This window comes from Sphaerisporangium krabiense, from assembly GCF_014200435.1.
In the GTDB taxonomy this organism is placed as follows: Bacteria; Actinomycetota; Actinomycetes; order Streptosporangiales; family Streptosporangiaceae; genus Sphaerisporangium; species Sphaerisporangium krabiense.
In genome coordinates, this window is record NZ_JACHBR010000001.1 from 5,930,413 (window position 1) to 6,043,823 (window position 113,411).

General features: G+C 70.0%; 109 protein-coding genes and 2 tRNA genes (2 of these 111 only partly in view). 46 read left to right on the plus strand and 65 right to left on the minus strand.

Annotated features, from left to right (window positions below):
- On the minus strand, positions 1–1,441 hold the 5' portion of the coding sequence (locus BJ981_RS25910; RefSeq protein WP_184614600.1) for a SpoIIE family protein phosphatase. It extends 461 nt beyond the left edge of the window; the window shows 1,441 of its 1,902 coding nt (coding positions 1–1,441); the start codon lies at positions 1,439–1,441; its stop codon lies beyond the left edge, outside the window.
- Between the two features lie 205 nt (positions 1,442–1,646).
- On the opposite strand from BJ981_RS25910, the gene BJ981_RS25915 reads away from it, so the two are divergent.
- On the plus strand, positions 1,647–2,366 hold the full coding sequence (locus BJ981_RS25915; protein WP_184614602.1) for a GAF and ANTAR domain-containing protein: 720 nt from the start codon (positions 1,647–1,649) through the stop codon (positions 2,364–2,366).
- A gap of 51 nt (positions 2,367–2,417) precedes the next feature.
- Here BJ981_RS25915 and BJ981_RS25920 read toward each other — a convergent pair whose 3' ends face one another.
- On the minus strand, positions 2,418–2,786 hold the full coding sequence (locus tag BJ981_RS25920) for an STAS domain-containing protein (protein WP_239139617.1): 369 nt from the start codon (positions 2,784–2,786) through the stop codon (positions 2,418–2,420).
- Positions 2,787–3,011: 225 nt separating this feature from the next.
- Here BJ981_RS25920 and BJ981_RS25925 point away from each other — a divergent pair, with 225 nt between their 5' ends.
- The 3 genes from BJ981_RS25925 (at position 3,012) to BJ981_RS25935 (ending at position 5,836) form a co-directional block, all read left to right on the plus strand.
- The gene (locus BJ981_RS25925) at positions 3,012–3,797 is read left to right on the plus strand and encodes a SigB/SigF/SigG family RNA polymerase sigma factor (RefSeq protein WP_184614606.1); all 786 of its coding nucleotides are present in this window, start codon (positions 3,012–3,014) and stop codon (positions 3,795–3,797) included.
- Positions 3,798–3,956: 159 nt separating this feature from the next.
- Positions 3,957–4,412, plus strand: a complete 456-nt coding sequence (locus tag BJ981_RS25930) for an ATP-binding protein (protein ID WP_184614608.1) — start codon at positions 3,957–3,959, stop codon at positions 4,410–4,412.
- 86 nt (positions 4,413–4,498) lie between these two features.
- A complete protein-coding gene (locus BJ981_RS25935; RefSeq protein WP_184614610.1) occupies positions 4,499–5,836 on the plus strand; it encodes an NAD(P)/FAD-dependent oxidoreductase in 1,338 nt (445 codons plus the stop codon).
- Between the two features lie 184 nt (positions 5,837–6,020).
- Here BJ981_RS25935 and BJ981_RS25940 read toward each other — a convergent pair whose 3' ends face one another.
- The 4 genes from BJ981_RS25940 to BJ981_RS25955 form a co-directional block, all read right to left on the minus strand.
- Positions 6,021–6,209 (minus strand): hypothetical protein, encoded by a 189-nt coding sequence (locus BJ981_RS25940; RefSeq protein ID WP_184614612.1) that lies wholly within the window; start codon positions 6,207–6,209, stop codon positions 6,021–6,023.
- 3 nt (positions 6,210–6,212) lie between these two features.
- Positions 6,213–7,436 carry a hypothetical protein gene (locus tag BJ981_RS25945; protein ID WP_184614613.1) on the minus strand — a complete coding sequence of 408 codons (1,224 nt, stop codon included), beginning with the start codon at positions 7,434–7,436 and terminating at the stop codon, positions 6,213–6,215.
- Between the two features lie 6 nt (positions 7,437–7,442).
- On the minus strand, positions 7,443–8,402 hold the full coding sequence (locus tag BJ981_RS37570; RefSeq protein WP_204070613.1) for a hypothetical protein: 960 nt from the start codon (positions 8,400–8,402) through the stop codon (positions 7,443–7,445).
- A gap of 112 nt (positions 8,403–8,514) precedes the next feature.
- On the minus strand, positions 8,515–9,510 hold the full coding sequence (locus tag BJ981_RS25955) for a LacI family DNA-binding transcriptional regulator (RefSeq protein WP_184614614.1): 996 nt from the start codon (positions 9,508–9,510) through the stop codon (positions 8,515–8,517).
- Between the two features lie 70 nt (positions 9,511–9,580).
- Here BJ981_RS25955 and hisD point away from each other — a divergent pair, with 70 nt between their 5' ends.
- The 3 genes from hisD to BJ981_RS25970 all read left to right on the plus strand — a co-directional run bounded on the left by hisD (position 9,581) and on the right by BJ981_RS25970 (position 15,498).
- A complete protein-coding gene (gene hisD / locus BJ981_RS25960) occupies positions 9,581–10,894 on the plus strand; it encodes a histidinol dehydrogenase (protein ID WP_184614616.1) in 1,314 nt (437 codons plus the stop codon).
- A gap of 628 nt (positions 10,895–11,522) precedes the next feature.
- Positions 11,523–14,204, plus strand: a complete 2,682-nt coding sequence (locus tag BJ981_RS25965) for a hypothetical protein (protein ID WP_204070612.1) — start codon at positions 11,523–11,525, stop codon at positions 14,202–14,204.
- Positions 14,205–14,226: 22 nt separating this feature from the next.
- A complete protein-coding gene (locus tag BJ981_RS25970) occupies positions 14,227–15,498 on the plus strand; it encodes a hypothetical protein (RefSeq protein WP_184614618.1) in 1,272 nt (423 codons plus the stop codon).
- Positions 15,499–15,597: 99 nt separating this feature from the next.
- Here the strand turns inward: BJ981_RS25970 and BJ981_RS25975 are convergent, their stop codons facing one another.
- From BJ981_RS25975 to BJ981_RS25990, 4 genes are all read right to left on the minus strand, one after another.
- Positions 15,598–17,271 carry a TROVE domain-containing protein gene (locus tag BJ981_RS25975; RefSeq protein WP_184614620.1) on the minus strand — a complete coding sequence of 558 codons (1,674 nt, stop codon included), beginning with the start codon at positions 17,269–17,271 and terminating at the stop codon, positions 15,598–15,600.
- 121 nt (positions 17,272–17,392) lie between these two features.
- Positions 17,393–17,456 (minus strand) — tRNA-Ser (locus BJ981_RS25980).
- A 480-nt stretch (positions 17,457–17,936) separates the two neighbouring features.
- Positions 17,937–18,215 (minus strand): hypothetical protein, encoded by a 279-nt coding sequence (locus BJ981_RS25985; protein ID WP_184614621.1) that lies wholly within the window; start codon positions 18,213–18,215, stop codon positions 17,937–17,939.
- A gap of 361 nt (positions 18,216–18,576) precedes the next feature.
- Positions 18,577–19,020, minus strand: coding sequence for a hypothetical protein (locus tag BJ981_RS25990; protein ID WP_184616412.1), 444 nt, complete (start codon positions 19,018–19,020; stop codon positions 18,577–18,579).
- A 158-nt stretch (positions 19,021–19,178) separates the two neighbouring features.
- Between BJ981_RS25990 and BJ981_RS25995 the strand changes: the two genes are divergently transcribed.
- Positions 19,179–19,252 (plus strand) — tRNA-Pro (locus tag BJ981_RS25995).
- 80 nt (positions 19,253–19,332) lie between these two features.
- Here the strand turns inward: BJ981_RS25995 and BJ981_RS26000 are convergent.
- The 16 genes from BJ981_RS26000 to BJ981_RS26070 all read right to left on the minus strand — a co-directional run bounded on the left by BJ981_RS26000 (position 19,333) and on the right by BJ981_RS26070 (position 28,259).
- Positions 19,333–20,544: a tyrosine-type recombinase/integrase gene (locus BJ981_RS26000; protein ID WP_184614622.1), complete on the minus strand. Its 1,212-nt coding sequence runs from the start codon at positions 20,542–20,544 to the stop codon at positions 19,333–19,335.
- Entirely contained in the window at positions 20,544–20,786 is a 243-nt protein-coding gene (locus tag BJ981_RS26005; RefSeq protein WP_184614624.1) for a helix-turn-helix transcriptional regulator, read from the minus strand. Before BJ981_RS26005 ends, BJ981_RS26000 begins: the two co-directional genes overlap by 1 nt.
- Positions 20,758–22,185 (minus strand): replication initiator, encoded by a 1,428-nt coding sequence (locus tag BJ981_RS26010; protein ID WP_184614626.1) that lies wholly within the window; start codon positions 22,183–22,185, stop codon positions 20,758–20,760. Before BJ981_RS26010 ends, BJ981_RS26005 begins: the two co-directional genes overlap by 29 nt.
- Positions 22,186–22,438: 253 nt before the next feature.
- On the minus strand, positions 22,439–23,197 hold the full coding sequence (locus BJ981_RS26015; RefSeq protein WP_184614628.1) for a deazapurine DNA modification protein DpdA family protein: 759 nt from the start codon (positions 23,195–23,197) through the stop codon (positions 22,439–22,441).
- Between the two features lie 416 nt (positions 23,198–23,613).
- Positions 23,614–23,766: a hypothetical protein gene (locus BJ981_RS26020; RefSeq protein ID WP_184614630.1), complete on the minus strand. Its 153-nt coding sequence runs from the start codon at positions 23,764–23,766 to the stop codon at positions 23,614–23,616.
- Between the two features lie 44 nt (positions 23,767–23,810).
- Entirely contained in the window at positions 23,811–23,957 is a 147-nt protein-coding gene (locus BJ981_RS26025) for a hypothetical protein (RefSeq protein WP_184614632.1), read from the minus strand.
- Positions 23,954–24,139, minus strand: a complete 186-nt coding sequence (locus tag BJ981_RS26030; protein WP_184614634.1) for a hypothetical protein — start codon at positions 24,137–24,139, stop codon at positions 23,954–23,956. The genes BJ981_RS26025 and BJ981_RS26030 overlap by 4 nt, the downstream gene beginning before the upstream one ends.
- Positions 24,136–24,273 carry a hypothetical protein gene (locus BJ981_RS26035; protein ID WP_184614636.1) on the minus strand — a complete coding sequence of 46 codons (138 nt, stop codon included), beginning with the start codon at positions 24,271–24,273 and terminating at the stop codon, positions 24,136–24,138. Before BJ981_RS26035 ends, BJ981_RS26030 begins: the two co-directional genes overlap by 4 nt.
- A 101-nt stretch (positions 24,274–24,374) precedes the next feature.
- Entirely contained in the window at positions 24,375–24,899 is a 525-nt protein-coding gene (locus tag BJ981_RS26040) for a Pycsar system effector family protein (protein WP_184614638.1), read from the minus strand.
- Between the two features lie 15 nt (positions 24,900–24,914).
- Complete coding sequence (locus BJ981_RS26045) at positions 24,915–25,070, minus strand: hypothetical protein (RefSeq protein WP_184614640.1); 156 nt, start codon at positions 25,068–25,070, stop codon at positions 24,915–24,917.
- Positions 25,071–25,091: 21 nt separating this feature from the next.
- Positions 25,092–25,409 carry a hypothetical protein gene (locus BJ981_RS26050; protein ID WP_184614642.1) on the minus strand — a complete coding sequence of 106 codons (318 nt, stop codon included), beginning with the start codon at positions 25,407–25,409 and terminating at the stop codon, positions 25,092–25,094.
- 27 nt (positions 25,410–25,436) lie between these two features.
- Positions 25,437–26,150, minus strand: coding sequence for a DUF2637 domain-containing protein (locus BJ981_RS26055; protein ID WP_184614645.1), 714 nt, complete (start codon positions 26,148–26,150; stop codon positions 25,437–25,439).
- A gap of 89 nt (positions 26,151–26,239) precedes the next feature.
- Positions 26,240–27,406: an FtsK/SpoIIIE domain-containing protein gene (locus BJ981_RS26060; RefSeq protein WP_307837853.1), complete on the minus strand. Its 1,167-nt coding sequence runs from the start codon at positions 27,404–27,406 to the stop codon at positions 26,240–26,242.
- A gap of 3 nt (positions 27,407–27,409) precedes the next feature.
- A complete protein-coding gene (locus BJ981_RS39400) occupies positions 27,410–27,628 on the minus strand; it encodes a hypothetical protein (protein WP_307837852.1) in 219 nt (72 codons plus the stop codon).
- Between the two features lie 92 nt (positions 27,629–27,720).
- On the minus strand, positions 27,721–27,906 hold the full coding sequence (locus tag BJ981_RS26065; protein WP_204070610.1) for a hypothetical protein: 186 nt from the start codon (positions 27,904–27,906) through the stop codon (positions 27,721–27,723).
- Positions 27,906–28,259 (minus strand): SCO3933 family regulatory protein, encoded by a 354-nt coding sequence (locus tag BJ981_RS26070; RefSeq protein ID WP_184614647.1) that lies wholly within the window; start codon positions 28,257–28,259, stop codon positions 27,906–27,908. The genes BJ981_RS26065 and BJ981_RS26070 overlap by 1 nt, the downstream gene beginning before the upstream one ends.
- A gap of 139 nt (positions 28,260–28,398) precedes the next feature.
- Here BJ981_RS26070 and BJ981_RS26075 point away from each other — a divergent pair, with 139 nt between their 5' ends.
- The 3 genes from BJ981_RS26075 to BJ981_RS26085 are packed head-to-tail and all read left to right on the plus strand — an operon-like array spanning position 28,399 to position 30,281.
- Positions 28,399–29,169, plus strand: coding sequence for a GntR family transcriptional regulator (locus BJ981_RS26075; RefSeq protein ID WP_184614648.1), 771 nt, complete (start codon positions 28,399–28,401; stop codon positions 29,167–29,169).
- A gap of 9 nt (positions 29,170–29,178) precedes the next feature.
- Entirely contained in the window at positions 29,179–29,844 is a 666-nt protein-coding gene (locus tag BJ981_RS26080) for a YdcF family protein (RefSeq protein ID WP_184614650.1), read from the plus strand.
- 11 nt (positions 29,845–29,855) lie between these two features.
- Complete coding sequence (locus BJ981_RS26085) at positions 29,856–30,281, plus strand: NUDIX domain-containing protein (RefSeq protein ID WP_184614652.1); 426 nt, start codon at positions 29,856–29,858, stop codon at positions 30,279–30,281.
- Positions 30,282–31,396: 1,115 nt separating this feature from the next.
- Here BJ981_RS26085 and BJ981_RS39405 read toward each other — a convergent pair.
- A complete protein-coding gene (locus BJ981_RS39405; RefSeq protein ID WP_184614654.1) occupies positions 31,397–32,098 on the minus strand; it encodes an NYN domain-containing protein in 702 nt (233 codons plus the stop codon).
- Positions 32,099–32,165: 67 nt separating this feature from the next.
- Between BJ981_RS39405 and BJ981_RS26095 the strand changes: the two genes are divergently transcribed.
- Positions 32,166–32,639 (plus strand): GvpU-like protein, encoded by a 474-nt coding sequence (locus tag BJ981_RS26095; protein ID WP_184614657.1) that lies wholly within the window; start codon positions 32,166–32,168, stop codon positions 32,637–32,639.
- A 201-nt stretch (positions 32,640–32,840) separates the two neighbouring features.
- Here the strand turns inward: BJ981_RS26095 and BJ981_RS26100 are convergent, their stop codons facing one another.
- The 5 genes from BJ981_RS26100 to BJ981_RS26120 form a co-directional block, all read right to left on the minus strand.
- Entirely contained in the window at positions 32,841–33,272 is a 432-nt protein-coding gene (locus BJ981_RS26100; RefSeq protein ID WP_204070609.1) for a tyrosine-type recombinase/integrase, read from the minus strand.
- Positions 33,273–33,711: 439 nt separating this feature from the next.
- Positions 33,712–34,482 carry an enoyl-CoA hydratase/isomerase family protein gene (locus tag BJ981_RS26105; protein ID WP_184614659.1) on the minus strand — a complete coding sequence of 257 codons (771 nt, stop codon included), beginning with the start codon at positions 34,480–34,482 and terminating at the stop codon, positions 33,712–33,714.
- Positions 34,479–35,906 (minus strand): AMP-binding protein, encoded by a 1,428-nt coding sequence (locus BJ981_RS26110; protein WP_260325287.1) that lies wholly within the window; start codon positions 35,904–35,906, stop codon positions 34,479–34,481. Before BJ981_RS26110 ends, BJ981_RS26105 begins: the two co-directional genes overlap by 4 nt.
- 15 nt (positions 35,907–35,921) lie before the next feature.
- Complete coding sequence (locus tag BJ981_RS26115; RefSeq protein ID WP_184614663.1) at positions 35,922–36,089, minus strand: hypothetical protein; 168 nt, start codon at positions 36,087–36,089, stop codon at positions 35,922–35,924.
- Positions 36,090–36,292: 203 nt separating this feature from the next.
- A complete protein-coding gene (locus BJ981_RS26120; RefSeq protein WP_184614665.1) occupies positions 36,293–36,994 on the minus strand; it encodes a TetR/AcrR family transcriptional regulator in 702 nt (233 codons plus the stop codon).
- Positions 36,995–37,422: 428 nt separating this feature from the next.
- Here BJ981_RS26120 and BJ981_RS26125 point away from each other — a divergent pair, with 428 nt between their 5' ends.
- Together BJ981_RS26125 and BJ981_RS26130 are read left to right on the plus strand one after the other, a co-directional pair.
- Positions 37,423–38,034, plus strand: a complete 612-nt coding sequence (locus BJ981_RS26125) for a DUF6461 domain-containing protein (protein WP_184614667.1) — start codon at positions 37,423–37,425, stop codon at positions 38,032–38,034.
- A 280-nt stretch (positions 38,035–38,314) separates the two neighbouring features.
- Positions 38,315–38,692 carry a hypothetical protein gene (locus BJ981_RS26130; protein WP_184614669.1) on the plus strand — a complete coding sequence of 126 codons (378 nt, stop codon included), beginning with the start codon at positions 38,315–38,317 and terminating at the stop codon, positions 38,690–38,692.
- A gap of 721 nt (positions 38,693–39,413) precedes the next feature.
- On the opposite strand, the gene BJ981_RS26135 is transcribed toward BJ981_RS26130, so the two are convergent.
- Entirely contained in the window at positions 39,414–39,827 is a 414-nt protein-coding gene (locus BJ981_RS26135; RefSeq protein ID WP_184614671.1) for a hypothetical protein, read from the minus strand.
- Between the two features lie 506 nt (positions 39,828–40,333).
- Positions 40,334–40,780, minus strand: coding sequence for a hypothetical protein (locus tag BJ981_RS26140; protein ID WP_184614673.1), 447 nt, complete (start codon positions 40,778–40,780; stop codon positions 40,334–40,336).
- A 45-nt stretch (positions 40,781–40,825) separates the two neighbouring features.
- On the opposite strand from BJ981_RS26140, the gene BJ981_RS26145 reads away from it, so the two are divergent.
- Complete coding sequence (locus tag BJ981_RS26145; RefSeq protein ID WP_184614675.1) at positions 40,826–41,083, plus strand: hypothetical protein; 258 nt, start codon at positions 40,826–40,828, stop codon at positions 41,081–41,083.
- 149 nt (positions 41,084–41,232) lie between these two features.
- On the opposite strand, the gene BJ981_RS26150 is transcribed toward BJ981_RS26145, so the two are convergent.
- A complete protein-coding gene (locus BJ981_RS26150; protein WP_184614677.1) occupies positions 41,233–41,442 on the minus strand; it encodes a DUF3703 domain-containing protein in 210 nt (69 codons plus the stop codon).
- Positions 41,443–41,952: 510 nt separating this feature from the next.
- Here BJ981_RS26150 and BJ981_RS26155 point away from each other — a divergent pair.
- Together BJ981_RS26155 and BJ981_RS26160 are read left to right on the plus strand one after the other, a co-directional pair.
- The gene (locus BJ981_RS26155) at positions 41,953–42,678 is read left to right on the plus strand and encodes a lytic polysaccharide monooxygenase (protein ID WP_184614679.1); all 726 of its coding nucleotides are present in this window, start codon (positions 41,953–41,955) and stop codon (positions 42,676–42,678) included.
- A gap of 995 nt (positions 42,679–43,673) precedes the next feature.
- A complete protein-coding gene (locus BJ981_RS26160) occupies positions 43,674–43,997 on the plus strand; it encodes a MazG-like family protein (protein WP_184614681.1) in 324 nt (107 codons plus the stop codon).
- Positions 43,998–44,876: 879 nt separating this feature from the next.
- Here the strand turns inward: BJ981_RS26160 and BJ981_RS26165 are convergent.
- From BJ981_RS26165 to BJ981_RS26175, 3 genes are all read right to left on the minus strand, one after another.
- Positions 44,877–45,161: a hypothetical protein gene (locus BJ981_RS26165; protein WP_184614683.1), complete on the minus strand. Its 285-nt coding sequence runs from the start codon at positions 45,159–45,161 to the stop codon at positions 44,877–44,879.
- A 668-nt stretch (positions 45,162–45,829) separates the two neighbouring features.
- Positions 45,830–46,144 (minus strand): hypothetical protein, encoded by a 315-nt coding sequence (locus BJ981_RS26170; RefSeq protein ID WP_184614685.1) that lies wholly within the window; start codon positions 46,142–46,144, stop codon positions 45,830–45,832.
- 74 nt (positions 46,145–46,218) lie between these two features.
- Positions 46,219–46,518: a hypothetical protein gene (locus BJ981_RS26175; RefSeq protein WP_184614687.1), complete on the minus strand. Its 300-nt coding sequence runs from the start codon at positions 46,516–46,518 to the stop codon at positions 46,219–46,221.
- Between the two features lie 1,747 nt (positions 46,519–48,265).
- Between BJ981_RS26175 and BJ981_RS26180 the strand changes: the two genes are divergently transcribed.
- Together BJ981_RS26180 and BJ981_RS39410 are read left to right on the plus strand one after the other, a co-directional pair.
- Positions 48,266–48,835: a hypothetical protein gene (locus BJ981_RS26180; RefSeq protein WP_184614688.1), complete on the plus strand. Its 570-nt coding sequence runs from the start codon at positions 48,266–48,268 to the stop codon at positions 48,833–48,835.
- Between the two features lie 365 nt (positions 48,836–49,200).
- On the plus strand, positions 49,201–50,010 hold the full coding sequence (locus tag BJ981_RS39410; RefSeq protein WP_184614690.1) for a permease-like cell division protein FtsX: 810 nt from the start codon (positions 49,201–49,203) through the stop codon (positions 50,008–50,010).
- Between the two features lie 184 nt (positions 50,011–50,194).
- On the opposite strand, the gene BJ981_RS26190 is transcribed toward BJ981_RS39410, so the two are convergent.
- Positions 50,195–50,599, minus strand: coding sequence for a hypothetical protein (locus tag BJ981_RS26190; protein ID WP_184614692.1), 405 nt, complete (start codon positions 50,597–50,599; stop codon positions 50,195–50,197).
- Between the two features lie 449 nt (positions 50,600–51,048).
- On the opposite strand from BJ981_RS26190, the gene BJ981_RS26195 reads away from it, so the two are divergent.
- Both BJ981_RS26195 and BJ981_RS26200 read left to right on the plus strand, forming a co-directional pair.
- Positions 51,049–51,345 carry an RNHCP domain-containing protein gene (locus BJ981_RS26195; protein ID WP_372437010.1) on the plus strand — a complete coding sequence of 99 codons (297 nt, stop codon included), beginning with the start codon at positions 51,049–51,051 and terminating at the stop codon, positions 51,343–51,345.
- 274 nt (positions 51,346–51,619) lie between these two features.
- Positions 51,620–52,387 (plus strand): hypothetical protein, encoded by a 768-nt coding sequence (locus BJ981_RS26200; RefSeq protein ID WP_184614694.1) that lies wholly within the window; start codon positions 51,620–51,622, stop codon positions 52,385–52,387.
- Positions 52,388–52,519: 132 nt separating this feature from the next.
- Here BJ981_RS26200 and BJ981_RS26205 read toward each other — a convergent pair whose 3' ends face one another.
- Genes BJ981_RS26205 through BJ981_RS26220 form a run of 4 tightly spaced genes read right to left on the minus strand, consistent with a single transcriptional unit; the run spans position 52,520 to position 57,284 of the window.
- A complete protein-coding gene (locus BJ981_RS26205; protein WP_184614696.1) occupies positions 52,520–53,281 on the minus strand; it encodes an ABC transporter ATP-binding protein in 762 nt (253 codons plus the stop codon).
- Between the two features lie 52 nt (positions 53,282–53,333).
- Complete coding sequence (locus BJ981_RS26210; RefSeq protein ID WP_239139618.1) at positions 53,334–54,014, minus strand: ABC transporter ATP-binding protein; 681 nt, start codon at positions 54,012–54,014, stop codon at positions 53,334–53,336.
- 23 nt (positions 54,015–54,037) lie between these two features.
- Positions 54,038–55,987 carry an ABC transporter permease gene (locus BJ981_RS26215; RefSeq protein WP_184614700.1) on the minus strand — a complete coding sequence of 650 codons (1,950 nt, stop codon included), beginning with the start codon at positions 55,985–55,987 and terminating at the stop codon, positions 54,038–54,040.
- Between the two features lie 4 nt (positions 55,988–55,991).
- Complete coding sequence (locus BJ981_RS26220; RefSeq protein WP_184614702.1) at positions 55,992–57,284, minus strand: ABC transporter substrate-binding protein; 1,293 nt, start codon at positions 57,282–57,284, stop codon at positions 55,992–55,994.
- Positions 57,285–57,502: 218 nt separating this feature from the next.
- On the opposite strand from BJ981_RS26220, the gene BJ981_RS26225 reads away from it, so the two are divergent.
- Positions 57,503–58,075: a hypothetical protein gene (locus BJ981_RS26225; protein ID WP_239139616.1), complete on the plus strand. Its 573-nt coding sequence runs from the start codon at positions 57,503–57,505 to the stop codon at positions 58,073–58,075.
- Positions 58,076–58,083: 8 nt separating this feature from the next.
- On the opposite strand, the gene BJ981_RS26230 is transcribed toward BJ981_RS26225, so the two are convergent.
- Positions 58,084–59,388: an FAD-dependent monooxygenase gene (locus tag BJ981_RS26230; protein ID WP_184614704.1), complete on the minus strand. Its 1,305-nt coding sequence runs from the start codon at positions 59,386–59,388 to the stop codon at positions 58,084–58,086.
- A gap of 493 nt (positions 59,389–59,881) precedes the next feature.
- On the opposite strand from BJ981_RS26230, the gene BJ981_RS26235 reads away from it, so the two are divergent.
- Positions 59,882–62,194 (plus strand): M4 family metallopeptidase, encoded by a 2,313-nt coding sequence (locus BJ981_RS26235; RefSeq protein WP_221314769.1) that lies wholly within the window; start codon positions 59,882–59,884, stop codon positions 62,192–62,194.
- A gap of 51 nt (positions 62,195–62,245) precedes the next feature.
- Here the strand turns inward: BJ981_RS26235 and BJ981_RS26240 are convergent, their stop codons facing one another.
- Complete coding sequence (locus BJ981_RS26240; RefSeq protein ID WP_184614708.1) at positions 62,246–62,953, minus strand: TetR family transcriptional regulator; 708 nt, start codon at positions 62,951–62,953, stop codon at positions 62,246–62,248.
- Positions 62,954–63,138: 185 nt separating this feature from the next.
- On the opposite strand from BJ981_RS26240, the gene BJ981_RS26245 reads away from it, so the two are divergent.
- Positions 63,139–65,262, plus strand: a complete 2,124-nt coding sequence (locus BJ981_RS26245) for a (Fe-S)-binding protein (RefSeq protein WP_184614710.1) — start codon at positions 63,139–63,141, stop codon at positions 65,260–65,262.
- A gap of 30 nt (positions 65,263–65,292) precedes the next feature.
- Here BJ981_RS26245 and BJ981_RS26250 read toward each other — a convergent pair whose 3' ends face one another.
- Positions 65,293–67,110, minus strand: a complete 1,818-nt coding sequence (locus tag BJ981_RS26250) for an ABC transporter ATP-binding protein (RefSeq protein ID WP_184614712.1) — start codon at positions 67,108–67,110, stop codon at positions 65,293–65,295.
- Between the two features lie 328 nt (positions 67,111–67,438).
- On the opposite strand from BJ981_RS26250, the gene BJ981_RS26255 reads away from it, so the two are divergent.
- Positions 67,439–67,909, plus strand: a complete 471-nt coding sequence (locus BJ981_RS26255; RefSeq protein WP_204070755.1) for a lamin tail domain-containing protein — start codon at positions 67,439–67,441, stop codon at positions 67,907–67,909.
- A gap of 101 nt (positions 67,910–68,010) precedes the next feature.
- On the opposite strand, the gene BJ981_RS26260 is transcribed toward BJ981_RS26255, so the two are convergent.
- Both BJ981_RS26260 and BJ981_RS26265 read right to left on the minus strand, forming a co-directional pair.
- On the minus strand, positions 68,011–68,847 hold the full coding sequence (locus tag BJ981_RS26260) for an MBL fold metallo-hydrolase (RefSeq protein WP_184614714.1): 837 nt from the start codon (positions 68,845–68,847) through the stop codon (positions 68,011–68,013).
- Positions 68,841–69,437: a dihydrofolate reductase family protein gene (locus BJ981_RS26265; RefSeq protein WP_184614716.1), complete on the minus strand. Its 597-nt coding sequence runs from the start codon at positions 69,435–69,437 to the stop codon at positions 68,841–68,843. Before BJ981_RS26265 ends, BJ981_RS26260 begins: the two co-directional genes overlap by 7 nt.
- A 73-nt stretch (positions 69,438–69,510) precedes the next feature.
- Between BJ981_RS26265 and BJ981_RS26270 the strand changes: the two genes are divergently transcribed.
- Positions 69,511–70,014, plus strand: a complete 504-nt coding sequence (locus BJ981_RS26270; RefSeq protein ID WP_184614718.1) for a winged helix-turn-helix transcriptional regulator — start codon at positions 69,511–69,513, stop codon at positions 70,012–70,014.
- Positions 70,015–70,084: 70 nt separating this feature from the next.
- Here BJ981_RS26270 and BJ981_RS26275 read toward each other — a convergent pair whose 3' ends face one another.
- The 3 genes from BJ981_RS26275 to BJ981_RS26285 all read right to left on the minus strand — a co-directional run bounded on the left by BJ981_RS26275 (position 70,085) and on the right by BJ981_RS26285 (position 73,833).
- Positions 70,085–71,122, minus strand: coding sequence for a fatty acid desaturase family protein (locus BJ981_RS26275; RefSeq protein ID WP_239139782.1), 1,038 nt, complete (start codon positions 71,120–71,122; stop codon positions 70,085–70,087).
- A gap of 226 nt (positions 71,123–71,348) precedes the next feature.
- Positions 71,349–73,322 carry a sensor histidine kinase gene (locus BJ981_RS26280; protein WP_184614720.1) on the minus strand — a complete coding sequence of 658 codons (1,974 nt, stop codon included), beginning with the start codon at positions 73,320–73,322 and terminating at the stop codon, positions 71,349–71,351.
- 97 nt (positions 73,323–73,419) lie between these two features.
- The gene (locus BJ981_RS26285) at positions 73,420–73,833 is read right to left on the minus strand and encodes a nuclear transport factor 2 family protein (protein WP_184614722.1); all 414 of its coding nucleotides are present in this window, start codon (positions 73,831–73,833) and stop codon (positions 73,420–73,422) included.
- A 62-nt stretch (positions 73,834–73,895) separates the two neighbouring features.
- On the opposite strand from BJ981_RS26285, the gene BJ981_RS26290 reads away from it, so the two are divergent.
- On the plus strand, positions 73,896–74,459 hold the full coding sequence (locus tag BJ981_RS26290) for a TetR/AcrR family transcriptional regulator (RefSeq protein WP_184614724.1): 564 nt from the start codon (positions 73,896–73,898) through the stop codon (positions 74,457–74,459).
- A 192-nt stretch (positions 74,460–74,651) separates the two neighbouring features.
- On the plus strand, positions 74,652–78,491 hold the full coding sequence (locus tag BJ981_RS26295) for an AfsR/SARP family transcriptional regulator (protein ID WP_184614725.1): 3,840 nt from the start codon (positions 74,652–74,654) through the stop codon (positions 78,489–78,491).
- On the opposite strand, the gene BJ981_RS26300 is transcribed toward BJ981_RS26295, so the two are convergent.
- Positions 78,431–79,525: a TOMM precursor leader peptide-binding protein gene (locus tag BJ981_RS26300; protein ID WP_184614727.1), complete on the minus strand. Its 1,095-nt coding sequence runs from the start codon at positions 79,523–79,525 to the stop codon at positions 78,431–78,433. The genes BJ981_RS26295 and BJ981_RS26300 overlap by 61 nt on opposite strands.
- Before the next feature lie 79 nt (positions 79,526–79,604).
- Entirely contained in the window at positions 79,605–79,742 is a 138-nt protein-coding gene (locus tag BJ981_RS26305; RefSeq protein ID WP_184614729.1) for a hypothetical protein, read from the minus strand.
- 541 nt (positions 79,743–80,283) lie between these two features.
- Between BJ981_RS26305 and BJ981_RS26310 the strand changes: the two genes are divergently transcribed.
- From BJ981_RS26310 to BJ981_RS26320, 3 genes are read left to right on the plus strand one after another with little or no spacing between them, the layout of a single operon-like run.
- Positions 80,284–80,934 carry a restriction endonuclease gene (locus BJ981_RS26310; protein ID WP_184614731.1) on the plus strand — a complete coding sequence of 217 codons (651 nt, stop codon included), beginning with the start codon at positions 80,284–80,286 and terminating at the stop codon, positions 80,932–80,934.
- 9 nt (positions 80,935–80,943) lie between these two features.
- A complete protein-coding gene (locus BJ981_RS26315; protein WP_184614733.1) occupies positions 80,944–81,231 on the plus strand; it encodes a hypothetical protein in 288 nt (95 codons plus the stop codon).
- 33 nt (positions 81,232–81,264) lie between these two features.
- The gene (locus tag BJ981_RS26320; protein WP_184614735.1) at positions 81,265–82,116 is read left to right on the plus strand and encodes an IclR family transcriptional regulator; all 852 of its coding nucleotides are present in this window, start codon (positions 81,265–81,267) and stop codon (positions 82,114–82,116) included.
- A 115-nt stretch (positions 82,117–82,231) separates the two neighbouring features.
- Here BJ981_RS26320 and BJ981_RS26325 read toward each other — a convergent pair whose 3' ends face one another.
- Complete coding sequence (locus BJ981_RS26325) at positions 82,232–84,073, minus strand: Xaa-Pro dipeptidyl-peptidase (RefSeq protein WP_184614737.1); 1,842 nt, start codon at positions 84,071–84,073, stop codon at positions 82,232–82,234.
- A gap of 578 nt (positions 84,074–84,651) precedes the next feature.
- On the opposite strand from BJ981_RS26325, the gene BJ981_RS26330 reads away from it, so the two are divergent.
- Positions 84,652–86,025 carry a hypothetical protein gene (locus tag BJ981_RS26330; RefSeq protein ID WP_184614739.1) on the plus strand — a complete coding sequence of 458 codons (1,374 nt, stop codon included), beginning with the start codon at positions 84,652–84,654 and terminating at the stop codon, positions 86,023–86,025.
- Between the two features lie 51 nt (positions 86,026–86,076).
- Here the strand turns inward: BJ981_RS26330 and BJ981_RS26335 are convergent, their stop codons facing one another.
- Positions 86,077–86,802 (minus strand): hypothetical protein, encoded by a 726-nt coding sequence (locus BJ981_RS26335; RefSeq protein ID WP_184616463.1) that lies wholly within the window; start codon positions 86,800–86,802, stop codon positions 86,077–86,079.
- Between the two features lie 165 nt (positions 86,803–86,967).
- Between BJ981_RS26335 and BJ981_RS26340 the strand changes: the two genes are divergently transcribed.
- Complete coding sequence (locus BJ981_RS26340; protein WP_184614741.1) at positions 86,968–87,480, plus strand: hypothetical protein; 513 nt, start codon at positions 86,968–86,970, stop codon at positions 87,478–87,480.
- A gap of 15 nt (positions 87,481–87,495) precedes the next feature.
- Here BJ981_RS26340 and BJ981_RS26345 read toward each other — a convergent pair whose 3' ends face one another.
- The 5 genes from BJ981_RS26345 to BJ981_RS26365 are packed head-to-tail and all read right to left on the minus strand — an operon-like array spanning position 87,496 to position 92,464.
- Entirely contained in the window at positions 87,496–88,482 is a 987-nt protein-coding gene (locus BJ981_RS26345; RefSeq protein ID WP_184614743.1) for a PLP-dependent cysteine synthase family protein, read from the minus strand.
- Complete coding sequence (locus tag BJ981_RS26350; protein ID WP_204070756.1) at positions 88,479–89,246, minus strand: ABC transporter ATP-binding protein; 768 nt, start codon at positions 89,244–89,246, stop codon at positions 88,479–88,481. The genes BJ981_RS26345 and BJ981_RS26350 overlap by 4 nt, the downstream gene beginning before the upstream one ends.
- Positions 89,240–90,226: an ABC transporter permease gene (locus tag BJ981_RS26355; RefSeq protein ID WP_184614745.1), complete on the minus strand. Its 987-nt coding sequence runs from the start codon at positions 90,224–90,226 to the stop codon at positions 89,240–89,242. Before BJ981_RS26355 ends, BJ981_RS26350 begins: the two co-directional genes overlap by 7 nt.
- On the minus strand, positions 90,226–91,281 hold the full coding sequence (locus BJ981_RS26360; protein WP_184614747.1) for an ABC transporter substrate-binding protein: 1,056 nt from the start codon (positions 91,279–91,281) through the stop codon (positions 90,226–90,228). Before BJ981_RS26360 ends, BJ981_RS26355 begins: the two co-directional genes overlap by 1 nt.
- Before the next feature lie 28 nt (positions 91,282–91,309).
- Positions 91,310–92,464: an acyl-CoA dehydrogenase family protein gene (locus BJ981_RS26365; protein ID WP_184614748.1), complete on the minus strand. Its 1,155-nt coding sequence runs from the start codon at positions 92,462–92,464 to the stop codon at positions 91,310–91,312.
- A gap of 161 nt (positions 92,465–92,625) precedes the next feature.
- Here BJ981_RS26365 and BJ981_RS26370 point away from each other — a divergent pair, with 161 nt between their 5' ends.
- Positions 92,626–93,006, plus strand: a complete 381-nt coding sequence (locus BJ981_RS26370) for a hypothetical protein (RefSeq protein WP_184614750.1) — start codon at positions 92,626–92,628, stop codon at positions 93,004–93,006.
- Here the strand turns inward: BJ981_RS26370 and BJ981_RS26375 are convergent.
- On the minus strand, positions 92,993–93,976 hold the full coding sequence (locus BJ981_RS26375; RefSeq protein WP_184614752.1) for a lytic transglycosylase domain-containing protein: 984 nt from the start codon (positions 93,974–93,976) through the stop codon (positions 92,993–92,995). The genes BJ981_RS26370 and BJ981_RS26375 overlap by 14 nt on opposite strands.
- Positions 93,977–94,079: 103 nt before the next feature.
- Positions 94,080–96,446 (minus strand): AfsR/SARP family transcriptional regulator, encoded by a 2,367-nt coding sequence (locus BJ981_RS26380; protein ID WP_184614754.1) that lies wholly within the window; start codon positions 96,444–96,446, stop codon positions 94,080–94,082.
- 571 nt (positions 96,447–97,017) lie between these two features.
- Between BJ981_RS26380 and BJ981_RS26385 the strand changes: the two genes are divergently transcribed.
- From BJ981_RS26385 to BJ981_RS26420, 8 genes are all read left to right on the plus strand, one after another.
- Complete coding sequence (locus BJ981_RS26385) at positions 97,018–98,262, plus strand: hypothetical protein (protein WP_221314771.1); 1,245 nt, start codon at positions 97,018–97,020, stop codon at positions 98,260–98,262.
- 23 nt (positions 98,263–98,285) lie between these two features.
- Positions 98,286–100,400, plus strand: coding sequence for a tetratricopeptide repeat protein (locus BJ981_RS26390; protein ID WP_184614756.1), 2,115 nt, complete (start codon positions 98,286–98,288; stop codon positions 100,398–100,400).
- A gap of 104 nt (positions 100,401–100,504) precedes the next feature.
- A complete protein-coding gene (locus tag BJ981_RS26395; protein WP_184614758.1) occupies positions 100,505–101,575 on the plus strand; it encodes an alkene reductase in 1,071 nt (356 codons plus the stop codon).
- 46 nt (positions 101,576–101,621) lie between these two features.
- Positions 101,622–102,335 (plus strand): YqjF family protein, encoded by a 714-nt coding sequence (locus tag BJ981_RS26400; protein WP_184614760.1) that lies wholly within the window; start codon positions 101,622–101,624, stop codon positions 102,333–102,335.
- Between the two features lie 115 nt (positions 102,336–102,450).
- Complete coding sequence (locus BJ981_RS26405) at positions 102,451–103,647, plus strand: YVTN family beta-propeller repeat protein (RefSeq protein WP_184614762.1); 1,197 nt, start codon at positions 102,451–102,453, stop codon at positions 103,645–103,647.
- Positions 103,644–104,708 (plus strand): metallophosphoesterase family protein, encoded by a 1,065-nt coding sequence (locus BJ981_RS26410; RefSeq protein ID WP_204070757.1) that lies wholly within the window; start codon positions 103,644–103,646, stop codon positions 104,706–104,708. Before BJ981_RS26405 ends, BJ981_RS26410 begins: the two co-directional genes overlap by 4 nt.
- A gap of 92 nt (positions 104,709–104,800) precedes the next feature.
- Positions 104,801–105,751, plus strand: a complete 951-nt coding sequence (ppk2, locus tag BJ981_RS26415) for a polyphosphate kinase 2 (RefSeq protein ID WP_184614766.1) — start codon at positions 104,801–104,803, stop codon at positions 105,749–105,751.
- A 176-nt stretch (positions 105,752–105,927) separates the two neighbouring features.
- Positions 105,928–106,404 carry an ATP-binding protein gene (locus tag BJ981_RS26420; RefSeq protein ID WP_184614768.1) on the plus strand — a complete coding sequence of 159 codons (477 nt, stop codon included), beginning with the start codon at positions 105,928–105,930 and terminating at the stop codon, positions 106,402–106,404.
- 25 nt (positions 106,405–106,429) lie between these two features.
- Here BJ981_RS26420 and BJ981_RS26425 read toward each other — a convergent pair whose 3' ends face one another.
- Positions 106,430–107,410, minus strand: coding sequence for a helix-turn-helix transcriptional regulator (locus BJ981_RS26425; RefSeq protein WP_184614770.1), 981 nt, complete (start codon positions 107,408–107,410; stop codon positions 106,430–106,432).
- A gap of 128 nt (positions 107,411–107,538) precedes the next feature.
- On the opposite strand from BJ981_RS26425, the gene BJ981_RS26430 reads away from it, so the two are divergent.
- Genes BJ981_RS26430 through BJ981_RS26440 form a run of 3 tightly spaced genes read left to right on the plus strand, consistent with a single transcriptional unit; the run spans position 107,539 to position 111,002 of the window.
- Positions 107,539–109,143, plus strand: a complete 1,605-nt coding sequence (locus BJ981_RS26430; protein WP_184614772.1) for a peptide ABC transporter substrate-binding protein — start codon at positions 107,539–107,541, stop codon at positions 109,141–109,143.
- A 31-nt stretch (positions 109,144–109,174) separates the two neighbouring features.
- Positions 109,175–110,101 (plus strand): ABC transporter permease, encoded by a 927-nt coding sequence (locus tag BJ981_RS26435; RefSeq protein ID WP_184614774.1) that lies wholly within the window; start codon positions 109,175–109,177, stop codon positions 110,099–110,101.
- A complete protein-coding gene (locus BJ981_RS26440) occupies positions 110,094–111,002 on the plus strand; it encodes an ABC transporter permease (RefSeq protein WP_239139783.1) in 909 nt (302 codons plus the stop codon). The genes BJ981_RS26435 and BJ981_RS26440 overlap by 8 nt, the downstream gene beginning before the upstream one ends.
- Before the next feature lie 14 nt (positions 111,003–111,016).
- On the opposite strand, the gene BJ981_RS26445 is transcribed toward BJ981_RS26440, so the two are convergent.
- A complete protein-coding gene (locus BJ981_RS26445) occupies positions 111,017–111,490 on the minus strand; it encodes a cellulose binding domain-containing protein (protein ID WP_184614775.1) in 474 nt (157 codons plus the stop codon).
- A gap of 441 nt (positions 111,491–111,931) precedes the next feature.
- On the opposite strand from BJ981_RS26445, the gene BJ981_RS26450 reads away from it, so the two are divergent.
- Complete coding sequence (locus BJ981_RS26450) at positions 111,932–113,263, plus strand: trypsin-like serine protease (protein ID WP_184614777.1); 1,332 nt, start codon at positions 111,932–111,934, stop codon at positions 113,261–113,263.
- Here the strand turns inward: BJ981_RS26450 and BJ981_RS26455 are convergent.
- A protein-coding gene (locus BJ981_RS26455) for a hypothetical protein (RefSeq protein ID WP_184614779.1) crosses the window boundary here: on the minus strand, positions 113,256–113,411 show its end. Its footprint extends 702 nt past the window's final position; 156 of the gene's 858 nt are visible here — the last part of the coding sequence; its start codon lies beyond the right edge, outside the window; it ends in the stop codon at positions 113,256–113,258. The genes BJ981_RS26450 and BJ981_RS26455 overlap by 8 nt on opposite strands.

Consider the following 113,411-nt stretch of genomic DNA (forward strand, 5'->3'; position numbering starts at 1 on the left):
CGACCTCGGCGGGGTCGTCCTCCCAGACGCTGAGCGTGCGCAGGCCGCCGCGCACCAGCGCGGTCACCGACGCCGCCTCCTCGCCCTGGCCGACCACGCCGCCGAGCGCGAACCCCCAGCCGTCCTTCACCCGGAAGACGTCGTAGAACTCGCCGCCGATCGCCCGCGGCCCCGCGCCGGTGTGGTAGGCCGCCGCCGTGTCGTACCCGGGGATCTCCGGCAGCGTGCGCGGCAGCACGCCGGTCTGCAGGGTGTCGGCGGCCTGCGAGCGGTCCTGGAAGGTGCGCTGGGCGCGCAGGGCCAGCCCGATGTGCGCGCCGGCGTCCTCCATGAGCGCGAGGTCGGCCAGGCCGAACGAGGGACGCTCGCGCAGCCGCAGCAGCGTGAGCACCCCGGCCGTCTCCTCGCCCGCGCCGATGGGCACGCTCAGCACCGAGCCCGCCCGCGCCGCCTGCAGGACGGGCACGCCGTCGGGCAGGGCGCCGAGCAGTGAATCGTCCTCGACCATCTCGTGGACCACGCCCGTGCCTCTCTCCAGCACGTGCGAGATCAGCGGCGCCGCGGCGGGGGAGAGGCGCTCCAGCGTGCGGATCAGCCGCGACACCGGCTGGTTGGTCGGGCCGAGCACCAGCGACCGCCGCGCCACCCCCTCGCGCACGACGTCGGCGATGACCCAGTCGGCGGTGTGCGCGGCCAGCAGGCGGCCCGAGCGGATCAGCGCGACCGGCTGGCTCAGGCTCTCCTCGTCCAGCAGCAGGCGGGTGAGCTGCGACAGCAGCTCCTGGCGCCGGGCGCCGGCCAGGAGCTGCGGCTCGTCCGGCGTGGCGTCCTGCTCGACCGCGCGGCCCGGCTCGGGCGTGCGCGCCTCGACCGGCAGCGCGACCGCCGCGATCATCTCCTGGGGCTCCCCGGCCATGCGGAGCTGGGTCAGGACGAGCTGCACGTTGTGGGCGCGCCCCTGATGGGCCAGCCGCGTCGGGAACGCCGCCGTCTCACCGGTGTGCAGGACGGCCGTCAGGTGCGAGCGGAACGCCGCCCGCCGGGAGACGTCCACGAGCAGCGGGAACGCGCGGCCGGTGAGGTAGCCGTCGGGGCTGCCGAGCAGGCGGGACGCCTCGGCGTTCACCCGCCGCACGTTGCCGGAGGCGTCCAGCACGATCACCGGCACCGGCATCGCCCGGTAGAGCGTGCGCAGCAGCTTGAGCTCGCGGTTCGCGCCGTCCCTGCCGCCCGGCCCCGCCGGCCTGCGGCGCGACTTGCCGAGCTCTCCGATCGCCCCCCGCAGCAGGTCGCGGGCCGTGTCCAGCTCCACGAGCGCGGCGTCCAGCGTCGGCCCGGGGTCGGCGGGGTAGGCCGCGCGGGCCTGGCGCAGCGACGAGATGCGGGCGGTCAGCCCGCTGAGCGCCTGTTCCAGCGCGGGCAGGTCGGTAGGCTCGGTCAATTGGACGTCCTTCGTGTCACCGGGCGGGCGTTCCCCTGCTAGACGGTACGTCAACTACGGCGGCACGGCGCCCGCGCGTCGAAGAGCATCTCATGACGCGAATTAACCTGAGGCTTCGGGGAACCGAGACCCGCACATGAAGGCTGCTCACGACGCCCTTGGAGCCCTGCGTATGGAGACGGTGCTGTAGACGATGGTAGAGACGATGCGCATGTTCAGCCCCGCCCTCGCCCGTGATCTCGCGGCGCTCGGCCGCGTCCACGAGGGCACCTCGATGGAGAGCGTGCTGCGCGGCATCACCGGCGCCGTCGCCGTCGGCGTCCCGGGGTGCGCCGGCGGCACCGTCGAGCTGCGGCGCGACGAGCGGCTCATGTTCTCCGCCTCCCACAGCGATCTGATCGCCCTGGTCGACCGCGAGCAGGCCCTCGGCGAGGGGCCCGCGCTGGAGGCCGTGGCCAGCCGCAGGAACGTCCTGGTCCCCGACCTGCTGCAGGAGACGCGCTGGCCCCGGTACGCCGCGACCGCCGTCCACTACGGCGTGCGGGCCGCGCTCGTGCTGCCGATCGCGATCGAGGACGCCACGCTCGTGCTCGGCCTCTACGCGGTGCGGCCGGGCGCGTTCACCGGCGGCTCGGCCGACCCGCTCGCCGCCCTGCTCACCGAGCACCTCACCGTGGCGCTGGCCAACATCTCCGACTACGACGAGGTGCTCACCGACGCCGCCCAGCTCCAGGAGGCGCTGGCGGGCCGCTCGGTGATCGACCAGGCCAAGGGCATCATCATGCACGCCAGCGGATGTTCGGCCGAGGCGGCCTTCGACGAGCTGCGCCGCCTGTCCCAGCACCACCAGGTCAAGGTCGCCGACCTCGCGCGGCTGCTGGTCAGCGAGCACCAGAGCAAGCACGGCGGCGCCGCACCGTCCTGAGCCGTCCCCGGGGCGCCGCGGCTCAGGCGCGGCGCCCGGACGGCCGCGGGCTCACCCGCGGAAGGCGGCCAGCGCCTCCTCCAGCGTGTCGTACAGGGGGAGCCGCTGGGCCAGGCCCGTGACCCACATCACCTTGGAGTTGGAGTACTGCACCCCGACCAGGGCGAAGTGGCCCTGCGCCGCCATCGTGCGCTGCCAGTGATGGACGATCAGGCCGAGGGCCCGGGAGTCCATGAACGTGACGCCCGCCAGGTCGAGCACCAGGTCGGGGCCGTGGTCGTCGGTGATCTCGGCCAGGCTGTCGGTGAACTGCTGGCGTGTGGTGGCATCGAGGATGCCGCTCACCCGGACCACCGGTACGTCCTCGGCAACCGCCGAGGTAAGGGTCAAGGCCGACTCGGCCTTGTCGGGAACGGTCACCACGCGCCTCCTCACCGCATCCTGGCGCATGGCGCCAACCCCATCGGGGGGTCAATCGCAACATTACTGTTGCCCAGGGGGTAGCAATACTCTTGATTTCTGGGGAATACTGGAGCCGAGGTCCAGCAGAGGGCCTCGTCTCGACCGTAGTACGCGAGGCGACGCCTGCTCTGCATGGGTTCAGGCGGCTCCCGCCTCGCTTGCAAGGCATACGAGGGAGCAGCAATGGCTGCCGAAGACCGCAGCACTTCCCCCCAGATCGACGTCACCGCCGAAGACCTCCTCCGTGAGCTGGCCGAGCCCGCCATCACCGAGGATCGCGCGGCGCGGCTTCGCGAGATGATAGTCGAGATGCACCTTCCCATGGCGCGTGAGATCGCCCGCCGCTACCGCCACCGCGGCGAGCCCATGGAAGATCTGCTCCAGGCCGCGTACGTCGGCCTGATGAAGGCGATCAACGGCTTCGACGCCGAGCTCGGCCACAGCTTCAGGGGCTACGCCATGGTCACGATGACCGGCGAGGTCAAGCGGCACTTCCGCGACCGCACCTGGGCCGTGCGGGTGCCGCGCCTCTACCAGGAGCGGCGCTCCGAGCTCAACCGTCTCGTCGCCGACTTCACCCAGGAGCTCGGCAGGTTCCCCACCGTCGCCGAGCTGGCCGAGAAGATGGGCATCTCGGAGGAGGACATGCTCCTCACGATGGACGCCTCCGCCGCCTACAGCACCCTGTCGCTGGACGCCCCGATGGGCGCCGACGACGACGCCGCCGCGCTCGGGGACGTCATCCCGGACGACGACGACGAGCTGGCCACCCTGGTCGACCGCGAGGCGATGAAGCCGCTGATCGACCGGCTCCCGGAGCGTGAGCGCAACATCCTGCTGCTGCGCTTCTACGGCAACATGACGCAGGCGGAGATCGCCGCCGAGTTCGGCATCTCGCAGATGCACGTCTCGCGGATCCTCCGCAAGGTCCTCGACCAGCTCCGCGCACAACTTGTGGGCGCGAGCTGATTAGACGGGCGATCCCGGGGCACTCAATCGGGCGGAACGCGGCTTGCGTGCAGGCCATCACCATCGCGAAGGGGTGTCCCGGGGTATCTTCATCGATGTATGACGGTATTCCCGGGCACAGGGTGACCTAGTCTGATCGCTCATGGAGGCGGTTATCGGGTGAACGAGGACGGTATCCCTCCTCCTCCCCGCTTCCTCGCGGACGGGGGCGGCACTTCGCTGTTCCCGTTGGGCGTGCCGGCCAGGGAGCTGACCTTCTGCGTCGCCGACCTGCCCGAGGTGCGGGACTTCGCCGCGCTCCAGGCCCGCAGGGCCGGAATGGCGGAGGAGAGCATCGGAGACTATCTCGTCGCCGTCAACGAGGTCGCCACCAACGCCGTGACACACGGTTCGGCCAAGGCGCGGCTGCGCGTGTGGTGCGAAGGCGGCGACCTCCTCATCGACATCCACGACGACGGCCACTGGATCGTCGAGGAGCAGCCCGGGATGATCGCCCCGCACGATTATTCGACGAGCGGCATGGGCCTGTGGGTGGCGCGCAGGCTGACCAAGGCGCTGACGCTCCGCACCGGCGCCACGGGGACGAGCCTCACCATGCGCTTCCAGATCCGATAGCTGGGATATACCCGGCAAAGCTGACAATTCTGGCAAAGCCGATAAAGCCTCTGTTCGGCGGCGTCGGACGGGGTACGTCCGCAACCATGAGGGAGCGAACCCCGCGCGTGCTCATCGTCGGTGGCGGCCACACCGGCATGTTCGCCGCCCTCCGCCTCCAGCGCAGGCTCCACCCCGGCGAGGCCGCCATCACCCTGGCCGACCTGGACTCCTACATGACCTACCAGCCGTTCCTCCCCGAGGCCGCGGCCGGCAACATCGAGCCCAGGCACGTCGTCATCTTCCTGCGCCGCGTCCTGCCCGCCTGCGCCATCCTCAGCGGCCGGATCCTGGACATCGAGCTCTCCTCGCGCTCGGCCGGGTTCCAGCCCTACGAGGGGCCGCCGCGCCGGCTGCGGTACGACCACCTGGTCTTCGCGCCCGGCTCGGTCTCCCGCACCTTGCCCATCCCCGGGCTCGCCGAGTGGGGGATCGGCTTCAAGAACCTCGAAGAGGCCATCCACCTGCGCAACCACGTGCTCGCCCAGCTCGACCTCGCCGCCTCGACCACCGACGTCCGAGTACGGCGCAGGGCCCTCACCTTCGTCTTCGTGGGCGGAGGCTACGCCGGCGTCGAAGCCCTGGCCGAGCTGGAGGACATGGCCGCCGACGCCTGCCGCTACTTCCCCTCCATCGAACGCGAGGACATGCGCTGGATCCTCGTCGAGGCCACCGGCGAGATCCTGCCCGAGGTCGGCCCCGAGATGGGACTGTGGACCGCCCAGCAGCTCCGCGGGCGCGGCATCGAGGTGCGCACCCACACCCTGCTGAGATCGGCCGTGGACCGCCACATCGTCCTCAGCGACGGGGAGGAGTTCGACGCGGGCACCCTGGTGTGGACGGCGGGCGTCAAACCGAACCCGCTCGCCGCGAGCGGCGACCTCCCCCTCGACGAGCGCGGCCGCGTCAAGGTCGACGCCTACCTGCTCGTCGAGGGCACCCACTTCGCCTTCGCCGCCGGCGACAGCGCCGCCGTCCCCGACCTCCTCCACCCCGGCCAGACCACCCCGCCCAACGCCCAGCACGCCGTCCGCCAGGCCGCCCTGCTCGCCGACAACCTCATCGCCACCCTGCGCGGCAAGGAGCGGCGTCCGTACGTCCACCGCAGCGCCGGGTCGGTGGCCGGCCTCGGCCGCTACCGGGGCGTGGCCAACGTGTACGGGCACCGGATCCGGGGCTACCCGGCCTGGCTCCTGCACCGCGCCTACCACCTGTCGAAGGTGCCGAGCTTCGAGAAGAAGTCCCGCATCATGGCCGACTGGATCATGGGTTTCTTCTTCCGCCGCGAGATCGTCTCCCTGGGCGCCATGCAGGACCCCCGCCAGGAGTTCGAATACGCCGCCCGCACCACCCCCATCCGCGAACGCATGCTCGCCCGCGGCTGACCCGCCCCCCACATCCCTCCCCGTCCGCGAACGCACGCTCGTCCGCGTCCGACGCGTTCCGCACGTCCCTCCCCATCCGGTGACGCGTGATCGCGACAGCCGACCCGTCTCGTACATCCCTCTTGGAACGACGACGAGGGGGCGCCGGGATGGCGCCCCCTCGTCGTCCGGTACTTACGCGCCGTCAGCGGCGGGTGCGACGGTAGCCGCCGCGCCACGAGCCGACGCTCGAGGTCCCGATGCCGGCCTGGTGCAGGGCCAGCAGGCACAGCCCGAGCGCGATCAGCGCGGTGGTCGAGATCCCGATGCTGGAGCCGATGAGCGCCAGCACGAAGGCGAGTCCGAAGACGATCGCCGCGACGATGGCGAGCATGTGTTACCTCGATTCGTGACGTGCCGGGGAACCCGCCTGCCCGGCGTTCCCGTGGGTGAGTCCCACCAGCTCCTCCAGGAGCGAGCGGTAGTCGCGCAGCGCCAGCCGGAGCCGCTCGGTGTCGCCGTCGCCGCCGTTCTTCCAGCGGTCGGCGAGATTCTTCCTGCGCGTGGTCAGCGCGTCCACGGCCTCCTCGACGAGCCGGTCGGCCCGCTCCACGGCGTCCCGGGGGTCGTCCACGAACCCGGCCTGAACCTCGCGCCACCGCCCGAGGAAGTCCCCGTCCGCCGAGCCCCGCCCGTCACCCAGGCCGTTCCCCCCGGCCCGCACGCCCGCGCCCGGACCCAAGCCGACGCCATCCGTGGCGCCGTCCGCGGTCACGCCGTCAGAAGCGCCGTGCGCGATCGCGCCACCGGGAGCCCCATGCGTGGTCACGCTGTCGGGAGCGCCGTGTGTGATCGCGCCACCGGGAGCCCCGTGCGTGGTCACGCCATCAGGGGCGCCGTCATGCGCGATCGCGCCGTCCGTAGCGCCGTCGCGCGCGGTCACGCCGTCGCGGTCCAGGTCGGCCGCGTGCGAGGACTCGTGCGCGGCGTCCTTCGCGACCGTGAGTCCCGCCCGGTCCTTCGTCGTCACCTCGTTCTCCCTCACCAGGTCGTCTCCCTTGTCGTGCTTGTCATGGCCTGTGTCCGTGAGGCCGGGACCGGTCACCGGCCCGCTGGTCGTCGTCAGCTCGTCCGTCCCCGCCCGCTCCGCCGGCTTGGGGTACACGATCAGGTCGGCGGCCTCCGGAGGCTGACCGAGCCGCCCGGTCGGCTCGAAGTCGAGGACGGGATCAGGCGTGGGCCGCGCCTCACCGTGCGCCCCGGCCCCGCCGGCCCGTCCGGGCTGCGTGGGTACGGAGTCGGGGTCGCGCAGCGCGTCGTCCCGCTCCCGCCGCCGCTCCGCGTCCCGCGCCTCGGCCGGCTCGGCCAGGTCGGACCCGGGGGAGGTGGCGGTGTGCGCGGGGTCGGCCGTGCCGGAGGGAGCCCGGCCGTTCTCGGCGCGCGCGTCACGAAGCCCGCCGAGCCCCTCGTCCGCGAGCGACCCGCCCGCACGGTCATGGTCCGCCAGGTCCACCCGCTCGTCCGCGAACGGCCCGCCCGCACGGTCGTGGTCGGCCAGGTCCACCTGCGCCCGCCCGCGCGTCACCTCGTCGTCGGCCTTGTCTCGGCGATACGGTTCCATCGCTGGTCAGCCTCCCTGAACGTCCTGGTCCCGGCCATCACGCCGACCGGGGACCTCGACGGCCTCGTGCCGCCCGCGCTCCCCGCGGCCCGGCTCGGCGAGCCGATCGTCCGCCTCCCGGCGGACGCCCTCGTGACGCCCGTTCGCGTCGCGCAGGTACTCCTCGCGCACGTTCGTCTCGCGCAGGCCGTCGTGGCGCACGTTCGCGTCGCTCAGGTCCTCGCTGTGCACGTCCTCGCGTCGCACGTCCTCGCGGCGGGCGGCAGGAACGCCGCCGTCATGCGCCACCGCCCGGTCGTGGGCCGCCGTGCCATCGTGCGACGCCGTGCCGTTGTGGGCGGCCGTGCCGTCGTGCGACACCGTGCCGTCGTGCGACCCGGTGCCGTTGTGGGCGGCCGTGTCATCACGGTGCCGGGCCCGGCCGGTGAGGTTGCTCGTGGTGTCTTCCAGCAGTTCCTCGAACAGGGCGCGGTAGTGCACCATGGCCTGCCGCAGTTCCTCCGTCGAGGCCTCCTGACGGGCGGCGCGGCTGCTGATCTCGTGCGCCGCGCGGTAGTGGTCCAGCGCCCGCCCGTGGGCGACGGACAGGTCCGACACCTGCTGCTCGAAGCCCTCGGTCGGATACCCCCGGTCGGCCATCACGGCCGTCACCAGGTGGTCCGCCTCGGTGACCGCGAAGCCGGGAGCGTCGACGAACCGCTCCTGCACCTCGGTCCACTTCTTGGCGTAGGCGGAGCGGCTCTCCGGCGCGAGCGGCTTGATGTCCAGCTCGGCGTGCCGCTGCTCTCGTTCGCGTAGTTCCTGCTCGGCCTCGCGACGGCTCTCGCTCGCGCGGAGCGTCCTGTCGTACTCCGGTCCGAAGCGTTCCTGGAGCCGGTGCCTCCGCTGCCGCTGCGCCATGAGGTAGCCGACCGCCAGGATCGCCACCACCACGGCTAGGACGACGGCCACCCAGGCGATGGTCATGTCTGCCTCCGGGTTTGTCTGCGTTTGTCAACCCCCCGACTGCCCCGCACGGCCACCCCAAAACGACCCGGTCCCACCTCCGCCCACCCGCCCGCGTTCAGGCGGGCCGTCGTCACGGCGCGGCGGCGTGGGTGGCCCGGCGGACCAGGGTCGCCGCGTGCAGCACCCGGCGCTGCCCCAGGGCCGGATCGGCCAGGCGTTCCAGCAGGAGGTCCACGGCGGTGACCGCCATCGTCCGCAGGTCCGCGGAGACGGTCGTGAGGCCGATCTGGGCGAGCGAGGCCAGGGGGATGTCGTCGAAGCCGACGACCGACACCTGGGAGGGGACGTCCACCCCGGACGACCGGGCCCGGTGGAGGGCGCCGATCGCGAGGACGTCGTTGGCGCAGAAGATCGCCGTGGGCGGCCGGGGGGCGCCCATGAGCCGGTCGAAGCCGTCGCTTCCGGTGGCCAGGTCGAACGCGCCGTGCACGACCAGGCCGGGCGACAGGGCGACGCCGGCGGCGGCGAGGGCGTCCCGGAACGCCTCGGTGCGGGCCCGGGCCGTGCTGGTGTCCGGCGGACCGCCGATCATGCCGATGCGCCGGTGCCCGAGGCCGAGCAGCAGCTCGGCGGCGAGCGTGGCCCCCGCGCGGTTGTCCGCGACGCTCACGTCCCCCCATTTCCCCGCCTGCTCGCGGTTGACCAGCACGAACGGCACGCCACGCCGGCCGAGTTCCTCCGGCGCCGCCGAGCCGGCGCGGACCGTGGCGAGGACGGCGCCGTCCAGCGACCCGTCCAGCAGCGGCTCGCAGTCCAGCTCGCTCACGTCGTCGTCGTGGACCACCACGGCCAGGTAGCCCCGTTCGTGCAGCCGCGCGATCAGGGGGTCGAGCAGGGCGGCGTAGAACGGGTTGCCCAGCTCGCCGATCACGACCCCGATCCGGCGGGTGCGGCTGGTGGCCAGTGAGCGGGCCGTCTGCCGCGGCACGTATCCGAGCTGCCGGGCGGCCTCCCGCACCCTGCGCCGGGTGGCCTCCGAGGTCCCGCGCATGTCCCGGAGCGCACGCGAGACGGTCGCCTGCGACACGCCCGCGAGCCTGGCGACGTCGAAACTGGTGACGGACACGCGGTCAAGCATACGTATTCCAGCACTTGGCGCAGTTGACGTGTATACGTATGCAATCCATGCTGCCAGCATGCTCTCACCAGCGACAACACGGCTCAAGACGCCCGCCGCGCCCCAGGGCGACGCCGCCGCCGCCGACGTCACGGACATCGTGCGGGGAATCATCGAGGAGGTCCGCCGGCGCGGGGACGAGGCGGTGCGCGAGTACTCCGAGAGGTTCGACGGCTGGAGCCCCGAGGACTTCCTGCTCGGCCCGGACCAGGTCCGCGCCGTCGTCGGCGGCCTGCCCACCACCTTGATCGACGACATCGTCACCGTGCAGCGCAACGTCAGGGAGTTCGCGCTGCGCCAGCGCGAGTCCATCACCGACTTCGAGGTGGAGACGAGCCCGGGCGTCCACCTCGGCCAGCGCAACATCCCCGTCGGACGGTCCGGCGCCTACGTCCCCGGCGGCCGGTACCCGCTGGTCGCCTCCGCCCACATGACCATCGTCACGGCCAAGGTCGCCGGGGTCGGATACGTGAGCGCGTGCACCCCGCCGATCCGCGGCGAGATCCCCGCGGCCACCGTCGCCGCGATGCACCTGGCGGGCGCGGACGAGATCCGCCTGCTAGGCGGCGTTCAGGCGGTCGCGGCCCTGGCGCTCGGCACCGAGAGCATCCCCAAGGTGGACCTGATCGCCGGGCCGGGCAACGCCTACGTCGCGGAGGCCAAGCGCCGGCTCTACGGCACGGTGGGCATCGACCTGTTCGCCGGGCCGACCGAGATCCTCGTCGTCGCCGACGAGCACGCCGACCCGTTCGTCGTCGCCGTCGACCTGCTCAGCCAGGCCGAGCACGGCCCCGACTCGCCGGCCATCCTCATCACGACCTCGGCCGGCGTCGCCGAGCGGACGATGCGGTGGATCGACGACCTGCTGCCCACCATGCCCACCCGGGACCTGGCCGGCCCGGCCTGGCGTGACCACGGGCAGGTCATCGTGGTGGACGGCTCCGTCGACGCGGCGCTCGCGCTGGCCGACACCTTCGCCGCCGAGCACGTGGAGATCCTCACCGAGAACCCCCGGCGCGCGCTCGAGGTGATGACGAACTATGGGGCGCTGTTCCTCGGCGCCGGCACGTGCGTCTCCTACGGCGACAAGGTGATCGGCACCAACCACACGCTCCCCACCCGGGGCGCCGCCCGCCACACCGGCGGCCTATGGGTCGGCAAGTACCTCAAGACGGTGACCTATCAGGAGGTGACCGACCCAGCGGCCAGCGCCCACCTCGGCGAACTCTGCGCCCGAGCCTCCCGCGTCGAGCAGTTCGAAGGCCACGCCCGCAGCGCCGACATCCGCCACCTCGGCCAGAACGTCCCCTGGCTCCCCCCGGCCTCCCTCTGATGACCGGCTAGACGGCGCCGGACAGTCTGGCGAAATGCTGGACCACGGCGTGTGCGCCGGCGGCGACCTCCTCGGCCAAAGCGTGGCGGCGGGGGTCCGCCGGGTGATTCATGATCCACACCATGGAGATCTGGAGGATCGGGCCGGTCTCGCTCGGGCGGAGGAGGATGGCGTCGCCGCCGTTGAGACGTTCGGGCCGCCGGCCCTGCCACAGTCGATACCAGTGACCACGCTTGTCGTCGAACGCCAGGTGTCTGTCCCCTTGCGGATTGAGCAGCGTGAAGCCGAAGGGGGAGTCGTGAGGGCCAGGTGTCCAGGCTCTTCCCGCATCTTCATGAACTGTCCTAACTGCATGGGTGAGAGTCTTGTCCGCATGGCCGGATGGTGTAGCGGGTTGATCGAATCGTTGTATTCCCTGACATATGGCCAATCGGCATAGACCGATCGAGAGAAAAGGCTGGCGGCCGACCGGAAGCCAGGATTAGCCTGAGCACACAATCCCATATGCTGATTATTCGGCCGATCTTTTACCTGCAAACGGCGGCATAGTCTGACATCGTCTGCATACATCCTGATTTCGGACATTTGCCGCGAAGTAGCGTCCAGTTCCGGCTGTCAGGGGAAAACCATGCCGACTCCCGCCTCCGCCCCCATTCCCGCCGCGGGCCCGCCGAATCCGCCGCCGCCCTCGCCTCCCACCGCGCCCGTCCTGGACAACTCGGCGCGGGAGATCCTGAAGGGCACGCTCGTGCCGGTGCAGGTCACGGTGGCGGCCGGCGAGCCGGGCGGTGGCATCGCCAAATCCGGCGCCATCCGACAACTGGCCCTGAACCCCGGCGAGACCGCGGAGGTCCGCGACCGGCTGCGGGACGCGGCGGCGCGGGCCGGCTCCGACGCGGCCGGCGTCTCCGAGGCGACGTTCGAGCTGCTCCAGGCGTTCGAGGAGCCGGCCGTCCCCGCCCTGCGCCCGAGCCTCGCCGCGATCTCGCGCGTGCCCGCCGGTGAGCTGACGGCGTTCGCCGAAACCCTGCTCGGCCGGCGCGCCGAACGGCTGAAGGCGACGGACGCGGCGCGCGAACCGGAGGCGAGCGGCCGTGCCGCGCAGGCGGTCAACACCGCGGCGGTCGCGCTGCGCGGGCTGCTCGCCGTGACCGCGCCGCCGGTCGGCATGCTCAACCTGGAACGCATCGAGATGGTCCCGGTGGGAATCCAGCGCGGCGAGCTCGTGGCGACCATCCCGCTGGCCCCCGGCGAGGAGACCGCGGTCACGCACACCGAGTGGTCGGTCACGTCCCGGGAGTTCACGACCATCGTCACCGACTCGCTGGAGGAGGTCAGCGAGACGGGCGTCACCGACAACACCGACCTGGCGCAGTCGACGTCGTCGCAGAGCCAGCACTCCAACCAGTTCAACATCACCGGAACGGTGCAGGGCGGCATCCCCATCATCTCCGGCTCCAGCACCACCGGCTTCACCGCCCAGGGGTCGGAGTCGGCGTCCGCGAGCGAGAGCGTCAAGCACGCCCGGACGACCACCCAGAAGGCCGCGTCCCGGTCGCGGCGGGAACACAAGGTCACCATCTCGACGAAGACCGAGACGGGCGCGTCCGAGACCTCGACCCGCATGCTGCGCAACCCGGGCAAGGACCCCATCCGGGTCGACTACTTCAGCCTGATGCGCAAGTGGCGCGTCCGGCTGTACCGCTACGGGCTGCGTCTCACCTACGACATCACGGTGCCGGAGCCGGGCGCGGCCATGCGGCGCGCGTACGCCGAGCTGGAACGGCTGCGCGCCCAGCAAGGGCCGTTCGAGTTCGACGTGAAGTACTCCGACATCACGACCGACAAGGTCGACCAGAACGGCAGGCCGGACCCGGGCGGGGTGCCCAAGTACCGGTGGCTCGCCGACCGGCACGGCGTGGCGGTCCGGCCGTACCCGGAGGAGCCGACGCCGCTGACCGTCAGCGCGCACGTCAGCACGGGCGGCGGCTGGTACTTCCTGGACCTGGAGTTCGAGGTGCCCGGGGGGACGCGCGTCCGCGAGATGCGGCTGGACGCGCAGATCGGCAAGGACGATTCGGACGACAGGATGAACTTCGACGTCATCGGCGCCCACGCCGAGCCGGGGTGGGGCGGCCTGAGCGGGCCGCTGATCATCCGCGACCACAAGATCATGTCGGTCGGGTCCGGCGTGCCGTACATGGCCGGCTTCACCGGCCGACACAAGGTCACCTTCTTCTTCCACCACTCCGAGCAGGTGTTCGCCGGGCTGACCGTGCTGCGCGAGCTGACCCCCGAGGCCGTCGAGCAGTGGCGTACCGACGTCTGGAACACCCTGTACACCGCCGCCCAGACCAGGTACTTCGCCCAGCAGCAGGAGATCGCCGCCCGCATCGCCGCCATCGAGGAGCGGCTGGAGAGCGTCGACACGCTGACCCTGCGGCGCGAGGAGAACGACGAGCTGATGAAGTGCGTGCTGCGCTTCGTCCTCGGCCCCGACTTCGACTTCATGCCGGACGACGTGCTGGCCGCGTTCACCGCCGCCGGGGTCGATCTGCAGCACGGCATCGGCTTCGACGGGCCGGGCCTGGACCTGAGCCCTCAGCAGTGGTCGGTGCTGCGGCGGCACGAGGACGTCATCCGGTTCCTCAACCAGGCCATCGAGTGGGAGAACGTGGTCACGTTCCTGTACTCCTACTTCTGGGACGTCCCCCCGAGCTGGGACTTCGTCCGCCGGCTCCGGCACCCCGACCCGAGCCGGCAGGCGTTCCTGCGCGCCGGCAGCGCCCGCATCGTGCTCACCGTGCGCAAGGGCTGGGAGGAGCGGTGGATGCGCTTCGCCGAGGGCGGCGCGGTGGACGCGCAGATCCCGGCCCCCTACCTGTCGATCGCCAAGGAGATCGCCGCGTACGACGACCGCAACTATCCGGGCATCCCGCCCGCGAATCCGGGCCGGGCGGCCGTCCGCCTCCAGGACGCCGTCTTCACCACCTGTTCTGCGGACATCGCGCCGAGCCCCAACCCGGTGACGATCAAGGTCGAGAGCAGCGACGGCTTCGTCGTCGGGCTGCCGGTGGTCATCGACGTGGAGGACGACCGGCGCCTGCAGGAGGCGCAGACGGTGACCGCGATCCCCGACGCGACGCGCATCACGGTCGCCCGGATCACCGTCGCGCACCGCGGCACCCAGTCCCCGGTGCCGATCCTGCAGCCGGGGGAGAAGGGCGCGCTCATCGCGGAGTGGGGCGACTACACCCCGTCCTCGGGAACGGACATCGCCATGACGTCCAACCTCACGACGATCTCCTAGACGGCGCCCGACGACGATGACGATGAGGGACGTCGGCGCGGAGGTCCTGGGGCTCCAGCCGCTGCCGCTCTTCCGGCGCGGCCCCGCCGCGGAGGTGGAAACGGATCCCGGCGCGCTGCTGCCCGGCGGTGGCCTGCGCAAGTTCGCCTGGAAGGTGCTCGACAAGGCGGCGGCCGACGGGATCGCCTACCACGAGGCCGCCTACGGCCCGGGCCACGGGAAGGACGCCGCGGGGCGCGCGTTCGCGCTGGAACGCGACTCCGGCACGACACGGCTGTTCTTCGTCTGGCTGCCGGGCGCGCTGGCGGGCCGGCTGAGCCGCGGCGCGCTGACCGCGCCGCTGAACTTCCACGTCCTGTTCCACCCGCCCACGTACGAGACCGAGTACACCGGCTCACGGCCCTACTGGCGGGGCAGGCTGCGCGCGGACGGGGTGCCGTACTACGTGAAGCTGGGCATCCGGTACCTCTGCAACGACTTCAAAGGCGTGGCCCACCACGTCATGGCCGTCACCGAGCGCGACCCGAACCTCGCCTACGTCGTCCCGGTCGCCGACGTGGCCGGGAACTTCGCCGACCTGCTCACCCCGGCCGGCATGCTGGGCGCCCTCGGCGACGTCTACCGTGCCCTGACGACGTCGCTGAAGGGCCCGGCCCAGTTCGACCGGATCGGCGCCGTGATGCTCTCCGCGTACAGCCGCAGCGGCGACCGGCTGGTCCAGCTCATGCGCCAGGTCGGCCGCACCCCGTTCTTCACCGAGCACCTCACCCAGTGGAACGGGTTCGACATCAACCTCGGCGACAACGACGCCCAGCGGCTGCCCGAACTGGCCCGGCTCTGGACGGCCACGCGCCAGTGGGCCCAGCTCAACCGCAGGGCCCGCGCCTACCTGTACACCTCCTATCGCAGCCACTACAACCAGTGCCTGGCCGACCCCGAGCCCGGCGGCCGCGGGTGGACCGATCGCGCCGACCTCGACCTGGAGGACGTCTCCTGGTCGGACGGCCCCGCCCAGAAGGTCCGCGGCCAGGCGCGGGGCGTCGCCTCGGAGGCGTACGGATCGGACGCGCGGTTCGGCCTGGTCTGCCTGCCGGTGTCCTTCTTCCGCTTCTACCTCCAGAACCATGACCAGAACGGCAACGTGGTCATCGTCGGCAACCAGCAACGCGGCTGGCACGACGGCGACTACGACATCGGCCGCGCCCACGGCCACGGCCTGTTCCTCCGCGGAATGATGTCCCACGCCCTGGCCCACGCCGACCCGCTCTTCTTCACCCCCAAAGCCACGCGGTGACCCCGCGCCCGGCGTGGAGCCGGCCCCGGGGCGGATCGCCCCTGGGCCGGCTGATCCTCACCTACACGCCGACAAGAGATGCCACCGGTCGTACGCCCATCAGGCGCGGATGAAGCCGTTCACGACCAGCGGCAGCGAGGCGTCCAGGCCGGCGATGTTCAGCACGCCGTCGTCGCGGGGGTCGCCGATCGAGTGGCCGGTGGCGGTCATGGACGCCACGATCACCCGGGCGGCCGCGCTCACCGAGTGCCGGTAGGCGGTGAGCGCCTGTGAGGCGTGGGCGCGGCCGGCCCAGGTCTCGTTGTCGGTGAAGAGCACGACCCCGTCGACCTCGAGGTGCTCGTCTAGGGCCCAGCTGAAGGGGAGCGACAGGTCGGTGCCGCCGCCGGAGGGCTCCCAGCGTGCGATCTCGCGCAGGTTGGTGCGCGGGGTGATCTTCGAGGTGTGGACGCGGGTGTCGACCTCGATCACGTGGACGTTCCCGTTCTCGATCCGCGCGAGCATGACGGCCATGGCGCAGCCGGCCTCGTAGGCACTGGCGATCACGGATCCGCCCACGACGATCTGCCCGCCGCCCCAGCGGCCGCTCATGGAACCGGAGGAGTCGACGGCCACCAGGAGGCGCTTGCCGGACGGCTCGACGGTGCCGAAGGCGAGCTCGTAGGTCTGCTCCAGGGCGTCGAGGACCGCCGGGACCGGCTTCCAGGTGTGCGCGTCGGCGCGCGGGTTCGGCCGGGAACGCCCGGACGCGTAGACGCGCATGGCCAGCCAGGCGTCCATCGGATGGATCCGCGCCCGGCGAACGGCGTCCGCGTCCGTGAGCCGCGCGACCGCGCGCCGGGTGGCGTCGCCCATGGGCTTGAGCGTGCCGATGCGGGTCATACGGGCCAGGTTGCGGATGAGCGCGGTCATGCCGACCGTGTCCACCAGGGCGTCCCACACGCCCGGCTCGCGCAGCATCGCATCCGGCAGGAACTCCCACGGCACCCGGGCCTCGGTCACCACGCGCACCGCCTGCTCCGCCGAGGTGACGGCCTTGGCGGTGAGGAATCGGTCGACGGCCGGCAACTCATCGCGGGCCTCGTCGTCGGTGACGTTCCCGGCGATCCAGCCGAACAGCGCCTTCCGCTGCTCTGTGTCAGCGACCGGGTGGGCGATGCGCAGCACGTCACGCACGTCGAACGCCTCGCCCTGCGGCGTCCTTCGCTGCCGGGCCTTGCAGACTCGGAACGCCACGTCGTCCGCGCCGCCCTCCAGGAACCACGAGCCGAGCGCCGTGCGCAGGCTGCGGCCCACCACGGGGGCGGTGCCGCGGCCGGTGGCCTTGCCGCCGAGGTTCTTGTAGTAGCCGAAGAACGCCGCCAGGTGGTCGGTGGTGCGGGCGACCTTGGGCAGCGCGAGCTTGGCGGCCTGGCGGGTGTCGGCGTCACCCTTGGCGTAGGCGGCGGCGAGCGCGAACAGCGCCGGGCGGTTCTTCGGCGCGCGCGGCGGGCGCGCGGTGGAGATGTCGGTCAGCGCCCGGACGACGCGGGGGCCGTCCTCGGCGATGGCCTGGAACAACACGCCGGCGTTGTCGGCGGTGAGCCTGCCCTCGCCGACGTAGTAGGTGCCGCCCGTGGTGCCCAGGATCAGGAAGTCCTCCAGACGCGTCCACAGATCCTTCGCGAACACGTATCCGTCGGCGGCGTTACGGACCTGGTCGGCCCGGCCGGGGATGCGCCGCGTCTGCGGGGTGGCGTGGGAGGTGACCGCTGCGAGAGGGTCACGCGACATGACGGCCTCCGTATGGTTCGACCCGCCGGAGCGGCGGATGTAAGGGGGCGGGGGAGCGGATGTGGTGGTGCCTGCCGGTGTTGAGCCGGTGTCCTGGACCGCTGGACGACGTCCCGCGCCGTGCGGGGCGGCAGGATTCGAACCCGCGTTGCCGGCGCCGGATGACCGGCTCGACTTCGACCCGCTCTCCCCATGGCGGTGGCCGGCTCTATGGGCGGCACGGAGGTGCCGTATCGACCGGTTTCGTTACGGGCCGCGGACGGCCCGGCAGGATTCGAACCCGCACCCACCATGAGTGATGACCGACCAGCCTCGACCCGTACCACCGACAGGACCGACGAACGATCAGGTCGGGAACCGGCACGGATATGGGTACGCCCACCGGCCTTTTTGGTGCTCTGCCAACTGAGCTACACAGGCGAACCTGTGGCGGGACTCGAACCCGCGACCGCCCCATTAATAGTGGATAACCGATGAGACTTCGACCCGTGCCGATTCCGGACCTGACCGGTCCACCGCGCCGGGAGCGGACACGGATGTGTTAGTGGCCACCGGCGGGTATCTATGGGAAAGATGACCGATGCCCTTCGACCCGTGCTCCTCCAAGCGCGACGAACTGATCTCCACATTAGCGAGTGAACGTGAATCGCACACATGGATTTCCCTCACACGGGCCATTCCCACATTCGGCCGCTTTCGAGCCGCGAAGACCACGGCGGTCGCTTCGCCGCCCCGGGCACCGGTATCGCCGCGCACCGCAGGGCGACCCGCGACATGGGCAGCGCTCCACTGATGAGAGGCACCCACCAGTACAGGGCGTTGGCGACGTCGTAGATCCTGGTGGTGGGCCGGGCAAGGCCGAAGTCGATACCGAGCGGGATCGGAGCGTCGGCGCAGCCGGCATCGTGCAGGTGGCGGAGGAACGCCTGAATCGTCGCGGTCAACCGACGCGCCGCCGGCGAACGGTCTCCCCGACGCGCACGATACCGGCCGTGACGCCGTCTCCGATAAGCGGTTCAGTGCGGCTGTCGCGATCGGCAGGCGTCACCGAGTGCCTCCAACTGCGCGGATATCGATAGCGGACCATCGGCTGACGCCGGCGACCCAGGCGATCCAGTCGCCGCACGGGCGCACACTGCCAAGCGGCGGCATCCGATCACAGCCTGACCCGGAAAAAGGCATGATCCTGCGATGGCCGATCCGCCTCCGGACCGCAGAGTCAGCCGTAGATCTCGACGCTACCGATCGCGCAGGGCAGACAGGGCCTGTAGCTCAGCAGTCTTCGCCGGTCCGCCGCCTCCGCCCCTACCCCCGTCCCTCTTCGTGTTCGTGTTCGTGTAGGGCCGACAGTGCCGCGGTCAGCACGGTCTCGATGTGGGACGTGCCCTCGGCCGGTCTCTCGTAGAACCCGTCCTCGTAGCTGTAGCCGACGTCCAGACCGCTGTCGGTGAGCCTCCGTGCCCACCTGAGCGCCGTATTGATCTTCGTCTGCGGTACCTGCCCGCCCTGGGCGATCGCCGAGAGGTTCCTGAGGTTCGTCGCGGGCCCGCTCTGGTTGTGCGCCCGGTTGAGCTTCCAGGGAAGCGCGCGCCCATGATCCATCATCGGCTTGGCAAGCCCCGCCAACCGCTTGGCCTGCAGGATCCCCGACTCGGTCACCCCGAAGTGCGCGGCCAGCTCCGCATTGGACCGCCCCGACGCCACCAGCCGCCGCAACTCCTCGCGATCGATATGAGCCTTACGCCCCACCCTCAACCTCTCCTTCCACCCGCGAACGCCCCCGGCCCCCATGTTCCCGCCACGTTCCACCCCGGCGCCACCCGCACCGCCCTCCCACCCCCGCCAGGCACGCGTACGCAGGACTCCTGGATCTGCGCTAAGGTTGTTCTTGCTCACCCAGTGAGCACCGGGACGTAGCGCAGCTTGGTAGCGCACTTGACTGGGGGTCAAGGGGTCGCAGGTTCAAATCCTGTCGTCCCGACAGACGAAAAGGTCTGTCGAGCTGAGGGAAACCTCAGGTCAACAGACCTTTCTTCATGTCGGCCAGATCGTCGGGCGTCTCTAGACCGCCCGCAGCCGGGGACCACTTGGGGACCGGCGCACCGAGAGATGAGCGCTCAACGCCTCTCCCGCATCGGCGATCGAGCGTGCATCCGGGTGAAGGTAGCGCTGCGTCGTACTCAGCGAGCCATGACCGGCGATCTTCCTGAGCACATGCACCGGCACGCCGGCATCCGCCATCCAGGTCAGGCCCGTGTGCCGAAGATCGTGGCGCCGAAGATGCTCGAACCCCAGCTTGGTCACCACCTCGTCCCAATGGGTCGCGTCCCGGAGAACCGCGGTGGTGATCCGACCGCCGCGCGGCCCGGTGAACAGCCTGCCCGCCGGGTCCGAGCCGAGCGCATCGAGCCGACGAGCTACCAGGTCTCGAACCTCTGCGATCAACGGGACCTTACGAGCCCGCTTCCCTTTCGTGCCCTTGTCCGCCAGGCCGCCGGGACTGGGCGTGGTCTGGCGGCGAACCGTCCAGGTCCACGAGGCACGGTCGATGTCACCGGCCCGTACCCCGGACACCTCGCCGATCCGAGCAGCGGTACAGGCGGCAAAGATGACCACCTCACCCCACCCCTGATAGGCGCCGGCCGAGCGCTCCACCAACGCCGCGGCAAGCCGGGTCAGCGTCTCCCAGTCAGGCAGCGCCAGCGCGCGAGGATCATCCAACTCGTCTTCCGCCCGCTGGTACTCCCTGCGCCAGCCGGTCACCCGGGCGGGGTTGCGATCGATGATGCCGTCACGGACGGCTTGTTCCATGACGCGCACGAGCACAGCCAAGCTGTTCTTCACGGTCGACTGGCCACATTCATCGGCGATCCAGCCATGGACGGCACGGTCAACCACCCCGTTGGAGATCAGCCGTATGGGCAGGTGGCCAAGTGTCGGCACCACCCGCCTACGCCAGCCAGCAAGGTAAGGGTCCAGGGTCTTGCTCTCCAGACCGCGAAGCGCCAGGGGCATCACATTCCCGCCATACTCGGCGAGCGTCGCCGTAGCCGCGAGGGGATCGATGCCGCCGCGGGCGGCGTCCTCCATCTCCTTGATCCACGCTTCCGCGGCTTCCAACGTGTCCACTGATTCGGACTTGGACTTGCGTCGTTTGGTGGCCGGATCGAACCAGCGAACCCGGGCGCGATACGGGTTGGGTCGTCCAGGCCGATGCTCCACGTCCGATGACAGGGCGATGCCGACCGGCAGTGATTGCTTCAGATCGCGCATCAGGCGACCTTGCCCGGGTCGATGCGACGACTGGCCAGCCACTGCCGAACGTCCCGCACGTCGTAGAGCGTCAGGCGTGAAGAGACTTGCACGAACGGAGGCCCCTGGAGAGGGCGCGCGGTGCGCCATCGGCGAAGCGTCGAAGGGTCCACCTTCAGCACCCGCGCCAATTCCTCCGTCGTGTACCAGCCTTCCTCGAAGAGGATCACCGCCTCATTGGAAATCGTCACGGGGGTGGACATTCGAAGCCTCCTTTCCTTCGTGTGCTGACACGTTGCGCGACCCGGAGAGACCTGTAGCGAGCACTGATTCGCCAGCGGTGTAGCCCTGTCCGGCGTACCTCCAGTGGGCGACGACGAGGGTTGTCTCATCGCTGTGAGGACCGGTGCGGCGATTGGTGCGGTAGTCGATGCGGGCTTGGCGGAGCCGTCCCAGGGTGGTGGAGTAGGCGCGGGATTTGGTGGAGAAGTGGCCGCGGAAGCCGAGCATGTGCGCCCACTTGCGCAGCTTCAGCGGGAGCAGTCGCGGGTGTACGTCGAGGTCGCCGAGGTTCCAGGCGGTTCGGATCAGGCGTGCGGCGTGGTCGGTCACATCGAGCTTTTCCAGGCGTGGCAGGTCGCAGGGGCGGATTCGGCGGTCCAGGGTGCCGGAACTCTCGGCGGCTTTGGTGGCGTACTTGGCGATGTAGCCGGCGACCTTCTGTTCGTTCAGCTCGCCCGCTTGGTCGTCTAGTTCGCCGAGGTCGATGGGTTTGACGTCGATCTGTTCGCCCCAGACCAGCTCTGTGGTTTCTTGCCCGAGGTGTGGCGCGTCCAGTGTCGAGGCGCGGGCAGCGGTGTGGATGGCGTCGGTCAGCAGCTCTACCGTGGCCCAGGGCGGTGGTGGGATGACGTCGGCGGGATCGTCGGTGCGTCCGTCGATGCGGATGACGGCATGGAAGTGCACCACGCCGCGGGCCTGATACTCGGCGACTTTGGCGAAGCTGACCCGCGCGCAGCGGTTGAAGGCGGCATGCGTCAGCCCGGTGGCGGTGGCCAGGTGACGGCGCAGGTAGATCGTGAAGCGGCGCCACAGGTCACCGGCGTGCGCGTTCCACAGCACGTGCCCGATGTAGTCGTAGCTGGCCGGGTCGAGGGGTTGCCCGATCGCGGGATCACCGGGGGCGTGATTCTTCCAGCAGGCCGGCCCGGTCCGCCGAGGGCGACAGGTGACGGGCTTGCCGCTCTTGTCGGGGCCGCGGTGCACAGGCCCGAACGACGGCGCGGTGAGCGTGGCCAGCACCCGCGGATGTGTGCGCACTGTGGCGGGAACGTCTTTGCTGCCGCCGAGAAGCCCGGCGCGGATCAGGTGGTAGGTATCGCGGCGGTAGGTCTCGGCGCAGGAGGGGCAGCGGGAGGCGCGACGGTTGCCGCAGCGCACCAGCAGTTGCCCGTGCGGTTCACCGATGGTGCTGTAGTGGTCGAGGATCTGCCCGGTACCGGCGTCGATGGTGGCGGTTTCCCCGGACAGGCGTACCGGTTCGGCGCAGCCGCCCAGCCGGGCGACCTGGTCAAGCCAGCGGGTGAGGTCTTTGCCCGAGCGGCGGGCCAGGTCACGAATGACCGGCCCGACCAGATCGGCGAGCGGCGCGGGGGCGCTCAACGAACGTTGCTCCCTTCGTGGGCGGTGATCTTTTCGGTGTGGGTGATGACGATGACCGAGGCGCAGGCGGGGCACTGTCGCTCGGAGGGAAGGCGCCCGCCGCAGGCGATCCGGCGATGACGTCTGGCCAAGTGGACCAGGACTGGGGCCAGGCACGGCCCGGACTTGACCGCTGTGACGCTGCGGGTGGTGTCGTGGGGGTAGGTGGCGCTGGGCCGGTAGGTCTCGGTGACTTGTACCTGGTAGGTGGCCATCACAGGCCGTCCAGGGTGGGTTGTTGCCATCGCAGAGTTGCGAGTAAGCGGGCGCGCCAGGTTTCGGCGAAGGTGCGGCAGTTGGCTTCGTTGATGTGCCCGGGGTGGGCTGAGGGGGTACGGCGGCCTTGGTAGCTCCAGGCGAGGGAATCGGCGGAGGCCAAGGAGGCTGCGTAGCACTGTAGGCCGCGGGTCTTGACGCCGAACCCGTGCAGACGTAGTCCGCCAGCGGCCAGAGTGGTCACGATTGTGTGGATCTGAGTGCTGTGTTGGCGACGGCAGACGCTGCCGAGTCCGACCAGGGGTTGTGCAGTCAGGTCGATGCCGGCGCGGTCGTACAGGGTGACGCAGTGCAGGTAGTCATTCAGGCTCCAGCCCTGTACCACTGGAACGATTGGCAGGTCAGGAAAGGCGCTGCGTAGATCGAGGTAGTTGCCCACGGTACGGTGTTGGTGTTCGCGTAAGGTAAGCCCGGTTTTGGTGAGCATGAAGGGCTCGCACATCCAGTCCTGGGGAGCTGCCCAGGCGACGTTGCCGATTTCGTCGACGTAGCGGCGGATGGCGTTGCCGTAGGTACGGGGTGAGGCGGTCCAGGTGCCGTGTAGCGAAAGTTCGGTGAAGCCGCCTGAATCAATCGCGACCTCGCCGATTGCTCGGGGCAGGGTCTTGTAGCTGGATAGACGACGGTGACTGACAAACAGCGGGAAAGGGCACAGACGAAGCCACCCTGGATGGTGGGTGCCCAGGTAGAACTTCACAGGCGGCTTCCGCTGACGGTCTCGGTTTCGGCGCAGACTTTGTGGCAAGCAGTTCCGTGGCTATCGCACAGAAACGTGAGCCGACCGCAGATGCGGCACGGCAAACGGCGTCCGCCCATCCAGTGGTTGACCGCCTTGGAGTTGCGTCGCTTGTCTCCGCTCCAGTCCAGGCCGTGAGGTGTGCCGCTCATCGGCCGCACCTGCCGCATGTGGTTGTGGTGCGGAGGTTGATGCCGCCGCAGCGGCATACCCATGTGGATGGGGTGCCAGGTGGCAGCCACGGCCCGGACAGTGCCGGACCGGGGCGGTTTGCGGGCATACTGGTGTCTCCTTTGCTGTGTGCGAGGGAGGCGCCCCACGAGGCGGCGAGCTGCCAGGCTTTGAGCCGCCCCGTGGAGGCGTTGAAGATTGCAGGGTCAGGAGCGGGAACGCTTGCGATAGGCGTTCAGGTCGGTCACCGAGGCGTCGGGGCCGCGCAGTCGCGCGTTCTCCTCACGCAGCTCGATGAGTTCACCGAGCAGTTCCTCGATCAGAGCTTCTTCCTCGTTCGGGCCGGTGTTTCGCGGCATGGCGATCACTCCTGGGGCAGGGGACGGGGAGCAGGTTTCGCGGGTCAGCGGTGGTTGTCGATGCCGGTGCCGCTGCAGTCGCGGCAGCAGGCGTCGTCGTGGTCGATGCCGGTTCCGTGGCAGGTGGCGCACCGGTAGGCGCGCGGCTCGATGTCCTCGAAGGGGTCGAAGTCCTCGTCGTTCTCGATCACGCGGGAACCTCTCCGTTCGGGGCGTGGCCGGTACCGCCGCAGGTGAGGCACAGCGCGTAGCCCTCGATGGTGCGGCGGCGCAGACCGCGGCCGACAACTTGGGCGGTGAGTACCTGGCGCCGTCCCTCGCAGTCGGGGCACAGCTCAGGCGTGGTCGTGGTGGTCGGGCCGTTGGAGGTCATCGGGTGCCGGTGCCGTGGCAGGTGGAGCAGGTCTGGCGGGTCTCGATGATCAGGATGCGGCCGTTGCGCAGGACGGACTTGAGCAGGCCGACCGTGCGGTAGCCGCGGCAGGTGGTGCACGTCTCGCGGGACATGGGAGGTGTCCTTTCTGTGCGGTCTGACGTTCCGCAAGGCCGCCCCTCCTTGTAGGCGGCCAGGGCGCAGCGTCAGCGCCGAGCCAGGCAGGAAAAGGGGACTACAGGCGGCTGAGAGGCAGGGCGGCGACCAGGGCGGCCAGCGCCACAAGCAGCACGTCCACCGCCAGTCGCAGTCGGCGGTACTTGGTCACCGCCAGCCGTGACAGGATGTGCACCTCTTCAGCGGCGATGGTGACCCGGTCCCCGCGGAAGGTCATCAGTTCGCGGAGAACTTCGTGGGCGGTGGTGGCGCGGGCGTACAGGATGAATCCGGTGCCGCCGGTGCGCGGCACGCGGGGGCGGACCGCTGCCAGTAGCACGCCGATCGCGCAGGCCAGCAGTCCCGCCGAGGTGATGAGCGCGGCTGTCGCTGGCGCGGGCAGGTCGGTGGCAGTGGATGCGGTGATGGTCAGGCCGGCGATCACGGCGAAGGCGCCACCGGCCCAGGACAAAAGGCCCGAGGCTTTGCCGTCGATACGGACCAGTTCGGCGCGGGCGTTAGCGGACTGTCCGGCAAGGTCGGCCAGGATCTCCCGATCAGCGTTGGGGACACGGGGGACGAAGGGCGGGGGCGTGGTCGTCATGGCGGGGTCCTGTCTTCAGTTCAGGCCGGACACGAAACCGGCGATGTTGTCGGCCAGGGCGTCCAGCGCGTTCACGGTGTGGCCGACCAGTTCGGCGGCTGAGGCCGGTTGGGTCAGCAGGTAGAAGACGGCGAGCACCAGCAGGGCGCGACCGGTCAGCTTGCGCAGCATGGCGACGACTCCCGGCCGAGGTCAGGCGGTGACGGAGCCGTCGTAACTCATCAGCGCTCGCCATTCGCGGGCGACGTCGTCCCAGACCGCGACCGCGCGGTAGGTGATCGGCCCGAAGTCGCGGCAGGTCTCGTAGTGCGTGCCCTCGCTGACCGGGCGGTCGATCAGCGAGCCGATCCGGTCGATCTGCGTGCGCTTGTCGTCGTCGGTGCCCGAGGCGAACACGTTGATCTCGCTGCCGTGGCCGGGGACGGGGACCTTGGGGTTGTCGGCCAGGAACGCGGCCAGGCGGCGCAGACCGGCGATGAACTCGGCGCGGGTGGTGGTGTCGGTCGTCATGACGGCGATGCCCTTTCAGGAGTGGATTTACGGGGTGGTCAGCAGGGCCAAGACGCGGTTGGCCATCTGCGGGGAGATGCGCAGCCGGCGGTGCAGGTCATCTGCGCTAATCGGGGTCTTGCGTAGCCGGGCGTGTTCGGCCGCCAGGTATCGGGCGTCTTCCAGCAGCGAGGCGCTGACCTCGGATGGGTCCGCAGTGTGGTTGCCCGTGTGGCCGGTGGAGGTCAGTGCGGCATGTGCCGGTTCTGCCAGTTCGGAACGCGGTTGCTCCGCCGGTCCGGAGTCGAGGCCGGTGCGGTCGGGGACCAGTTCGGCATCAAGCACCGCCACCGCAGCGGGAGACTCGGCAGGGGCGGGAGTGTGGCCGGCGCGACGCTCCAGCATGGACATCGCGATCAGGAACGCCCCCGCGGGGGTGGCGGCCAGGATCCACCCCCAGGGGTTACGGTCGGCTTCGGCGAGGTTGGCGGCCAGGGTGAGCACGATCCCGCCGGTCAGGACCAGGGACGGCCACGACAGCAGGCCACGGCGCAGACGGCCGGTGCGTTTGTCGCGCTGGATCTCCCGGGCGGCCATGACGCACATCAGGTCGATGCACACCGCGACCGCCCAGGCCCGCCACTCGGTTTGACCATGCTTGGCCGCAAGCTTGCTGATGTGGTCGAAGGACCCGACCGCGGCGATACCGGCAAGTACCATGACCGGGCCGTTGTCCATCAGCGCGGCTTTGATCCGGCGCATGGCCGACACTGCTCCTTTCCGGTTTTCGGCATGGCTCAGCTAGGGAGGTGGCGCGATCGGGGCTCACGCCAGGCCCGTACGGCGGGAGATCAGACCGGGAGGTCTTCCAGGTCCGGGATGGTGAACTCGTCCATCTCGGAGTCGTCCACGTCACCGGCCGAGCCGGCGCCCCGAGTGAGATCGGCCCAGGACGGGGTCAGGTGGGCGTACTCGGCGGCGGCAGCTTCGGCCTGTTCCTCGGTGACGTGCACCGAGCGCATCCGATGCCAGCGCCCTTCACTGCCGATGACGATGGCGGTTCCGGGCATGGCGGGGGAGATCTGCCGCGCGGCCACCAGGGCGCCGGCGTCCATGTCGCCAAGTGCCATCTTGGCGGTCTCGTCATCGTTGACCATGTGGCAGATCCGCCCGGTGAGCTGCGCACGCAGCGCGGTCACCCCCGGACCGAGGTCCGAGCCGACCCGTTGCCCGCAGATCTTCAAGTAGATCCCGAACGCCCGTCCGAGCTGAGCGATACGCAGCAGGCGCGTGGCGACCGCCGCGACCTCTTCCTTCTCCGACTTCGGATCGGCCATCAAGAACAGTTCGGCGACCTCGTCCACCAGCACCACGATCGGCATCGGCCGCGCCGACTCCGGCAGACGCGGGTGCCAGATGTTCTTCACTCGGTGCGCCCGGCACAGAGCCATCCGGGACTTGATGATGCCGATCAAGTCGGCCAGCAGCTCGGCGCACTCAGCACGCTCGGTGGCCAGCGCCGACATGCGTGCCTGGTACGGGGTGAATTCGACTCCGCCTTTGAGGTCGAAGCCGACCAGCGCCACCGGTTGCGGGGCAAGCCCCACGATCAGCACATTGGCCAGGTTCGACTTTCCCGACTGGGTGGCGCCGACGTTCAGCCAGTGCGGCACCGCGCGGAAGTCGATGGCGAACGGCGTCCCGGTGTCCAGCAGCCCGACCCGCACCCGCAAGAGCCCGTCCGACAGCACCGGGATCGACACCCGATCAAGCGGATCGGACAGCGTGGCGACGAGCGTGACCTTTCCCGGACGCCAGGAGACCAGGCGCACACTGTGCACCTTCCAGGCGTGCGCCAGCTTGTCCAGCACCCGCGCATAGTCCTCGGGAGTCTGGCCGTCGTGCAGCCGTACCGATACCCGGAAACCGAGCTTGGTCGGCCGGATCAGCCCCAGCCGGGGCGCGCGTTCGACCTCCACCCGGCGGATCCGGCGCTTCTGCTTGAGGATCAGCGTCACCGCTCAGCCCCCCAAACCGGGGAACGTCCAGCGGAACCGGCGACGCCGACGAGCCAGGCCACAGCCGGCCGCCACCGCACGCCAGGTGGCGTAGATACCGATCAGCCGCAACGGGTACCCGACCAGCAGCCAGTACGACACCGGATGGACCTTGCGCCATCCCCAGCGCACCACGCTCACGATCAGGACGATCACGGCCACGCGAAACAGGATGTCGGCCATACTGGAGTACCTCCTTTCCTTCCCTTACAGGTGGATGGGAGACCCCGGAGCGGTCGGAGCCGCCAAGCACAGCCGCTCCGGGGGATGAGCCTTCAGAACAGGGGAAGCGTCGCCGGCGGCGGGTCGGGCAGACGGCGCAGGCCCCGAAACGGGCGAACCACCTTCGTGCCGTCCGCGCGGCGGATCAGGACGTTCCGCGGACCGCCGCCCGGCCCCCACTGGATCAGGACCGTCACCGGTTCCCCGCGCTCCAGATAGGTACGGCCGACGATGCCCATCAGGACGACGGCCCGTTGCCCGAGCCGTTCGCCGGCGCGTTGACCGGGCGGATCGCCTCGCAACGAAACCCCATGCCCGAGCGTCCGTTCATCGACCAGTAGAACGCCGACAGCCCCACCGGACGGACCTGGATGCCCTCGGGGATCTTCGGGAAGTCCACCGACGGGAAGGTCACCGTGATGACCGGGTTCCGCCGGTCGTCGTTCGGCTTGGGCAGCAGCGGAATCGTGTACAGCTCCCGCCCCTCCCTGTCGGTCTTGATCTCGCCCGTGTCGCGGTCGGCCAACTTGGCCTCCGGCTCACCGGCGACGATGAACGCCAGGTTGGCGATGTCCACCGGAATGTTCCGCATGTCCCCTCCGTTGTCTCGATAGTGCTACCACTATAAAACCTCTTGACCAACGATCTGTCAATAGAGCTAGCACTATTGCCCTAGAGATCGCATTCTCCCAGGTAGCGCTAGCCTTATTGGCAGATAGGAAGGAAGTCAGATGGCCATCGGGTATCGAGAGCTTGCCAACGTGCTCCGCTCTCGCATCGAGGACGGGACGTACCCGACCGACGAGAGCAAGACCTTGCCCAAGCATGAGGAACTCGCCGAAGAGTTCGAGGTGAACGTCAAGACCGTCCGGCAGGCCATCCGACTACTCGAAGCCGAAGGTCTTGTGACGGTGATCCGCCGGCGAGGCACGGTCATCCGCCCCCGACCCCGGATGAAGCGCCAGGGCGCCGAACGGTACGCCAAGAGCAAGTGGAAGTTCGGCTTGGTGGCGTTCGCCGCGGACAGAGAGGTCTCCGGACGCACATGGAGCCCAAGCGACCAGACGAATAAGGTCCGTAAGGTCCACGCTGATAAGGACGTTGCTGAGGCGCTCGGGCTGCCCGAAGGATCGCCGGTGTACGAGCGGGCGCGCTTGGTGAAGGACGGCGCGACACCTACTCACACCCTCACGAGCTACTACCGACCCGAGCACGTTGAAGGCACTCCGCTCGTCGACCCAACACCAGGGCCGGCGGGGTACGGAGGAGGATTCGCAGTCCTGACGCTGCAAGGCTTCGAACCCGACAACATCACCGAATCTCTGCAAGCGCGCATGCCCACCCCGGATGAGATCGATGAATTGCAACTCCCTGTCGGACAGCCTGTGGTGGTTCTCAAACGTCTGACCTTCACCCGCGACGGCCAAGTCGTTGAGTTCGCCCGCGGGGTGCACTCCGCTGCCCACTTCGAGTGGTCCTATAACTTCAAGATTCCCGACTGAGGAGGTTGCATGACCGCCAATTCCGCAGTCATACCCAAAGATGTGTGGTCTGATCTCGAAATACTTTGGGACTACCATGACATGCACCACGAGCTGCGTGAATCCGATATCGGCATCGGCCTGGGGAGCCACGACATCGGAGTCGCACTCTATGCCGCAGACTTGTACAAGAAAGGACTCTACCCGCGGATCGTGTTCAGCGGTGCAAACGCTCCGACGACTATTGAACGTTTCCCGAGAGGGGAAGCGGTTCAGTATCGCGAGAAGGCCATAGAGCTAGGCGTCCCGGGCGAAGCGATTCTGATCGAGACCAAGTCGACAAATACGGCGGAAAACTTTCAGTTTACCCGCGAACTGTTGTCCGAGCAGGACATACATGTCGATTCAGCCACACTGATATCTAGGCCCTACCAACAGCGGCGTGCCTACGCCACATGCAAGAAGTTGTGGCCAGAACTCACCGTAACATGCACGTCGCTGCCTCTACCGTTGCCGGACTACATCGAGTTCATCGGCGATGCGAACAGAGTGATCAACATGATCGTTGGGGACACTCAACGAATCATCGAGCTACCACAATCCGGGTACGCGATCCCGCAAGAGATGCCGTCAGAAGTTCATGATGCCTACGAGCGCCTCATCCAGGCCGGCTATACGAGCAGGCTCATCAAGTAGGAGACCCGCCGATGGCAGAGCTACCACGACACTCGGTCAGTGTCACCGCGGTTGTCCTCCATCCAGTCGGACGTGTGCTCGCAATCCAGCGTGCAGACGATGGGCGTTGGGTGCCCCCAGGTGGCGTTGTAGAGCTAGACGAGACGCCGGAACATGCGGTGATTCGCGAAGTGCTAGAAGAGACCGGCGTTCAGATCAAGCCGGACGTTCTCACGGGTGTGTACAAGAACATGGTTCTTGGCGTGGTGTCCCTGACCTACCGGTGTCACCCGATCGGCGGCGAGCCGCATCCCAGTGACGAGGCACTCCAGTCGGCTTGGCTCACCCTCGATGAGGTGAAAGACCGGATGCCCGAAGCCAGAGCTATCCGCGTTCTGGACGCACTTCGAAGCGACGGCCCGTTCGTACGTGTCCACGACGGTTCGCGACTGTTGTAGCCGAACCCTGAGCACCGACCTGTTACCAGTTTCCCTACGTCTTCAAGCCCGCCGCTTCGCGTCGGGACCGGCCGCCTCGGGCCGGGGCGGCAGAAGAAGGGAAGAGGAGGGGGAGGACTCTTGCGGACGCTGACTGTAGGAGCTGACGGAGGTTCGCAGGAGGGAACCCCGCCGAGAAGGGATGAGGGTACGGCGAGGGGTTGAGCAGGCGGTGAGGTGTCGACCCAGGCCACCAAGGGGCGAGGAGGGTGCGGGCACAGCGCAGCCCTTAATGCCATTCACGGCCCTGCATGTCCAAGACCTGCCCGAAACTCCATGAAGGGTTCGGGGGCCGCGCTCGCCCGCCGGCTGCTGCGGCTCTTCGGCCGGTCAGCCGGCAGCGGCGCGCCCCCGCGCCGCAAGCGACGCGGTGGTGAGGCGGCTGCCGATTGCTTGGTGCCGATGGGGATCTCTCGCCAGGGGGTGAAGGGAGAGACAAGACACCGAGGCTGAGCCAGGGCCGGACATCAAGACTCGGAGAGCACGACAGACGCCGAGGCGAAGAAGACGGCGGAAGGGGAAGGGGCGGAGGGAAAGAAATATGGGGCTCCGCCCCAAACCCCGGCCCTCCTCGGAGATGGGGGAGGAGGTGCAAAGTGTGCGGGTGGCGGGGTGGTCCATCTCCTCGTCGGTCACCACAAGGGATGCCAGACCGTCCACCCAGGGTCAAGCCGTCCTGTGACCGCAGGACAACCAGCGTGCGAGGAACGGCGACCGGGACACTGGAACACGCGAAGGACGACTTGACCCTGGGCAGCCGGCCCGGCATGGCTACGCCTGCCCGACGAGGAGATGAACCACTTCTCGGCGACGGCTGACGTCGAAGCTTCTAAAACAACCTGAGTAACATTCGGTGACACGGTGCTGGTCGTTTCGGCCGTGATGATGATGCTCGGTGTGATCAGCAGGGGAAGGCGCCTGAGAGTCGCTGACTGGGTGATCAATCCTCCCGAAATAGCGCGTGGGGAACGGTGATCGGTACGTGGGACGCCGGCGTCGACAAGGATACGAGGGAGGTAGGACCCGGGTCGCCAGCTCGACATGATTGCGCCTGCCCGACGATGAGACGGGCCGTACTACGGTGATTCTGGTCCTGCTTGGCCAGGGTGCTCTTTATTCTCATCATATAAGAGGTTGAAGCGATCTATATGTCGAGTAGTCAGTAGTTTAATGAGGGTTGCGCTCCATATCACCTGCTCATCGGCGAGGTTGCGCAGCTCCTGGGCCACTGGAGCTCCGGCAGGATGAGCCAAGATGACTCTGCAGCCAAGCTGCTGAACTGCCCGTATAGCCTCAGCTAAGTCTCGATCGCCAGCTACTAGAACGATTGTGTCACATGCGTTTTGTTGAACAAATCTCATCATATCGAGAACGATTAGAGTGTCTACGCCCTTTTGTTCATACAGTGTTTCTAGGTTGAAGTTGGCCATTAGCTCTGAATAATCTATGCCCATTTTCTCGGCGGCACGCCTGAGCAGTCCCTTGTGCTCGAATGGCAAAGTTTGTGCGTGTCCTAGGCGAAGTTGCAATCCTGGGCATTTCTCCAGTTCCGCAAAACGCTCCCGTTGTGGATGTCTTAACTTTTCTCCCTCTGGGTAGGCGCCGTCATACCAATAGCAGCGCACAAAAGGCGTCTCCATGCGGACGGCTGCGGTATTGAGCCATCCCACTAACTCGCGACCCTCAAAGCGTACTTGGCTAACGGGGACGTTGAGAGTGCGCGCAGCGGATGCATTAATGAATCCAGCATCTATCATACCGATAAGCCGGGACTTCACTGCCTAGCTCCCTAATGTACGTGATCTTCATGTAGGCTGTATGGGCCGAAGTAGCAGGAGGTTGAAGATGGTCAAGCAGCCTGATGAGCCAGACTATGTCATCGTGGATCATAGCGAAGATTACCCTGTGCCAGTTCGCGCTGGTGGCGTCGATAAGTTGCTCGCCTACTTGAGCATATACGTAGAAGTGGCTCAGGCAGGGTTGGGTGTAGCTCTGGTGTTACCCGGGGGCATGCTGCACGGAATCCTTATAGGACCCTCGGCCTGGTACAAGGAATGGTTCGAAAGCATGAAAAAGGCGGGTGAAGGTGGAGTAGTGACGCATACCGTCATGTGGAACACCTTTGCGGCTTCTGGGCAGATTAACGATAAAGGCGCATTGATCGATCACAAGGATGAATATCTCCACATAAAGGATGGAGTGCTCGTAACTGGTGACAATCGGACAAATGCCATGCCATGGAGAGTGAAACTCACCTCTGTTGCAGCATGGAGTCTCGGCAGCAGTCCACCCTCGTCAGATGAGGCCCATCGAGACTAAGCCGCTGAGGTGGGGACCAGTTCGGGACCACACGTCATGCATGTTGATGAACGAACCGCAGGTCGCGGCACGGCGTTCGCTGCTCCCTGAATGCCGTTGAGCTGCGAAAGCGCCTGCTCCATAGTCCTGGGGGTCAAGGGGTCGCAGGTTCAAATCCTGTCGTCCCGACAGACGAAAAGGTCTGTCGATCCGAGGGAAACCTCAGGTCAACAGACCTTTCTTAATGTCGGCTAGATCGTCGGGCGTCTCTAGACCGCCCGCAACCGGGGACCACTCGGCCATCCAGGTCAGGCCCGTGTGCCGGAGATCGTGGCGCCGAAGATGCTCGAACCCCAGTTTGGTCACCACCTCATCCCAATGGGTCGCGTCCCGGAGAACCGCGGTGGTGATCCGACCGCCGCGCGGCCCGGTGAACAGCCTGCCCGCCGGGTCCGAGCCGAGCGCATCGAGCCGACGAGCTACCAGGTCCCGAATCTCTGCGATCAACGGGACCTTACGAGCCCGCTTCCCTTTCGTGCCCTTGTCCGCCAGGCCGCCGGGACTGGGCGTGGTCTGACGGCGAACCGTCCAGGTCCACGAGGCGCGGTCGATGTCACCGGCCCGTACCCCGGCCACCTCACCTGAAGCGAGCACTGATTCACCAGCGGTGTAGCCCTGCCCGACGCAGCTCCAGTGGCCGACGACGAGGGTTGTGGCTTCGCTGTGAGGACCGGTTCTGCGGGCGGCGCGGTAGCGGTACGGATCAGGTGTGCGGCGTGGTCGGTGACGCCGAGACGGTTCAGCCGGGCCAGGTCGCAGGGGCGGATACGGCGGTCCAGGGGGCCGGAGGTCTCGGCGGCAGCCCGCGCCGAACTGGTCCGTGGATGCTCGCTCGTGCCGGAGCGTTAAGTCACACGAACCAATGGCTCTGTACGGGATATATCCAGTCAAACCTTTGTCGTGCGATCCAGATTCTCAGGCTCAACCCGGCGAAAGTAAGAAATGTCCGCTCCACTGGAGAGCCGAGATGGCCGCGCCGGTCGAACCTCGTAGGAATCAGCCGGGAGTGCATGGCTCCGTTACGTGTACGGAGTCACCTTTGGAATCTCCGCATCTGAGATTCCATCGACCCCGATTGCCAGGCTCGCTGCGCGGCGTCGCGTTCGGCGCGGAACGCCGCTTGGACCGTGCTCAAGGCCGGCCGGATCAAGGGCAGGTGGAGGTGGGCCGTGTTGCCGTCGGGTGTCCAGGTGTGGATCAGCTGCCGGCACCGCAGCAGGAGGGCGTTCGCCGCGACGACCTCGTCGAGCAACCCGATACGCGAGCAGTCCTGGGCGTCGACCTCCCTCCCGCTAAGCACCAGGTCCAGCGTCTCGGAGCGGCCGACCAGAGCGGGGAGAAGCACGGAGGACGCGTTGGAGATCGTGAATCCCATCGCGCTCTCCGGGAACCGGTAAGCCGCCTGGGGCGAGCCGATCCGGCGGTCGAAGCACAGCGTGAGCTCGGCCGCGCCGCCCACGGCGAGACCGTTGATCGCGGCGACACAGGGAATGCTGCTGGCGAGCACGGCCTCGGTCACCGAGTCGAACAACGCGGAGAGTGCTTCGATACCGTGTCGCTCGACAAAGGCGCGTGTCTCCCGGAGATCGTCCCCCGAGGAGAAGGCCCGGTCGCCGGTACCGGTGACGACCAGGCCCCGGATCTCAGGGGTGTCCGACGCGTCCCGGATCGCCCGGGCCAGGTCCGTGAGCATGCCGCTCGACAGGGCGTTGAGCGTCCGGGGGCTGTCGAGCCGGAGTACGAGCACGCCGTCGTCCACATCGGAGACGACTCGGCCCCGCTCGTCGTCGCCGTTGACGTTCATCGCGCCTTCTTTCCTCGCTGGCCGAAATCCACGGCCAGGAGCCGTTCGCCGTGGTCATAGTCCGCGATCTTCGTCTTGGCGATGCGTTCGGAGGGGGTTCGAGGTAATGACCGCCAGAATTCGACGTAGCGCGGCACCTTGAAGATGGCGAGTTGCCGACGCGTATGCTGCTCGACTTCGCGCGCCAGGCTCGGTAGCGCCTCGGCGTCTCCGACCTCGATACACGCCATGACCTCTTCGCCGAACAACTCGTCGGCCACACCCACGACCGCGCAGGCACGGACGAAGGGCAGCTCGCAGATCACCGCTTCCACCTCGGCGGCGGCGATGTTCTCCCCTCCCCTGCGCACCATGTCCTTGAGCCGGCCGACCAGGCGGAACCATCCGTTCTCCTCGCGGACGCAGAGGTCTCCGGTGTGAAACCAGCCGTCTTTCAGCGCCGCGGCGGTCGCCTCGGGCCGCCGCCAATACCCCGTCATCAGTGTCGGCCCGCGGACCAGTAGCTCACCAGGTTCACCCGGGGCGGCGTCCCGCCCCGAGGGATCGACGATCCGCGCCTCACAGTTCGGTGCCGGAAGGCCGATATAGCCTTGGCCGACGCTCCGCGCGTCGTCGATCGGCGCGGTGATGTTCAGGCCGGACTCGGTGAGGCCGTAGACCTCACGCCATGGCGCGTCCCAGCGTGATTCGAGCTTGCGGTGGAGCGCGACGGGGATCGCCGAGCACAGAACGAGCCGCACGTCGTTGTCCCGGTCGGTTTCCGTCGCCGGTTGCTGGAACAGCAGTTGCGGCATGCTGCCCAGGACGTAGAGAACCGTCGCGCGATACCGCCGTACGTCGGCCCAGAAGGTGCTGGCGGAGAAGCGTGGCAGCACGATGAGCGTGGCCCCGTACTCCAGGCACATCGCCGCTTCCCACTGACCATCGATGTAGGAGAACGGCTGGGCCGTGAGGACGCGATCCTCGTGGGTCAGTTCGAAGCACCGTCCCATGGCCACGCCCAGCTTCAGCCAGTAGGAGTGCGTGAGCATGCACGCCTTCGGCAGGCCAGAGGTGCCGGAGGTGAACTGAAGGTTCGCCAGCGCGGAATCCTCAGAGACCGTGTCGAGCTCTCCGAGGTCGCGCGGTTCGGTGTCGCCGCCCGGTGCCGCGGGCTCGAACAGCTCGTCGGCCATGAGCAGTCGCACCTGCTCGTCGCGCGGGTGGAGATCGGTGAACTTGTGCGCCGAATCGCTCGATGTCACGACGGCGCCGATCTGTGCGTCGTCCAGGATGTGGCCGATGTCCGCCGCCTGGTAGGAGCGGTTGATCGGGACGGCGACGTAGCCGCCGGATACGACGGACAACCAGACCAACGGCCACGAGATGTCGTTCGGCAGGCAGATCCCCACCCTGTCACCGGCTACGAGACCGGCCTCGCGCAGGCTCGCGACGCCGGCCTAAACCCGGTGGGCGGCTTCGGTGAAGCTGATGGCGCGCCCCGCGCCGTCCTCGACGAAGATCTTGTTCCCGAACTGGGCGGCCGCCCGGCGGAGTAGCCTGCCCAGGCTCTGTGGCGCCGCCGACGTGGCGGGATCCGGCTCGATCGCTTCGCTGGCCTTACTCACGCGACCTCTCAGTGATTCGATCTCGCGGGGCACGGTTCGTTGGGACGACCCGGGACAGGAAACCGGTCACGACTGCGATGAATAGTACAACGTACAAGAGCGTCAGGACAGAATGGTTCTACCTGGGAAGGAAGGCGTTGGGAGGTGACGACGGCCCGCCGGAGTCATCGGCGGCGAGGCCGCTGCTCAGCTGGTTCAGAACGTCAGGCGTCGCGCATGCGCTCCAGGCCGGCGATCATCGTGCGCATCGCGAAGTCGAAGCTGGACTCCATCGGAGTCGATCGCCCGGAAGACCACCTGAGCATGAACGCGCGGTTGGCGACGAGGAAGAAGTTCCTGTGGATCGCCGGGAGATCGGCACCACCGCCCTCCCGCAGTGCGTGCTGGTACTCGGAGACCCAGTCACTGTCGCCGGCCACGGGCTCCGAGGCGAACTCCGCGGCGATCCACCCGAATATGCCGCCGAGAACCGTGTTGTAGACCATCACCAGTTGTTCACCGGTGAACTTGGCGTCTTCGAGAACCGCCAGGAGGCGGTCGGCCATGGTGAGGCTCGAGGCCGAGATCTGGATCGTGGACGTGAAGTCGACCGCCAGGTTGGGATGCCGGCCCAGCCGCTCGCGCGATCTGTGCGCGAGTTGCAGGATCCACTCCGTCCACGGGACCGAGTCGGCGTCGGGAAGCTCGATGCCTTCGAACACGCGCTGGCACACCCGGGCGATCAACTGGGCCCGGTTGCCCGCGTGCCAGTAGATGGTCGCGGGGTACACCTCGAGGACCTCGGCGAGCCGCCTCATGGTCAGCGCCTCGACGCCGTGGCGGTCGATGAGCTCCAAGGCCGCGTCGATGACCTGCTCGCGACTCAGCGCCTGCCGCGGCGGCTGCTTGTCCTTGCGGGTGGTCACGCCCGTCTCCTATGAGCTTCGAGGGGCGCTTCGGTGCCGAAGATCCGGATGTCGCGGCGGGCGGCCCGTACGCAGCATGATAGCGGGCACCGGTCGCGATGAACGGTGCGAGCGGACGACTCTTGTCAACCGTACAAGCGCACCATGTGGCTCCCGGCACGAATGCTAAGCGGCCTGACCAGGCATCTCCTTGACTTGTACTGCCTCGCCATCTCCCACTTATACGCCGTACTAGAAGGCGTCGTCACCGCACCAGGCCGGACCGGCAGGCCTGCGGGGCACCGACTTGATCGAAAGCCGCCTTCAGTCCCTGTCGGGACGACAGGATTTGCCCCTGCGCCCCCTGCCCCCAGACTCCAGCCAGAGACCGAACTCTTTCTGTCGGGTGCTACTGCGATCATGACGCTCACTTGATCAAAGGAGTAGCGATGACGGAGCCCCCCAAAGACTTCACCTGGCTCTCCGAACACGAACCACTGGATGACATCTACTGCGTGTCCTTCGTCCGGGATCTCTCCCCGGAGGAAGTCCTCCGCCGGTTCGGTGTGGACGAGAGCACCATGGAGGAGGTGCCGTACGACGAGCTGGGCAGGCGCTCGGCGGAGAGCATGAGGGACGACGCTGCCGGTTACATTGGCGCCGTGAAGATCGGTGACTGGACCCTGGTCATCGAACCTGGAGGATGGCAGATCGCAGTCGACCCTGAGATCAGGGCCCGGGTCTCGCGGGCTACCGAAACCGTGTCGGTCTGCCGTCATGACTACGCCGAGGATACTTTCACCTACATCATCGACGGGCAGGAAATCGTCTGCTTCGATCCGATGTGTCCGGACGAGCGGTCAGGCGACGATCCGGACCGCTTCGTCAGGGAGATGCGCGAAGTCGGCCTGGACCCTGAGTTCGACAGTGACAGCGACGACTCGCACATCGACTTCCCGATGGAGCGCGCGTTCGCCTTGGCCGGCATGATCACTGCTCTTCCCTTCTCTCCGGAGATGTTGGAGCTGCGATTCCTTGGCGCGGAACCCCTGGAGGACTGATCGGCGGGCCCCTATGCGGAGACCCACCTTTCAATAGGCCTGGGCGTCCGAATCCTTCTAGGTGGCAAGGCTGGGAAGCAGCCCCCGGAACCGCGGACCCCTTCGGCTTTTGACGCGGCCGGAGGAACTCGGAGTCGCCGTCGACGAGGATGGGCAGAAGATTGCCCATGGCTCCGGCCGCCTCGCCGGGGTCCTTGACGCTCAGGGTGGCCGACATCGAGAGCTGGCGGCGACCGTCCTCCGAGTAGAAGGTCATGGCGACGGCAGGGAGAATCGACTGGTGGCTGAGTGGGCAAAGTCGATCGAATCGATTGCGCATCTTGTCGGCGCACTGGCGTGGCCGATAGCGGTCGTGCTAGCGGTGTGGCTGCTGATGAGACGTCACCATACGGCGTTTGGTCGCTTAATTGACCGGGTCAAGTCTTTCGGTTTCCCGGGTGGCCAGGTGGACCTTGGCGAAATAGAAGCCGCACAAGAAGACCAGGTGGATAAGCTTGTCGAGCAAGCTGTGGATCCGGGGGCTAGTGAAGACCTGCGACAGAACGCCATTCGTTCTCTAAGTAGAAGCGGAACAGCTGGGCGGGATCCGCGCTGCGGGCAAGCAGATGATGGTGAGATGCCTAAGCTGTGGCCAGTTATTCACTGCCAGGCAGGGTAGACATGTTAAATGCCCTCAGTGCTATTACGCAATGACTCGGGAATACCTGATGCAGCAAGTCTTAGAGAATGGCAATCTCGATGACGCCACCTGAGGTTGTGTCTAGGAGGTAAGGCGCCACCCTGCGGGTGCTGAGTCAGCGAGAAGTCGGCAGAACCGTTGGTTGCATACTGTTGCCGAGATCGCTGGATGTCGCGACAAGCGTACGTGGCGCTAATCCTTGGTGCTGGATTACGAAGTTCAGCATGTAGCGCCGGGGTTCGCATCGAAGGGGACAGGCTCTCGAATGGGGGAGCCTGTTCCGTCGGTGTTCCGTCAGGCGTCGAAAGGCGGCGCTGAGCAGTGACAAATTCCGGCAGGTTCAGCGTCAGCTCGGCGCATGATCGAGCCATCGTCCCAGGTCGCCTGATAGCGGATCGGAGATCACCTACATCTACGAGGGTGCCAATGAGGCCCAGTGTTTCGGCGGGGGAGGGCACATTAAGGGCACGCGCGACCGTCAGGCGTCGTTGAACGTTGGCAGATCATCACAACGTTGGGGCAGCTCAGGGGTAAGTAGGCGGGTTCTCTCGCAGGTCAGGGAGCTGTCGAATTAGAACCCGGCCCACAGTCCGACTTATTGACCAATGGAGCAAGAGCGCTGATTGTGGTTCTCGCAGAGCCGGACCGTTTCATGTTCACGATCTTTGGCCTGGTCTACGCGAGAGGGAGCCTCCCGCTGCTATCTCTGTTGCATCAACGACGCAGGCAGCTTGGGCGCGGCGGGGAGCCAGCCGCAGTTCACCGTGGAACCCCCGTCGCTCAGGTAGCCCTCAGGAAGCCATCCTTCGTTGCCGGTTCCGGCGACCCGCGCGTAGGTCCAGGCGTGGCCGTAGGCGTTGAAGGTGAAGCACCAGTAGTAGAGACGGGTGCCCACGTTCACGTAGCCGGCGCGGGCGCAGTCGTTGTAGGGGTCCTTCTTCATGTAGCCGGCCTTGGTCACCGTGCCCGTATCGTCGTCGGTGTTCATGGGTCGCCAGTTCCTGCATTCCGGCGCGGCGGAGGTCGCTCCCGGTTCGGCGCTGGCGTTCGCCTGAACGGTGCTGACACCGGTGACCAGTGCCGCCGCGCACAAGGCGATACCGATCCGTCTCATGACAGCCACAATGCTGTCCCTTCTCATAAGGGGATCGCTCTCGGGATCCCGGCCGGATGGTGACTGTTGGAGGATGTGGGCAGCCGAGCGAAAGGGCTTTCATGGCGCTTCAGCGGCTGGTCACACGCATAGCCCCGCTGCCGCGCCCCTGCCCGGCTCACGTCGGTAGCAGTAGGTTCTTCGGGCGGCCCTGGGGGCAAGGCGACAGGCCGCTCGTAACGCTGAGACCCCGATCGGCACGCAGACCCCCGGCCCTGAAACGGCTTCTCGCTCCGGGGCCCTTGCACGCTGGTCGCTGCACGCAGCCTCACCGGCGATCAGATCGCCATTCCATGGCGGGGAACCGGTTCTGCGCGCTCGCCGTGACACCTGAGGTGTTGCGCCAAGATGCGGCTGTACGGCGGCGGGAGAGTCATAGACCACCTGCCCGCATGATCCGGCCTCCGGAGCGTGCACCCTCCGGAGCTCTGTCGCGCCGATCTCACGCCTCGATGATGGAGCAGGCGTTAGAACCAAGTTGCCTTCGCCTGGACCGTGTGGGCCTTGCCCTTCAGTTCGATGCGCATGTAGTAGGCCTCGCCTGCCCTCACGGTGGTGGAGATGCTCTCCCACCTGCCGTCGTTGCAGAAGAACCAGCCCGACTTCCTTCGGACATGCTTGTCCTTCGTGCGGACCAGCTGAATCCGGTACCGGGTGCCGTCGCCTCCGCTCCAGCACCCCGCGTAGCCCCTGAGATGGCGCCCGTTGGGGACGAAGTCTGCTGTAGCCCAGTACTTGGTCGGGCTGTGCTTGTAGGGCCCCCAATGGCCCGCGCCCAACTGGGCGTGGACAGCCGAGGGTCCTGAGGCGGCGCTCGCGTTCGCCTGAACGGCGCCGACGCCGGTTACCAGCGCTGCCGCGCACAAGGCGACACTGATCTTTCTCGTGACAGTCACGATGCTGTCCCTTCTCATAGGGGATCCGCTCGGGATCTCCCGAGTGGGTGTGACGGTTCGAGGATGTGGTCTGCCGGGCCAGCGGGGCTTTCATGGCGCTTTAGCGGCTGGTCACACATCTACACCGCGGCGGCCTCGTACCGGACCGCGGGCGCGGGCGCGAGCGGCGTCGGCGACGACAACTTGTCCGCGCCCAACGTCAGCGGTATCGCCGGCGGGCAGGGCAAGTTCGTCGCCGGCTCCACGCTCGCCCGTCCGACAGGGAGCGGTGACGGGGCCGACTTCTGGGTCGACGTCATCTTCGACTTACTGAGTGACTAAGTCACTGGGTGTCTTTGGCGGGGTTGCGACGCCGTATCGGGTTCCTATGACGCCGGGATGACGGCTTGATCGGTGACGGCCTTGTGCAGGGTCTTGGCGAGTTCGACGGCGTCAGCGTTGGCCCAGACGTGCATGGAGAAGAGTGCCGGTCAGGGGCCGTTCAGCAGTTCGGCCAGGTCGGCGGGCAGTGACATCGGCTTGGTGAGGCCGACGCCTGCGCGTCCGGTGTTGCCTTCGGGGTAGCGGCCCAGCGCGGAGCCGGGGGCGGCGACGATGATGCGCACGACCTGGCCGAAGGCTTCGCACGGGTCGCGCTGGGAGACGGCGAGGGCGAACATGGCGATGTAGTAGAGGGGCATTGCCGAAAGCGGCGCTTCAGTCGGAACGCGCGACCTGGGCCGCACAGCCGGTGAGGTCGGTTGGACGCCGTGCCGTTCACCTCGTCGCAGTGGCGGCCATCCTAGCGGCAGCGGCCTTCGGAGGATGGGGCGGCGCCTGTGGCGATCGGCAGGAGTGTTCGTCCGGCCGGGGGTGAGGTGTAGCAGCCTGGCGTGGAACGGTGAGCAGGGTGCGCGCGGTCGCGGCGCGCCGACTGGGCGAGTTATGCCCGATGTGCCGTATAGAGATCATCGTGACGAAGAGTCACTGACTGCGCGTGCACCGTCGCGCGGGCCACCACGTTCCCAACTGCGGACATGAGGCTTGCTCGCGTCAGGCGGCGGAAACGGACGAGGCGCGAGGATGGTGACGGTGCGTGACCGTACGAAGATGTGGTCTTGACTCTGAGGCCCGACTTCGGCTAACCGCCTATTTACTCTTAGGAAAGTTTCCTTTATATTCCTGGCATCCCCCCAGCAAAGGAGCATGGTATGCGGAAGAAGATCATGTTTGGCGGGACCGCCCTGGTCGCCGCCGGCATCACAGTGTTCTCCGCCACTCCCGCATCGGCTCACGGTTACATCTCCCAGCCCCCGAGCCGGCAGGCCTTCTGCGCCCAGCGGGTCGTGACCAACTGTGGTGGCGTGGAGTACGAGCCCCAAAGCGTGGAGGCCCCCAAGGGCTCGCGGCAGTGCAGCGGCGGTGGCGGTTTCTCCGCGCTGAACGACGAGAGCCGGAACTGGCCGGCGACCTCTGTCGGCAATTCGGTCAACTTCAACTGGGTGCTCACCGCCCGCCACGCCACCAGCACGTGGGAGTACTACATCGGTAACACCCGCGTGGCCCTGTTCAACGACGGTGGCAAGCAGCCCGGCGCGACCGTGACGCACAACGTCAACCTGTCCGGCTTCAGCGGACGCCAGAAGGTCCTCGCCATCTGGAACATCGCCGACACGGCGAACGCGTTCTACGCCTGCGTCGACCTGCAGATCGGTGGCGGTGGCCCCAGCACCCCCACTCCGACCCCCACCCGGCCGACCCCCACCCCGAGCCAGACTCCCACGAGTAACCCGACCGGCACGTGGAAGGCCGGCACGGCGTACCGGGCCGGTGACACGGTGACCTACAACGGTGTGACCTACCGCTGCACGCAGCCGCACACCGCCATCCAGGGCTGGGAGCCCCCGAACGTTCCGGCTCTGTGGGCGACCGCCTGAACGACCGCTTCCTGACCGTGCAGTGCGAATGGAGCGGCGCGCATATCGGCGGCCTCGCATAGAGGCCGTGCCGCGAGCAGGTCACGCCCTGCTCATACGGAAGCATGCATACGGGTCTCAGCGAAGCGGGGAGCGCTCATGAAGCCTCCCACCGTCAAGAGCGAATAGTTTCGATTCATCAAAGTCATGCCGCTTGCGCGTTCCCTCGCCGGGCTATGTGCTACCGCGCATCCCGGCGCGGGCGCGCTGCGGTTTCTGGGACCGCGCTGAAAGCTGGTTCACCAATGTCTGGGAGACCCGGGATGGCTGGGGTGGTCCAGGCCCGGACCTGCTCGGCTAGGGCGGTGACATGATCTGGGGGGCATGGCCCTTGCGATGCCGTGTCCCAGGTCGAACACGAACGGGCCCCACTCGGGACGTGCAGGATGCGGTCCATCTCGGCGGCGGAGGGCCGCCAACGACGAGGCTGAGGATCTGCGCGCAGCGCCTCAGGCCGTTGCACCTCTGTAAGGCTCACGCAAGGGGACCGTGGCGTCCAGGCCGATGGAGTCCGCTCCGGTCGCCTCGGCGAAGCCATCGCAGGAGAGCCTGGCGCCCCAGGGGAATGCGATGACCGGAATGTCCGGGTGCTTATCCTCGTCGCTGACCCCCGGCTTTCGTCCACGTGCGGGGGCGCCCCTAGGGCTTCTCGGGCGGCCAGTACAGGTCCAAGAGGGCGAAACGTGCCGTCACCCGACGCTGAGGATTACGATCCTGCCCGCGGAGTACTGACCTGATGGCTATGTTTCTTCTTAACGATGACCATGGGATGCCGCTGGGCGTGTTCGGCAGTCCGAAGGAAGCCATGACGCTGGTGCGTGAGGTCGATCAGTGGAAGCTCGCAGGAGAGGGTGCTTGGAGGGGTGGCGGCCGGACTACTCGTTTCACGACGACAAGCCACACTTCACCGTCCGTCTCATCGGGGAGTTCGTTGAAGACGCCCAGGATGTGACCGGGTGACTGACCAGTGGCAGACCCTCGCCTCTCTCGTCGACTGGCTCAACCGAAGCAACGGCACCAGCGACCACGAGACGGCCATCCGCGTCATGAAGGTCGGGGAGGAGTTCGGCGAAGCGGTCGCCGCCTACGTCGGCATGACCGGCCAGAACCCGCGGAAGGGCATCACCCACTCCGCCGAGGACGTCGCCGGCGAACTGGTCGATGTCGCCGTCACGGCGTTGGTCGCCCTGCACTCCTTCACTCGCGACCCGCGCGGGACGTTCGAAGCGAAGCTCGCTCGGATCGCTGATCGGGTTGCCACGGCGGAGAAGTCGCCTTGAGCATCTATGCAACCCTGTTCTCCCTGGACGACGACAACCACGAGCCAGGGCAGTGCGCGGTCTGGGCGCCAGCCGTAGATGCCCTAGGCGGCCTACAGGCCATCACCTCGGACGGCCGGCGCTGGGCGCGCGTAGCGGCCGCCTGAACGTGCGGCAACGGGCCACCACTCATCTACCAGGGCAGCCATGTCAATCCGTCCGAGGATGATCCTCGCGGGGGAGTGCTTATGGTGTGCGGCATCCCCGACCACTGCCACCCGGACGCCCGTGGCAGTGATGACGCCGGTCGGCCGGTGGAGTTCTTACGACTGTTCGCCTCCGAGGCAGCGAAGCGCAGGGGTACGTGCTTCACCCGCTGTGGATGCCCGCGCAGCAGGCAGAGGCCATCGGCAGAACGGCGTGCGGAAATGCATCAGGGACAACATGGGCGGAAGCTGAATGACCGCCCGCTCCTGCGCTCCAGCGGCGGACCCGATCGGTGGCCCGGATACTGGCGGCGTGCATCCTGGAGACGCCGCTGGACGTCGGCCGGTTGCTCAGGCCGATCAGGTCCGATGGGCAGGGCGAGGGCGTCGTCGAAGTGCTGGAGCAAGGCGAGGGGGATGCTGAGCCCTGCCGCCGTGAGCAATGCCCGTCACGGCATCGGATCGTTCCTCTCGATCTCGCGGGGCCGGCTCACTGTAGTCACCGCACCGCGACCCGTGGAGGTACTGCGCGAGGGTGTCGCGCGCTCCTGCGTCTCAGGTTTTCCTTGCCGTCGAGTACGGCCGGGCACTGGTTGACCTTGTGGCCGGACCCCACGGTCGAATCAATCACCACGAAGCCTGAAGCGCGTCGACGTTCGCCTCACTCTCCGCGTCCTGCGGGCACCCGCCCTGATTACCCGCGGGTCTCCACCCAGGCGTCGATCACCCTGAAAGCGGAGATGTTGGTGAACGAGATGCTGCCGGCGGGCGCCCAGGGGCCTACGGACTCCCTCCCGCCGCTCTGCACGACCCGGATCCGGTGTTCGCCGGTGCCGCTGGAGCAGTAGCTGGAGGCCTCATACGACACGTCGTCGACCTGGTATGAACAGTCGGTGGGAGCGGCCGCGGCGGGGCGGGTCATGAGGGCGGTGGCCAGCAGCGTGGCAGCGGCGAAGGTGGTCCATTTTCTGGTGCTCATGCGTCACTCCTGACATCTGGGGTGGATCAGACGCGCGTTCTACCCGTCCAAGTAGACCTGCCTTAGGAAGGTTTGTTAATAGCAAATCTCGCCGTCAATGGCCGGTCGAAGTCCTTCGCGCGGGAGATGGCGAAGTGCGCCTAGCAGGGGTATGCGAGGAGGTCGGCGTCACACCTAGCGGTAGGTACCGAGAGCTTCCCCTGGCACCCAGGGCCTGTACCCGCAGTTTCCCGGCAGGGAGGCGAGCATCTGTCCGTTCCCCTGCAGCGCGCTCACGTCCATGCCATGAGTGTGCTCCCATCGCTGTCGCCGCCGGCCTGGCTGCCTCGTTCGCCGCCATCGAGATGTGGGGCGAACAGCCCGCCGGATCCGACCCGGACGCCGACGCGAGTGGGCGATGAGCGGCGTCGAGGTCGCCCTGGTCGACGCCGCAGGCACTGCTATCGCTCTGGCGGTGCGGAAACGCGACGCGGTCCGGGCCGGGCGGCGCACGGGCAGGCGAAGCGGTCCCGGCTGGTGGAGTCTGAGGACTGCCGGGACCGCGGCGGCCGAGCTCACCGGCCGGGCCCTGCTCCCCGTCATCTGGTCACGGCCTGGCGCGCGTCGCCCGCCTTCTGACCCGGAGGAGGACGTCGGTTCTCTTGATCAGGGAGTGCTCGTGGGACGGCTCAGTCGCTCTTCAGGATGATGCTGCCGAGGACGTCTGCACCGGGTATTTTGACGCTCGAGAGGGAGCCGACGGCGGCCCAAGGCCCCGTGACCGTTTCGGTGTAGCCGCCCAGCTGCGGGTTGACGAATCGGTACGTCACGCGTAACGCGTGGTACCCCGTGCCGGTCGTGCAGTAACTGCTGAGGTAGCCGATCGGGGAGGGGGTGATCGAGCAGGTGTCGGGGATGGCGTGCGCGGGCGTGGCCGTGCCGGCGACGATCGCGGCGGAGACGAGCGCCGCGCCGACGAGGGAGGCGCACTTCCTGGTGTTCACGATCTGCTCCTTTATGTGAGTGGTTGCCGGTGCCTCCCGCGGTCAGGATCTGCAGGAGGTGGTGTGGCCGCGGGTCAGCGTTTGTTGACCCAGTAGTCCTGCAGGCTTCCCGTCGCCGGGATGCGGGCCGTCGACACCGAGCCCACCGGGACCCACGGCCCCTCGTTGGTGATGACGCCGACCTGCGGGTTCACATGGCGGGCGACCAGGTAGACCTGGTGTTCCCCGGTGCCGCTCGTGCAGAGGCTGGAGACGTATCCGTTCGACACCCAGGTGGTGCAGTCGGCGGGGAGCGCGTAGGCCGTGCCGCCCGGCAGCGCGACGGCGAGTAGCGCGGCGAAGGAGAGGGCGGCCGCCCACTTCCTGGGGTTCACGTGTGCTTTCCTCCGGCGAAAATGGGGGCCGGAGGCGCCGACCGGCCGTTTTCTTAGGAAAGTTTCCTAAGCGAAAGATACCTGCGGGTCGCACGCCGTCAAGACCCCGTCCGAGGCCCGGACGCGGCGGCTGTACCCTCCTTGGCGCGCGCTTTCTTATCCTGCCGCCATGACGCGACGGGGGTGGGGGCCGAGCATCGTCCTCACCCCGCAGACCTCTCAAAGCGCGGTGAGATTTACCGGGTTGACCACAACCCTGTGGCCGGCCTTCATTGCCAGCTCCCTCAGGGGCACCGAATGTCCGAGGGTCCCACGACGAGTGCGGGCGGGTGATCTTGTTGGGTTGTCCGATTGCTGGGAGCGAAATGGGAGCAGGCGAGGGGGCCGTAGGGCGTCGGAGTGCACGAGAGTGCACCGTATACCTGCGCTGAGCTGCCGATTCTCTCATTTGCGCAGGTCGGGAAATCTGGAAAACCCGCCTGCGGGTCAAGGGGCGCAGGTTCGCATCCTGTCGCCTCGACAGACGAAAAGGTCTGTCGAGCTGAGGGAGACCTCAGGTCAGCAGACCTTTTTTGTGTCGGCTGGGTTCTCGGGCGTCGTCAGACGGTCGGCAGCCGGGGACGGCGTGGGGACCGGTGCACCGTGAGATGAGTGCTCAACGCCGGTGATCTTCCGGAGCACATGCGGGCGTGGAAGGACGACCGGTAGATGGAACACGTGAAGGACGACTTGACCTCGAGTTTCTGGCCAGGCCCGGCTGCGCCTGCCTGACGAGGAGACGGCCACAAGACCCTGCCTTTGTGGGGGGCTGGGGCCCAGAGATGGCGAGACGGGTGGGGCGGGGTTAGTCGATGATGATATTAAAGGGGGCGTCCGAGTAGGTCGTTGCTGTGCCGGTTGCGACCAGGATGTTTCGGGCGGGGTCTCCACACGTGGCGGGGGCGGAGTGGATGGCAGGGGCGTTGACCGCAGCGGCGGCGCGTGCTCCTGGGGTGTGCGCGCCGATGGCGGCCAGGGCGGAAGGAACGGCAGCCGAGAGCGCGGCTCCTGCGATCAGCACCGATGCGGGCGATTGCCGTGGTGAAGGCGGTGGAAGGCATGGTGTCTCCTGTGTGATCAGTCCGTGTGAGGAGCCATCGCCTCCATCACGTTGGGCAACTTGATGATCACACGGGGGTTGAGGGGAAGGTGCTGACCAACACGGATGTTCGCCCCCTGGCCGCCCCGAGCGCATGTCCCGGCCCCTGCCTTGGCGTTCTTGAGTGAGTGGGGATGGACGCAACCGCCTTCAGTGAGCGGGCGCCTGGCCCGGTCGGACGTGCCCTCACCTGGGACCGTTCAGCGGTCTCGGCCAACCGGCGAGAGCGGGGATGCGCCGAGCCCGCGCGCGTGTCGCGGTTCGCCGAGTGTCGGAGTGCGCCGCTGCGCTTCCGAAGGAGCCGACCTTGGCGTGCACTCCCGTCGTGGTGCAGCCTCGACCTCATCGCATGAGGAATCAGTCTAGTTATGGAGATACGATGCCAATCGTGCGATATAACGTACAAGAGGCTTGTCGGAGGATATCCCATTTGGGTGTATTAATCGGTAGTCGACACACCTGCCTGATTAATCATCTGTGTTGCCGCCTCAAGTCGGGGTAGTTCACCTATGTGGCGCCATTATGGCCAACGGCGCTCAATTCTCTTCATTTACCAATGGGGGTATTTAGGTGACTCATCCATCTAGAGGCAGGCGGCCCCTGGCGCGAGTGATCAACGACCGATTGCCGTTCGCCTACATCGGCGCGGCGTTGACGGTCGGGACGCTCATGGCGCTGCCGCTTCCCGCGCAGGCCGAGGTGCACGGCGGCACCGCGAAGAACGGCGCCCATGTCGACCTCACGTTCGCATCGGCGCCCGGCCGTGGAGGTGGGGGCGAAGAAGAGACTCCCCCCGCGAAGAAGCCCAGAAAAGAAATCCGGCAACACCGCCCGGCACGTCATATCGCCCAAGCGCCGCGGAAGCACTACAAGTACTTCGTCCACCAACCAGAGGAGGTCTCTGTCCGGTCCGAGCACGGCGGTGGCGGCGGCTACCGGCACCATCGGGGGAATCACGGCCACCACCACAACCGTCATTTCACCGATGACACCTACCTCTTGCGGCAGTTGCGTAGGTACCACAGCAGGCAGGAGGCCCTCGAGGCGATCAACCGGCAGTCGAACCGCTGGCTCCATCCGAGACCGGAGAAGGTCGAACCGCGCGACGGCAAGGGCCACAACGCCACGGTCGGCGAGCGTGAGAAGCCCAACCGGGATTCCGGCCGGATCGGCCGGTAAGAGCCGCCGGGGGCCCGGAGTCCACGGGTGAGCCCGACATCCAGGGACCGTCCGGACCAGTGGTCCGGCCGGTCCCTTCGGCTCGCCTCAGCCGCCGCGGTGTATTAGGCGGAGTTGGTCTCGCCCTGAGATGGTTGAGTCCGCTCGGCTCTCTACGGCTTTCGGTGGTGCGGACGTTTCTCACTTTCACGGGGTTCAGCCTGACGGTCTGGATCGCATGACAAAAAGTTTGACGGGGTGTAGGCCGCACAGGAACATTGGTTCGTGTGACTTCACGCCCCGGCGCGGGAGACCGCCCACCCCGCGTTGACCTTCCCTCCGGCAAGGTTCGCTCGGTGGCTCATCGGCACAGGTCCTCTATTGCCGTGGTAGCCGTCATCTGCGCGATGCTGGCGGCCTGTGCGCCTGCGACGACAGAGCGGCACCCTTCTACGGCCGGCCGGTCATTGACCTTGACCGTCCTGCCCCCGCCTGAAGGACCCTGGCCGTCCACTCTCTTCTCCGTCGGCCTCTGCCCGAAGAAGCAGACCGAAGGCACCCGCAAGTGCCGGAGCGGGGTAACGGACCGTCAACGGCAGGCGGTCGAGGCGGCGATTCGTGGCGTATCAGGTATCGAGAAGTACGAGTTCCTGACCGCGGAAGCCGCACTCAAGGCAATGACCGATGATGGTTCAGGGGAAAGCCTCCTCACCGAGGAGGAGACCATGCCCTCATTCGAGGGACGATTCCGAAGCGTCGGGGACGAGAAGGCCACGCGCCCGCTGACCGACGACCTGCGATCGGCTGTGGAACACCTCCCCGGCGTGGTCTCCGTGGAACTCTCCACTGATCGCACGTTCTGGTCCGGCAAATCTGACCTGGCCGTACGGCTGTGCGGTGAACCTCCGAACGAGGACCCGCCCTGCGCCGGCCGAGGACGCCCCTCGCGGCAGGAACGCAAGGCCATCGAGACGGCCCTTGCGGCCGTCTCGAACATCGACAAGGTCTATTTCGAGGACGCCGGCCACACCCGCAGGGTCGCCGAACACCTCCTGGGCGAGCCCCCCGCCCTGAACGAGGTGAGCGAGGCCTACCAGATCAAGATTCTCGACAAACGAGCGGTCGAAGCCATCGAACAAGCCGTCCAGAACCTGCCGGGTGTCGACAGGGTCGTGGTGCCACAACTGACCTCCTAGTTCGGAGGAGCAGCCACAACGGCAGGCCGGTTCGGGACGCCCGGTTCGAGGCGCCCCGGTGCCCAGGTATGGCGGCTCCATCGACCACCGATCCGCGTCTCCATCACAGCCCGGCCTCGTACAGGCACACGGGAAGGCCCTCTCGCCTTGGCATGGCGAGAGGGCCATGGTCGCTGGCGGTACGTCAGGGGACGATGACGTGGAAGCCGGTGTCGCGAGCTCCGGAGGCGGTGCCGGTACCGACGAAGATGTCGCGGGCGTCGCCGCAGTTGCTGTCGTGGCGGACGAAGATGCTGGAGTCCCAGGGGGCGCTGGTCCATTGGGAAGTGGCGACGGGGACGGTGGCCTGGGCGTTGATGTCGGAGTCGAGGCGGATGCAGTACTGGCCGGTCGCGATCTTGCGGACGCCGGTGACGCCCTTGGAGCGGACGACCGAGCCGTCGCCGTTGACGATCGCCGCGGCACGGATCTTGGGGGCGGAGGCGCCGCCGAGGTCGGCCAGCGCGGGCAGGGCGAGCGCGGCGGCGCTCCCGATGGCGGTCAGGGTGATGGCCGCGGTCAGGATGACGGCCTTCTTGGTGGGGTGCATACTGCTCCTTCGGTGGGGGCGCGAGACGTGTGGACTGCGGGGGGATGGTCGTGGCGTGGCCACCTCACGTTGAACGTGCATCGCAGAGTGTAGTTACACGAGTACTCTGGGTTGCATACCGTGTGGGTGAGGCTCATGTGACCCGGAGCCGTACGGTGATCGTTCCCTGTGGTCCGCAGGAAGGAATAAACCGGTTGCTTGTGGCGAAAGGGATTGTTTGACTGGCGCCGAGCAGATTGGGGGGATGTTGATGCCCGTGGGTACCGAGGACGCCGTCGTGCGCCCTCGAGCGGGTCGACGTCCCCACCGGAGGCTCCGGCGGGGGTGATCCCGCGTGGGTTGCGACGGCACGGTCGGCCAACTCGCACCCCATTTCGTCTGGAGCCACTCCATTGCCACGCCATCGCGCCCGCGTCAGTTCCTTCCGTTGTGTCAACTGCCGCCTCGACGTGCCCGCCGACGCGCCGGGCACCGCGCACCGTAACCACTGCCCCACCTGCCTGTGGTCCAGGCACCTGGACGACACCCCGGGTGACCGAGCCGCCGACTGCGCCTCGGGTATGGCGCCGATCGCCATCCACGCGCGCCAGGACGGCGAGTGGTCGATCATCCATCGCTGTACGGCGTGCGGCACGCTCAACGCCAACCGCGTCGCCGGTGACGACAACCCGCTCACGTTGATGCGGCTGGCCGTCGCACCACTGGCACGCCCGCCGTTCCCGCTGGACTACTTCGCTCAGCTCTGAGACGGCGTCCCGACCCGTCGGGCGGGTGTGGAGCCGAGCCGGAACTTGCGTAGGGGGTACCGATGCCGGCCCTTCTTCCCGCCGCGCATCGTGGAGGCGTGAGTTCTGGGCGCACTCCGCACCCGGCCAGGAAGGGAGATGTGGTGGAGCGACGACAACGCTGGTCGTGAACGAACGGGGCTTATCAAGAATCACGGTGGAAAAGGCGAGCGCCATAACCGCGTCCCACATCAGGTGTGAGACGTCGGCAGACCGATCAGATGGGAAGGCTCACGTGGGCTTCAACGCGATCACCGCTCGACAGGCCGCAGGCACCCGCCCCGGTTCGCGGCGGGCGACGGCTCTGGTGATGATGGTCCTCACCGTGGTCACCGCGATGGTGACGACCGCTCCGGCGGCGCGGGCGGACCTCCCCTACGGGCCCTACACCTGCCGGAACGGATCCGTCTGGCGGGAGGCCGTGCCGGCCGACCGCGTCTGTGTGGACCCGGCCCGGCGGGCACAGACGTGGCAGCAGAACGCGGAGGCCGCATCACACGTAGAACCCGGCGGCGGCCCCTATGGCCCCGACACCTGTAAGCAGGGGTATGTCTGGCGCGAATCCCGGCCTTCCGACCACGTCTGCGTCACCCCGTCCTTCCGCGACACGGTCGAATTCGAGAACAAGGTGGCGCCGGTCCGATACGCGGACCTGGCGGCCATCCCCGCCAACACTTTCCGCTTCTACCGTGACCCGTACGGCGTCTACGAGGGAGCGTCGGTGCAGGGCTACTCGCCCACCCCTGGGGGCTACGTCGCCATGTACGGCTGGCTGGGCGGCGACTCCAGCGGTGACGTCAATTACATCCGGCGGATAGGGCCGGGCCAGAACCCCCTCGCCTGGGGCTGGGCCGACAGCACCGGATTCCTGCGCGTGAGGGTCACCCCTCCTCACTGCATCGGCTTGAACTCCAACAAGCGGATGTACCTCATCGTGGTCGATGAAGCGACGGGATCGGTCAGCAATGCCGGGTGGGGCTATGTTCCCTGCGGATGGGTGTGACCCTCCCCGCCGCCCGGTCGGCGAGCACGGCGACCGCGAGCGAGCGGTGCGCGTGCTCGCCGACCGGGCCGCGACCGCGGTCCCGCCGATCCGGGCCCGGCCACGGCGATGTCCGTAGGTTCCGTATCCGTCTCAGGCGTTACTGTTCGAGCCTCCGCCCAGGTAGGCGGTGTGCAGCAGGTCGGGGGAGGCGCGGAGGTGGTCGGAGGTGCCCTCGTAGGCGATGCGGCCGCGGTCTAGTACGTAGACGCGTTCGGCGAGTTCGAGGGCTACTCCCATGAACTGTTCGATGAGGAGGACGCCGATTCCTCGGGCGGCCAGGTCGGCGAGGACCGGTACGAGGCGGGCCACGACGACGGGGGCGAGGCCGAGGGAGAGTTCGTCGACGAGTAGGTAGCGGGGGCGGGCGACCAGGGCCTGGGCCAGGGCGAGCATCTGTTGCTGGCCGCCGGACAGGGTGCCGGCCGGGCGGTCGGTCAGGTCGTGGAGCTCGGGGAAGACCTCGATCGCGGCGGTGACCGCCGCCGGGACCTCGCGCTTGGGGAGGCCGGCGCCGGCGACGCGTAGGTTGTCGGCGACGGACAGGTCGGCGAGGACGCGGTGGCCTTCGGGGACGGCGGCGACGCCGGCGGCACGGACGCGCTCGGGGCGCAGGCCGGTCAGGTCGTTGCCGTCGGCGACGACGGTGCCGGCGGTGGGGCGCAGGAGGCCGGCGACGGTGAGCACGAGGCTGCTCTTGCCCGCGCCGTTCGCGCCGAGCAGGGCGGTCACCTTGCCCCGGGGGACGGCCAGGTCGACGCCGTGCAGAACGACCCGCCCGCCGCGCGCCACCTTGAGCCCCTCGACGCGCAGGTCCTCCGCGGGCTGACCCGCGGGCCGCGGTTCCTCGTTCATGCCGGCCACCGCGGTCCCTTCCTCGTGTGATGCCGTGCGGGTGCTTGTGGGGTCATGCGACGGGCTCGCCGAGGTAGGCGGCGCGGACGCGGGCGTCGTTCAGGACCTCGGCGGTGGGGCCTGAGGTGACCAGGCGGCCGAAGTCGAGTACGGCGGTGGTCTCGCAGATCTCGCCGACCAGGCCCATGTCGTGCTCGATCAGGACGACGAGCGCCCCGAACCGCTCGGGGACGGACCGTATGGCGTCCGCCAGTTCCGCCGACTCGGCCTCCGACAGGCCGGCGCTCGGCTCGTCGAGCAGGACGATCTTCGGGGTGCCGGCGAGGGATCTGGCCAGCTCCAGCTTTCTGCGCTCGAACAGGGTGAGCGCGCCCACCGGGCGGTCCGGGCCGGTCAGGCCGACGAACTCCAGCAGCTCGGCGGCGTCGGCCCCGGCGGCGCCGGCGGCGAGGTGGTCGCGGGCGAGCAGCAGGTTGGCGCCCACGCTGAGCTCGGCGACGAGCTGCTCCTGCTGGAAGGTGCGGCGCAGCCCCCAGCGGGCCCTGCGGTGGGCGGGCAGGGCGAGCAGGTCGGTGCCGTTCACGTGGGCGGCGCCGGAGCTTGGACGCACGAATCCGGACAGGACGTTGAACAGCGTGGTCTTCCCTGCGCCGTTGGGGCCGATCAGACCGCACAATCCGGACTCGTAGGTCAGGGTCACGCCGTCGAGAGGCTTGACCCCGCCGAACCGCACGGTCAAGTCCGATATTTCCAGCTTCATTTCGCGGCCACCGCTTCCGTCTCCGGTTCCGCGGCGGGCGCCGGATCTCGCCGCTTCGGGCGCAGCAGCGCGGCGAGGGTCTCCAACTGCCCGCCGATGCCGCGCGGCGCGGTGATCAGGGCGTGCATGAGGCCGATCCCGAAGACGACGAGGATGAGGTTGCCGTCGATCCCGACCGAGTCGAGGACGGCGGGCAGGATCTGGCCCATCACGCCGGCCACGATCGCGCCGGTCAGGCCGTACGCGCCGCCGATCAGCACCACCGCGAAGAGCAGCACCGAGTCGGACGCCCGGAACGCGATCGGGTCGAGCCGCCCGGAGTTGGCCGCGAGGAAGGCCCCGGCCACGCCGGTGACGAACGCCGCGAGCGCGAAGCCCCACAGCTTGTACCTGGTGATGGCGATGCCGGTCGCGAGCGCGCCCGCCTCGCTCTCCCTGATCGCCGCCCACGCGCGTCCGGGTCGCCGCCGCTGGTGCACCAGGACGAGGATCAGCGCGAGCACCGCGCACGCGATCGTGAGCCGGAAGAACGCCGAGTCCGACGAGGCGAACGACGGGCGCGGCATCGAGCGCTGCACCTCGCCGGAGACCCGGCCGAGGAACCCGCCGCCGCCGTCGGGGAACCCGGCCGCGTTGAACGCCACCTGGAACGCGCCGCCCGCCATCAGCGTGACGAGCGCCAGGTCGATGCCGGACAGCCGCAGCGCGGGCAGGCCGTACACGATCCCGACCAGGCACGTCGCCGCCCCGGCCAGCAGCACGACGAGCGGGAACGGCAGGCCGGTCGCGAACGACAGGCGCAGCGCGACCCAGCCGCCGACGCCGAGCAGCGCGACCTGGCCGAGCGAGACGAGGCCGAGCCTGCCGTACAGCAGGCCGATGCCCGCCGAGGGGACGGCGAAGATGGCCGCCGAGGTGATCACCCGGACCCAGTAGCCGGTGGCCACCATCGGCACCACGACCGCGAGCACGGCGGTGCCCGCGAGCAGCGCGAGCGCCACCCACAGCACCCGTCGCCGGTCGCCGGGCGGCTGAGGGTGCGCGGTCGCGGTCGCGGCGCTCTCCGCCGAGCGGATCTCGACCGTGCTGCCCCTGCGGGCCCGCGCGCTGCGCCGCTGGAGCCAGAGGATGACGAGGACCGCCACCGCGAACGGCGCGACGGCCCGGTAGGGCGCGACGGTCGTGAACGCGCCGCCGACGCCCTCGATGAGCCCGACCGCGAGCCCGCCCGCCAGCGTGACGCCGATCGAGCGGAACCGCCCGACGACGCCCGCCGCCAGCGACGCGATCACGAGGAACGTGAGCGTGCCCGCCTCCAGGCGGGTGAGGTCGGCGAGGACCAGGCCGGTGATCCCGGCGACGGCGCCGCTGACCACCCACGCGACGGTCTCGACGCGCAGGATGCGCACGCCGAGCAGCGCGCTGATCTCGCGGTCGCCCGCGAGGGCGCGCATCTGGGTGCCGATCCTGCTGCGGCGCAGCAGGATCGCGGCGGCCACCGTGAGGCCGACCGCCAGCAGGAACGCGAACGCCTGCGTGCCGGTGACGCGCGCCGAGCCCACGTCCCAGCCGAACTCGTCGGTCGGGAGGCTGAGCGTGCGCGGGTCGTCCGACCAGTTCCAGAAGCAGAAGCCGAGCAGCACGAGCGCGAACCCGAGCGTGCACACGGCCTTGACGAGGGAGTCGCGCTGTGCGACGAGGGGCGAGAGCAGGCGGCCGTACAGGCCGGAGAGGACGGCGGCCAGGGCCGGCGCCACCGCGTAGGCGAGCGCCGGGCTCTGGCCGTCCTCGATGAGCTGCCAGGCCACCAGGGCGCTGAGCGCGCCGATCGCGCCGTACGCGAGGTTCAGCACGCCCGTCGCGCGGAACAGCACGACGATGCCGACACCGGACAGCGCGTACACGGACCCGAGGGCGAGCCCGCTGATGACGAAGGGGAGCAGCATCGGATCAGTCGCTGGTCAGCAGGCCCTGGGCCTTCTCCGCGGCGCGGATGGGGCCGAGGTCGGGGTCCTGGGTGTCGGCGCAGTCGCGGACCAGGGCGTAGCCGTCGCCCTGCATCTTCACCTGTCTGGTGACGTGGTTGGCGTTGTGGCGCGGGGCCTCGCCGAAGTACCACGGCGCGCACAGGATGTCGCTCTTGTAGCCCTTGATGCCGACCACGGCCTTGCTGACCTCGTCGCGGGTGAGGTCGCCCTTGAGCTTCATGATCGTGTCCACGAAGATCTTCGCGGACAGGAACCCGCCCTGGGAGAAGGAGTCGCGCGGGTCCTTGGGGTCGCCGTACGCGTCCATCACCTTGCGCCAGAGCTGGTTGTCCGGCGTGGTCGCGTCGAGCATCGTGAACTCGGAGTTGGACACGAACCCGTCCCAGTAGCCGCCGACCTGCTTGGGGAAGGTGGTGTCGTAGCAGGGGGTCAGGCAGACGAAGTGGACCTTGTCCTTGAGTCCCTGCGCCTGGGCGGCCTTCATGATGGCCGCGTTGTCGGGCGCGGGGTCCTCCATGACGATCGTGTCGGGCTCGCCGCGCATGGCCTGGAGCAGGACGGCGGGCGCGTCCTTGATGCCCGGATCGTGCAGGACGTTGCCCGCGGTGGTCAGGCCCTTGCTCTTGAGGTAGGCGTCGACGCCGGCCTGGGTCCAGTCGCCGGTGCCGGGCACCGAGTTGCTGATCTGGGCGACCTTCTTGGCGCCGAACACCTCGACCGCGTACTGGACGGAGCCGATGGCGCTGATGCGCGGGCCCGCGTTGACGGGGGCGATGCGGGGCGACTCGAAGCAGGGCCGCGGCACGCCGGTCGCGAGCAGGTCGTACAGGCCGTTCTTCTCCCAGATCGGGCCGGAGACGCCGCAGGCCACGAAGCTGGAGCCGCCGACGATGCCGACCAGGTCGGCGTTGCCGGCGAGCTTGGTCGCCAGCTCGGAGGCCTTCTGCGGGTTGAGGCCGTCGTCCTCGACGATGTAGCTGATCGGGCGGCCGTTGACGCCGCCGTTGGCGTTGACGCAGTCGAAGTACGCGCGGGCGGCCTTGGGGGCCGAGCTGAAGTCGATGCCCCCGCTCGCGGTCACGATCGCGCCCACGGTGATCGGTTTGCCGGTCGCCTTCTGCCCGTTGCCGAGGCCGCACTTGACCTGGTCCTTGGCCACCGGCGGCGATCCGGACTCGTCGGCGCCACCCCCACAGGCGGTGACGGCGAGCAGCAGCCCGGCCGCCAGTACGGCGAGTCGTGTAGCACGGAGCATGGGCGGGTCTCCTCATCTACATCAATGGTTCAGACGCTCGCCAGCGGAGCCCCCCGAGGGTCCAGCGTGCCGCAAATCATGTATGACCTCAGATATCTTTGTCCATAGCCTGTCGGACATGCTGGACGTGTCGCCCTCCCAAGGGTGGCACAGACCACGTCGGTCGGGGTGAAGTCCGGCGGAGTCGTTCTCGTCCTCGGTTACGCGTGTGCCGCTCGATGACGAGCCCGGACGGCACCTCGAAGGATCGGCCGGAGAGGGACATGGGATACACCACCGAGTTCGAGGGGCGCGTCAGGATCGACCCGCCGCTCAATTCGCACGAGGTCCGCTATCTGACGCGGTTCGCGGGCACCCGTCGCATGAACCGCCGCAACGGGCCCTACTACTGCGGCACCGGATTCGCGGGACAGGACCACGAGCCGGACATCATCGATTACAGCCGCCCGCCGGCCGGTCAGCCGGGCCTGTGGTGCCAGTGGACGCCCGCCGAGGACGGCGGCGCGCTGGAGTGGAACGGCGCGGAGAAGTTCTACGACCCGGTCGAATGGATGGCCTACCTGATCGACACGTTCCTGAAGCCCGGCGCCATTGTCGGGCGGGAAATGGCGGGCCGCGTTCCCGCCGCGAACGGAGGGCGCTGGTACGCGCCGGAGTTCGCTTTCTTCACGTGCGATCACATCGTGAACGGGCGGATACTCGCGGAGGGCGAAGAGTTCGACGACCGCTGGACGCTGCGCGTCACGGACAATTTCGTCGAGCGCCTGGAAGGGCATCACCGGGGGTCGTAGGCCGGCGGTCACGGGCGTAGCAGGCGTGCCAGCGCGCGTGGTCTGAGCAGCGCCAGCGGGTCGCTCATCTGCATGGTCTTCAAGAACGCGGCACGCACGATGGGATCGTCGACCGCACGGTCGTTGACCCGGCCGAGGGCGGCTCGGAGCAAGGGGGAGTGCAGGGGCGGCGCGGCCACCCACGGGGTGTCGGCGGACACCGCGAGACGCCACGGCACGCTGGTGCGGGCGAACAGGCGCCGCTGGACGGTCCGGGCCGCGGCGGGGTCGGAGCGCAGGGCCGCGGCCTGACGCCGCAGCTCGATCGCCTGCAGGGCGGCCACGGTCATCCCCTGGCCGTAGACGGGGTTGAAGACGCACAACGCGTCCCCCATCACCAGCAGCCCGTCCGGCCAGGCCCGCACCCGGTCGTAGCGGCGGCGCAGGTTGGGCAGCCTGGTGTACCGGTAGACCCGGTGGCCGGGCGTGAGCCGTCCGACCAGGTCGTCGATGGCCGGGTTGCGCAGGACACGGGCGGCGTCGGCGTAGTCGGCCGCGGTCCGGGCGAGCATGTCGCCGCCGCGCCCGTACAGCATGATCAGGGCGCGGTCCCGTTCGCAGAAGACCACCCCGGCGCCGCGCCCGTGGTGTGCGGCGCTGCCCACCTCGTAGATCCCCGGGCAGTCGCGGCGGAGCGGCCCGTCGTAGTCCAGCCAGACCGTGCTGTAGGCGACCCGGCCCTCGACGACCTGGTCGATCCCCCCGGCCCGGTGCAGGCCGGGAAGCCACTGGCGGAGCCGGGAGCCGCGCCCGCCGGCGTCCACGACCAGACCGGCCTCCCACCGCCGTGCCCCGTCGCCGTCCTGGACCTGGACGCCGGCGACCCCGCCCGCCGTGTCCGGGGTCAGGCCGACGGCCGATGTGCCGTCACAGATCCGGACCCCTGGGAGGGCGCGGACCCGGGCGCGCAGGTGTTCCTCCAGGAAGGTGCGGGTGAAGGTCTGGATTCGCGTCCCCAACTGGAGCCGCGGGCTCTGCCGGGGGCCCGCGCACATCAGTACGTTCCCCAGGTCGTTGGTGGGGGCTCCGTCCGCGTGCAGTTCCTTGGCCAGCCCGGGCAGCAACGACTCCATCGCCTCGGCCCCGGCCGATAACAGCGCGTGCGGATGCGGGGACTGGGCGACCCCGCGCCGGAAGCCCTGCCCGTCGACCAGAGTGTCGCGTTCCACCACGATCGTCTCATCGAAGGCGTCCGCCAGCGCGACCGCCGCCAGCAGCCCGCCGATGCCGCCGCCGATGACCACCGCCCGAGCCTTGGCATCCCGTGCCGACACGCGCCACCTCACTCACCCGCGAGCGGACATGAACGGCGGCACGCCGCCTCCGCTCGTCGCGACGAAACCGGCCATGTATTCGGACCGACTTCACCGTCCATAGTCGGCTGATCACCGTCGGTCGTCAATGTGTGGAGGCCACGGAAACGGCTTCCAATTGGTGGCCGCGGGAGGCCGCAGGCTCAATGCGGCTCGTCTCCGAGGGCGATATTGGGATGTACTTCTGATTAGGCACTAAAAGGGGTATGCGCGACGCGGTGGAAAGGCCTGAAAGACCGCTTCTGTTCCTCGGTGAGCGGTCATAGATCGAAGTTATGGAAAGGCGGAGGGTGGCGCGGTTTCACGACCGGTGCCACGTTGAGAAAAGCCCGGCCGGCCAGGCTCCCCTCGGTCCTCGGTGAGGACCCCGTGAGAGGAGTCATCGCACGTGAAACGCTTTACGAGCAGGGGGATCGTATCCGTCCTGGCGGGCGCCGCCATGGTTTCGGGCCTGTTGACGGCGCCCAGCGCCGCCGCGGCGATTCCCGCGGTGAAGCCGGCCGCGCCCGCGGGAGCGGCGGCGCCGTACGCGCCGCCGGACGACCAGGCGAAGGCGCGGGCCGTGGCTCTGGCCACGCGGACACTGGCCGGTGGGTCGGCCTTGGTCGAACGCTCGCCCGATGACCGGTTCGGGACGCCCCGGGCCGTCTTCGGCGCCGGCGGGCTGCAGTTCCTGTCGTTCCCCCGTGCCTACCGGGGCCTGCCGGTGTACGGGGGCGACGTCAACTTCATGATCAGCCGGGATGGCGGGACGCTGCACTACGCCACCTCCGCCCAGCGGGCCGAGATCGACGTCGACGTCACGCCGAGGATCGACGCGGCGCGGGCGGCGGCGGTCGCCCGCACCGTGGCGGGCCCGGGGGCGACGATACGGTCCACGCGCCTGGTGGTGCACGCGACCGGGGCGAGCCCCCGGACGGCCTGGGAGGTCGTCGCGCAGGGCAGGAGCAGGGACGGCGTCCCGGCCGAGCCGCACGTGTTCGTGGACGCGGGCAGCGGCCAGGTCGTGGAGAGCTGGGACGCGGTCAGGCACGGGACCGGGCACTCGTACTTCAACGGGGACCCGGTGCGGATCGACACCACCGCGAGCGAGACCGGGTACTCCCTGCGCGACCCGTCACGCCCCGGGATCGAGTGCAGCGCCGTCGGAAGGGTGTTCGACGGCACGGACGACGACTGGGGCAACGGCACGGCCACCGACGTGGAGACCGCCTGCGTGGACACGCTGTTCGGCGTCCAGCGCGAGTGGGACATGCTGCGCGAGTGGACCGGCCGCAACGGCATCGACGGCCAGGGACGCGGGTTCCCCGCCATCGTGGGCTACAACATGCCCAATGCCACCTGGTCCGGCACCGAGGTCAACATGGGCCGGAACACGGCCGGCAGCAAGCAGACCACCTCCCTCGACGTGGTCGGCCACGAGTACGGGCACGGGGTCTTCCAGTTCTCCGGGTCCGGCGGGGCCGGCGGCGACGGCTGGATGGCCGCGATGAACGAGTCCACCGGCGACATCCTGGGCGCGATGCTGGAGCACTACGTCGGGCATCCGGAGGCGCTGGACGAGCCCGACTACCTGGTCGGCGAGGAGATCGACCTGTTCGGTACCGGGGCGATCCGCAACATGTACAACCCCGCGCAGATCGACGACCACCCGAACTGCTTCACCACGACGGCGCCGGACGCCCACCCGGGCTCGGGCCCGCAGAACCACTGGTTCTACCTGCTCGCCGAGGGCTCCAACCCCACCAACGGCAACCCGGCCAGCCCGACCTGCGACGGGACCCGGGTGACCGGCATCGGGATCCAGAAGGCCGGGAAGATCTTCGTCAACGCCCTGCAGATGAAGACCGCCTCCTGGGGTCCGGGCGCCGCCCGGCTGGCGACGATCCAGGCCGCGTACGCGCTCTTCCCCAACTCCTGCACGGAGATGAACGCGGTCAAGGCGGCCTGGTCGGCGGTGAACGTGCCCACCCAGCCGGGCGAGCTCATCGTGGAGTGCTGGCCGGAGTCGTTCGACCTGAGCCTTTCCCCCGCACAGGGCACGGTCGTGGCCGGTCAGTCGGCGACCAGGACCGTCGTCCAGACCCGGACCCTGCAGGGGCCGCCCCCGCAGGTCACGTTGTCGACCGCCGGAGTTCCCGACGGGATCACGGTGAGCATCGCCCCGGGGCAGGTCACCGCGGGCGGCACCGCGCAGGTGACGATCACGACGCGGCCGGACGTGCCGCCCGGCCTCTACCGGTTCCAGGTGGTCGGGACGGCGGGGCCGATCACCCAGCGCGCTCCTTTCGACCTGACGGTGATCACGCTTCCGCCGAAGATTCTGATCACGGTCCAGCCGCACACGGTGGTGCTCGACCAGGAGCTGAAGGGTTCGGCGACGCTGCTGTCCGGTCCGTCCGGCGGCACTCCGATCCCCCTGCGGCTGTCGGCGTCCGGGGGCCCGCCCGGGATGACGGTCGGCTTCACACCGGCCGAGATCACCGCGGGACAGAGCTCCGCCATCGCGATCGCGGCGACGCGGAGCACCCCGCCGGGGACGTACCAGGTGACGTTGCAGGCGATCGGAGATGTGGCGGCGACGGCGGCGCTGACGGTCCAGGTGCCGGAGCGGGGACCACGCCCGCAGGCCTGGCGGCCGTACACCCGCTACCAGGTCGGCGACCGCGTCACGTATGACGGGCAGGTGTACCGCTGCCTCCGGACGCACGTCTCGCAGCCGGGCCGCACACCGCCGAGGACGCCGGCGTTGTGGGCGCGGGTGTGATGACCTGACCCGTTCGTGCCGAGCGGTCCGCCCGCCGGCCCGCGCGTCCGTTCAGGACCGCGGGCGGCGGGCGGCCGCCTCGATCTCCTCGGCGACGCGCCACAGGGGCGTGCGACGCGAGGTGACCACGACGAGCACCTCGTCGCAGGGGGCGTCGTCCCCGGCCGCGTCGCCGTCCATCCAGGTGCGCAACGCCTGAGTCACCTCGGCCATCGCGGTGGCGAGCCGCGCGCGGGCGTCGCCGTCGCCGCCCGCGCGCAGCCAGCTCCGCAGCACGTGGTTGTGCGCGGCCACGAAGGCGGCGGCGGCCATCTCGTGGCGGAGCCGGTACGCCTCCCGGTCCTCCTCCGGGCGGCGGGCGTCCAGGTACTCGGAGAAGGCCCGCTGGTAGCCGCTGGTGGCGGCGATCTCCCACTGCCGCAGGGCGGGGACCCGGCGGGTCAGCTCGTAGCGCCGTACGGCCGTCTCCGGGTCCTCGGCGTACATGTCCAGCACGATCCGCACCGCGTCGGCGATCACCTGGAGCGGCGACCGCAGGGGAGAGGCGTCCTCCAGGTACTCGGCCACGCGCCGCAGGCACGCGGTGTGGTCGGGGAGGATGGCGTCCTCCTTGCTGCGGAAGTACCGGAAGAAGGTGCGCCTGGCGACTCCGGCGGCCTTGGCGATCTCGTCCACGGTCGTCTCGTCGAACCCGGTGGCGAGGGAGAGGCCGATCGCCGCCGACATCAGCTCCCGGCGTACGTCCCGCTTCGGCGGCATCCGGTCCCTCCCGTGGTGAACGCACCGCGCTCTTTCCAGTGTGGCACTGAATGCCTTAACATACGGCACTTAGTGCATTTTATGCGACGTAGTGCATTACATGCGATACTTAGTGCATCAGTGGATAGAGGGGACGAGCACATGGGCCTGCCCGGTCGTTCAGCGCGGCGAGACTGGAGAGACCAGTGCTCTGGATAGCGGTCGCGATCGCCGGCCTCGCCGCCACCGCCGTCACCGCCCTCGTGGCAGGCCGGCGCGTGCTGTTCCTCCACCGGCTCGCCACCAGCGGCCAGCCCGCCCCCGAGCGGATCGAGTACGCGAGGACGCACGTCGGCGCGGAGGTCAAGGCGCAGCTCGTCGAGGTCTTCGGGCAGAAGAAGCTGCTGAAGTGGACGCCGTCCGGCACGGCGCACTTCTTCGTGATGTGGGCGTTCTTCATCCTCGCCACCGTCTACCTCGAGGCGTACGGCGCGCTCGTCCAAGGCGCGGTCACCGGCACGCCCGACTTCCACATCCCGCTCATCGGCACCTGGCCCGTGCTGGGCTTCCTGCAGGACTTCATCGCGGTCGCGGCGCTGTGCGGCCTGATCGCCTTCACCGCCATCCGCGTCAAGAACTCGCCGAAGAAGCTCGGCCGCGGCTCCCGGTTCTCCGGCTCGCACCTCGGCGGCGCCTGGCTCACGCTGTTCATGATCTTCAACGTGATCTGGACGATGTTCCTGTTCCGTGGCGCGGCCGTCAACACCGGCAACTTCCCGTACCGGTCGGGCGCCTTCGCCTCCGACCTCGTCGCCGGGATCCTGCCGCGCAGCGAGGCGCTGGAGGCGGTGGGGCTGCTGCTGCACATCGGCGTGATGCTGGTGTTCCTGGTGCTCGTGGTGAACTCCAAGCACCTGCACATCTTCACCGCGCCGCTGAACGTGCTGTTCTCCCGCCGTCCCGACGGTCTCGGCGCGGCCCAGCCGATGCGCAGCGGCGGCAAGCTGCTCGACTTCGAGGAGGCCGACCCCGAGACCGACGTCTTCGGCCGCGGGAAGATCCAGGACACCACCTGGAAGGGGTTCCTGGACTTCTACACCTGCACCGAGTGCGGCCGGTGCCAGTCGCAGTGCCCCGCCTGGAACACCGACAAGCCGCTGTCGCCCAAGATGCTGATCCTGGACCAGCGCGACCACGCCCTCGCGGCCGCCCCGTACCTGCTGGCGGGGGACGCCGAGCGCGAGAACTTCCCGGAGGACGTGCTCGCGTTGCTCGACAAGCCGCTGGTCGGCGAGGACGGGGTCATCCACCCCGACGTGCTGTGGTCGTGTACCAACTGCGGCGCGTGCGTCGAGCAGTGCCCCGTGGACATCGAGCACATCGACCATATCCTCGACATGCGCCGCTACCAGGTCATGATCGAGTCGGCCTTCCCGTCCGAGGCCGGGGTGATGCTGAAGAACCTGGAGAACAAGGGCAACCCCTGGGGCCTGCCCGAGGGCAAGCGCGCCGACTGGATCGAGGAGCTGGACTTCGAGGTCACGATCGTCGACGAGAAGATGCCCGAGGACACGGAGTACCTGTTCTGGGTGGGCTGCGCCGGCGCGCTGGAGGACCGGGCCAAGAAGACCACCAAGGCCGTGGCCGAGCTGCTGCACATCGCCGGAGTGAAGTTCGCGGTGCTGGGCCCGATGGAGGCCTGCACCGGCGACCCGGCCCGCCGCCTGGGCATGGAGTTCGTGTTCACCATGCTGGCTCAGCAGAACATCGAGACGTTGAACGAGGCGGGGGTGAGGAAGATCGTGGCGACCTGCCCGCACTGCTTCAACACCCTGGCCAATGAGTACCCGCAGCTGGGCGGTCACTTCGAGGTGGTACACCACACCCAGCTGCTGGCGCACCTGGTCGAGGCGGGCAAGCTGACGCCGGTGACGCCGATCGAGGAGAAGATCACCTATCACGATCCGTGTTTCCTGGGGCGGCACAACAAGGTGTACGCCCAGCCGCGCGACATCATGGCGACGGTGCCAGGGGTGCGGACCCAGGAGATGCACCGGTGCAAGGAGCGGGGGTTCTGTTGTGGCGCGGGCGGGGCGCGGATGTGGATGGAGGAGCGGATCGGTAAGCGGATCAACACCGAGCGGGTGGATGAGGCGCTGACCACCGATCCCGACACCGTGTCCACCGCGTGCCCGTTCTGCCTGGTGATGCTGGGGGACGCGATCAACGAGAAGAAGAACACCGGCCAGGCCAAGGAAACCCTGGAAGTCGTCGACGTCGCCCAGCTGCTCATCAAGTCCGTCAAGGGGGAGCCGGCGCCCACCCCCTGATCGCCCCGCGCGAGCGCGCGGGGCGCCGGGTCACCCGCGCGCGTCGGCGGCGAGGGCGTCCGAGGCGTACCCCCGGGCCTGCTCCTCGGCCGGCTCGCCGGTGGGCTCCTCCGTCAGGAAGCCGCCGGACTGGTGGTGCCACAGGCGGGCGTACGGCCCCTGGGCCCGGAGGAGCTCGCGGTGGTCGCCCTGCTCCACGATGCGTCCCTGGTCGAGCACGACCAGGCGGTCCATGCGGACGACGGTGCTCAGCCGGTGCGCGACCACGAGCGCGGTGCGGTCGCGCATCAGGGTCCACAGCGCCTCCTGGACGAGGATCTCGCTCTCGGAGTCCAGCGCGCTGGTGGCCTCGTCCAGCAGGAGGATCGGCGCGTCGCGCAGGATGGCGCGGGCCAGGGCGACGCGCTGCCGCTGCCCGCCGGACAGCTTGACGCCGCGTTCCCCGACCAGGGTGTCGAAGCCGTCCGGCAGGGCTTCGGCGAACTCCGTGACGTGCGCCGCCCGCGCCGCCTGGAGGATCTCGGCCTCGGTGGCGCCCGGCCGGGCGAAGGCGATGTTGTCGCGCAGCGACCGGTGGAACATGGCGGGATCCTGGGGGACGTACGCGATCATGCCGCGCAGGTCGGCCTGGCGGAGCCGGGAGATGTCCTGGCCGCCGATGAGAATGCGGCCGCCCTGGATGTCCATGAGGCGGAGCAGCAACCGGGTGAGCGTGGTCTTCCCGCCGCCGGACCGGCCGACCAGGCCGATCTTGGTGCCCGCCGGGATGGACAGGTTCAGGCCGTCGAACAGGAGCGGATGACCGGCGTGCGCGAACGACACCCGCTCGAACCGGACACTGGTGTCGGCGGGCCGCAGCGGTTGCGGGTCGGCGGGGTCGACCACGTTCGGCGGCGTGAGGAGGAGCTCGGCGAACTGGGCCGACTCGGTGAGCACGCTCTCCAGGCGCCGGTAGATCTGGTTGAACTCGAACATGATGCCGATCGCGTTCGAGTAGTACGTGAACGTCACCACGATCGCCTCCACGCCCAGCCCGCCGCGCAGCGCGACGGCGATGAGCAGGCCGACGGTGCTGGTCAGCACCGACAGGGGCGCGACGACCGTGTCCACCCGCAGGTTGCCGTAGTCCCAGGAGCGCAGCGACAGCCTGCGCTGCTCGGCGAGGCGGGCGCGGTGCTCCACCTCCTCGCGGTCCTCCGCCGCGAACGCGCGCACGCTGTCCATGTTGGCCAGCACGTCGGCGACGTGCCCGGACACCCGCACCTTGGCGGCCTCGCGCTCGTCCACGAGCTTCTGGCGGCGGCGGATGAGCGGAGCGATGAGGAAGCCGGTGACGACGATGAGGCCCACGAGCACGAAGACCAGCAGCGGGTGGTACCGCCACAGCACCACCGAGGCGAACCCCAGCGGCACCACCTTGGCGACGATCGCGAACGTGAGCGTGTCCGTGAAGCCCTCGAACCCGCTGGAGAAGCTCAGCACCCGCTTGGTGAGCGAGCCGGCGAAGTTGTCGTGGAAGAACGCGGCGTCCTTGGCCAGCAGCTCGCGCATGCCCATCGCGGCGAGACCCTCGATGCCCCGGGCCTCCGTGCGGTTCACGAAGTGCAGGGCCAGCCGCCACACCACCTCGCCGGTGAGCAGCAGCGCGCCGAAGCCGAGCACGTACGGCAGGAGCGCGGCGGCGGTGCCCTCCCCGCCCGCCGACAGGTGCCCGACGATCCCGCCGACGGCCAGCGGCGCCAGGTAGAACAGGCAGATGTTGCCGACCGCGGGCAGGACCAGGCCGGGCGCCGTTGTGCGCCACTGCCTGCGCAGTTCGCCGCCGTAGTAGCGAAGCGTCAGCAGCACGGCCGACCTTCGCGTGGACGGTTTCCTCTTGGAGAAATCGAGTAATCCGAGCACAGCCCCCGCCCCTCCGAATACACGCCGCCATGGCCATGCTGACGCAGAGCCGGGGGAAGGAGCCAATGATTTTCCGCCGGTCCGGCGGCCGGGAGAACGGGTTCGTCGCGTCTCGCGGAGCGGACGCGTATGCGAATGCGGAGCTCATGAGCTGTTCGAGGGCCCGTGGAAGCACGGCCGTGTGGATACCGAAACGATATGGGATTGCTGAATCTCCGATGAACGCCCTCAATAGGATGGATTCCGGTCATGTCCCGTATTCAGGAGTATCTCTGTGCGTATCCGCCCTGTGCTCACGGCCGCCGTCCTGGCCGCCGGCCTGCTGGTCGTGTCACAGCCCGCCCACGCGGCGGCCCCGGCCGTCCAGATCGCCAAGATCTACTATGACTCGCCCGGTTCGCCGGACAACGGCGCGAACAGCAGTCTGAACGGCGAGTACGTGCAGATCAGGAATTACGCGAAGAAGGCCGTCACTCTCAAGGGCTGGACCATGCGCGACACGACCCGGCAGGCCGGTCACGTCTACACGTTCGGCGCGTTCACCCTCGGAGCCGGGAAGACCGTCACCCTGCGCACCGGTAAGGGAAAGGACACCGCCACCACCCTCTACTGGGGCAGGAGCGGAGGAACTTTCGCCTATATCTGGAATCAGGACAAGGACACCGCATACCTGCGAAACGCCTCCGGCGCCCTGGTGGACTCCTGCTCCTACAACTCCACCCAGGCCGCCTACAAACTCTGCTGACCCCGTCCGGGCGCCACGCGCACGGAACAAAAGCCGCGCGGCAGGTGGCGGGTCGCGCCCGGCCGGTGCCCGTGCGCACTGGCTGTGGCGCACACCGAGCGCTAGCGGGGCGTCCCGTCGCGCTCGCTTCTTCGGGCGAGGCGGTGGAGTTGCCCTTCGTGCACGTCGCTCACCCACTCCCAGCCGGGCTTGGCCGATGGGCCGATCCGCGCGTCGGCGGGGGCTCGGCCGTTCCGCAACGCGAGCACGTACGCCCGATCCTGTTCGATCCGTGCCTGTACCTGGTCGGATCCGCCGACGGAGCCGTGGCCCGGCACGACGACGTCAACGCCGCCCGCCACGGCCTCCAGCAGCCGTAGCGCGGCGAGGTGGTCCTCGATCGGGTCGGCGGTGCCGTCCAGGTCGAGCATCGGAATCAAGACATCGGAGAGCATGTCGCCGGCGACGAGAACCCCGCGTTCCTCGATCAACAGCGCCGCATGGCCCGGGGCATGCGCTTGATGCTCGATGATCCGGACGCCGGGGCCGTCCCAGGGAACCCGCGCGGTTTCGGCGGGCAGGCCGGTGATGAGGCCGAGCAGGTCCAGCGGTACGCGCCCGGCGATCTCCGTCTCCTGCAGGTGGGCGGCGACGCGGGCCTTCGCGTCCGCGTCCGACAGCTGATCTCGGACGGTGGCCGCGCAGCGCGCCGTGCCGTACCGGGGCGCCTCGCCGAGCCGGGCGTGCCAGAGCAGGTGATCCCAATCCGGATGCGTGGAGAACCCTGCCACAACGGGCTGACCCAACTCGCGAAGGTCGTTCGCGAGGCACTCGATCTCGGAGCCGGTCACCCCGGGGTCGATGAGCAACACACCGGCCCGGCCCTGGACCGCAACGGCGTTGCTCTGCACGAACTCGCTCTCGTGCACCCACACCCCCTCCGCGACCCGCCTCAGCACGCGCTCGCCTCCTTCGCGTCCCGGATGGCGTAGCGATGCATCGTGACGCCCTGCGCGAACGATCGCTGCTCCAGCAGGTCGAGATCGATCGGCAGGTCGTAGTCGTCGAACAGCGGCCTGCCGAAGCCGAGGATCGCGGGATGGGTGAAGAGCAGCAACTCGTCGAGAAGCCCCGCCCGGAGCAGCTGCGTCGCGAGCGCCGCGCCTCCCACGCTGATGCCGCCGTCGGTCTCGGCCCGCAGGGCGGCGAGCCGCTCGATCGCGTCGTCGCCACCGATGATCCGGGTGTTGTGATCGGCGCTGCGGCGCGTGCGGGAGACGAGCACCTTGGGCTTGGCGGTCCAGATCTCGCCGTACTCGCGCATGACGTCCGGCAGCGACGCGTCCTCGTGCGCCCGTGGCCAGAACTCCTCCATGACCTCGTAGTAGACCCGGCCGTGGACCATGAGCGCGAGCTCCCGCGTCCGCGCGTTGGCCTCGCGGTGCAGTTCCTCGTCGACGCGTAGCCACTCGCCGGCGCCGTTGTCCCCCGGAACCTGCTCGATCCGCAGGTCGAGGGATACCTGCATCGAGTAGACGAAGCGGCCCATCAGCTCCTCTTTTCCAAGTGCTTGCAATCTGCAACCACTATATTGGGAGCGAAACACCTGTCAAGGAGGAAGCGTGGAACCACGGTCCGGGTGTCCGATCAACGCCGCCGTCGAGGTGCTCGGAGATCGCTGGTCGTTGCTCGTGCTGCGCGACGTCATCTTCGGCGACCGCCGCTACTTCCGGGCGCTGCTCACCGGGTCGATCGAGGGCATCGCCTCGAACATCCTCGCCGACCGCCTCGTGCGGCTCGTCGAGGCAGGGATCCTCACCCGCGGCGCCGCCGTGCGGGGGCAGCGTGCGCGCTACAGCCTCACCGAGGCCGGCATCCAGACCCTTCCGATCATCTACGCCCTCGGCAACTGGGGCCTCGACTGGTGCACGGGCGGCGACGAGCTCCGGAGCCGGCAGCAATTCATGCGCGACGCGGGTCCGGCGTTCATCGAGGAGCTCATGGACGAGCTTCGCGTCCGCCATCTCGGCGCCCCGCCGAAGCCGCACGACGGCCCAAGCCCGCTCGAGCGCCTCGACGCCGCCCGCGCCGCGGCCGCCGAGCAGGAACCCGACGGCGAACGGTGACCGCGACGGCCCCATGCGCGCGGAACGAGTGTCGGACCTGTACGTCCGTCGGCGTTCCGTCGGCGCGTGGTCAGCCTCGTGCGCGGATGGGGGCGCCGATGGCGTGCATGTGGCGGAGGGCTTGGGCGTAGGAGTCGATCAGGCCGGTCTCGTGGTACGGGATGCCGAGTTCGGCGCAGTAGGCGCGGACCAGGGGCTGGGCGTGGCGCAGGTTGGGGGTCGGCATGCTCGGGAACAGGTGGTGCTCGATCTGGTAGTTGAGGCCGCCCAGCGCGACGTCCACCACCAGGCCGCCGCGCACGTCGCGGGAGGTGAGCACCTGGCGTCGCAGGAAGTCCAGCCGGTCCTCGGCGGTCAACGTGGGCATGCCCTTGTGGTTCGGGGCGAACGTGCAGCCGAGGTACACGCCGAAGATCGCCTGGTGGACGGCGACGAACAGCAGGGCCTTGCCGAGCGGGAGAACGGCGAACACCGTCGCGAGGTAGGCCGCGACGTGGGCGACCAGCAGGACCGCCTCCACCGCGCGGTGCTTGAGCTGCGGACGCCGGAGCGCGCGGAAGCTCGACACGTGCAGGTTGAGGCCCTCGAGGGTCAGCAGGGGGAAGAACAGGTACGCCTGCCAGCGGCCGACGATCCTCGCCACGCCCCGGCTCGCCGCGGCCTGCCGGTGCGACCAGATCAGGATGTCGGGGGAGACGTCGGGGTCGTGGTCCTCGTGGTTGGGGTTGGCGTGGTGGCGGGTGTGCTTGTCCATCCACCAGCCGTAGCTCATGCCGATGCCCAGGTTGCCCGCCAGCCAGCCGGCTGCCTGGGCGTACCGCCTGGACCGGAAGACCTGCCGGTGCGCCAGGTCGTGCGCCAGCAGCGCCACCTGGGCGAAGACCACCGCCAGGTACGCCGCCACGAGCAGTTGGGCCCAGGAGTCGCCGAGCGCGAGGAACGCGCCCCAGCCGCCCGCGAGCAGGGCGACGACGAGCGTGATCCGCAGGGCGTAGTACCCGGGGCGCCTGTCCAGCAGCCCGGCGTCGGCCACGCGCCGCGACAGCCGCGCGAAGTCGCTGCCGCGCGCCGCGCGTTCGGGGGCGTCGATGGTGGAGGTGTCGGTCACGGAGCTCCTGACGTGGTGACGGATCGGCTCCGTCGCGAGGCGGCGCGATCACCGCACCCGGCGAGCAATGGGCCGATTTGCACCGTTCAACACTGTCGGGATGACCATGCCCGGCGACATCCCGGTGGCAGGCGGGTCCGGGGTAGTGCTGCCCCTACCACGAGAGGTACGGCCGGCACCCGAAGGACAATCCCATCGCGGGCCATGGATCCAGGCCGTGGCTCCGTCAGCGGGGTGCGGGGGCGGTGGTGGGGAGGCGGGCCTCGACGGTCGTGCCTTCGGGGGTCGAGGTGAGGACGCAGGTGCCGCCGAGTTCGGTGGCGCGTTCCCGCATCGAGGAGAGTCCTACCCCGGCGCGGCGCCCGGCCGGGATGCCGGGGCCGTCGTCGGCGATGGTGACGCGCAGGTCCTCGCCGCGGGTCAGGCCGATGCGGATGGACGTGCCGCCCGCGTGGCGGCGCGCGTTGGTGAGGGCCTCCTGCACGATACGGTAGGCGGCCACCTCGACCGCCGCGGGCAGGTCGTCCAGGTCGCCCTCCGCGGTGACCGTGACCGCCGGGTCCGGCCCGGCCAGGCCGCGGATGGCGCCGGCGAGGCCCAGGTCGTCGAGGGCCGGGGGACGCAGGCCGTACACGAGCTGCTTCAGGTCCCCGGTGACCGCCTCCATGCCGACGCCCAGGTCGGTGAGCAGCACCTCGGCCTCGACGGGGGAGCGGCGCAGGCTGGCGCGGGCGATGTGCAGCGTCATGGCGAGCCCCGACAGCGTCTGGCCGAGCCCGTCGTGCAGGTCGCGGCGCAGCCTGCGGCGTTCCTCCTCGCGGGCCGCGAGGATGCGTTCGCGGGAGCGCTGCAGGTCGGCGGCCATCCGTACGGCGTGCGCGACGTCGGCCACGTACGGCAGCAGCGTGTGGACCACCCGGTCGTCGTGGGCGGCGGCGAACCTGCGCGCGCCGGGCCGGCCGATGGACAGGCTGCCCACGGGCTCGCCGTGCCAGATGAGCGGGATGACCCGCGCGTCCGGCCCCACCTCGCCGCTCTGCACCCGCGGCGGCATCCCGTCCGGAACGTGCACGGCCACGCCGCCGACGGCGAGGCCGTCGCGCACGACCGAGACCACGGCGGCGAGCGCGTCGGCGGGGTCGGCCCTGCGGACCTCCTGCGTGAGCCGCTGCGCCAGCAGCACGGGGTCGCCGACGGGCCCGTACATCACGCGGTCGATGGCCCGTTGCAGCGCGCGCCGCAGCGGCTGGAAGAACGTCCCGGCGAACAGCGCCGCCACCAGCCCGGCGACCTGGTGGTACTCGGACACGACCAGGCTCGACAGCGCGCCCGCGCCGACGTAGACGGCGCTGACGACGGCGAGCAGCCCGGCGGCGAGCATGGTGCGGCTGACCACGGTGTCGATGCCGAACAACCGGTACCGCAGCACCGAGAACATGATCGCCACGGGGATCAGCGCCGTCCAGATGGTGGCGCCGAGCACGAAATCCTCCCCGAGCAGCAGGAAGACGACGTACACCGCGAAGGCGGCCAGCGGCCAGGCGATCTGGCGCCGGGTGACGGGGTCGGCGTCGCGCAGGCGCAGCGCCAGGGAGACCAGCGCGGCCACCACGCAGACGTACACCGGCCAGACCAGCAGGTCACGGACCACGGGATAGGCGGTGTAGCCGGGGATCTGCAGCGGGTTCGGGATGATCGCGGGGAAGGCGTACCCGGCGTACGGCGGGTCGGGGCGCACCACCCCGTTCAGGGCCTGCGCGCCCGTGATCAGCATGCCCGCGATCGGCACGACGCGCCAGCGCGGCGACGGCGGCCTGCCCGTGGGCGCGTACACCGGCAGCACCATGGCCATGAGGCCGCCGCCGAGCGCCCAGGTGGCGACGCTGACCCAGCGCAGCACCCCCGCGGCGGTCAGCGCGCCGGACGCCGCCAGGTGCAGCATCAGCGACTGGGACAGCACCGCGACGGCGGCGAGCAGGCCCCCGGCGCTCATCAGCGGGCCGAGGACGAGCCCAGGACGGCGGCGGACGATCAGCGCCCCGACGACGGGGAAGGCCAGGCCCGCGGGGTAGTCGGGGGTGACGGCGGGTCGCGGCGCCCACGCGGGCGGCAGCATGACCTGCAGCACGACGCCCACGACGACGGCGGCCGCGGCGATGATGGCGACCGTGTCGGCCACGAGGGTGCGTCTGCTGTCCATGATGGAGGTGATTATGCCGTTTTCTGGATTACCGTCCCTCGCCCGTTTCGAGCCGTTCCCGCGTCGGAGGCCTTCCGCCGCCGGCCGACGCGCGGGATCACCCGCCGCCGGGGGCCGGGGCGAGGGCCTGGTGCCAGCGGGCGGTGTCGGTGTACTGGTGCAGCCGGGACAGCTTTCCGTCGGCGACGCGCCACAGGTGGACGAACTCGGCCTCGTAGCCGCGGCCGGTGGCCCGCGCGGTGCCCCGGTAGTGGCCGGTGACCACGACGGTCCCGTCGGTGGTCTGCTCCCAGGTCTCGGCGTAGGGCGCGGTGTCGAAGTCCCCGTACACCGCGCCCCAGACGCGGATGAGCGCCTCCTGCGGCCCGTGGAAGGCGCCGCCCGCGCCGCAGGGCATGCCGGGGGCGGTGCGGGCCTCGAAGTCCGGGTGCAGCAGGCGCGCGAGCGCCGCGCCGTCGGCGGCCTGGGCCGCGGTGTAGAAGCCCTGGACGACGTCGAGAGCCGTGCTCATGTGTCCTCCTTATTAGAGGTTCTGTTCTAGAATTGATCCACTAATATCAGGAGGTGCCCGCGATGGGAAGACCGCCCAAGTTCGGCCGTGACCAGATCCTGGACGCCGCGCTGGCGATCGTCGCCGAGGACGGTCCCGGCGCCGCGACCATGGCCGCCATCGCCGCACGCCTCGGCGCGCCGACCGGCTCCCTCTACCACCGGTTCGGCTCGCGCGACCTGCTGATCGCCACCCTGTGGCTGCGCGGCGTCCGCCGGTTCCAGGACGGGTTCGTCGCCGCGCTGGCGGCCGGAGACCCGTACGCGGCGGCACTGCACACGCCCCGCTGGTGCCGCGACCATCCCGCCGAGGCGGCCGTCCTGCTCCTGCACCGCCGGGAGGACCTCGCCGCCCGGTGGCCCGCCGAGCTGGGCGCGGAGGCGGCCGGCGCCGACACCCGCGTCCGCGCGGCGCTCGACGCCTTCGCCGCCGAGCGCCCCGGCCTCGACCGCGAACGGCTGGTCTTCGCGCTCGTCGACGTCCCCTACGGCGCCGTCCGCCGCCACCTGCTCGCCCGCCGCCCCCCGCCGCCCCTGGTGGACGACCTCGTCCTCGCCACCTGCCGCGCCGTCCTGCCGCCGCCGTGACGCACCCTGGGAGCCTGTGACCTCGGCGGCGGCGCGGCGGACTCACCGCGTGAGGTGCCGGTCGGCACGGGGGTGGACCGGTCGGTTAAGAGGGGGTATAGCGGTTGATGTCGGTCAGTTGCGCTCGGGGGCGGCTCGGGTCTCGTGACGGCATGGCTCCGGGTGTCCCCCCCTCACAGAGGAGCGTCTGCGGTGGACGAGAGCCCCCGGCCAGGATTGCTCGTGCTCGGTCCGGTCCAGGTGCACGGTGACGACGGGCCGGTGCGGCTCGGCGGGAAGGTCCGCACCGTTCTCGGCACGTTGCTCCTCCATCTCGGCACCTCGGTCTCCAGGGATCGGCTCATCGCCGCGGTATGGGACAGGCCCCCCGCGTCCGCGGTCGCCAACCTGCAGACCTACGTCTCGCAGCTCCGGCGCGCCCTGGCCGGCGTCGCCACCCTGCGGACCCAGGGGTCGCGCTACCTGCTGCCCCTGGAGCGCGACCAGCTCGATCTGTCGATCTTCGATGACGCGGTGCGCCGGGCGCGCGGCGAGGCGGCACGCGGCGACCTGCCGGCGGCCGACCGCGAGTTCGGGCGCGCGTTCTCGCTGTGCCGCGGCCGGCCGTTCGAGGACGCCTGGTTCGGCAGCGTCATGACCCCCCGGGTGAGCGGCGTCGAGGAGCGGCTCGCGCACGCCAGGGCGGACTGGATCGACGTGCGCCTCGACCTCGGCCGGCACGACGACCTGCTCGGCGAACTGCTGGAGATCGTGCACGCCCACCCCACCTGGGAACGCGCCTGGAACTGGTACATGCTCGCCCTCTACCGCGCCGGACGGCGGACCGACGCCCTGGACGCCTACCACCGGGCCCGCGCGGCGCTCGCCGGCGAGATGGGGATCGACCCCGGCCCCGAGCTGACCAGGTTGCACGCCTCGATCCTGCGAGGCGATCCGGCCACGTACGCCACGCCGCCACGGGAGGAGGCCGGCGGCTGGCCGGCGATCCACCAGCTTCCGCCGGACATCGGGGACTTCGTCGGCCGGGGCGAGGAGCTGGAGTCGCTGGCCGGGACGATCCTCGCGGGGCACACGGGCGCGCCGGTCATCGCGGCCGTCCACGGCACGCCGGGGGTGGGCAAGAGCGCGCTCGCCGTCCACCTCGCCCACCGGCTCCGCCCGCACTTCCCCGACGGGCAGCTCTACGTCCGGCTCACGGGGAACGCGCGCACGCCGGGGGAGCTGCTGGCGGGGCTGTTACGCGTCCTGCGCGTGCCGGAGACGGCGATCCCCGAGTCGTGGGAGGACCGCGCGGCCCTGTACCGGTCGCGGCTCGCGGACCGTTCCGTGCTGCTGCTCCTCGACGACGCGAGCGACGAGGAGCAGGTGCGCGCGCTCCTGCCGGGCACCCCGGGCAGCGCGGTCCTGGTCACCTCCCGGAGGCTGCTCCTGCTGGAGGGGACCGCCGTGCTGGCCCTGGCCGTGCCGCCGCCGGACCAGGCGCTGGAGCTCCTCGCGCGGGCCGCGGGCGAGGGACGCCTGCGGCGCGACCCGGACGCCGCCGCCGCGGTGGTGCGGGCGTGCGGGCGGCTCCCCTTGGCGCTCAGGGTCGCCGGGGCCCGGCTGGCGGCCCGCCCGGCGTGGCCGATCCGCGACCTGGCCGATCGGCTGGAGGATCCGGCACGACGGCTGGACGAGCTGTCCTCCGGGCGGCTCGGCGTGCGGGCGAGCTTCGAGGGCAGCTACGCGGCGCTGCCGCCGGCGGCCCGCCGCGCCTTCCGCCTGCTGGGCCTGACGGGGTTCCGGCGCACGGCCGGGTGGACGGTGGCGGCGCTGCTGGGCGAGCGGGAGAAGCACGCCGACGCGCTGATCGAGACCCTGGTCATGGCGGGGCTGCTGGTCCCGGTGGACGCCCACGGCGGCCGGCCCCGGTACGCGACGCACGAGCTGCTGCGGGTCTACGCGCGCGAGCGGGCCCACGCCGAGGACGACGCGCGGTCCCGCCGGGCCGCGCTGCGGGCGCTGATCACGGAATGCCTGGAGAGGACCCGCGCCGCGGTGGCGCACCTGCCGCCTCCGTTCGCGCCGCCGCCGCCCGGCGGCCCCCTCCTGCGGGCGCGCGACCGTGAGTGGCCGGGCGTGGAGCGCGACAACCTGATCGCCGCCGTGGCGCTCGCGGCGGAGCTGGGCCGGCCGGGGACCGCCGCGGAGCTGGCCTACCACCTCACGTCCTACCTGACCGCGCACGGGCTGCACGACGACGTGGCACGCGTGCAGCGGACCCTGCTGACGGCGGGCGAGCCCCGCGAGGCCATGCGGGCCCGGCTCATCCTCGCCGAGGCCGACCTGCACCGCGGCCGGTTCCAGAGCGCGTCGGCGCAGTTCGACACGTTGCTCGACCACTTCGAGCGCGCGGGCGACCGGCACGCCTCCGCCTACGCGCGCACCGGCCGGGGGATCTGCGCGCGAATCCTCGGCCGCCGCCGCGAGGCCCTCGACGACCTCGGCCGGGCGGCCGGGCTCTTCCGCGAACTCGGCGACGGCGGCGGCGCCCTGCACGCGCTGCTGGCCCTCGCGAAGGCCCACCTCGACGACGGCCGGTACGAGGACGTCGTCAGGGTCTGCCGTTCCGGGCTGGAGCTGACCGGCGGCGGCGGGAACGACGCCGGGCGTTCCGGGCTGCTCCGCCGTCTCGGGCAGGCGTACGGAGCCCTGGGCCGGGACGTCACCGGCCTGACCAGGTCAGCCGGGCGACCGCCGGAACCAGTGCCGGTGACCCCGGACGAACGTCACGACGAACAGCGCCTGGATGCCGCCCTCGACGAGCAGGAACAGCGCCGAGTCCACGGCCCTGAGCGCCGATCCGCCGCCGAGGCCGGAGGTGAGCCCCTTGACGGCGCGCAGCAGCGCGCCGACCGCGATCGGCGCTCCGTACAGGGCGAAGGAGCCGAGGGCGACGGAACTCCCGAAGACCAGGAAGACGGTGTAGACGCGGGTGGCCCGGCGCTCACGGGCGGGCAGGCCCACGGTGGGGTCCTCGACCGGCCCGCGGGATCGCCGCAGGCGGAGAGCGGAGGTGATCCTGGCGAGCAGGTACCGCGCGTAGCGGAGCCCGTCGTCGAAAAGGTTCCGGCACCGCAGCAGGTCGCGCAGCACGTAGTAGAGATCGGTGCGCATGTAGACCTGGATCTGGAAGGGCATGCTCAGCAGCGCGGTCAGCGCGAGCGCCTGCAGCAGGGCCTTGGCGGTGGCGGGCATCGCGACGTGCCCGGCCAGCAGGACGAGCGTGGCGATGAACAGCACGTCCCAGGCCATCCCCGCGAGGTAGACGCGGTAGCGCCGCCGCCGGGGCGCTCCCCAGATGGCGGTGACGTCGGTCTGCACCACCAGGTTGTGCAGCCGGGTCCCGAAACTGATCCGCGCGGGCGCGCCGAGCGACCGGGCGGCGGCGAGGTGCATGAACTCGTGCATGCTCATGGACAGCGAGAACAGCGCCGTGTTGACGAGCACGGTGAGTCCGATGTAGTCGCCCCAGAAGAAGTGCTCGTACCGGGGGATCAGGCCGGGCCGGGTGGCCATGGTGACCAGCGCCCCGGCCACGACGGCGAGCCAGAGGAGCTTCATCGGCCGGCTGAAGATCCACGCCACCTGGCGTGGGGCCAGCCAGGGCAAGTGGTTGCGCGGGGCGTCGCGGGCCGGGTCGTGCAGCTCCTGCCCGTTGACGGAGGCCACGAAGCCGACCTCGGCCAGGGCGTCGACCAGCTCGGCGACGTCGAGTTCGACGTTGTGGTCCGCGGTGATGCGCGCCTCGACGGCGGTGACCGGCAGCCCCTCGCCGAGCAGCCGGATCGCCTCTCCGTACAGTGCTGGCAGCTCGACGAACTCGCGGAGCTCCGGCCGTCCGACGACGATCGTCTCGGGATCGTCGTCGTCGGGCCTGATGACCAGCGCGTGGAAGGAGACCCGGCTCTCCGCGGTGACCGGCGCCGAGGTCATCGGGCGGCCGGCCCGCAGGCGGGGCACTGCGGGTCGCGGGGGAAGTCGATGAAGTAGGAGTGGTCCCACCGCGCGTAGTTCCAGTGGAAGATCCGCCCGCGCGCCTGGGCGGGCAGGCCGGTGAGGTGGTACAGCACCTCCAGGGCGCAGAGATGGCCGCTGATGTTCGCGGTGGCGGCGACCACCGCGTTCGGCCGCTCCGGCGCCAGCGGGCGGCCGTGCGCGCGGAACTCGCGCTCGGCCTCCTGCCGCGTCAGGCACTGCCAACAGCCGGTCTCGCCCGGGAAGTAGGAACCGACCACCGCCATCGGCCCGGCGTAGAAGCTGGTGAACCACGGGGTGCCGGTGCGCAGGGCGGCCTCGTTGGTCCAGGCCAAGATGTCGGGGTGGGGCTCGTCGGCGCACAGCACGAACACGTCCCGGCCGTCCATCAGCGCGGCCACGTCGTCCGGCCCGGTCACCTTGGTGTCGTCGCCGGTCACCTCGGCCAGGCCGTTCATCGCGCGGAGCCGGGCGACGGCGGCGTCCACCTTGAGCGCGCCGATGTCCTGCTCGGTGTAGAGGAGCTGGCGGGTGAGGTTCGGCTCCTCGACCCGGTCGAAGTCGGCGACGTGCAGGGCGCCGATGCCGCTGGACACCAGCCCGGCGGCGACCGCGGACCCGGTGCCGCCCAGGCCGAGGAGGGCGACCCGGGCTTTCTTGATCAAGGACTGGGACTCGAACGGCGAGGCGCGCGGGGTGGGGTCGATCCAGGCGAACAGGTTGCGGGCCGGTTCGTACCGTGCCGCCTCCCTCGGCGTGAGGTTGTCCGGCAGCGGCGCGCCCGCGTCCTCGACGTACCCCGCGGCGATCAGGCCGTCGACGACCTCGCCGACGCTCTCTTCCGTCACCCCCGGGTGGGTCTCGGCGAACTCGGCGTAGATCTGGGCGGTCGTGCGGGTGCCGTCCATGAGCCGGATCAGCCGCTCGATGGACCCGTCCTCGTCGTCCTGGATCTCGGCCGCCATGCCGTACTGCATGAGGCCGATCATGATCCGGTCACCCGGCAGGGCGATGGGCCGGTGGACGAGCTTCACCCGGGGAGTCCGCATGGAGGAGAGCCTTCCTGTGCCAGAGGGAGGTGGGGGAGCCGGGCGGGACGACCCGACCGGCTCCATGGTCGATCCGCCATCAGCCTTCGTCGCGCTCGAGGGTGGTCTCGATCTTCTCCAGCCTGCGCAACTCCAGCTTGAGCTTGCGGGGCTTCTCCTCCACCGGCTGAACGAGCTCGTCCACGTCGCCTCCCATGTAGGTAAGTGGTGTGCGCACCTCCGGACGCTACGGAGCGGCGCCATAGAAACGCCATATGCCAGGAAATGACAGTGAGAACCCCCGCGCGACGGGATGATCTTGGCGAGGGCCGGCGCCGTCATAACTCGGTTACCTCTGGTAAAGGGAGAAGCTTCAGCCTCAGAGACCTCGGATTTTCATATCGCCCGAATGCCCTGCATCCCAGCTCGCGTGGGCGTCTGGAGTCGTGGTGTTCGATACGGCGGTGCCAGTCGGGCCTCCAGCCGTTGAGGCTGGTCATCCGTTCGGCCGCACCCTCCTTTGTTCTGCCCTTTTCCGTGATTGGGGCCGTCTGAAATTCGACCGCCCACCGCTGTGCCGACCTCTTTCTGGTCTTTCAGGGAATTCAGGGAGCGGTGTCGGTGGCGCCGCTGGCATTCTGTGTTGTACAGGTTCCCGTAACGACATCCGGGGCCGGTCGCTCTCAATCCCCCACAGACCCCCGGGTGTCCACTGCCGTGCCGCATCCGCCAACCCCAGTGGCGGTTCTCCCGTTCACCGACGAACCCGGAGTTTCGGTATGAACACCCCCGATATCCCTTCTCCCAGCGGCTCGCCCGCTCGGCGTGTCGCGATCCGCACCGTGAAAATCCTCGGGGTCCTTGCCGGGGTGGCCGGAGCGCTGTGGTCGGTGGTCGTCGTGGTCCGGCTGGTCGTCGCCTTCGTCGTGGCGTACCACGTCGTCATCCTCATCGTCGTGGCCGTCGCGGGTCTTTTGGCCGTCGCTTGGGGGATCACCAAGGAGGTGCAGAGGCACAGGGCCGCGGTCTTGGAGGAACAGATCCGCGACCGCGCGCGATGGGAGCTGGTCGACGCGATGAGCGGCCCCGCCTTCGAGGATTTCGTCGCGGACCTCCTGCGCCGCGATGGGCGCCGCGATGTGTGCCGCATCGGTCGTAGCCACGACAGGGGCGTGGACATCGTGGCGCGCGGCGAGGACGGCGCCAAGATCGCGGTGCAGTGCAAGCGTCAGGTCGGCAGGGTGGGCGCCGACCGGGTACGCAACCTCATCGGCGCCGTGAACGGCGCGACGTACCGAGATCACCGCGCCGTACTCGTCACCTCGAGCACCTTCACCCGGCCGGCCTTCCAGGAGGCGGAAGGGATGGTCTTACTGGTGGATCGCCATGCCCTCGGCCGGTGGATGAAAGGCGAACGCCTGAAGGTATGACCATCCCGTGTGAGAGAGCGCCGCATCGTGAGGGGAGAGGAGTGGCGCGAAGACCTCTCGATGGTCCGGGACGTGCGGCGGTACCACAGCGTCATCGGCGACGTGTACGTCATCGGGAACTGGGCCGCGTGCGACGACGAGGCGGGGTGGCGCGAGTACCGCGCCGTGTTCGCGGGCCTCAAGCCGGACGGCGACGGGGAGGGGCAGCGGCTCGGCCAGGACGACTGGCGGGAGTTCCTCGACACGCGAATTGTCACCGATCTCCCGGTGCGGGCCGGCTTTCGACGCCAGGATTGACGATCAGACTTAGCTGATTTCCTGGAGGAAGAGATGCAGCCCAAGAGCCGCGCGGTGGCGGAGGCCGACGCGCCCCCGCGTGAGAACACCGGACAGGCGATCGCGACGGTCGAGCGGGCGGTAGAGGTGCTGGTGCACTTCGCCGAGACCCCCGCGCCGACCCTCGGCGTCACCGAGATCGCCGAGGCCCTCGGCATGTCGAAGGCGGCCGTCCACCGCATCCTCGCCTCGCTGCGCGTCGGCGGGCTCATCGAGCTGGACCTCGCGAGCCGCCGCTACTCGCTCGGCGTGGGCGCCATGCGCCTCGGCCTGGCCTACCTGGACCGCCTGGACGTGCGGCGCATCGCCGGGCCCGAGCTGGTGGCGCTGTCCCAGCGCACCGACGAGACCGCGACACTGTCCATCCGCACCGGCTGGACCCGCATCTACGCCGACCAGGTCACTCCGGCTCGCGAGGTCATCATGACCGTCTCCCTCGGTGTGCCGTACCCGCTGCACGCGGGCGGCTCGTCCAAGGCGTTCCTCGCCTTCTTACCGGACGACGAGATCGAGGCGTATCTGACGCGGCGTCCGTTCCAGCCCTTCACCGGCGAGACCGTCGTGGACGCCCCCAAGCTGCGCGACGAGCTCACGGCCATCCGCGAGCGCGGGTGGGCGCGGTCGTTCGGCGAGCGCGTGCCGGGCGCCGCGTCCGTGGCCGCTCCGGTGTTCGACCACCAGCGGCGGCCCGTCGCCGTCATCGGCCTCTGCGGGCCGCAGGAGCGGTTCCGCGACGCGGTGGAAGCGTGCGCCGAGGTGCTGCTCGAATCCACCGTACGACTGTCCGGCCAGATGGGGGGGACGGACAAAGAAGAAAGGCGACGGCCGGCCGGCCGACCGGCTTGATCCGCGCGCCAAGGGCGGCATCGTCATCCACTCGGGCCGGTCTTCGACCGCTGCCGCGGCCGGTTCGCACCGAATCGGGCGGGGCGCCGGTGGCGGCCCCGCCCGGCCGGTTCATTCAGTGCGACGCGGGCGGCGGCACGTCGGCGGCGCCCACCAGGGGCAGTGTCACGCCGCTCCGCGCGGTGTCCAGGGTCAGGACCCTGCCGGGGGCGGGGCGGATGGTGTAGTCGCGGTCGCTGGACAGCAGCACGACGCCGAGCCGGTGGCCGGGCGCGAACACGTAGTCGTGCGGCTGCATGCCGAAGTCCAGGCGGTAGGGGGTGCCCGGCCGGATCGGCTCGGTCCGCCACAGCGACCCGCGGTTCTGCGGGTCCGTCCAGCCCCGGGTGACGATCTTCGCCTTGCCGTTCTCGTCGTAGTCCACGAGCAGCGCCGTGACGTTCGCCGACGGCCTGCCGAAAGACAGCCGCAGCGACACCCGCGGCGCGCCGCTCAGCCGGACCGCGCCGGTCAGCGCCGCCGACCTGTAGACCAGCCGGTTGGGGGACGCCGCGGCGTCCGCGAGCGCCTGGGCGGTCTGGGTGGCGTCGTCCACGAACGTCTCGGTCACCGGCCGGCCCGGACGGGTTCCGGCCCGGGTGAGGTCCCCGGCGGCGCCGCCGGCGCCCGGGACCAGGCGCAGCGCGGTGTCCGCCGCGGCCGGGTCGGGCCACTCGGCGTACGGCACCAGGGTCCTGTCCTCGCGCTGCACCAGGGCGCGCGGGTCCTGCTCCACGCCGTTGCGGTGATCCCACAGGTAGCGGGTGAACCAGCGGTTCAGCACGTCGAGCGGCGGCGGGCCGCCGTGCCCGCCCTGGTGCAGGTAGATCTTGTGCGGCACCCCGCGCGCCTTCAGCGCCTGGTACCACTGCGCCGCCTGCCCGGTCTTGACGTTCCAGTCGTTGAGCCCGTGCGCGACCAGCACCGCGGCGTGGACGTTCCGCACGCCGTTCAGGTAGTTCCGCTCGTTCCAGAAGGCGTTGTAGTCGCCGGTCACCCGGTCCTGCGCCGCGGCCAGGGCGTCGATGACCGGACGGCAGATCCCCTGGTCGGCACGGGTGTAGACGTACTCGGCCAGCACGTCGGTGTCCTCGCCCTGGTAGCCGCCGGGGGCGACGACGGCGCCGTTCGCGCGGTAGTAGTCGTACCAGCTCGAGATCGCCGAGATCGGCACGATCGCCTCCAGGCCGCGCACGCCCGTGCTCGCGACCGCGTTCGGCAGGGTGCCGTTGTACGACGTGCCGATCATGCCGACCTTGCCGGTGGTCCAGGTGGCCTTGACCTCCGCGCCCGCGGCGTCGAAGGCCCGCGCGCGGCCGTTCAGCCAGTCCACCACGGCCTTCGCGCCGATGGTCTCGTTGCGCCCGCCCGATGTCGGGCAGCCGTCGGACTTCCCGCTGCCGAGCGACTCGGCGTGCACGACCGCGAAACCGCGCGGCAGCCAGTCCGCCTCGTACCGGGTGCTGATGACCGGGGCGCCGTTCAGCCACGCGCCGGTGTCGCCGCCCGCGAGCCGCAGCCGCTCGTCGGCCGCCGGGTCCAGCACGTCGCCGCCGCGCCCCTTGCCCGGGCGGCGCGGCTCGTGGAGCTCGTGGTCGACGTCGTGGTTGGTGATCGGGTTGCCGCCCGCGTAGTAAGGGCTGGCCTCGTACACCACCGGCGACCTCAGCCCGGCGGTCTCGGTCTCGCGGAGCCGGGTGACCTCGGCGTGCACCCGGTCGTGACGCCCGTCGCCGTCGCTGTCGACCGGGGCCTCGACCCAGATCTCCTCGCGGATCCAGTCGTCCCGGTTCGAGGAGAACACCGGCTGGGCGAGGCCGTCCTTGAAGACCGGCCCGGCCGGAGGGTCGGCCGCGGCGGGGACGGCCACCCCCGTGAGCGCCACGGCGAGGGCGAGGCTCCGGACCGTCAGTGTCATCCGGCGGGATATGGACATCGGCATGGACATCGGCATGGACATCGGTGACCTTCCTCAACGATGCGTGGCCCGCGGCGAAGGATCGGCCATCGGGCGAATAAAGGGACCGTAAAGGCGGGACCGCCCGATGATATGGGGAAATGTGCCGAATGTCGCTAGACAAGTGCTCTTTCTTGATTGCGATGTTTGCGACAAACGTCTAACTTCCCGCAGGGCAAGGCGGCCCGCACCGTCACGGACGGTGCGGGCCTACCCCTCGGTGGGGTGCGCTCGGTGGAGGTTTCGGGGGTCGAGGGGGCTTCTTGGGTCGCCGGTAGCGTTCACGAAAATTGACACCGTCCGGGATGGAAACCGGGGAAGCGAGGCTTATGGGGTTACATGTGGCGATGTGGCGCTGTCCGGGGTGATCGGTAGTTGCGAGGTGAATGAGATGTGAAGTGGTAAACGCCGGGATGAGGGTTCAATGGGCGGATCTCTATCTCTTAAATGTTGCAATGTGGAATATTTGGTTCCAATCCGAAATATCGTCATACTTCGTGGTTAAAATCGCGGCACGGTTACCTACGGGAGGAGCACCGTTGTCATTACGGCTTAACCGTTTCGTGTGCGCGATGGCGGCCGCGGGTCTCGCGGTCCTGACGCTGGCGGGCCCGGCGCACGCCACCTTCAACCCCATCGGCACCGAGCCCGTCGCCCCCTACGCCCAGCCGGTGGACGCCAACGTCCCCAAGCGTGGGTGCGCGACGACGCTGTCGGACCCCACGAACGCCACCGGCAGCATCCCGGCGGTCCAGGTCATCTACGCCTGGCACGAGGGGAACGGGAACAACTACGCCACCTACGTCCAGCAGATCGCCAAGATCGTGGACCGGATGGACTGGCTGCTGGACGAGTCCACGAACTACGACCAGCACATCAACCTGAGCTGTCGGACGGGGTACGACACCAGCACCTACGCCGGCTACGCCCAGGCGCTGGTCGTGCCGGAGAAGATCGAGGCCGCCGACATCCCCGGCGAGACCACGCCCTTCACCATCGCCGACGACCTGGAGGCGGCGGGGTACGACAACGCCAACCGCAAGTACCTGGTGTTCGAGGACTTCAACGGCACCGCGACCGCATGGTGCGACGGGGTCTGCGTGGCCACCACGGACGACTGGGACAGCGGCACGGCGATGCACGAGCTGATCCACCTGTACGACGTGGACCACGCCAAGGTCAGCGAGGTCCCCGACACGTACTCGCTCAACGACATCATGATCAGCCAGTACAACGACTGGCAGATCGACCAGGAGTTCAACACCTACTACGACCCGAGCGAGACCACGGCGACGTTCTACACCTCCAGCTATCCCGACACCCGCCTGGTCAACCTCGCCAACTACCCGGTGTTCACCGCGCCGACCTGCTGTGACGTGGGGTACAGCAACGACCTCCTGACCGCCCAGGAACGCACGATCGAGGCCCAGGCGCCGTCCGGCACTCCGGCGGGCTTCGGCTTCTCCGGCGGCGGATGGATCCAGGTCACCCCGGCCGGCTCCGACAGCGCGGTGTCGGCGCGGTACTACGACGGCCGGCGCTCCCTGAAGGTCAACGTGCAGTCCTGGGCCGACGGCATCCTGTCGGTGACCCGGAAGCCCGCGGTCACCGCGGGGCAGCGGTACAAGTTCTTCGCCCGTCTGACGACCGCCACCTCGGGCAACGTCAAGCTCCGCCTGTCCTGGTACAACTCCTCCAACACCCTGCTCTCGACGACCAACAGCTCGACGTTCGCGCTGACGACGGGCTGGCAGGAGTACAACGTCTCGGCGCTCGCGCCGACCGGCGCCGCCACGGTGCAGCTCTCCGTGGTCAGCCCGTCCGGGCAGTCCTTCGCCTACCTGGCGGACAGCCTCCAGCTGAACCAGTGCAACAACGGCCAGACCACCGACGGCTGCCGCCTCAGCGGCTGACGTCTCCGGTTCGCGCCCGCCCGGCCGCCTCCGCGCCGGGCGGGCATGGCGTCAGGTGAGGCGTTCGACCGTGACGGGGATCAGGCCCTCGCGGCGCATGCCCGCCGTCAGCTCCCGCAGCAGCGGTCCGACGGCCTCCGCGGACTCGCCGCCCAGGCAGGCCGTCACGTCCAGGCACCAGGCGACCCCGGGCCCGACGCTGCGCAGCTCCCAGGTGAACAGATCGCTCCCGGCGCGCAGCCGCGCCCTGCCGGCCACCCGCCCGTGCGGGTCATCCGGACCCGTGCCGTCCATCCCCCAGAGCGCCCGCAGGCGCGCCAGGGCGTCCCGTCCCGGCTCCTTGGCGAACAGGACCCGGTAGACGCGCAGGTCGCGGAACCCGTCGGGTACGCGGGGCGTGTCGAAGAGCAGGGGAGCGGAGCACGGCAGCTCCGCCCGGTCCCGGAAGAACGTCCGCAGCGTCCCCTCGCCGGGCAGCGCGCCACCGCCGAGCCGCCGGTAGGCGTCCGCGGCCTCGGCGCGGCCCGCGGGAACGACCCGCGCCCGCAGCCCCGCGTCCGCCCGCATGGCCCGGCAGAACGCGGCCGAACTCCACCACGACCCGTCCCCGGCGCTCCACCCGGCGCTGTCCACCCCCGCCGCGGTGTGGTCGCCGGTGAACACGAACTCCTCCACGACGAGCCCCACCACGGCCCCGCCGCCCCCCTCCGTCCCCACCAGGTAGTAGTCCAGCGCCGCCTCCGGCCCCCTCCGCACGCCCTGGCCAGACACGACCACCTGAATCCCTTCCCACGACACCGCACCACCGCCACGATCAAACCACCCCGCCCCGGCGCCGGCGCATCCGAGCTCTCGGCGGCGTGAGCGAACGGGGCGTGCCGTTCGTCCGGTCGTGCCATCATTGCGGCGACCGTGAGGCGTTGATCGACCCGAGGAAGCCGAATGCCGAGCCGGAGTGCGGGCCCCCCGTCCAGGCAGCCGAACCCGCTGTGGATCATCTCGTTGTTCCTCGGAACGGCCGAGGTCACGATGGGGGTCGCCGCGAGCCGGGCGAGCGGGTGGGCCCAGGGTCTGTTCGCCGTGTTCTCCATCGCTTTCCCGGTCGGCGTGGCGGCGGCCTTCTTCGCCATTCTCTGGAAGAAGCCGTACGTCCTGTACGCGCCGCGGGACTTCGGGGGCCGTGCGAACGTCGGCGAATTCGTCGCGGCGATGTCGGCGCTGCCCCATGTCGGGGAGCTGCTCGACCTCGTCTACTTCGCGTTGTCCGATCGCGTGCGGCCCTACAGCTATGGCGCCGAGTGGGTGCTGCGTGACTCCGACGCGGACAAGGTCTACCTCGACATGGGACGCGACTGGGCGCGGCGGCATCTCGGGATCGAGCAGGACCCGCGCTCTCTCCAGACCGTCGGCATCCGTCCGGGGGCCCGGCTCGTCGTGGCGTGGGCCGGCCGCTGAGCCGCCGGGGCGGCGTCAGGGGTCCGGCGCGTCGAGCATTCCCTGCTCGCGCATCCAGGCGTCGTCGAAGACCTTGGACAGGTAGAGGTGCCCGGAGTCGGGCAGGATCACCACCACCAGGTCCTCGGGGCCGAGTTCCGAGGCCACGCGCAGTGCGCCGGCGACCGCCGTGCCCGAGGAGCCGCCGGCGAACAGGCCCTCCTCGCGGGCCAGCCGTCGCGCCATGTGGAACGAGTCCCGGTCCGAGATCCGCTCGAACCGGTCCACCACCGCGGGGTCGTAGGCGGTGGGCCACAGGTCCTCGTCGGCGTCCGGGTGGAGGAAGTGGCCGATGCTCTCCACCAGGTACGGCCCGCCGTCGCCGCCCGAGTACAGCGACCGTTCGGGGTCGGCCCCGACGACGGTCACCGCGCCCGCCTCCTTCAGGAACCGCCCCGTCCCGGTGATCGTGCCGCCCGTCCCCACCCCGGCGACCAGGTGCGTCACCGCGCCGCCGGTCTGCCGCCAGATCTCCGGGCCCGTGCTCCGGTAGTGGGCCAGCGGGTTGGCCGCGTTGTTGTACTGGTCGGCCAGCCACGCGCCCGGCGTCTCGGCGGCCACCCGCTGGGCGACCTGCCGGACGTGCCCGGGGTCCTGCGGCGGCACCCCGGCCTGGCACACCAGGACCCGGGCCCCGAGCGCGCGCAGCGTCGCCACCTTCTCGGCGCTGCTCTTGTCGGACATGGCGAACACGCACGCGTACCCGCGCCGCGCCGCCACCATCGCCAGGCCGATGCCCGTGTTGCCGGAGGTCGCCTCCACGATCGTGCCGCCCGGGCGCAGCACGCCGCGCTCCTCGGCGTCGTCCACCATCGCGGCCGCGGCGCGGTCCTTCACGCTGCCGCCCGGGTTCAGGTACTCCAGCTTGGCGTACACCGGGCAGGACAGGCCCCGCGTCACCTCCCCGAGCCGCACCAGCGGCGTCCCCCCGACCGCCCCGGCCGCCGTGGCGTGGACGCTCACCGTTCCTGCCCCAGCAGGCGCAGCACGTGGCGGCGCAGCTCGCGCAGCTCCGCCGCGTCGGTGTCGCGCGGACGCGGGGCGGCGACCGGCAGGTCGGCCAGCACGCGCCCGGGCCTGGCCGACAGCACCACCACCCGGTCGGCCAGCCGCAGCGCCTCGTCCACGTCGTGGGTGACCAGGACCGCGGTGAACCGCCGGTCCCGCCACAGCCGCACGAGCTCGCGCTGCATCGACAGCCGGGTCAGCGCGTCCAGCGCGCCGAGCGGCTCGTCCAGCAGCAGGACCTCCGGCCGGTTGACCAGCGCACGGGCGAGGGCGGCCCGCTGCGCCATGCCGCCGGAGAGCTGGCTCGGGTAGGCGTCGGCGAAGTCGGTGAGCCCCACCAGCTCCAGCACCCCCGTGACCTCCTCGTGCCGCTCACGCAGCAGGCCGCGCGACTGCGGCCCGATCTCGACGTTACGCCGCACCGTGCGCCACGGGAACAGGGTCGGGTCCTGGAACACCAGCGCCCGGCCCGGGTCGGGCCCCGACAGCGGGACGCCGCCCGCGGTCAGCCGCCCGGACGTCGGGCGCTCCAGGCCCGCGAGCAGGCGCAGCAGCGTCGACTTGCCGCTGCCGCTCGGCCCGACCAGCGCGACGAACGCGCCCGGCTGCACCGTCAGCGTCACGTCCTCCAGCACGCGCAGCCGCCCGCCGCCCAGCGCGAACTCGTGGGTCAGCCCCGCCACCCCGATCTCCATCCCGGAGGGCGCGGGCGTCACCACCGGACCAGGTCCTTCTGCCAGCGCAGCACGCGGTTGCGCACCCGGAACAGCGCGGCCATCGCGCCGCCGCAGAAGACGATCATCAGCACGATGGCGCAGTACATGCGCGGGTAGGCGGCCCAGCCCTTGGTCCACTCGATGTACCAGCCGAGGCCGTTCTTCACGCCCAGCAGCTCGGCGATCACCAGCGTGATGAACGACGCCCCGAGGCCCATGAACAGGCCCGTGAAGATCTGCGGCAGCGCGGCCGGCAGCGCCACCCGCCAGATCAGGTACCGCGTCCCCGCCCCGAGCGTCTGCGCCACGTCGTAGTACGCCCGGCGCACCGACATCACCCCCGAGCGGGTCAGCACGGTCACCGGGAACCAGACCGACACGCTCATCATGAACACCGCGCCGCTGTAGCTCGTCGGGAAGATCACCAGGATCAGCGGCAGCCACGCCGCGCCCGGCACCGGGCCGATCGTCATCAGGATCGGGTGCGCCCAGTAGTCCGCGCGCGGCGCCCAGCCCATCGCGACCCCGGCGACCAGGCCGGACGCCGCGCCGATGGCGAAGCCGAGCACGAGCAGCCGCAGCGAGTTGACGAAGCTGTCGGCCAGCAGCGCGCGGTCGTTCCAGAACGCCTCGGCCAGGCCCTGCGGCGAGGTGAAGTACGGCGGCCTGAGCAGGTCCAGCTTCGCGGTCGCCAGCTCCCAGAACGCGAACCAGTACCCGGCCGCGGCCACCCACGGCCCCCGGTGCCGCGCCCGCGCCGGGGCCAGCGCGACGGCCGCCAGCGTCGCCGCCGCCACCGCGGCGCACAGGACGGCGACCACCGGCGTGTACGTCACCGGCTGCCGGTCGCGCAGGGCCACGGTGAGCAGCGCGACCCCGGCCCACACGCCCGCCCCGAACACCGCCGCGGCCGGCGGGCGCGCGGCCCTCCGGCGCGGCGGCGACGGCCTGGCCGCGGCGCGGTCCAGCTCGGAGGTCGTCATCAGAAGTCGAGCCCGAGGTCGGCGAACGCCTTGTCCGCCAGCGCCTTGGGGTCGGTCCTGGCGTCCAGGTAGCCGGTCCGCTTGAACTTCACCACGTCCGGCCCGATCTCGCCCTTGAGCCCCGCCGCCGACGGGGCGAACACGTAGCTGGCCAGCACCCGCTCGATGTCGGACCGCTCGGCCGCGACGTACTTGTGCTCCACCTCCAGCCGGGCCGTCGCGACCGGGTTCGCGGCGACCCAGCGGCTGCCCTCCGACCACGCCCGCACGAGCCTTGCGGCCGTCTCGGGGTCCTCGCGCAGCAGCCTGCCGTTGAGGGCGGTCGTGCAACAGTAGTGCTGCGCGTTCGCGCCCTGCCGGTTGTTGGCCAGCTCGGCCGCGATGCCCCTGAGCTGCGGCAGGAAGCCGTGAGGGTCGGAGGCGGCGACCGCCTGCACCTGCCCGCTGTCCAGGACCTGCCCGAGCTGGTCGCCCGGGTACACCCGCCACTCGACGTCGTCCACCGGGTGCAGGCCCGCGTCCAGCAGGTCCAGCGAGAAGAACGACATGGCCGAGTCGCCGATCGCGGCCACCCCGATGGTCCTGCCCTTGAGCTGCCGGATGTCGGTGATCGGGCCGCCCTTCTTGGTGATCAGGCGCAGGCAGCCCTGGTGCAGGCCACTGGCCAGCTTGACGTCCACGCCCTGCTCGATCGGCTTGAGCCAGCTGAACAGGATGCCGGGCGCGGCGTCCAGCTTGCCGGACCCGACCGCGTCCTTGATCACGTCGCCGCCGGTCTTCACCAGCTCGACCTTCAGGCCGTGCCGGGCGAACAGGCCCTGCGTGTAGGCGGCGTACAGCGGGGCCTCGCACACCCCGCCGCCGTAGCCGATCCTCAGCGTGCGCCCCGCGGCGCTGCGGGCCTCGGTGGCCCGGTTCCCGGTGGCGGCCCAGACGGCCAGCGCGCCCGCGCCGGCCAGGGTGGCCCCCGCGACGCCGCCGCCCACCAGCAGCGACCGCCGCGAGATCAGGCGCTCGTCCTTCCGGGGTTCCTGTGCGGGATTCTCCTCTGACATGCGCGTCTCCTCGCCGGTGTCCCTCGGCTCACAGCACGCCCAGGGCGGCCTTGCCGACGATGTCGTGGACCAGGCTCGCGTTCGGCGGGTGGAACGGCCCGGCCTGCACGTCCCGGATGATCCGCTCCAGCTCGCCGGCGCGGAACAGCGCGCCGCCGCCGTACACCCGGGCAGCCAGGTCGACGACCTGCTTGGCGCCCTCCACCGCGTTGTACTTGGCCGCGAACAGCTTGGGCACCCACCGCGCGCCGTGGTCGGCCCCGGCGTCCCAGTCGGCCGTCACCTGGTCGAGCTGCGCGCCGATCGCCTCCAGCCGCAGCGCCGCCTCGGCGATGTTCCACTGGACGAACGGGTGGTGGGCGAACGTGCGCCCGCCGAGCTCCTTGGAGGTGCGCTCCCGCGCCGCCTCCACGGCCAGGTCGTAGGCGCGCCGGGCGATCGCGGCGTAGATGGCGCCGAACAGCGGCAGCACCCAGCCGAAGATGCCGAGGATGAACGCGTCCTGCGGCGGCCCGGCCGGCAGGACGCGGGAGACGTGCGCGGGCCCGGCCTCGACGCCTTCCAGGATCGTGTCGTCGCTGCGCGTCGGCCGCAGGCTGAGCGTGTCCCACGTCTCGACGGTCCGGTGGCCCGGCGCCTCCCTGCGCACGAAGGCGTGCACGACCTTCGGGCCGGCGGGGTCGGAGTCGTCCAGCGCGTGCACCCCGAGCCAGGTCCAGGCGGGGGAGAGGGAGGTGAAGATCTTGCGGCCGTAGAAGCGGTACCCGCCGTCCGGCAGCGGCTCGGCGCGGACGTTGGAGTGCCCGAGGCCGAGGTCGTTGCCCGGCTCGCCGTGGCCGGAGGCGAACAGCTCGTCGCGGGCGGCGGCCTCCAGCAGCCAGTCCAGCGAGCGGTCCCCGGCGGCGCGCACCCCCGCCGCCGCGCCGGTCCAGTAGATGTGCATGTTGATCGCGAGGGCGGTGGCGGGGGAGCGGTAGGCCAGGCGGCTCTGCTCGCGGGCCACCTCGCTCAGGGTGAGGCCGAACCCGCCGAGTTCCTCCGGCACCGCGATCCGCAGGTAGCCGAGCTCTCTGAGCTCCTCGTAGTCCTCGGCGAAGAAGGCGTTGTCACGGTCGTAGGCGGCGGTCCGCTTGGCGAACCGGTCGAGTAAGTCGTCGGTCAGCAGGCTACGGTGCGTCGACATATGCCGACTGTAAGAGCCCGTTCCCGCCTATACAAGTTTCCCTACCGGTTATACATGGAAATTCCCGGTATGCCGCCCCACCCCCGACGAACCTCTGCCCAAGGCGCGTACGGCTCGCGTCGATTCTTGCGGTGCTTGGCCGGTTTTGAGACGGTTCAGGGATGGAAGGCACGTCGGCCCGGCGCGACCACGAGGCGCTCGTCACCGCCAGGCGCGTCGCCCGGGCGCTCGGATACACCGCGGCCGAGGTCACCGAACTGGCCGTCGACCTGGGCGGCGACGGCCGCCGCGACTGGCCCACCGCCGACCTGCTGCTCGCCGCGCTCGCCGAACTCACCCGCCGCGATCCCGCCCGCCGCGACCTCGTCGGCGCCGCCGAGGCCGGAGAGATCCTCGGCCTCACCCCTACGGACGTGCTCCGGCTGGCGGAGCGCCCCGAGTTCCCCGAACCCCGCTACACCCTCGCCGCGGGCGACCTCTGGGCCCGCGCCGACATCGTCGCGTTCCACGCCAGGGAGGCCCCGCGGCTCACGGGCCGGTGAGGCGGAGGTCGCCCTTGGTGGTGAGGACGAAGACCTGCCAGCTGTGGTACGCGTAGTAGGCGCGCGCGTCGCGCCTGATCTGGCGGGCGTACCGCTGCACGGCGTCGACGTAGCGGCGGTCGTGGTTGTAGGCGTACAGCGCCCGCCGGTAGTCGCCCGGCGCGCCCGACGCGCGCAGGTAGTTGGCCGCCCCCGTCACGGCGTCGCGCGGGTCGTGCACGTCGCCGCCGAGGCCGTACGCCTTCCACGTCGCGGGCATGAACTGCATCGGCCCCTGGGCGCCCGCCGAGCTCGGCGAGCGCAGCCGGCCGAACTTCGTCTCCACGAGCATCACGGCGGCCAGGACCTCCCAGTCCACGCCGAACCTGCGCTCGGCGCCGCGCATGTACCCGCGCAGGTCTTCGGCGCGCGGCGGCTCCTGCGTGCGGAACCTGCCGGGCGTGGAGGTCGGGCGGGTGAGGTCGAACAGGTCGCGCGCCGCCTCGGCGTTGTCGCGCGCCCGGTCGGCCACGGCGGCAGGGAGGCGCGCGAGCGTGCGCCGGGTCAGCCCGGCGTCGTGCCCGAGCACCCGGTACAGGCGTTGCTGGTGCAGCGACCACAGGACGACCGCCTCGGGCGGCTCGCCGCCGGCCTTGCCGTCGTCGCCGCGCCAGTCGTCGATCGCGCGCTTGAGCGCCGCCTCGGTGGTGACCACGGCCTTGGCCAGCCGGTCGGGGGAGGTGGGGATCGCGGCGTCCGGCGCGGGGGGCGCGTCCAGCGCCTCCGTGGACGCGGACGGCCGGACGGGCGAGGTCGCCGTCCCCGCGGAGCCTTCCGAGCCGGCGTCGCCTGATTCGTCCGCGGCGCTCGCCGAGGGGGCGGGGGACGCCGCCGGTGGCGCGGGGGCGGGTTCGCGTGGCGCGGCCGTCGTCGCCCCGCAGCCGGAGACCAGCACCGCGAGGGCCAGCCCGCCGATCCACCGCCGTCTCATCGCGTGCCTCCCCGGATCACCGCCCTGTCCGACCCGCCCGACGATACCGCCGTTCACCGCCCCGCGATCCCCGGCGGCACGCCGATCCGGGACACGCCGCAGGTCATTCCGTGGAGAGCTCTTGGAACGGCGCCTGCGGACCGGCCGGTCGCCGGGACGCCTCGGACCGGGAAGCCCGCAGTTCGGTCAGGCGGGCCAGGGCGTCCGCCTCGGCGCGGAAGGCGCGGAGGTCGGCGAACAGGGCGCGGGCCGTGCCGAGATTCTCCAGGCAACTGTCGTAACGTTCCATCGCGTGGTCGAGCTCGGCCAGCCCGCGCAGCATCACGGCCTCGCCCAGCCGGTTGCCCGCGTGCTGGCAGGCGGCGAGCGCGGTCCTGTGGGTGTCCTCCAGGTCGTCCCACCATCCGCGCGCAAGCGCGGGGTTCAGCAGGGCGGCGGCCAGCTCCCAGGCCAGCTCGTCGTGGCCGATCGCGGCGGCCTGCCGTACCCCGGCGGCCAGGCACGCGCGCTCGCCGCCGAACCATGACAGCGGGTCGGCGAGCAGCTCCTCGTGGACCTGGACGGGCGCGGGCCAGCGCGGCGCCCGCCCGCGCACGGGCGCGTGCCCGGGGAGGTGGTCTTCGGCCTCCTGCGCGAGGGCCAGGAGGGTGGCCAGGGCGCGGGTGACCACCACGCGGACGGTGCTCTCGCTCTCCTCGATGGCGGCCCGCTCGCGGGCGTACAGGTGCACCACCCGGTGGAACCGGTACCGCGTCCGGCCGGTCGCGTGGTCCGCCGCGTCCAGCAGGCGCGCGTCGATGAGGACGTCGGCCAGCTCCTCCGCCGCGACCAGGGAGACCTCCAGCGTGGTGGCCGCGGTCCAGGCGGCGAAGGACGGCAGGTCCAGCACGCCGAGGAGGCGGAACGCGCGCCGAGCCTCCTCACCGACCCGGTGGTAGGCGTCGTCCAGCTTGGCGCGCACGTCCAGGTCACCGACGGCCAGCTCGTCCAGGCCGCCCAGCGCGAACCGCTCGGCGAACCGGGTGAGCGTCCAGTGCGGGCGGGCGGCCAGGCGCGTGGCGGCGGCCCGGATCGCCAGTGGAAGCCCTCCGCATGCCCGCACCAGCTCGGCGGCGGCGCCCGGCTCCGCGGCCAGGCGCTCCTCGCCGAGGATCGCGGCCAGCAGCCCTTCGGCGTCCCCCGGCTCCAGCACGTCGAGGTCGACCACGCGGGCGCCGGGCCGCCCCGACAGGCGGGACCTGCTGGTCACGATGACCGTGCAGGTGGGCGAGCCGGGCAGCAGGGGCCTGACCTGCGCGCACCCGTCGGCGTCGTCCAGCACGGTGAGGATCCTGCGCCCGGCGACGCGGCTGCGGTAGAGGTCCACGCGTTCTTCCAGGTCCTCGGGGATGGCCGGGCCGTGGATGCCGAGCGCGCGCAGGAACCGGGTGAGCACCCGTCCCGGGTCGGCGGGCTCGGGGCCGCCGCCGAGCAGGTCGGCGTAGAGCTGGCCGTCGGGGTAGGCGTCGGCGAGCCGGTGGGCTACGTGGACGGCCAGGGCGGTCTTGCCCACGCCGCATCGCCCCGAGATCAGCAGCACCTTGACCGGGCCGGGTTCCCGCGAGGCGAGCATGCCGCACAGGTCCTCGACGAGTTCGTCGCGCCCGGTGAAGTCGGCGATGTCGGCCGGGAGCAGCGAGGGCCGTACGGGCGCGGCGTCGTAGGAGGACGGTGGCACCGTCTCCTGGCGCAGCACCTGGAGGTGGGCCGCCCTGAGCTGGGGGCCGGGGTCGATGCCGAGCTCGTCGGCGAGCCGGGCGCGCACCGCCTCGTACTCGGCGAGCGCCTCGGCCTGCGACCCCGCGGCGGCCAGGGCGAGCACCAGCCAGGCGTGCACGGCCTCGTTGAGCGGCTCGCCGGAGGCGACCACCCGAAGCTGGGGGATGACCTCGGCGGCCGCGGCGAGCCGTACGGCGATCCCGGCGGCCTCCAGCAGGACGTTGATGCGCTCCTGCTCGACGGCGCGCACCCAGGGGTGCCCCTTGAGGCTCTGCCCGAGGTCGGACAGGCACGGGCCCTGCCACAGGCGCAGGGCGCGCAGCAGCAGTCGCAGCGTGGCCTGGGGCGAGCCCGCCTCCCTGGCCTCGGCGGCGAGGGCGCGGAAGCGGAGCAGGTCGGCGTCGCACCGGTCCAGCCGCAGGACGTAGGCGGAGCCGAGAGCGGCGAGGCGTGAGGAGCCGGAGCGGGGGACGTGACCGGGGTCGAGGCGGCGGCGCAGGCGGCCGATGTAGGTCTGGACGAGGTTGACGACGGAGTCCGGCGCCTCCACTCCCCACAGGGCGTCGATGATCTCATCCCGGCGGACGGGCGCGCCCGCCTTGAGCAGCAGCAGCGCCAGCACGGCGCGTTGTTTCTCCGAGCTCAGCTCGACCTCGGTGTCCCCTCGCCATACCCGTAACGGCCCCAGTACCTGAAACCGTATCGACTCCATGTCGCTCCCGAGGAAAAGGGCTAAGTCAGTGAAGGAAATTGCAGAAGCATATGTTTTATCGGGAGGGCGTGGCGAGAGTGGTTTGTGTCCTATATCGGCCATCTATCCCCAGTTGCAGGGCGGATTGGAGATTTGCCCGAACGGTCCAGAATTTTCGGGCCGGAATCGCGCACGGAGACGTCCGCGGACCCGCCCGGAGAACGCCGGAGACGAGCGGAGGGAGCACGACGGTCCCCGCGCCGCGCCCGCCCGCCATGAGTTCCCTGGATCCCCGCTGACGGTGCGCTGGACCGTGCCCGGCCCCGCGGGCGCGGCCCGTCCAGCGCCGCGACGGCGCCGGTCCAGCGCGGCAGGTCATTGTGGCCGCAGAGCCAACCGGCACAGCGGGAGGAGGTACGAGATGAAGAAGATCACGATCCGTAAGGCGGGTCCGGTCCGCCTCACCGCCGCGGCGTGCGGCGTCTACAAGAAGAAGCCGGCCTAAGTACCGCTTCCGCCGGCGCGCCGCGGCACGGGGCGATCCCCGGCCCCGGCGCGCCGGTGACCCCGCTCCCGCCTGGAGGGCTGATCGTTGACTGACGCGGAGGCCGTGCAGGACGCCCCGATCGCGTACGACCCGGACGCGCCGCTCCCCCTGCACCCGCTGGTCCACCTCGCCGACGGCGAGGAGGTGACGGTGGGCAGGCCGGACATCGACTCCTACGGCATCTTCCCGCCCGACGGGGCCGAGCTGCTGCGCCGGCTCGAGGAGGGCATGACCCCCCGGGACGCGGCCGCCTGGTACGCCGCCACCTACCGGGAGAACGTCGACATCGACGACGTGATCGCCGCCCTCGGCGAACTGGACTTCCTCCGCGCCGGCGGCGAGTCCGCCCCCGAGCCTTCGGCCCCCCTGCGGTGGAGGAGATTCGGCACGGCCCTGTTCTCCCCGCCCGCCTGGATCCTCTACGGCCTGCTCATCACGTGGGCGCTCGTGGCGGCGGTGCGCGCCCCCGACCTCGTGCCCCGCTACGGCAACATCTTCTTCACCGAGTACTACACGGTCATCGAGGTGACCCTGTTCGTCGCGGCCGTCCCCCAGCTTCTGCTGCACGAGGCGTTCCACGCGCTCGCCGGGCGGCGGCTCGGCCTGCGCTCGCGGCTGCGGATCGGCCGCAGGCTGTACTTCATCGTGCTGGAGACCTCGCTGGACGGCCTGGTCGCGGTGCCCCGGCGCAAGAGGTACCTGCCCATCGTGGCCGGGATGCTGGCCGATCTGCTGGTCATGGCCGCCCTCACCGTCGCCGCGGACCTCACCCGCGAGCCGGGCGGCGGGTTGTCCTTCGCCGGCAGGTTCTGCCTGGCCTTCGCGTTCGCGATCCTGCTGCGCATCATCTGGCAGTTCTCCCTGTACCTGCGCACCGACCTCTATGTCCTGGTGTCCACGGCGCTCGGCTGCGTCGACCTGCACACGACGGCCAAGCAGATGCTCGCCGACCGCGTGAACCGCGTGCTCGGCCGGCGCGACCGGCTGCACGACGAGTCCCGGTGGCACCCGGTCGACCGCAGGGTCGCCCGGTGGTATTCCTGGCTGATCGTGGCCGGCTACACCGTGAGCCTGGCGACGTTCCTCGCCGCCGTGCTGCCCCTCACCTACCAGATGTTCGCCGGAGTGCTCGGCCGCTTCACCGGCGGCGGGGCCACCTGGGCGGAACTGCTCGACTCCGCCGTCTTCACCGGATTCGTCGCCGTCCAGCTCGCCGTGCTCGCGTGGATGACGGTCCGCGACCGGCTCCGCCGCCGCCGGGAGGCGCGGCTCCACCACGTCATCGCCTGAGCCACCACCTGAAGGGACCCGCCATGGGTGATCATCTCTGGATCCGGGGAGCCCGGCGCCGCGACCGGGAGCTGTTCGTCGCCGGGCTGGACCTGCCGCCCGCCTTGCCGGCACTGGACGCGCACCGGCGGCTGCGCGGCCCCTACACCGCCGCGGGGACGCTGGTCCGCGCCATCTTCCACGACGCCGTGGCACGGCTCCCCGAGCTCGGCCCCCGGCACAACATCGAGATCTCGACCAGCGCGCCCGAGCTGGTCCGCGCCGTCCCCTCGGCCTGGACCTCGATGGAGTGGACGGTGAACGGCGGCGAACGCACGCGGTTCTACTCGCGGCTGCACACGCTCAACATCGCCAACGGGCTCGCCGAGCTGCTACGGGACTACCTGCGCGAGCTCGGCGGGCCGCGGACGCTGGTCGTCGAGAACGTCCACGAGGCCGACCCGACCGACCAGGAGTTCATCGCCGTCCTGATGCGGCGCGGCGACCTCGGCGGGCTCACCGTCGTCGCCTGCACCGGCCCGGACCCCGTCCCCGACCCGCCCGGCGAGCCGTCGGTGTCGCTCGCCCGCGTCATGGACCGGCACGCCACGCGCCTGGACGCCCCCGCCGCGCCCGGCGAGCCGGACGGCCCCGAGCCCAGCGGCAGCGCGTACGTCGCCCTCGACGGCGTCAGCGACGACCCCCGCGTCATCGCCGCCTACGAGCGGCTTCCGCGCGAGGAGCGCGCGCGCCTGCACGACGCGCGCGCCGCCGAGCTGCGCGCTCGCGGAGAGTTCTCCCTGCTGCTCGGCGCCGTGCCCTACCACGCCGAGCACGGCGGCGACCCGGGCGGCGCGGGCCTCGCCGCGCTCTGGGCCGCCATGGACCACTGCCGCGACGTCGGCCTCTACCAGGCCGCGGCCGAACTCGGCGTGCGTGGCAGCGCGATCGCCGACCTGGCCACCCAGGAGGACTGGTGGTGGAAGTTCAACGACGCCACCGGCATCACCATGGCCTCCGTGGGCCGCGCCGACGAGGCCAAGGCCATCTACGACGAGGCGCGCGCCGCCACGGCCGACCCGATGATCCACATGGAGCTGGCCTACGGCACCGCGATGCTGTACTCGCGCCACTTTCCCGAGCCGCGCCGGGACTACCAGCAGGCCAGAGCGTGGATCAACATCTCCATCGCGATCGCCTCACTGATCGAGGACCCCAAGAAGCGCGCCTTCCACACCGTATTCGGCGGGAACGGGCTCGCGCTGGTCGAGGTGCGCCAGAAGAGCCCGAACGAGGCGCTGCGGCTTCTGGAGCAGGGCATGGCCCGGCTCGACAGGGAGCTGGAGCCGGGCGAGCACATCCTGCACCGCACGGTGCTGCGCTACAACCGGGCCCAGGTCCTCGGCATGATGGGCCGGCTGGAGGACGCGCTGGCCGACTACGAGGCCGTCGTCGAGCGCGACCCCGACTTCCCCGAGCACCACTTCAACGTCGGCAACATCCTGCGCCGTCTCGGCAGGGACGAGGAGGCCGTCGCCGCCTACGAGCGCGCGCTGAGCCTGTCGCCGCCGTTCCCCGAGGCGTACTACAACCTGGGGGACACGCGGCTGGAGCTCGGCGACGTGGAGGGCGCGCTGCGCGACTTCGGCTACACCATCGAGCTCGACCCGGCTCACGTGGACGCCCGGGTCAACCGCGCCGGCCTCCTGCACGAGCTGGGCGACGCGGACGCGGCCTGGCAGGACGTGACGGCCGGTCTGGAGATCGCCCCCGCCAATCCCCACCTGCTGTGCCTGAAGGGGCGGCTCCTCGCCGGGCGCGGCGTCCTGGACGCGGCGCGTGAGACCCTCACGGAGGCCCTGCGCGGGGACGACCGGCTGGCCGAGGCGTGGGCCTCCCGCGGGGAGGTCGTGTTCCGGGAAGGCGACCCGAGGGAGGCGCTGCGCGACCTCGACCGGGCGCTGGAGCTGAGCGACGCGCCCGCGATCCGTTTCAACCGGGCCGTGGTGTGCCAGGAGCTGGGCCGGTACGCCGAGGCGGCGGACGGCTACGAGAAGGTGCTGGCCGAGACCGGGGACGAGGAGGCGGCCGACCGCCTGAGGACCTGCCTGACCGCCCTGGGCGCCGCGTCCACGGCCACCACCGCCCCCTCGTCCTGAGCGGCGTCCCGCCCGAGTACTCAGCCCTCGCGGGGCCCTTCTGAGGGCGCCCCGCACGGACCCCGGCCCCGCGAGGCCCTTCGAGCCTGACGGAGGAAGCTGCGATGCCCGACCTGTTCGAGCCGGTGCGGCTGGGACGGCTCCGGCTCCCCAACCGGCTGGTCATGTCGCCCATGACCCGCAGCCGGGCCGACGAGCGCGGAGTGCCGCACCCGGAGGCCGCCCTCTACTACGCCCAGCGCGCGACGGCGGGACTCATCATCGCCGAGGGCACGCAGCCCAGCCTGGCCGGCCAGGGTCACCCCGGCACGCCCGGCCTGCACACCCCCGAGCAGGCGCGGGCGTGGCGGGCCGTCACCGGCGCGGTCCACGCCGCGGGCGGGCGCGTCTTCGTCCAGCTCATGCACGCCGGGCGCATCGGCCACCCCTGTGTCAACGGCCTGTGGCCGGTGGCGCCGTCCCCGGTGCGGGCGGCGGGGCGGCTGTTCACCCACACGGGCATGCGCGAGCTTCCGGTGCCGCGCGAGCTGAGCGCGAGCGAGATCAGGGCCACCCTGAGCGACTTCGCCGGCGCCGCGCGCCTGGCGGTCGAGGCCGGCTTCGACGGCGTCGAGCTGCACGGCGGCAACGGGTACCTCGTCCACCAGTTCCTGGCCGCGCGCACCAACCGCCGCCGCGACGCCTACGGCCGCGACCGCGGCAGGTTCGCGGCCGATCTGGTGGCGGTCGTGGCCGAGGCCGTCGGCGCGGACCGGGTGGGCCTGCGGATCACGCCGGGCGACCGGTGCAACGACATGGCCGAGGAGGACGCCGAGGATTTCTACCCGGACCTGGTCGCCCGGCTGGCGCCGATCGGCCTGCTGTACCTGCACATCGCGGGGGTCGCCGCCGGTTCGGCGGCCGCAGGACGGCTCCGCGCGTGCTGGCCGGGCGCCCTCGTGGCCGCCCCCGGCTCCGGCGGGACGCCACGGCCGGACGGCGGTCGCGCCGACGGGGAGCGATGGCTCGCCGCCGGCGCCGACCTGGTCGCCTATGGCCGTGGCTTCCTGGCCAACCCCGACTTCGTCGAGCGGCTGCGCACCGGCGCACCCCTGAACTCCGCCGACCCGGCGACGTACTACGGCGGCGGCGCGCGTGGCTACACCGACTACTCCCGCGCGCCGTCCCCTACCTGACGCGGCGACACGGCTACGCGCGGGCGGCGCGGGGTAGGCCGGTGTCATGCGGACGACGCGCGCGCACCGGGTCGCCCAGGCCGTGATGTACCACACCTGGGCCGACATGACCTTCGTCCACTGGCGGTACCCGGCCGCCGTGATCCAGGAGCTGCTGCCTCCCGGACTCACCGCCGAGGAGTTCGACGGCTCCGCGTGGGTGGGGCTCACGCCGTTCCTCATGAAGGACGTGCGCCCGCGCGCCCTGCCGCCGCTGCCGGGGATGTCGCGCTTCCCCGAGACGAACGTGCGCACCTACGCGCGCGACGGGCGGGGACGCGGCGGCCTGTGGTTCCTGTCGCTGGACGCCGGCCTGCTGCCCGCCGTGCTCGCCGCGCGCGCCGTCTACGCGCTGCCCTACCACTGGGCGGGCATGTCGGTGCGCGTCGCGGGCGAGCGGGCCGTGTACCGCTCCCGCCGCCGCTGGCCGGGGCGGGAGGGCGCGCGCTGCCACGCCGAGGTCGAGCTCGGCCCGCCCATGGACGAGGCGGACGGGCTCGCGCGCTTCCTGACCGAGCGGTACCGGCTGTTCACCGTCGTCGCGGGACGGCTCGCCACGGCCGAGGTGGACCACCCGCCCTGGCCGCTGCGCCACGCCCGGCTCACGCGCCTCGACCAGGACCTGCTCCAGGCGGGCGGCCTGCCCGCCCCCGAGGGGGAGCCGTTCGTGCTCGCCTCGCCGGGCGTGCGCGCCCTGATCGGCATGTGGAGCCTGGTGTAGGGCGCGGGCAAAGACGAACCCGGCGCTAACCCTCAATTGAGCGTCCGCTGACCATCGTGATCTTAACGTTTCCGTAGCCGGCACCGAGCCGGAGCGGACGGCGAAAGGGCAGGTCATGCGGCGGCGAACAACGTCGGAGGACACGGCGCGGCGCGCGCGCATCCTGGCGGCGGTCGCGCTCGCCCTCGCCGCGCCCGGCTGCTCGGGCGGCGACGCGCGGCAGGCCGTCACCGCCGCCAAGCCCCCCGCCGCCGCCCCCGAGGATCCGGGCAAGGCCGGCGCGAAGGAGGCGGGCAAGGGTCAGGTCACCGACGTCTACGCCAACGACAGGCCCGGCATGCTCAGCCCCGTGGTGGCGCGGTTCCCCTCCCGGGTGTACGTGCCGAACAGCGACGCCGGGACGGTCAGCGTGATCGACCCCCGCACCTACAAGGTGATCAGGACGTTCCCGGTCGGCCGCCGCCCCCAGCACGTGGTGCCGTCCTGGGACCTGAAGACCCTCTGGGTGAACAACAACGAGGGAGACACGCTGACCCCGATCGACCCGGTCACCGGGAAGCCGGGCACGCCGATCGCGGTCGAGGACCCCTACAACCTGTACTTCACCCCGGACGGCGCCACGGCGCTGGTCATGGCCGAGCGGCTCAACCGCCTGGACTTCCGCGACCCCCGCACCTTCAAGGCGCGCGGCTCCCTGGCGATGCCGTGCCGGGGCATCAACCACGCCGACTTCACCGCCGACGGGTCGGCCTTCCTGGCGAGCTGCGAGTTCTCCGGCCACCTCGTCGCCGTCGACCTGGCCGCGCGCAAGGTCACCGAGATCGTGCGCCTGCCCGTGCACGGCGCGCGCCACAGCATGCCGCAGGACGTGAAGCTGTCCCCCGACGGGCGCACCTTCTACGTCGCCGACATGGCCATGGGAGGGGTCTGGCTGATCGACGCGCACGGGTTCCGCGTCCGGCGGTTCGTCAGGACGGGGGCGGGCGCGCACGGGCTGTACGTCAGCCGCGACTCCAAGAACCTCTACGTCTCCAACCGGGGCGCCGGGTCGGTGTCGGTGGTGTCGTTCGCCGAGGGCAGGCCGGTCGCGACGTGGCGCATCCCCGGCGGCGGGTCCCCCGACATGGGCGGGGTGTCGGCCGACGGGCGCCTGCTGTGGCTGGCCGGGCGCTACCACGGCGAGGTCTACGTCTTCGACACCGAGGACGGGCACGTCGTCCGCAAGATCAAGGTCGGCGCCGGCCCGCACGGCCTGGCCGTCTACCCACAGCCCGGCCTGCACTCGCTGGGCCACACCGGCGTCTTCCGGTGACCTCCGGCCGGGCCCCCTCCGGCCGCGCCGGGCCGTCGTCCGCCCGGGCCAGCCTCATGTCCGCCAGCCTCATGTCCGCCCGCGCCCGCCTCATGTCCGGCCGCGCTCGCCGGCTGTCCGTGCTGGCGGCCGGCGGCGCGCTGGCCGCCGCCTGCGCCGGGCCGGTGGCCGCGCGCCCGGGGGGCCCGGACCCTGTGACGTCCCTGCCTGCGACCACGTCCGCGAGCCCGCCCAAGAGCCCGTCCGCGAGCGCGTCCGGCCCGGCGGCGGCCCCCGTCGTGGCCGCCGCCGGGGACATCTCCACCCGCTGCACGGGGAAGGGCTGCGGCGCGCGGGCGACCTCGGACCTGGCGCTCGCCCTGGACCCGGACGCCGTGCTCGCGCTCGGCGACCTGCAGTACCCCTCCGGCGCGCTGCGCGACTTCCGCGCCTACTACGACGTCACCTGGGGCCGTTTCAAGGACCGCACCCGGCCCGCGCCCGGCAACCACGAGTACCGGACCCCGGGCGCGAAGGGCTACTTCCGGTACTGGGGGAGGGCCGCCCGCCCCCGGGGCAGGAGCTGGTACGGCTTCGACCTCGGCGCCTGGCGGCTGATCTCCCTGGACTCCACCGCCCCGCACGGCCCCGGCTCGGCGCAGGCGGCGTGGCTGGAGTCCGAGCTGGCCGCGCACCCGAGGCGCTGCGTGCTGGCCTACTGGCACCACCCGCGCTTCTCCTCCGGCCGGGCCCACGGCGGCGACCCGAGCGTCGGCACGTTCTGGAAGGCGCTGTACGCGGCGCGTGCGGACGTCGTCCTGGCCGGTCACGAGCACAACTACGAGCGCTTCGCCGCGCTGCGCCCGGACGGGGAGCCGTCCGGGGACGGCCTGCGCCAGTTCGTCGCCGGCACCGGCGGGGCGAGCCACTACCCGTTCGGCCCGCCCGTCACGGGCAGCGAGTTCCGCGACGCCGCGCATTTCGGCGTGCTGCGGCTGGTCCTGCGTCCGGGAGGTTACGACTGGCGCTTCGTGGGCAGCGGGGGGCGAGTCCTGGACTCGGGCGGCGGGCGGTGCGTCTGACCACTGCGTGATCCGGACTGTTCACAGTGCGTTTCGATAAATGTCGTAAATCATGAAATGCTGGTGTTATGGATCCGGGGCACTTTGACGGCATGCATGCCCAACGCCTGGCGGCGACCAGTGACCTGCTCGACCGGACCCCTGGCCTGTGGGTCGACGCGGGCGACGACGACGATCCCGTCCTCTACTACGCCGACGGCCGTCCGGTGGACACCTGGCGTGAGCACTACCCCTACACCCGGCGCATGTCGCGCCCCGAATACGACCAGACCAAGCGGCTGCTTCAGATCGAGCTGCTGAAACTGCAGTACTGGATCAAGGACACCGGCGGCCGCCTGGTGATCCTCTTCGAGGGCCGCGACGCCGCGGGCAAGGGCGGCACGATCAAGCGGTTCATGGAGCACCTGAACCCGCGCGGCGCGTCGGTCGTGGCGCTGGAGAAGCCCAACGAGCGCGAGCGCACGCAGTGGTACTTCCAGCGGTACATCGCCCACCTGCCCGCGGCCGGGGAGATCGCCATGTTCGACCGGTCGTGGTACAACCGCGCCGGGGTCGAGCGCGTGATGGGCTTCTGCACGCCCGAGGAGTACGACGAGTTCATGCTGCAGACGCCGTTGTTCGAGCGCATGCTCGTCCGCGACGGCATTCGCCTGGTCAAGCTGTGGTTCTCGGTCACCAGGCGCGAGCAGCGCACCCGGTTCATCATCCGCCAGGTCGACCCCGTGCGGCAGTGGAAGCTGTCGCCGATGGACCTGCAGTCCCTCGACAAGTGGAACGAGTACACGCAGGCGAAAGAGGACATGTTCCTCAACACCGACACCGAGGACGCGCCCTGGACGGTCATCAAGAGCAACGACAAGAAGCGCGGCCGGATCGAGGCCATGCGGCACGTCCTCAGCCTGTTCGACTACGAGAACAAGGACCACGAGGTGGTCGGCACGCCCGACCCGCTGATCGTGCGCTCGGCGTCGGACATCGTCGAGGAGGACGTCTCCGACGCCATGGAGGACCAGGACCTCACGCTGCCGCCGCCCTCGTCGTGAGACCGCACGCGCGTCCGCCCGGGGGTGAGGAAACTGTCCCCTTGGAGTACGTGAGCATTCCGCCGGGTGAGGCAGAGCCTCCCCGTGGCGACCAGGTTCCTACCTTTTGGCGACATCTCCAGCGATGATCCCCGCGTCCTTACATCGGTGCGAGCAGATCACTCACCGGGGGTCGCATGACTTCATCACCGTACGGCAGGACGGGATCGGACAGTGACCGGGTGCTCCACCTGGCGGGGGACCCCGACGCGGTCGCGAGGGCCCGGCGGCTGGTGTCCTCCGCCCTGGGCTCGGGGCACCCGCTGCACGACGACTGCGTGCTGCTGACCAGCGAGATCGCCACCAACGCCGTGGTCCACTCCGACTCGGGGGACGGCGGCACGTTCACGCTGAGCGTGTCCTACTCGGCGGAGTGGGTGCGCATAGCCGTCCAGGACGCGGGATCGCTCGACCCGCCCTTCGGCTGGCGTCCCACCTCGCCGCTGGACACCGGGGGCAGGGGACTGCTCCTGCTGGAGGCCCTCGCGCACCGCTGGGGCTTCATCCGTGAGGCCGGAACCAACAACGTCTGGTTCGAGATGCACGTCGACCTGCTGGAGGCCGCGCCCGTGGCTCCACGCGGCGACCAGAAGTCCCTGAGGGTCGCCCGCTAGGCGCCCTCGGGGACCACCCCGCCGGCTACGGCACGTCCACGCGGCACAGGCCCTCGGCCAGCACCTTGGTCGTCAGCCGGGTGCGGCTGTCGCAGCCCAGCTTGGCGAAGATGTGCTCCAGGTGCGTGGTGACCGTCCGGACGCTGAGCACCAGCGCCGCGGCGATCTGCGGGTTGGAGTCGCCGAGGGCGACCCGGGTCAGCACCTCGACCTCCCGGGCCGTCAGGTCGTAGGGGAGCGAGCACGGCCGCTCGGCGATCACCGCTCCCTGGATCGCGCCCCGGAACCCCACCCCCGCCCGGTGGATCCGCACCTCCCGCCACTGCCCCTGGGAGTCGGGCCAGAGCCCGCGCCGCGACAGCTCGCGCGAGTCGATGAAGTCCCGGGCCAGCTCCGCCATGGCCGGTTCGCTCCCGAGGGCCTCCGACGGCGGCCACCCGGCCACCGCCCTGCGCCGCCCGCCGCGCTCGAAGGCGATCGCGTGGAACCCCGCCGGCAGGCCGAGCGGGTCGATCACGCACCGGGTCAGGTCGGTCACGTGCGCCAGCGTGCCCGCGACCGCGCCGATCACCGTGCCCGCCTCGGGCGGCAGCGCGCGGCGGGAGCTCACGTGCAGCAGGCCGGTGTAGCGGTCGGCGGCGCCGCCCACGAACAGCGGCGCGGTCAGGCCGGAGGACCAGCCGTACGGCTCCAGGTGCCTGCGGTAGTAGAGCTCGGTGCCGGGCGCGCCCATGGGCAGCGGTACGCGCGAGGCCATGGCCCGGCGGTAGGAGTCCAGGCGCGCGTACTCCTCGGCCGCGTCGTCGTCCACCCGGGCGTACCCGCAGGACACCAGGCTGCGGTGCCGCCCGGTCGCCGGATCGTAGGCGACGAACTCGTACGCCTCCACGGGAATGATCTCGCGCAGCGCGGTCATCGCGCCGTGCGCCCCGGATCCGCCGGCAACCTGGAACCCCACTTCGGCGAACGCGTGGAGGTGGCGTGCGTTCAGGGTGATGCTGTCCATGGATCCTCCGCGATCAGCTTGCCGGACCGAGATCGCCGGTGGAATACGTAAACCTTCCGATGTAGAGCGTTGCCCCGCTATTTAGCCTCTCCGGCATCACGCCGGAGCGACGGAGAGGCAGAGGAATAGTGACGGTCCTGAACACGGCGCGGGGTGCCGCCGTCCTCCTCGCGGCGGCGCTCGCGCTGAGCGCCTGCGGTGGTTCCGACGGGAAATCCGGCGGCCAGGGGGCACAAGGCGGGGCGAAGGCGTTCTCCGTCGCCCTCAACGAGCCCGACCACCTGACGCCCGGCAACACCTCGAGCAGCTATTCGATCACCGTGCTCCAGGCGCTGTTCGACACGCTCGTCGTCATCGACCCGACCGGCAAGCCCCAGATGCGCGCCGCCGAGTCGGTCACGACCAAGGACCAGAAGACCTGGACCATCAAGATCAGGGCCGGGCAGAAGTTCCACAACGGGGAGCCGGTCACCGCCGAGAGCTTCGCCGACGCCTGGAACGCCACCGCCTACGGCCCGAACGCCTGGACCAACAACTACTACTTCACCGAGTTCGAGGGCTACGACGCCCTCAACCCCGAGGAAGAGGGCGCCAAGCCCTCCACCGACAAGCTGACCGGCCTGAAGGTCGTCGACCCCGCCACGCTCGAGGTCCGCCTCAAGGAGCCCTTCAGCCAGTTCCCGATCACGCTCGCCTACACCGGCTTCGCGCCCATGCCCAAGGCGGCCTTCCAGGACCTCAAGGCCTACGACCAGGCGCCCGTCGGCAACGGCCCCTTCGCCCTCGACGGCGCCTGGGAGCACAACAAGCAGATCAAGCTGAAGAGGTTCGCCGGGTACGCCGGCCCGCGCCCCGCCAAGTCCGACGCCGTCCAGCTCAAGATCTACGCCAGCCGCGACACCGCCTACACCGACCTGCGCGCCGGCAACGTCGACCTGCTGCAGACCATCCCGCCCGCCAGCGCGGGCGAGGCCAAGAAGCTGCTCGGCGACCGTTTCGTGCCCACGGCCAGCGGAACCATGGACTACCTCGGCTTCCCGGTGTTCGACAAGCGCTTCCAGAACGCCGACCTGCGCAAGGCGTTCTCGATGGCGATCGACCGCCAGGCCATCGTGGACGCCGTCTACGACGGCGCGTTCAAGCCGATGGCCTCGCTCGTCGCCCCGCTCGTCCCCGGCTACCGCGAGAACGCCTGCGGCGAGACGTGCGTCTTCGACAAGGCCAAGGCCAAGGCGCTGTACGACGCGGCGGGCGGGTTCTCCGGCACGCTCAACCTCTACTTCTCCAACGCCGACCCGAGCTACGAGCAGTGGATGCAGGCCGTGGCCAACCAGCTCAAGGAGAACCTCGGCGTCGCCGACGTCCGCTTCCGCAAGATCCCGGCCGCCGACTACCTCTCCACGCTGCGCGAGAAGAAGGAGGACGGGCCGTACCGCAACAACTGGGTCATGGACTACCCCAGCCCGCAGAACTACCTGCAGAACATGTGGGGCGACGGCAACCGCATGGGCTGGGACAGCAAGGAGTTCCGCGACCTGATCGGCAAGGCCAACGCCGCCCCGAGCATGGAGGCCAGCATCCCGCTCTACCAGCAGGCCGAGGACATCGCGCTGCGCGAGATGCCGATGATCCCGCTGTGGAACTGGCAGGACCAGGCCGGCTACTCCAGCAAGATCTCCGACGTCCACATCGACGCCTACAGCCCGAACCTCGACACGATCACGGTCAAGTAGAGATGCCCGGTCCGCGGCGCGGGGGACGGCCGTGAGGTACGCCCTCACCCGGCTCCTCCAGGCCGTCCCGGTCTTCGTGGCCACGACCTTCCTGATCTACTTCATGGTGTGGTCCCTGCCGGGCGACCCGATCGTCGCCCTGGCCGGGGACAAGCCGCTGCCGGAGAGCGTCCTGCGCTCGCTGCGCGAGCACTACCACCTCGACGAGCCGCTGATCGTGCAGTACGGCCTCTACATGGCCGGGGTGTTCCTGCGCGGCGACCTCGGCGAGACGTTCACCGGGCAGCCGGTCGGCGAGCTGCTCCAGGACCGCTGGGCGGTGACCGCGCAGCTCGCGCTCACCGCCTGGGTCTTCGAGCTGGTCGTCGGCATCGCGCTCGGCGTCGTCGCCGGCCTGCGCCGGGGCCGGCTGGCCGACACGGCGGTGCTGGCCGGGACGACGTTCGTCATCGCCGTCCCGGTCTTCGTCGTCGGCTACACCGCCCAGATCGTCCTCGGCCTGAACCTGGGCCTGTTCCCCACCGCGGGCACCGACCAGGGCTGGCCGGGCAGCTACCTGCTGCCCGGCATGGTGCTCGGCTCGTTCGGCCTCGCCTACGTCGCCCGGCTGACCAGGACCAGCGTCGTGGAGAACCTGCGCGCCGACTACGTGCGCACCGCCACCGCCAAGGGCCTGCGCCGCTCCCGGGTCATCGGCAGGCACGCCCTGCGCAACTCGCTGATCCCGGTCGTCACCTACCTGGGCGTCGACTTCGGCAACCTCATGGCGGGCGCGGTCGTCACCGAGGGCATCTTCAACCTGCCCGGCATCGGCCAGCAGGTCTTCCAGTCCATCCAGCTCCAGGAGGGGCCCGTCGTGGTGGGCGTCACCACCCTCCTGGTGATGATCTTCATCCTGGCCAACCTGCTCGTCGACCTCCTGTACGGCGTGCTCGACCCGAGGATCCGCCGTGGCTGACCTCAAGGCCGCCCCCGACACCGCCGCGCTCGGGCGCAGGCCGCCGCGCGAGGTGCGGGGCTCGCTCTGGTACGACGCCTGGCTCGACCTGCGCCGCCGCGTCCTGTTCTGGGTCTCGGCCGCCATCCTGCTGCTCGCCTGCGCGATGGCCGCCTTCCCCGCCCTGTTCGCACGGCTCGGCCCGAACGAGCGCTGCGACCTGCGCATGTCCAAGAAGGGCCCGGGCCCGCACGCCCTGTTCGGCTACGACCTCCAAGGCTGCGACTACTGGTCCCAGATCGTGCACGGCACCCGCGCCTCGGTGCTCATCGGCCTGGCCGTCACCGTCTTCGCGCTGCTCATCGCGGTCGTCCTCGGCCTGGTCGGCGGCTACTACGGCGGCGTGTTCGACGCTCTGATCTCCCGGGTGACCGACGTGTTCTTCGGCATCCCCTTCGTCCTCGGCGCGACGGTGGTGCTCGTCGCGTTCCCCGGGCACGGCATCTGGGCGATGACCCTCGTGCTGGTCCTGCTCGGCTGGACGACCATGACGCGGCTGATGCGCGCCCAGGTGATCGCCGTGCGCGACTCCGACTACGTGCAGGCCGCCCGCGCCCTCGGCGCGAGCGACCGCCGCATCATGCTCAAGCACATCCTCCCGAACGCCGTGGCGCCGGTCTTCGTGGTCGCGATGCTGAACATCGGCAACGTCATCTCCGGCGAGGCCACCCTCGACTACCTGGGCGTCGGCCTCCAGTACCCCGACGTCTCCTGGGGCCTCCAGCTCAACGTCGCCCAGACCTTCTTCTCCGAGCACCCCCACCTCCTGGTCTTCCCTGCCCTGTTCCTGACCGCGACCGTCCTCAGCTTCCTGATGCTCGGCGACGTCGTCCGCGACGCCCTCGACCCGAAGCTCCGCTGACGCCGTCGCCGGCGTCAGCGGTAGGTCACGGCGCAGGGCACGCCGTTGAGCGTCAACCCGGTCGGCGGCTCGTTGGCGCCGCTGTAGACGGCGTTGAAGCCGAGCGGGACGGTCTGGCCGGGGTCGACGCGGTGGTGCCCGGGGGCGCTGGACAGCCAGACGGACGGGGGAGCCTGCGACCAGGTCGCGTTCCAGGAGGTGGTGATCCGCTGGTTGCCGGAGAACAACAGGCGCAGCACCCATCCGGCGATCGGGGTGTCGCCCAGGTTGGTGACCTGGAGGCTCGCGGAGAAGCCGGTGCCCCAGTCGTGGGCCGAGTACGTCACCGCGCAGGGCTGGCTCGGCGGGCGCGTCGGCACGGGCGTGGACACCCCGGCCGGCGCCGGTCCGGCGTGGGCGGGGACGCACGACAGCCCCGCGAGCAGGGCGCAGGACGCGGCGAGCAGGGCGGCCGTACGGGCGGTTCCCCGCGATCTGTTCAGGCGCATGAGTCACCTTTCTCGGTTCCTGGGCCGTATCCGCGTGCGGCGAGCGCGGGGAACCGCCGTGCGGATCGGCGGTACGTGGCCGGAGCGTGCCGGCCGGGGAAGAAGGTGGTGCGAAGCAGATCGTCGATCGCCCGACACGTACTGTCAACACCCGTCCCGCCCCCTGGGCCGAGGGGACGGTCTCCGAACACCCCCACCTACTGGTGTTCCCGGCCCTGTTCCTCGGCGGAACCGCCGCATCGAGTCTGCTCGAAAATGCCAGGCGGTGGACTTGGTCACCTGTGTCGTTTCCGTATCGGTCCCGAGTTATCTGGGGAATTGGCCTGGTTGCCGTTTATTCGCTGAGTGTACGTCTTTTCAGGCTGAAACACTAGGTTTGATCTTCTGGTTGCCGTCGCATTGTATGCGAGATGACAATGTTCGCGCGCCTGAGGAGATCCGATGTTGAAAAGGATCCGGCTGGGTCGGCTGCTGATTGCGGCCGTACTCGTGACACCGCTGATCAACCTTACCGCGGGTTCCATTGCGGGTGTCTACGACGATCCCGCTGTGAAACCCGCACCGCCGGTCGAGGCCAAGCCCTTCAGTTATCTCGCGCCAGAGGTTCTCGACGCCATGAAACGGCAGGAACCACTGAAGCGCGCCGCGGAACGCCTCCAGCAGGATTTGGTGAAGCTGCCGGGTGGAGTCAAGCATCCGATAGGTCATGGTTTCGCAGGTGTTGCGCTCTTAGAGGATCGTGTGCGGCTTTGGTGGAAAGGTGCCTTGCCCGAGTCCGTGCGAAGCGCCGTGGAGGAGGCAAGGGTCCACGCGCCCGTAGAAGTGGCGAAGGCGAGATACTCCTCGGCGGAGTTGCAGGCGCAGGCGGAAGGTCTGAAAAAGGAGATGTACGCTGATCCGGACGGGCCCGTTCACATGGTGGGGGTGGCGTCGGACGGCTCCGGACTGTTCGCCGCGGTGGAGAATGCCGCGGCCGCCGACGAGCTCGAAGTCCTGTACCCTGCGATCTCGAAGCTCACCGTGCCTCTCGAACTCAAACGAAGGCCGCGTGTGACCGTCGCGGGCCGGCTCAACGACACGAATCCTTACTACGGCGGCGCCAGGATTCGCGATCGCGACTCGCACTGCGACTCGAGCACCGGTCAGTGTGGCATTCGAATCTCGTGTACGGCGGGATTTCCGGTGCGGTCGACGGGGGGCGGCTACTATCTGGTGACGGCATCGCACTGCGGCTACTCGGGTCAGGTCTGGCAGAACGGCAACGGTAGCTCCACGATAGGATCCGCGGTTCTCGAGAGAACCGACCACGATCTTCTCCTGGTCGCCATGCCGGGTCCGATCACATCGAGTTCCAACGTCATCTGGGACGGAGGTGTGCCGGGCGGCGCCAATACCGCTGCAGAATTCACCAAGCCGATCGCGGGATGGGGCCATGTCACTCCCGGCGAATGGCTGTGCACGTCGGGTTCCTTCAGTGGAGCGGTGTGCCTGTGGCAGGTTCAGTCGAACTTCCCGGTGAGCTACTGCGCTCGCGATAGCTGGGGGACCTACGAATGCATGGGCGACATGTTCGCCGCAGACCAGGTGAACGGCGTGCGCGGATGTCGCGCGGGTGACAGCGGTGGCCCGGTGTTCGGCCTCAATGCCGACAGCACTCGTGTGATCGCGAAAGGAATAATGAGCGGATGTGACGAACAAAACGGAGGAGACTACGTGGTGTTCCAGGACTGGTACACCGTTGTCAATGATTTCGGGGTGAATGTGATCAACTAGCGGTCGGCGACGGCCTCGGTGTTCCCAGGCTCGGCCAGGGCGCGAGATGCGTCCCGGCCGAGCCGGTCGGCGTCACCATCACCGGCTGTCCGTATTCATCCGTAAGGACCCGGTTCCCCAGTGGCCTCTTCAAAAGGAGGCGATAGGG

What these genes read in the sequence shown, in the direction of transcription:
- BJ981_RS25915 (WP_184614602.1), top strand. Translation starts at nt 1,647, where the DNA reads ATGCGCATGTTCAGCCCCGCCCTCGCCCGTGATCTCGCGGCGCTCGGC.
- BJ981_RS25925 (WP_184614606.1), top strand. Translation starts at nt 3,012, where the DNA reads ATGGCTGCCGAAGACCGCAGCACTTCCCCCCAGATCGACGTCACCGCC.
- BJ981_RS25935 (WP_184614610.1), top strand. Translation starts at nt 4,499, where the DNA reads ATGAGGGAGCGAACCCCGCGCGTGCTCATCGTCGGTGGCGGCCACACC.
- BJ981_RS25940 (WP_184614612.1), bottom strand. Translation starts at nt 6,209, where the DNA reads ATGCTCGCCATCGTCGCGGCGATCGTCTTCGGACTCGCCTTCGTGCTG.
- BJ981_RS25945 (WP_184614613.1), bottom strand. Translation starts at nt 7,436, where the DNA reads ATGGAACCGTATCGCCGAGACAAGGCCGACGACGAGGTGACGCGCGGG.
- BJ981_RS37570 (WP_204070613.1), bottom strand. Translation starts at nt 8,402, where the DNA reads ATGACCATCGCCTGGGTGGCCGTCGTCCTAGCCGTGGTGGTGGCGATC.
- hisD (WP_184614616.1), top strand. Translation starts at nt 9,581, where the DNA reads ATGCTCTCACCAGCGACAACACGGCTCAAGACGCCCGCCGCGCCCCAG.
- BJ981_RS25965 (WP_204070612.1), top strand. Translation starts at nt 11,523, where the DNA reads ATGCCGACTCCCGCCTCCGCCCCCATTCCCGCCGCGGGCCCGCCGAAT.
- BJ981_RS25970 (WP_184614618.1), top strand. Translation starts at nt 14,227, where the DNA reads ATGAGGGACGTCGGCGCGGAGGTCCTGGGGCTCCAGCCGCTGCCGCTC.
- BJ981_RS25975 (WP_184614620.1), bottom strand. Translation starts at nt 17,271, where the DNA reads ATGTCGCGTGACCCTCTCGCAGCGGTCACCTCCCACGCCACCCCGCAG.
- BJ981_RS26000 (WP_184614622.1), bottom strand. Translation starts at nt 20,544, where the DNA reads ATGCGCGATCTGAAGCAATCACTGCCGGTCGGCATCGCCCTGTCATCG.
- BJ981_RS26005 (WP_184614624.1), bottom strand. Translation starts at nt 20,786, where the DNA reads ATGTCCACCCCCGTGACGATTTCCAATGAGGCGGTGATCCTCTTCGAG.
- BJ981_RS26020 (WP_184614630.1), bottom strand. Translation starts at nt 23,766, where the DNA reads ATGCCGCGAAACACCGGCCCGAACGAGGAAGAAGCTCTGATCGAGGAA.
- BJ981_RS26030 (WP_184614634.1), bottom strand. Translation starts at nt 24,139, where the DNA reads ATGACCTCCAACGGCCCGACCACCACGACCACGCCTGAGCTGTGCCCC.
- BJ981_RS26035 (WP_184614636.1), bottom strand. Translation starts at nt 24,273, where the DNA reads ATGTCCCGCGAGACGTGCACCACCTGCCGCGGCTACCGCACGGTCGGC.
- BJ981_RS26040 (WP_184614638.1), bottom strand. Translation starts at nt 24,899, where the DNA reads ATGACGACCACGCCCCCGCCCTTCGTCCCCCGTGTCCCCAACGCTGAT.
- BJ981_RS26045 (WP_184614640.1), bottom strand. Translation starts at nt 25,070, where the DNA reads ATGCTGCGCAAGCTGACCGGTCGCGCCCTGCTGGTGCTCGCCGTCTTC.
- BJ981_RS26050 (WP_184614642.1), bottom strand. Translation starts at nt 25,409, where the DNA reads ATGACGACCGACACCACCACCCGCGCCGAGTTCATCGCCGGTCTGCGC.
- BJ981_RS26055 (WP_184614645.1), bottom strand. Translation starts at nt 26,150, where the DNA reads ATGCGCCGGATCAAAGCCGCGCTGATGGACAACGGCCCGGTCATGGTA.
- BJ981_RS39400 (WP_307837852.1), bottom strand. Translation starts at nt 27,628, where the DNA reads ATGGCCGACATCCTGTTTCGCGTGGCCGTGATCGTCCTGATCGTGAGC.
- BJ981_RS26065 (WP_204070610.1), bottom strand. Translation starts at nt 27,906, where the DNA reads ATGGGCATCGTCGGCCGTACCTATCTGGAGCGCGGGGAACCGGTGACG.
- BJ981_RS26070 (WP_184614647.1), bottom strand. Translation starts at nt 28,259, where the DNA reads ATGCGGAACATTCCGGTGGACATCGCCAACCTGGCGTTCATCGTCGCC.
- BJ981_RS26075 (WP_184614648.1), top strand. Translation starts at nt 28,399, where the DNA reads ATGGCCATCGGGTATCGAGAGCTTGCCAACGTGCTCCGCTCTCGCATC.
- BJ981_RS26080 (WP_184614650.1), top strand. Translation starts at nt 29,179, where the DNA reads ATGACCGCCAATTCCGCAGTCATACCCAAAGATGTGTGGTCTGATCTC.
- BJ981_RS26085 (WP_184614652.1), top strand. Translation starts at nt 29,856, where the DNA reads ATGGCAGAGCTACCACGACACTCGGTCAGTGTCACCGCGGTTGTCCTC.
- BJ981_RS26095 (WP_184614657.1), top strand. Translation starts at nt 32,166, where the DNA reads ATGGTCAAGCAGCCTGATGAGCCAGACTATGTCATCGTGGATCATAGC.
- BJ981_RS26105 (WP_184614659.1), bottom strand. Translation starts at nt 34,482, where the DNA reads ATGAACGTCAACGGCGACGACGAGCGGGGCCGAGTCGTCTCCGATGTG.
- BJ981_RS26125 (WP_184614667.1), top strand. Translation starts at nt 37,423, where the DNA reads ATGACGGAGCCCCCCAAAGACTTCACCTGGCTCTCCGAACACGAACCA.
- BJ981_RS26135 (WP_184614671.1), bottom strand. Translation starts at nt 39,827, where the DNA reads ATGAGACGGATCGGTATCGCCTTGTGCGCGGCGGCACTGGTCACCGGT.
- BJ981_RS26140 (WP_184614673.1), bottom strand. Translation starts at nt 40,780, where the DNA reads ATGAGAAGGGACAGCATCGTGACTGTCACGAGAAAGATCAGTGTCGCC.
- BJ981_RS26145 (WP_184614675.1), top strand. Translation starts at nt 40,826, where the DNA reads ATGTGGTCTGCCGGGCCAGCGGGGCTTTCATGGCGCTTTAGCGGCTGG.
- BJ981_RS26150 (WP_184614677.1), bottom strand. Translation starts at nt 41,442, where the DNA reads ATGCCCCTCTACTACATCGCCATGTTCGCCCTCGCCGTCTCCCAGCGC.
- BJ981_RS26155 (WP_184614679.1), top strand. Translation starts at nt 41,953, where the DNA reads ATGCGGAAGAAGATCATGTTTGGCGGGACCGCCCTGGTCGCCGCCGGC.
- BJ981_RS26165 (WP_184614683.1), bottom strand. Translation starts at nt 45,161, where the DNA reads ATGAGCACCAGAAAATGGACCACCTTCGCCGCTGCCACGCTGCTGGCC.
- BJ981_RS26190 (WP_184614692.1), bottom strand. Translation starts at nt 50,599, where the DNA reads ATGCACCCCACCAAGAAGGCCGTCATCCTGACCGCGGCCATCACCCTG.
- BJ981_RS26205 (WP_184614696.1), bottom strand. Translation starts at nt 53,281, where the DNA reads ATGAACGAGGAACCGCGGCCCGCGGGTCAGCCCGCGGAGGACCTGCGC.
- BJ981_RS26215 (WP_184614700.1), bottom strand. Translation starts at nt 55,987, where the DNA reads ATGCTGCTCCCCTTCGTCATCAGCGGGCTCGCCCTCGGGTCCGTGTAC.
- BJ981_RS26220 (WP_184614702.1), bottom strand. Translation starts at nt 57,284, where the DNA reads ATGCTCCGTGCTACACGACTCGCCGTACTGGCGGCCGGGCTGCTGCTC.
- BJ981_RS26225 (WP_239139616.1), top strand. Translation starts at nt 57,503, where the DNA reads ATGACGAGCCCGGACGGCACCTCGAAGGATCGGCCGGAGAGGGACATG.
- BJ981_RS26240 (WP_184614708.1), bottom strand. Translation starts at nt 62,953, where the DNA reads ATGCCGCCGAAGCGGGACGTACGCCGGGAGCTGATGTCGGCGGCGATC.
- BJ981_RS26265 (WP_184614716.1), bottom strand. Translation starts at nt 69,437, where the DNA reads ATGGGCCGCTTCGTCTACTCGATGCAGGTATCCCTCGACCTGCGGATC.
- BJ981_RS26280 (WP_184614720.1), bottom strand. Translation starts at nt 73,322, where the DNA reads ATGGACAGCAGACGCACCCTCGTGGCCGACACGGTCGCCATCATCGCC.
- BJ981_RS26285 (WP_184614722.1), bottom strand. Translation starts at nt 73,833, where the DNA reads ATGAGCACGGCTCTCGACGTCGTCCAGGGCTTCTACACCGCGGCCCAG.
- BJ981_RS26290 (WP_184614724.1), top strand. Translation starts at nt 73,896, where the DNA reads ATGGGAAGACCGCCCAAGTTCGGCCGTGACCAGATCCTGGACGCCGCG.
- BJ981_RS26300 (WP_184614727.1), bottom strand. Translation starts at nt 79,525, where the DNA reads ATGCGGACTCCCCGGGTGAAGCTCGTCCACCGGCCCATCGCCCTGCCG.
- BJ981_RS26310 (WP_184614731.1), top strand. Translation starts at nt 80,284, where the DNA reads ATGAACACCCCCGATATCCCTTCTCCCAGCGGCTCGCCCGCTCGGCGT.
- BJ981_RS26320 (WP_184614735.1), top strand. Translation starts at nt 81,265, where the DNA reads ATGCAGCCCAAGAGCCGCGCGGTGGCGGAGGCCGACGCGCCCCCGCGT.
- BJ981_RS26325 (WP_184614737.1), bottom strand. Translation starts at nt 84,073, where the DNA reads ATGACACTGACGGTCCGGAGCCTCGCCCTCGCCGTGGCGCTCACGGGG.
- BJ981_RS26340 (WP_184614741.1), top strand. Translation starts at nt 86,968, where the DNA reads ATGCCGAGCCGGAGTGCGGGCCCCCCGTCCAGGCAGCCGAACCCGCTG.
- BJ981_RS26355 (WP_184614745.1), bottom strand. Translation starts at nt 90,226, where the DNA reads ATGACGACCTCCGAGCTGGACCGCGCCGCGGCCAGGCCGTCGCCGCCG.
- BJ981_RS26360 (WP_184614747.1), bottom strand. Translation starts at nt 91,281, where the DNA reads ATGTCAGAGGAGAATCCCGCACAGGAACCCCGGAAGGACGAGCGCCTG.
- BJ981_RS26365 (WP_184614748.1), bottom strand. Translation starts at nt 92,464, where the DNA reads ATGTCGACGCACCGTAGCCTGCTGACCGACGACTTACTCGACCGGTTC.
- BJ981_RS26370 (WP_184614750.1), top strand. Translation starts at nt 92,626, where the DNA reads ATGGAAGGCACGTCGGCCCGGCGCGACCACGAGGCGCTCGTCACCGCC.
- BJ981_RS26375 (WP_184614752.1), bottom strand. Translation starts at nt 93,976, where the DNA reads ATGAGACGGCGGTGGATCGGCGGGCTGGCCCTCGCGGTGCTGGTCTCC.
- BJ981_RS26380 (WP_184614754.1), bottom strand. Translation starts at nt 96,446, where the DNA reads ATGGAGTCGATACGGTTTCAGGTACTGGGGCCGTTACGGGTATGGCGA.
- BJ981_RS26390 (WP_184614756.1), top strand. Translation starts at nt 98,286, where the DNA reads ATGGGTGATCATCTCTGGATCCGGGGAGCCCGGCGCCGCGACCGGGAG.
- BJ981_RS26395 (WP_184614758.1), top strand. Translation starts at nt 100,505, where the DNA reads ATGCCCGACCTGTTCGAGCCGGTGCGGCTGGGACGGCTCCGGCTCCCC.
- BJ981_RS26400 (WP_184614760.1), top strand. Translation starts at nt 101,622, where the DNA reads ATGCGGACGACGCGCGCGCACCGGGTCGCCCAGGCCGTGATGTACCAC.
- BJ981_RS26405 (WP_184614762.1), top strand. Translation starts at nt 102,451, where the DNA reads ATGCGGCGGCGAACAACGTCGGAGGACACGGCGCGGCGCGCGCGCATC.
- ppk2 (WP_184614766.1), top strand. Translation starts at nt 104,801, where the DNA reads ATGCATGCCCAACGCCTGGCGGCGACCAGTGACCTGCTCGACCGGACC.
- BJ981_RS26420 (WP_184614768.1), top strand. Translation starts at nt 105,928, where the DNA reads ATGACTTCATCACCGTACGGCAGGACGGGATCGGACAGTGACCGGGTG.
- BJ981_RS26425 (WP_184614770.1), bottom strand. Translation starts at nt 107,410, where the DNA reads ATGGACAGCATCACCCTGAACGCACGCCACCTCCACGCGTTCGCCGAA.
- BJ981_RS26445 (WP_184614775.1), bottom strand. Translation starts at nt 111,490, where the DNA reads ATGCGCCTGAACAGATCGCGGGGAACCGCCCGTACGGCCGCCCTGCTC.
- BJ981_RS26450 (WP_184614777.1), top strand. Translation starts at nt 111,932, where the DNA reads ATGTTGAAAAGGATCCGGCTGGGTCGGCTGCTGATTGCGGCCGTACTC.